Origin of the sequence: Paenibacillus sp. 2TAF8 (assembly GCF_052114825.1) — a bacterium.
In the GTDB taxonomy this organism is placed as follows: domain Bacteria; phylum Bacillota; class Bacilli; order Paenibacillales; family Paenibacillaceae; genus Paenibacillus.
On record NZ_JBFRFN010000019.1, the window covers coordinates 1 to 111915 of the forward strand.

The window sequence follows — 111915 nt, forward strand, 5'->3', positions numbered from 1 at the left end:
TTTTTTTCAAGTTTCTTTCGAAGCTTGTTTTCATTTGCTTGCCGCACCGTGTAAACTGTGTTTTCTTGGCCGGAATTAGAATATACCATGTATGATTTTTGAATGCAAGCTTTTTTTTGAAAAGTTAATACACTTGAATACATTATAACTCTCATCCCCAAGTTCATGTACGCATTCATATATTCTTAACTTATATCCTTGTTGACTGGCTTCATAAATTAACAAAGACCCTCTCATCGCGAGAAGGTCTTTACTTTATACAATAATTCGACACTAACCCATTACTTCCTGAATGTATAGCTGTCTTTGCTGCATCAGGTTAATAATCGTCCCCTCTACAGATACCATCGGTCGCGTAGGATGATCTCGATCCGAAAAAATAATTTCTCCAATCTGGTTATTACTTAGTTTTACCCGAATTCCGTTATGAATCTGTGTGGAGCGCTGCACAAATATACTCACAATAGAAGGATCCAGTTTGCCAAATGCCTCACTTTGAATCTGCTCCAATACCAAATACGGAGACTGGGCTTTTCGATAAATCTTCTCCAATGTCATCGCGTGGAAAATATCTGCAATCGCTACGATTTTGGCATAGATGTGAATCTGTGTACCAGTAAGCCGTAGCGGATAACCAGAACCATCCACTTTTTCGTGATGCTGCAGTGCTGCGAGTCTAGCTCCCTCATTAATGGCCTTAGCCTGTTTAAGAATTTGGTACCCATACTTCGTATGATGCCGGATCTCCTCCTGCTCTTCGATGGTCAGAGAAGAGGGCTTATGAAGAATCTGCGGATCAACCTTATTATTGCCAATATCATGGAACAATCCTGCAAAAGCAACCTGCATCCAATCCTTTGAAGGAAGATCTACCCATTGAGCCAGTTGATAAGAAGTAATCGCACTCAACACAGCATGATGATACACATAGTCATGTTCTTTCATGTTACGGGGGCTGAAGGTGAGTACATTATATTGTTTGAGATATACAAACAATACCTCAAGCTGCGTGCGCAGCTCATATACAGGCAATTCTGCAGCCAAAGACGAAAGGAAGGCATTTTTAGTTAACGCAACCATTTTCTCATACTCTTCCTGAAGGGTACTAACCGTTGTTGAGACTATTGTGCTTGTCCGATCTCCACTTTTCTCTGCAACGGCTGTCCCTGAGGCTCCAGTCAATCCAGATGCCCCCTTGGAGGTTGTACTGCCTGTTCCTGTTCTTTCTTGTTCAATATCTACCTGATGAATCATAAATGCCCTGAGGACTTCCATGTCTTTAGGTAAAATGATTTTCCCCTTTTGAAGCAACACATTGCCACGCAATGTATGCACATCACTCCCCAATTTCAGTCCTGGTTTGACTTCTGACAGGGTGATTAATCCCATATAGATTCCCCTCGCTCATCGTTCTACTCTACTTAAGATGATGACAATACAAGACCATAGTCCCGGTTTCTCATGTTGTTTCCCATTATATTACTCAGAAAACAGGCTGTACATCCTAGATTTTGAAGCCCTCATCATTTCCTCTATACATATCAAAAAGGCCCCCTTAAAGGGAGCCTTTCGTATCCAGTTTCAATCGTATTAACGATTCGATATACATGATGTTTATGTTATTCTTCTGAACCTGAGTCTTCACCTGAAACATCATCTTCCGACTCCGATGTCATGCCTTCTTCCGAATTTAACTCTGTATCAGAGGATGCCCCGGATTCTGTTGCTTCGTCGTTATCTTCATCTGGTTCTTCTTCATTTTTATCAATTCGGCTAACCGTAGCTACGGAATCATCCTCACGAATATGAATTAGCTTCACACCCTGTGTGTATCGACCCATGGTCGAGATGCCATCCATGCTCATCCGAATCAATGTACCACTGGACGTGATGATCATGAGATCCTCTTCTGTTTTAACCATTTTGAGGCTAACAACAGCACCGTTTTTCTCGGTAACATTAATGGTCTTGATTCCTTTACCACCACGAGTTTGCATCCGATAATCACTGACTGGCGTACGTTTGCCGTAACCTTTGGCTGTAACGATCAGAACATCCAATTCAGCATCCACGACATCCATACCGATAACTTCATCCTGATCATCGAGTGTGATACCTTTAACCCCGGTAGCACTACGTCCCATAGAACGTACGTTACCTTCCGAGAAACGAATGGACATTCCATGAGCTGTACCCATGATAATCTCTTGCTGCCCGTCCGTCAGCTTCACATCAATCAGGCTGTCATCATCACGCAAGGAAATCCCGATGAGACCACCTTTACGAATATTTGTGTAATCTTCAAGTGGTGTTTTCTTCACTACACCCTGACGTGTCGCAAAGAAAAGATACCTGTCGCTCTCGAATTCCTGTACCGGAATTACCGCGTTAACGGACTCACCCTGCTCAATCTGAATCAGATTGATAATTGGAGTTCCACGTGCTGTTCGTCCAAGCTCCGGAATTTCGTAAGCTTTCAACCGGTATACCTTACCTTTGTCCGTGAAGAACATCAGGTAGTTGTGAGAATTGGTTACAAAAAGATGCTCGACAAAGTCGGTATCTTTCGTATCCATTCCTACAACACCGCGACCTCCCCGTTTCTGACTACGGTAGGTAGATACAGGCAGACGTTTCACGTAACCCGTGTGGGTAATCGTGATGATTACTTCTTCGCGTGGAATCAGATCCTCATCCAGAATACTCTCTTCCCCAACCGTGATCTCAGTACGACGATCGTCACCAAAGCGCTCACGAATTTCTTGAAGCTCTGTACTGATGATTTCAAGTACAAGATGCTCATTAGCCAAAATTTCGCGATATTCGTGAATTTTAACCATCAATTCGTTGTACTCATTCTCGATACGTTCACGTTCCAGGCCTGTCAGGCGCTGCAAACGCATATCCAGAATCGCTTGAGCCTGATCATGGCTGAGTGAGAAACGCTCAATCAAACCTTCTCTGGCAGCATCAGTATTGCTCGATGAACGGATCAATGCAATGATCTCATCGATGTGATCCAATGCAATACGTAAACCTTCCAGAATATGAGCACGAGCTTCCGCTTTTCTGAGTTCAAATTGCGTACGGCGACGAATAACCTCGATCTGGTGCTGAAGGTAGTGATACAACACTTCACGCAGATTCAGAATCTTTGGTTCTTTATTCACGATCGCCAGCATGTTAATACCGAATGTAGACTGCATCGAAGTGTGCTTGTACAAATTGTTCAGTACAACACCAGGATTGACGTCCCTGCGAAGCTCAATCACAACCCGCATACCATTACGGTCAGATTCATCACGCAGATCAGTAATTCCATCGATCTTTTTGTCACGCACCAGTTCAGCAATTTTCTCTACGAGTCTTGCCTTGTTCACTTGGTACGGAAGCTCTGTAACGACGATACGAGCTTTGTTGTTGTTCTCTTCGATATTGGTTCTGGCACGCATCGTTACCGATCCGCGTCCAGTCTGGTAAGCCTGGCGAATACCCGAACGTCCCAGAATATAACCAGATGTAGGGAAGTCTGGCCCTTGGATATAGTCCATCAGTTCCATGGATGTAATATCTGGATTTCGGATCAGTGCCTGTACGCCGTCAATAACTTCACCCAGATTATGAGGAGGAATATTGGTAGCCATACCTACGGCGATCCCGCCAACTCCATTAACAAGCAAGTTAGGAAAACGAGCAGGAAGAACAATTGGCTCATTTTCTTCGCCATCATAGTTCGGTTGGTAATCTACAGTATCTTTATTGATATCTCTGAGCATTTCCATCGCAATTTTGGATAAACGTGCTTCGGTATAACGCATTGCCGCAGCCATGTCACCATCGACTGAACCAAAGTTACCGTGTCCATCTACATGCATGTAACGCAGGGAGAAGTCCTGTGCCATCCGTACCATCGTCTCGTATACAGCTGAGTCACCGTGTGGGTGATACTTACCGATAACTTCGCCAACGATTCTGGCTGATTTTTTATGTGGTTTATCAGGTGTCATGCCAAGCTCCGACATTGCATACAGAATGCGCCGGTGAACCGGCTTCAATCCGTCACGCACATCAGGCAGGGCACGGCTCACAATGATGCTCATCGCATAATCCATAAAGGATTCGCGCATCTCGACGCCAATATCCCGATCTTTAATCTGCGAGTTCATTTCTTCCGCCATGCTGGACCTCCTTCTTGTCCTTCAACAAACGTTCCAAATCAATCATTTCGAAAAAAATAATATATGTGAAAAGCCTAACAAGGCTAAAACCGCATAAGAACGCTATTCTTTATTATATTACTTTCACAAAAGTTACACAATTAAACGTCCACTGGGCAATAGCCTTTCTTCCAGGAACTTGAGCATGTCTGGGGATTCGCCCTGCCTTCCTCTGCAATTGCACATACAATGCTAGAAAAGCGGCATATGTACTGTCCAATCAAGGCTAGAGCCGTTCCCACTGGGCAATCAAACCACAATTATAGCGGCTGACAGCACAAATCGCCATATTCCTCTATTATACCACTGAAATCGTCTCTTGTCCTTTGATTTTCTGCATACTGTCCCCCAGACCAACCGACCAAAACAAGAAAGGACTGATGCATATTGGGTATCCAGCGTGTCTCCAGCAAATGGACCAAAACAGCCATTTTGCAGCGCAGTCGTCATGTCAGTCAATATATACCTGTGACCCGAAAGTATAGCCCGCAAACACTGGAACGAATGACCGAGTTATTCCCGGCAAATTATATTAAACCGGACCGGGGAACCTACGGTAACGGAGTAATGCGCGTGAAAACAACCCGAACCATGTTACCCTCCCCTCTGGCTGAAGATACATCAACCGATGTAAAAAACGATGAGGGGACCGAGGAAGCAACGGTAACGGAAACAGACATAAAAGATTCAGAACCTGCTCTTTCAGCTATGATCGAGCTTACAACCTATCATCTTCAACATGGAACTGTAGAACGAGTCTTTCATTCTCTAGGTGAACTCCAGGACGCATTGGATGAACGTATTCAGAAACGTGACTACATTATTCAACAAGGCATTCCACTGATGACACATGAGGGATTACCTTTTGACTTGCGTGTATTAACCCAGAAAAACCCGCAACATAGTTGGGAAACAACAGGTATTCTCGGACGGGTTGCTGCACCAGGAAAAATTATTACCAATATCCATGGAGGCGGCAGACTCGCGACGTTCGAAGAACTTGTGATTCCCCATCTAAAAAAGGACGGATATCAAAAGCTTGAGCATGAATTGTATCGCCTGGGTATCCATACTGCTGTCCAACTGCAAAGCTCTTTTCCTAGGCTTAAAGAGATCGGGATTGATATTGCACTGGATGATCATGGGCGTCCCTGGATTCTGGAGGTCAATACACTGCCTGGTATCTATGCCTTTGGTCTCCTACCCGATAAAGAGGCTTACCGCAAAATCAAACGTTATGCCATTGCCTACGGACGCTTGCCTTCCAAAAAAGGTAAAACAAAAAAGGCAAATTTCAAAGCCCCCAAAGCTTCCAAAGTCTCTAAAGCACAGGCATCCGCCAGCAAACGCCGCACTGCCAGATGAATAGATCACACCAATAGGGCAAAGCCACATAATATAAAAAAAGGCGCCCTCACAGGCGCCTCTTCGCAACTCATTAAATATCGAGGTTTTTCACGTATTTAGCATTTTCCTGAATGAAGTCACGACGAGGTTCAACATTATCCCCCATCAGCGTATCAAACATGGCATCCGCCAGCATCGCATCGCTGATCGATACTTGCAGCATTGTCCGGCTTTCTGGATCCATGGTCGTTTCCCACAGCTGTCCAGCATTCATCTCGCCAAGACCTTTATAGCGCTGGATGTTAAACTTGGCATTCTCGCCAAGCGTTGCAATGATCTCATCACGCTCTTTCTCTGAGCCTGCATAACGGATGACTTTGTTACGCTCAATCTTGAACAGTGGTGGTTGTGCAATATATACATAACCGGCCTCGATGATTTTGCGCATATACCGATACAAGAATGTCAGCAACAGCGTTCGAATGTGTGCACCATCGACATCGGCATCGGTCATCAGAATGATTTTGTGATAACGTGCTTTGGCAATATCAAAATCATCACCGATCCCTGTTCCCATTGCTGTGATGATCGCACGTATCTCAGCATTGCCCAAAATACGGTCAAGTCGTGCCTTTTCCACGTTCAGGATCTTACCACGAAGCGGCAAAATTGCCTGGAAGTGACGATCACGACCCTGCTTGGCCGAACCACCGGCGGAGTCCCCTTCGACGATGTACAATTCACTGATGGATGCATCTTTGGATGAACAGTCCGCCAGCTTACCCGGCAGGGAGCTGACTTCAAGCGCACCTTTACGGCGTGTCAGTTCACGAGCTTTACGAGCCGCTTCACGGGCACGAGCTGCCTGCAATCCTTTTTCCAAAATACGACGCGATACGGAAGGATTCTCCTCGAGGAACTCCTGTAGCTTCTCAGCAAACAAAGATTCCACAATACCGCGCACTTCACTGTTCCCCAGCTTTGTTTTCGTCTGTCCTTCAAATTGTGGTTCAGGAATTTTGACCGAAATAATAGCTGTCAGTCCTTCACGCACATCGTCCCCAGATAGATTACCAGTACTATCCTTGATTACACCTGCTTTGCGGGCATAATCGTTAATAATCCGTGTGAGAGCACTCTTAAAACCGGACTCGTGCGTTCCACCTTCATGGGTGTTGATATTGTTGGCAAAGGAATAAATATTCTCGGTGTAGTTGTCATTGTATTGCAGTGCAACCTCCACCTGAATGTTATCCCGCGAACCTTCAACATAGATCGGATTCTCATGCAGCACTTCACGCTTCTGATTCAGGAAGGATACATATTCAATAATCCCGCCTTCGTACATGAAAGAGTTGGTTGCACCTGTACGCTCATCCGTCAACGTTAGGCCGATTCCTTTGTTCAGGAACGCCAGCTCACGTACACGAGTCAGCAGGGTTTCATAATCAAATACCAATGTCTCTGTGAAAATTTCTGGATCGGGATGGAAAGTTACAGTTGTTCCTGTCTCATCCGTCGTTCCAATCGTTTTCAGATCATACTGCGGAGCACCACGACGATATTCTTGTTGATAGACATGACCTTCACGCTTAACGGTCACCACCACTTTTTCGGAAAGTGCGTTAACAACGGATACGCCGACACCATGCAAACCACCGGATACCTTGTACCCACCGCCACCAAACTTACCTCCTGCGTGTAGGACCGTCATAACGACCTCAAGTGCAGGACGTTTCATCTTGGTATGTTCACCGACAGGGATACCCCGCCCATTATCGACGACAGTTATACTATTGTCTTCGTGAATACTGATCTCGATATGATCGCAGTAACCCGCCAGCGCTTCATCGATACTATTGTCCACTACTTCCCAGACCAGATGATGCAGACCTTTGGCACTGGTGGAACCGATGTACATCCCCGGACGTTTACGTACGGCTTCCAGTCCTTCAAGGACTTGAATTTCATTCGCATCATATGACGGTTGATTCATAGACATGCCTTTCACCTACTTCTATAGATTCAATATCTTCAATATGCGTTAACTTAAGAATATTAGCAGACACAAAAATTCTCTCTTGAATATCCGCTATAGATCAGGAAAATGGTGAGCTCGCTTCTTGAGTGTGGCAGAGGAAATTGGTGAGTAATATACAATGTTTTTCGTCACCACAATTGATTTCGCTTCCTCTTCGCCGATATGTTCGACCGTTTTTTCCTGTTCGGCATGTGTAACATACTGCTTGGATATTTTAGAGGATTTCTCAATCGATATATCAAAAATAGCGACCAGCTCAGAAGAACGGATGATTTTCTCACCGCCCAGATGAATGTACATAAGCCCTCACTCCTTAGCGTTCCACCTGTCCGGCATGAACGTGATAGATACTAGCGTCTTTAAGCTTGTCAACGTTCAGGCTCTCAATTCCCGTAGCGGTAATAAAAGTCTGTACCTTGCTTTGGAATGTTTCGATCAGCTGGGTCTGACGAAAAGGATCAAGTTCGGATAATACGTCATCCAGCAACAGAACCGGATATTCCCCGATCTCTTCATGAATCAGTTCGATTTCTGCAAGCTTAAGAGACAACGCAGTTGTGCGCTGCTGCCCCTGAGAGCCATACGTTTGTACTTCCCGTTCGTTAATGAAAAAGGACAGGTCATCCCGATGCGGCCCACTCAGCGTTGTGCCTCGGCGAATCTCCTGCTCTTTCATTTGTGATAATTTTATCATAAATTGCTCCATTAAGACAGCTTCATCTTCCTCAGCGGCTTCGCTGAAGGAGGGAAGGTAGGCCAGGCGCAGGACTTCTCCGCCTCCGGTGATCCCCTGATGGATGGTTTCTGCCCACTTTTGCAGTTTCTTTATGAATTGTTTCCTTTTTTTGACGATTTTAACACCGTGCTCAGCCAGCTGTTCATTCCAGATCTCCAGCATCGCTTGAGCTGAATCCCCTTTTCCCCATAACTGCTTGAGCAGATTATTCCGCTGCAGCAGCACTTTTTGATACTGTTGCAGATGATAAAGATAGCCCGGAGCCACCTGACCGATTTCCATGTCAAGGAACCGGCGGCGAACCCCCGGTGTGCCTTTGACAATCTCCAGATCCTCAGGGGCAAACATCACCACATTGAGTGATCCGACAAAATCGCTTAACTTACGCTGCTCAAGACCGTTAATCTTTGCCTTTTTGCCTTGTTGTGACAAAGACAGTTCCAGCTTGACCGCTCCGTATTTTTTGTCGACCTCTGCAGTTAGCCTTGACCGGTCTTCGCCAAATCGAATCAATTCCTTGTCACGGGAGGTGCGGTGACTTTTGGTGAGTGCAAGCACAAAAATAGCCTCAGCCAGATTGGTCTTTCCCTGAGCGTTTTGCCCAATCAACAGATTGACAGGACCAAACGACTCCAGCTTCAGATGTTCATAATTACGGAATTGCTGCAGCTCTATGCTGTTTACAAACACGCGGTAACCTCCCTTTATCCCGTCCGTCAGGAGGCAGCAGGATTGCACCTTGGTTTTCTACTCTGCAACCACTTCAAACGTGCCTTCTCCGTCTACCTCAACGATATCCCCAGGGTATAACTTCCGTCCACGACGCTCCTCAGACTCCTTATTCACACGTACAAGCCCTTCTTGCAGGATAGCTTTCGCCATACCTCCGGTAGGGATGCATTCTGCCAGTTTCAAAAATTGGTCAAGCTTAATATATTCCGTACGAATCGATACTTGCTTCATCGTGATCTTCCTTTCGTTAGTTGGTCGTCCGGTAAGGCAGGATGACGTATAGGCTTTGGCTATCATCCAGCGGTTTCAGGATGATCGGACTCATGACACCAGTAAAGGCAATCATCAGTTGCTCACTTTCCACCACTTTCAGCACATCCAGCATGTATTTCGAGTTAAACGAGATTTTGAGTGGATCACCCGTAAATTCGGCTGGTTCAATCTCTTCTCTTACTTTTCCAAGCTCGGAAGAGCTGGAGGATATTTCAATCGTGCCGGAGTCCATCGTCTGCATGCGCACAATGTTTGTTTTTTCCTCACGCGACAGCAAATAAGCCCGATCAATCGATTCACTTAATTTTTTAGTGTCCAAAACTAGTTCTGTTTTGTATGCCGTTGGAATAATTCTAGAAGTATCCGGATATGTTCCGTCCAAAATACGGGAATAGAACAATACGCGGTCAATTTTGAACAACACCTGATTGTCTGCGACAACGATATCCACAAGTGTATTCTGATCCGGAACAATTTTGCTCAGTTCGTTTAGCGTTTTACCAGAGATTACGACATTGTTGAAACGGATACCCTCTGCATTATCCAGCATTGCCGCACGTGTAGCAAGACGGTGGCGGTCGGTTGCCACAAACTTCAGCTCGTTGTCACCCAAGCTCCACAGTACACCTGTCAGAATGGGGGTCGTTTCATGGGTCGAAATGGAGAATACAGTCTGTTTAATCATATTTTTTAGCAAATCTCCAGGAATGGATACCGTTTGATTCTCTTCGATGCTTGGCAGCACTGGGAACTCTTCCGGGTCCAGACCAACCAGTTGGATCTCCGTCGCACCTGCAGAAATAAAGGTGTTGAAGTTTTCTTTGACCTCCATATGTACTTCCTGAGAAGGCAACTTTTTGATGATCTCTACGAAAAATTTAGCCGGCAAAACAACGCTACCCGGTTGCTCTATTTGCACAACACTTTTGTCTCCCTCTTCAAGCGGGATAAATGACTGAATAGAGATATCCGTGTCACTTGCTGTCAACGTCACACCTTGGTGATTCACGTCGAATTTAATACCGCTCAGAATCGGAATCGTTGTACGACTAGAGATCGCTTTGGATACCTGTTGAATGGATTCGTTTAGATAACTTTTCATTATGCTGATTTTCATGATTTCACTCCTAGTGGATTTTTGGGATGTTTTTTGGGTTGTGACTTGGTTTGAAAAAGGTGTTTATCGAAAGGCCGAAGGCCGTACTTTGCAACGGCTTTTTGGAGAAGATATCTTTAGATCTTTATAGTAATAATAGTAATAGGGGCACTGAATATGTGGATAAGTAGGGTTAAACCCATAAAATTAAGCCTATCCACATGTGTACACGTTGTGCATAGGCTTGGGACTTGTTCAGGTTGGATTCTTAATTTTTTCGGTTAAGTTGTTGATAACTTTATAGAGATCCTGATCATTTTTGATCGCTTGAGAGATTTTTTCATGGGCATGAATGACCGTGGTATGATCTCGTCCTCCAAAAGCCTCCCCAATTTTAGGCAGAGAAAAGTCTGTCAGTTCACGAGAGAGATACATGGCGATCTGTCTCGGAAAAGCAACCGCTTTTGTCCGTTTCCGTGCTTTGAAGTCTTCAAGCTTCAGGCTGTAGTACTCGCCGACCTTTTGTTGGATGTCTTGAATGGTGATCATTTTGGGACGGCTGGAAGGAATGATATCCTTCAGTGCTTCAGCGGCCAAATGAGAACTAACGTCCTGATTGGTCAGTGAAGAATAAGCAACGACACGAATCAGAGCTCCTTCAAGCTCACGAATGTTCGTATCAATTTGATTCGCGATGTACATCATCGCTTCATTCGGTATATCCAAATTCTCCGCACGCGCCTTTTTACGCAAAATCGCAATCCGCGTCTCCAGATCCGGAGGCTGAATATCCGTAATTAATCCCCACTCAAACCGGGAGCGCAGCCGCTCTTCCAGGGTTGGAATTTCCTTCGGTGGTCTATCACTGGAGATGATGATCTGCTTCCGTTCCTCATGCAGCGCATTAAACGTATGGAAAAATTCCTCTTGTGTTGATTCTTTTCCGGCTAAGAACTGAATATCATCAATAAGCAGAATATCTACGCTTCGGTACTTGTTACGAAAGCTTTCCCCGCGATTATCACGGATGGAGTTGATGAACTCATTCGTGAATTTCTCAGATGACAAATAAACAACCTTGCTGCTCGGATTATGCTCCAAAATGTAATGTCCGATCGCATGCATCAAGTGGGTTTTGCCAAGTCCTACGCCTCCATATAGAAAAAGAGGATTGTAGGCTTTGGCGGGCGCTTCAGCGACCGCCAGCGATGCGGCATGGGCAAAACGGTTGCCCGGACCAATGACAAAGGTGTCGAATGTATATTTTGGATTCAGCATGCTGAGCACGGCTTCTTCCTGAACGACTTTCGGCGTCGGCGCCGGCAGCTGCGGGTCTGGTTCTACAGGTTTGTTCTCCTCGATGACAAATTTCACATCGACCTGTTTACCAAGCAGTTCATAGACCGTCGAACCGACCAATTTGGTGTAACGGCTCTCCAGCCATTCAACGGCAAATGTGGTTGGGGCGGAGATGACGATAGTCTGATCGTTCAGCTTGGTAGCCTTGGTGGCCTTGAACCAGGTGTCGAAGCTGGGTTTGCTGAGTTTGTTTTGTATGATTGATAAAATTTGCTGCCATAAATCAGAAGTATGGCTGTCCACAGACTGTCACTCCTTTTACATGTTCCAAGTGTGGCTTAAGCCATGATGCAGTGTCGAAATACGAGATATATTGTTGAATTTATCCCCAAACTCCCGCAGGTCTAAAACAAAAAAAGAAGGAACAACGGAAAATTGTTCACAACTTTATCCACAGGCTGTTGATAATATTATGGGTCAGATCACATATTCACATCCAAAAGTAATACAATCATAGCAAAAGAAGCCCCTGATTTCAACGTATGACGAGATTTTATCCACAAATTCAATAACTTGTGTATAATTTTTAGTCACAACACAATATATTGTTTATAAATTGTTTAATTTTCGACAGCATGACCTAAAGTGCAGAAAAATTTTATACACAGGATATCCGTCGAAAGATGCTAATTTGTGTGCAAAAGTGATCTTGGAATGTGAATAACCTTGTTGTGGATAAACTAAAAATGGATTGAAGTGATTAAGTGGGAAAATGAGCAGATGAGTGGTAAGTGCTTTTCATCCTCTCGAGGCCTACATAGTAGAAGTGCGATGTTTTAATTGCTTAGTGGTTATTAGTTTCAGTGGATTGCTAGAACTGTGTACGTGTCATGGTGGTTTCAATTATCATCAAAAAAGAGGAAGGCCCCGCAGCCGGTTTATGGCTGCGGGGCCTTCCTCTACTTATAGATGAAGCATAGACATTTTGCGTTGAAATTCAGCAATGTCCGCGTACTCCTCTTCCAGTTTGCGCGAAATACGAATATAGATCGGTAGCAGCTCTTGATAGAGGGAGGCATCTTCTTTGACGGGTGTATGCCGATGAGTTGTGCCTACCATAGAAGAAACGGCGTCAAGGGATTTGATCCGTCCTGTAGCATACAGTCCGAGGACAACGGCACCGAGACAAGAACTTTCGAAGCTCTCGGGTACAACCACTTCCTGATTGAAGATATCCGACATCATCTGCCTCCATAACGGAGAGCGTGCAAACCCACCAGTAGCCTGAATGGAGGTAGGTTGCCCGATCTGCTCCTCCATGGCAAGCAGGACAGTATAAAGGTTAAAAATAACCCCTTCAAGCACCGCACGAATCATGTGCTCTTTCTTATGGTGGAGGGTCAGGCCAAAAAAGGAGCCGCGGGCGTCTGGATTCCAGAGTGGAGCACGTTCGCCTGAAAGGTACGGGTGGAATAGCAGACCTTCGGAACCGGCTGGGACACGCTCCGCAATTTTGGTCAGTACATCGTAGGAGTTGATGCCAAGGCGTTTCGCTGTTTCGACTTCAGACGCGGCAAACTCATCCCGTACCCAGCGGAAAAGCATGCCGCCGTTATTCACAGGCCCACCTACGACCCATAGTTTCTCAGTCAGAGCATAACAAAATGTACGTCCTTTTGGATCAGTTACCGGGCGATCAACGACAGTACGAATCGCTCCACTGGTACCGATGGTTGCGGCAACAACGCCTGGTTTGATGGCGTTAACGCCAAGGTTGGACAGCACCCCGTCACTTGCGCCAATTACAAAGGGCGTAGAGGGGGAGAGAGCCATTTTTTCGGCCCATTCAGGATGCATTCCCTCTATTGTATAAGTCGTCGGTACAAGCTTCGATAGATGATTTGGTGTGATCCCAGCGATGTTTAGTGCTTCCTGATCCCATTCCAGTTGTTCGAGATTAAGCAGACCCGTACAGGAAGCGATGGAATGATCGACAATATATTGTCCAAATAGACGGAAGAAAAGATACTCTTTAATCGAAATAAACTTTGCCGTGCGTTCGAATAGTTCTGGCTCATCATGACGCAGCCACATCAATTTGGTCAGAGGGGACATTGGGTGAATAGGAGTGCCTGTACGCAGATAAATACGATGACCTACCCCATTTTCTTGCAGCTTGGACGACCAAGCTGCACTTCGATTGTCCGCCCAGGTGATGCAGCGGGTCAGCGGATGATCATGCTGATCCATAGCGATGACGCTGTGCATAGCCGAGCTGCAGGATACAAAGAGAATTTGCTTAGCGGAAATTCCGCTCTGGCTCATCACTCCGCGTACCGAGCGGATGGCTGCTTGCACAATCTCATCCGGGTCTTGTTCTGCAACATCTGGAGCAGGGGTATAGAGCGGATATTCCTGGGTGGAGGTTGTGACCACCTCGCCTTGCTCTGTGAATAAAACGGATTTGGTGCTGGTCGTGCCTATATCAATTCCAATCATATAATTGGTCATTGCATCGATCCTTCTTTCTTTAAAGAGCTGTATATATACAAAATTCTCTTTCTCTGAAAAATACGATTAACTTATGTTCACACCACAGTACTTAGCAGCAAAATAAAGATCAATCCCACCACCGAGAGTAGTGTTTCCATAACAGTCCACGTCTTTAGTGTCTGAGAGACACTCATATTAAAGAATTCCTTGATCATCCAGAAGCCGGCATCATTCACATGGGACAATACAAGGGAGCCTGCACCCGTAGCAAGTACAACCAGCTCAATGTTAGCTCCTGGGGTAAGAGCGAGCACTGGAGCAACAATGCCAGCTGCTGTGGTCATGGCAACCGTAGCGGAACCGGTTGCGACACGAATCAGTGCAGCCACAAGCCAGGCAAACAGAATCACGTTAATATGTGCGTTCGTGGCGAATTCGGCAATGGCATTACCAACGCCACTATTAATCAGCACCTGTTTGAAGGCTCCGCCACCACCAATGATGAGAATTATCGTAGCTGTAGGCGCCAGACATTCACTGGTGAAACGAGAAAGTTCATGTTTGGTGAACCCGCGGGCAAAGCCGAGTGAAAAGAGGGCAAAGACGACAGAGATTAAGAGCGCAATAATCTCATTACCGATAAACTCACTAAAGACGGTCAATCCACTCGTTGCATCGGGATCAACGATGCTGGCAATAGAACCGATCAGCATCAGAATGACCGGCAGCAGAATGGTAAACAGCGTAATGCCAAATCCGGGCAGGTTGCTGTTTTTCTTAGCCGAGAACTGTTCAGCAAGCTCAGCTGGCGGTTCCGTATGAATTCTTTTGCCGATAAATTTACCGAATACAGGTCCAGCGATAATGGCCGTAGGGATACCTACAAGGAGAGAGTATAGAATCGTTTTCCCCAGATCCGCATTGAAGGCTTCGATGGCAATCATCGGTGCCGGATGTGGAGGAACAAGTCCATGAACAGTCGATAGACCGGCCAAAATAGGAATCCCGATCTGAAGCAGGGACATATTGGTTTTGCGGGCTACTGTAAAGATGATTGGAATCATCAGAATGACACCCACTTCAAAGAAAACGGGAATACCCACAATGAAACCAACAATCATCATGGCCCAGTGCACACGTTTCACACCGAATCGGTCAACAAGAGTAGTTGCAATCTGCTCGGCGCCGCCGGATTCGGCCATCATTTTACCAAGCATGGTGCCAAGTCCAATGACGATAGCAATCGTGCCTAAAGTACCGCCAAGTCCGCCGGTAATCGAAGAGATCACGTCAGCAGGCTTCATCCCTGCAAGCAAACCAAGCATCAATGCAGATAATAAAAGGGTGATAAACGGGTTCCATTTATATTTGGAGATCAGCAGAATCAGAAAGACGATGGCGATCAACGTCCAGATCAGCAGTGTAGCATTATGGGATAATCCGAAAATCGTGCTCATGATGTAATTACTCCTTTGTCTTGGTGATAAACGCTTACAACCAACTGTAGCCATAAGAGAAATCATTGAGGTAATGACTGTGCCTACAGGAGATAGAGCAAGCTAGCCTTAACATGCCCTAAAAAAATGAACAAAATCGCATTTGGTATACTTGTCGACAAGTTGGGTTACAATCCTCTACGTCATTCACGCCGAATGGATTGCGAACTTGAAAGTAGCATGCTGCAACAAACAGAGTTCAAAATTCAAAGCTTTCATGTAACGTTTGGCCTGAGTCCTTAAAATACGTGCGTACCCCGTTCTGGATCAGAACTTTGTCCCCTGATTCCAGGGCAGATACAAGGGAGCGGTGTTTTTCAATTACAGCGCTTACTTTGGGCCCGCCTTGAGCAAATACTCTGCGTGTAGTAAGTAACATAACCGTCATAACGACATACCTGATGCTCTTCCACAAATGTGAGATGCGGGAATGTGCGGCTGCTTCGATAATTGTTTCGTGAAACGTGAGATCCTGATAGGCAAATTCGACGGCATCTTGATGTTTTCCGGCAAGCTGCATTTTGTCGATGATATTGCTAAGCTGAGTGATTAGCACCTGAGGCACATCTACTGCAAGCCGCTGCTGTACAAAGCTTTCAATGAGAAAACGTACATCATACAGTTCTTCGACATCCTTCATATTTAGGCCAAGAATCACAACACCCATCCGTTCAAGCCGAATCAGTCCCTCATTTGACAACGTTCTCAGCGCTTCGCGAACAGGCGAGCGACTGCTGTCAAAATCAGCAGCAATTCGATTTTCCGACAAAATTTCCCCAGGCCGAAGGGTTCCGTTGATGATTCTCAGCCTTAATTCACAAGCAATGGCTTCACCGCGAGATGCTCCTTGAAGCCAGGAAGATGGAAATTGCATATGGCTAACGCTCCTAAATTAAGTAATCCTTACATTATACGATCATAACATAATGTTTCGCAGCCCAGCATTCATTACTAATGTCGAAAAGACAAATTGGTGAATCAACACGTCAGAAGCTTTGTTAGCAGAGCTTAAGTTTCTCCTCTATAAAATTGTCGACTGCTTGCTTAGTAAGAGGGTTAAAAAAACAATAAGTATACTTGTATACAAGATATTTTCCATCCTACACCTTTCTCAAAAGCTTGTAAACCTTCACAGTGAAGCGGATACATTCACCTTTCTTTTACCCTAGTTTAAACCTAATATTCTTTATCCACATGTGAATAACTTTAAACGTTAACTTAAGATATTCGCGCAGCTATATAAGAGGTGTGGATAACGAAAGATACTGAAGGATCAGGCTTTTTTTGCAGACTGGGGATAACTTTTTTTGATTAATTGGTGGCTGTGTGCTGAGGAAATAAAATTCTGTAAGATAGGGGTAATTTTTGAACACTGGAAAGCATATGAAAAAGAGGGAGAGTGGCAGAGTTTTGGCAGTTGACTTTTCCAATTGAACATGATTAAATATATAAAGGTGTTTTCTTTATTAAGATGAAAATGATTCATCACATAAGTATTTCCTTGTAAGGAGGTGCAGTACATTGAGACCTACATTCAAACCGAACGTTAGCAAGCGTAAAAAAGTTCATGGTTTCCGTAAAAGAATGAGCACAAGCAACGGCCGTAAAGTTTTGGCAGCACGTCGCCTGAAAGGCCGTAAGAAACTGAGTGCTTAATGCATTTGAAGACCACCGAGGTGGTCTTTTTTTTCTTAAAGGAGCTCATTCCAGCTGGTTTACATGGTAATTCATCGCGTTATGTGCTGTGAAAAAGCCGATTAGCCAGCTGATTATAAATATGGATTAAAGGTTTCTTTTATCGGAAACCTACCTTATATACAAGTTGTCGCCAAGACGGTTTACCGTCGATTAAGAAAGCCTATACTAAATCAGTAATGATGCCTCCGTCAACAACGTTGATGAAGGACAGCAAGGAGAAGCGCCGTGTATAAAAGACTGCGTCTGCGAAACCGTGCGGACTTTAGCCGTGTATATCGGTTTGGAAAATCGTTTGCCAATCATCAATTCGTGGTGTATGGTAGCCGTCGTAAGGATACGGAACAATTCCGTGTGGGCATCTCATGCAGCAAGAAAATAGGAAACGCTGTCGTGCGTAACCGGATGAGACGCATGATCAAGGAAATTGTACGTCATCATGAACAAGAGATTGTTACGCAAATGGATTTGATTTTCATTGTCCGTAAAGGTGCATTAGGCATGCCCTATAAGGAAATGGAGAAAAGTCTGATGCATGTGCTGCGTAAGGCCTCCCTGTTGAAGTCGTGCAAGCGGTAAGCTTCGGTTTATTTGTCCTCCTAATTATGGTATGATTTACGGTGGAATGGAATGGTTAAGAGAGGGGTTATGAAGTGTCGCGATTGAAGACATCAAAGGGGAAATGGATTCTCCTCATTGCAGTTATTGCAATGGTCGCTGTATTAGCTGGATGTACTCCGCAAGGAGCCGGGGTTACTACAGAAGATCTGAAGAACAGTGATTCATTCTGGCAAAGTAATGTAGTTTACTGGTTCTCTTATGCACTCGATACGTTCGCAAAATGGTTCAACGGCGAATATGGACTAGCTGTCCTAGTCATGGTGCTTATTGTGCGGACATTAATTTTACCATTGACGATGAAGCAAGTTCGCAGCTCCAAAGCAATGCAGGCTATTCAGCCGCAACTTAAGGAGATTCAAGCCAAGTATAAAGATACACCTGAGAAAGTTCAGCAAGAAACGATGAAGTTGTTCCAGGAGAACAAAGTTAATCCGATGGCCGGTTGTCTGCCTCTTATCATTCAGATGCCGATCTACATCGCACTTTATAACTCCATTTATGGAAACTCCAGTTTGAGAACGCATGATTTCTTGTGGCTCCAACTGGGATCACCGGATCACCTGTTTATTTTGCCAGTGCTCGCTGCCATCACTACATTCATTCAAACATGGATGATGATGCGTATGAACCCAGCACAGCAGATTGGTCCAATGCAGTTCATGCTATGGGTGTACCCGATTCTGATCTTCGTTATGTCGTATCAGTTCCCGTCAGCGTTGCCGCTTTACTGGTTCTACAGTAATATCTACACGATCGTGCAAAACTATTTCCTTTACCGGAATAATGATAAAATTGTGGCCGAGGTCAACGTGAAGCAGAGCAGCTCTTCCAAAAGTGGAGCTAAACGCAAAAACGGTGGCAAGGCAACCGTCTCTGGGAAAGGGTCGAAAGGGGCCAAAAAATCGAAATGACCACAGTCATTACGTCAGGAAAAACCGTTGAAGATGCTGTAAACCAAGGATTGGCTGAGCTTGGCGTAAGCCGGGACAAGGTCGAGATACAAGTGTTAGAGCAGCCGTCAAAAGGATTCCTGGGTTTGTTCGGGGTGAAGGCTGCCAAAGTTGAAGTGAAACTGTTGCCTGTGCCTGAAGCTGTATCTCAGCCGATCAAACCAGCCACACCTGAAACTGAGATTGATGCATTACTTGAGGGTGTAGCAGTCCATAATCCCTATGAAGAAGCGGCTGCGTTTTTGAAAGAGGTTGCGGCAGGTATGGGTCTGGATGTGGAAGTGCATATCAAGAAACATCGGGATGGACACATCTTCAATATTTCCGGGGAAGACCTCGGTATGATTATTGGTAGACGTGGACAGACGCTGGATGCTCTTCAATATTTGACGAATATTGTCGCCAACCGTTATTCGGAAAGCTTCGTACGCATTGTGCTCGATGCAGAAAACTTCCGTCAGCGCCGACGGAAAACGCTTGAAGATCTGGCTGAGCGGTTAGCCGGACAAGCGATCCGTACAGGCAAGGAAGTTGTGCTAGAACCGATGCCTCCGCTCGAGCGTAAAGTGATTCATGCCAAACTGCAAAATCACCCGCAGATTAAAACGTTAAGTAAGGGCGAGGAGCCCAATCGGCGTGTGGTTATTACGTTGAAATAACACGCAATTGAAGACGCAATGGCTGCCTGCCCGGTGCAGAAGCCATTGCTTTTTTCGTACCGAAGCATATGAGATAGATAGTGCACCAATAGAGTTGAATATGTGTTGGCATTCCCCAGAATGGGTTGGATGACAACTTCAATATAGAGAGTAGGGAGAGATCACAATGATTAGCGATACGATTACAGCCATATCCACGGCGGTTGGTGAAGGCGGCATTGCGGTTATTCGTGTCAGTGGGCCGGATGCGGTGACCGAAACGGAGAAGATTTTTCGCAGCAAAACGCCTCTAACCCAGGCATTATCCCATACGGTTCATTATGGTCATATTATAGATCCTAATAGTGGCGAAAAAGTAGAAGAGGTATTGGTCACGGTAATGCTTGCACCTCGTTCATTCACTACAGAGGATGTAGTTGAGATTAGTGCACATGGTGGTGTCGTGTCCGTTAAACGGGTGATGGATCTGCTATTGCAGCTCAATATTCGTTTGGCTGAACCGGGAGAATTTACGAAGCGGGCTTTCCTCAATGGGCGAATCGATTTGTCCCAAGCGGAAGGAGTCATGGATCTGATTCGTTCGAAATCTGATCGTGCATTCTCGGTAGCACTGAAGCAGGTAGAAGGTAAATTGTCCTCCAAGCTACGTGATTTGAGATATACGTTGGTAGAGACGCTGGCTCATATTGAAGTGAATATCGATTACCCTGAACATGATGTAGAATCATTAACGTCCGACTTCATTAAAGAAAAATCCAGTGAAGTTATGACTGAAATCGACAAATTACTGGCTACAGCGGAACAAGGAAAAATATTACGTGAAGGTATTACGACAGCGATCGTCGGAAGGCCTAATGTGGGTAAATCTTCATTAATGAATACGTTAGCTCAGGATAACCGGGCAATCGTTACCGATATTCCAGGAACGACACGCGATGTCATTGAAGAGTTCATCACAATAAACAATATTCCTTTGAAACTGCTCGATACAGCCGGTATTCGGGAAACGATGGACGTGGTTGAGAAGATCGGGGTGGAGCGCTCGCGTTCCGCTGTGAATGACGCAGATCTGATTCTGATGGTTGTGAATGCTGCTGAGCCACTTCATCAAGATGAGATTGAATTGCTGGAACAAATCCGCGGTAGACAATCAATTATCATTATGAATAAAATGGACTTAACGCCACAGGTAGACCGTGACGTGCTGCTCCGATATATTCCCGAGGAGCGGCTTGTGCCAATGTCGGTGAAGGATGATCAGGGTGTTGATCGATTGGAAGATGCTATCTCCACATTGTTCTTCAGTGGAAAGCTGGAATCTGCAGATTTGACCTATGTCAGCAATGTTCGTCATATTGCCTTGCTCAAAAAGGCGAGACAATCACTGGTAGATGCGTATGAGGCTGCGGATCAATTTGTTCCGATTGATATGATCCAGATCGATGTTCGTTTGGCGTGGGAACAGCTCGGAGAGATCGTGGGAGATACAGCACATGACGCATTAATAGATCAGATTTTCTCCCAGTTCTGTCTAGGAAAGTAAATCATTATCCCGTTTCTTTCATTGAAATGGTTGTGTATGATGGGAAGGTACAATTTCTGCCCGTTGTCAAAGGATGGAATGATGTTGTTGCCAGGAAGTGTTGGTTTGATATAGATGATAGAAGCAAAATAAGGAGGTAATAACATGGCTTTTGATGGCGGCCGTTATGATGTCATTGTCGTTGGAGCAGGACATGCCGGGGTAGAGTCAGCTCTTGCGGCAGCTCGAATGGGCTCCAAAACATTGATGATTACGATCAACCTCGACATGGTGGCTTTTATGCCTTGTAACCCATCGATTGGGGGACCGGCAAAAGGACACGTCGTGCGGGAAATTGATGCACTTGGCGGGGAAATGGGACGGAATATTGACAAAACCTTTATCCAGATGCGGATGCTTAATACAGGTAAAGGACCTGCAGTTCATGCGCTACGAGCGCAAGCGGATAAATTCTCTTATCAGCACACAATGAAGGAAACGATGGAGAAAGAACCTAATCTGACCATGCGTCAGGGTATGGTGGATCGTCTGATTGTTGAGGACGGTCAGTGTGTCGGAGTTGTCACCCAAACAGGTACAGAATATCGTGCCAAAGCTGTAGTGCTGACAACAGGCACATATCTGCGCGGTAAAGTCATTATGGGCGAGTTGATGTACGAGAGCGGACCCAACAATCAACAGCCATCCTTGAAGTTGTCGGAGCATTTGCGTGAGCTGGGCTTCGAGCTGGTACGTTTCAAAACAGGTACACCACCACGTGTGCATAAGGATACGATTGATTTTAGCAAAACCGAAATTCAGCCTGGTGATGATGAGCCGAAGTTCTTTTCTTATGAGACAAAATCATCTACTAACGAGCAGTTGCCTTGCTGGCTGACATACACATCTGTAGAGACACATCAAATTATTAATGATAATCTGCATCGTGCACCGATGTTCTCTGGCGTAATTGAGGGAACAGGGCCGCGTTACTGCCCATCCATTGAGGATAAAATCGTACGCTTTAGCGATAAGCCGAAGCATCAAATTTTCCTGGAGCCGGAGGGTAAAAATACATCTGAGTATTACGTACAAGGTCTATCTACAAGTTTGCCAGAGGATGTACAACTGGCTGTTCTTCGTTCAATTCCAGGTATGGAAAAAGTGGAAATGATGCGTAACGGTTACGCCATTGAATACGATGCGATGGTACCAACGCAATTGTGGCCATCTCTGGAAACAAAACGTCTGCCAGGACTGTTCACAGCCGGTCAGATCAATGGTACATCCGGGTATGAGGAAGCTGCTGGACAAGGGGTCATGGCTGGTATCAATGCAGCACGTAAAGTGCAGGGCAAAGAAGCTATTGTGCTTGATCGTTCCCAAGGTTACATTGGAGTACTCATCGATGATCTCGTTACCAAAGGTACCAATGAGCCTTACCGTTTGCTGACATCTCGTGCTGAATATCGTTTGCTGCTCCGTCATGACAATGCAGATATGCGTCTTACGGAGATTGGTCATGACATTGGACTGATAACCGAGGATCGGTATGCATCTTTCCTGGATAAAAAGGCGAAAGTCGAGCAGGAGATTGCACGTTTGAAAGATGCCAAGGTACGCCCTGTTGAAGTTAATGCCAAACTGGAAGAGATTGGTTCTACGCCAATCCAGGATGGAAGCACATTACTGAACCTGATGCGTCGTCCGGAGATTGGCTATGACTGGATTGAGCAAGTTTCTCCTTCCGAGGTGGAATTGACCGCTGATATGAAGGAACAAGTTGAAATTCAAATTAAATATGCGGGTTATATTGAGAAGCAATTGATCCATGTGGAACGTTTGCTGAAAATGGAGAAAAAGAAAATTCCAGACACGATCGTATATGATGAGATTCATGGTCTTGCGATGGAAGCCAAGCAGAAACTGGCGAAAATCCGCCCAATCTCCATTGGTCAGGCGTCTCGTATTGCGGGTGTAACGCCTGCTGATATCTCCATCTTGCTTGTCTACCTGGAGCATTATAACCGCGTTACCGCAGCAAGGGGACAATAATGGACGATATTCAACAGCAGTTGCAGCTGCGCTTGAAAGAGCACGGTTTAGAAGTAGGAGAACTTCAGCTGGAACAATTCGAACTATATTATAAAGAACTTGTATCCTGGAATGAAAAAATGAATCTGACCGGTATCACAGATCGGGAGCAAGTGTATACGAAACACTTCTATGATTCAGTATCGCTAGCATTTTATACGGATATGACCAAAGTAAATAAATTGGCTGACATCGGATCAGGAGCAGGATTTCCGGGGCTGCCACTGAAGATTTGTTTCCCCCATATCCAGCTTACGATTATTGACTCGTTAAATAAAAGGATTGGTTTCTTGCAGCATGTAGTCGATACACTTGGTCTTGAGCAGGTAGAACTGATTCATGGTCGTGCTGAAGAGCTGGGGCGCAAAGAAGGATATCGAGACAGCTATGATCTGGTTACTGCCCGTGCAGTAGCCAAGCTGGCGGTACTGAATGAGTTCTGCCTTCCTTTTGTACGTAAAAGCGGAATGTTCGCTGCGATGAAGGGCGGGGACCCACGGGTTGAGATGAAGGAAGCAGAGTTTAGTTTTAATCAGTTAAAAGGACGGGTGAAAGCTGTTCATCCATTCCAACTACCGGTGGAGGAATCGGAACGTCATATCATTTTGATTCAAAAATTTGATAAGACACCACATAAGTATCCTCGTAAACCAGGAACACCACTTAAAACTCCACTCGTGTAGTATTAGGGCATAAAGATAAAACAAAATAACATGTTGAATATAGAACAGCAATATACAAAGAGGATGTTTCACGTGAAACATCCTCTTTGATTTTTTTTATTTTTGCTCCAGCAGCATCGATGTAGTTGAGATTAAATCAGAATTTAGATGATTTATATGATGCGTTAGCTAATAAAGTAAATTACTGCGTTGTTCAAATGGTTGAACAGAGAGGTTAGAAAAAACCTGAAAAGCGAACCAAAAAGCTTTCTGAGAAGGAAGCTGTATCGGAAGCCTAGGCATTTCGTTATCACCGAATTTGTCCTTTGGAAAGGGAATCAAATAAATCAAGGAAAAACAGCGATTAGAATTTCTTCTGATATCAAATCGTTCCGTGTAAAAACCTTTAGTTCAACTGATATGCAATCAGAATCATTTTTTCTGTGAATGCTCTTTGCAAATAATAGAGTGTAGGGTTGGTATGATGCTTTATTCTTTCTAATTTTCCCGATCAATGTGAAAGAAAAGCAGGAAAATTTGCTGTCTTTAAAGAATAGGTAAACATAGGATTATGGTGAAAAAGATGATAGAATAGAAGTATCGGATTCTGCGCAAACAGTGATCATAGATTAGTTCATATTAATAGATAGTGAAGTATTTGTTGCTGCTACGCAGCAAGTCATACGAATGGCATAACTTATTTCAGGAACGATGGAAGTGTTGTCTCGCTTATGGAATAAGAAGCACCTGCTGATATGTGGGAGCTATTACGAAACTAGGTGGTAATCTACGGAATGAAAGAACAATTTTCGAAGTTGTTTGGTTTGGCGGAACGCAATAACGGAGATGAGATTAAACAGGTCCCGGTTAATGAAATTGTGAGCAGTCCATATCAACCCCGTACTATTTTTGATGATGATAAGATTGACGAGTTGTTGCAAACGATCAAAACACATGGTGTCATCCAACCCATTGTTGTTCGTGTTCGGAATGGATCATATGAGATTATTGCTGGGGAACGCCGCTGGCGTGCTGTTCGCAAACTGGGCCTTGAACACATTCCGGCCATCGTGCGCGAATTCAACGATTCTCAAGCAGCATCCATTGCTTTGATTGAGAACTTGCAGCGTGAAGGTTTAACCTCCATCGAGGAAGCGGTTGCTTACCAAAAGTTGATTGATCTGCATCAATTGACACAGGAGAGTCTTGCTCAACGACTTGGCAAAAGTCAGTCTACTATTGCCAATAAAATTCGGTTGTTACAACTTCCTGATGGTGTGAAGACAGCTTTGATGGAGCGGAAGATATCTGAACGCCATGCAAGAGCTTTGTTATCTTTGGATACGGAAGAGCTACAGTTGAAATTGCTGGGCGAGATTATCGACAAGGGATTGAATGTGAAGCAGACGGAAGTACGTGTTGCTTTTTATAAGGAAGCTAATAAAATCAAAAAGTCCAAACGTATATCCTTTACCAAAGATGTAAGGCTGGCACTGAACACGATTCGTCAGTCCATCGATATGGTAACAGGTTCGGGTATGGATATTAAAACAAAAGAAGCTGATCATGAGGATCATTACGAAATCGTTATTCATATTCCAAAACGCAAATAATTGAAGCTTAAGGCGGCAATGGCCGCTTTTTCTGTCTATACAGTCAGTTTTGTCATGTGACGTGAAGGGAACAAATCGTTTTGCTAAGGAAACGGTAGTTGTTGTTCGTGTGGACGGATGGTCGCCTGCTTAGTATTAACTGTAACTCACAACCTACAAGAAAAGACTCCTAATTTATTTGAGGTGAAGGTATTGTCTAAGATTATGGCCGTAGCAAATCAAAAGGGCGGTGTGGGGAAAACAACGACATCCGTTAACTTGGGTGCAGGACTTGCTTCACTCGGGAAAAAGGTACTGCTTGTCGATATTGACCCCCAAGGGAATACAACGAGTGGAGTCGGGATTAATAAAGCAGATGTGGCGAATTGTATATATGATGTTCTTATTAATGATGTGCCTCCCCAAGAAGCGATTGCAGAGACACAGATTGAAGGACTTCATATCATACCTGCAACGATCCAACTTGCCGGAGCCGAGATCGAATTGGTATCCACCATATCACGAGAAGTTCGCCTGAAAAAGGCACTTGCACTCGTTAGAAATAATTATGATTATATTCTGATTGATTGTCCGCCATCGCTCGGTATGTTGACAATCAACTCACTGACTGCCTCTGATTCCGTGATTATTCCGATTCAATGTGAGTATTATGCATTGGAGGGGTTAAGCCAATTGCTGAATACAGTCCGACTCGTACAAAAACATCTGAATACCTCGCTTCAGATTGAAGGTGTGTTACTGACGATGTTTGATGCTCGGACGAATCTCGGCATCCAGGTTATCGAAGAAGTGAAGAAGTATTTTCAGCAAAAAGTGTATCAGACCATTATTCCGCGTAATGTTCGGCTTAGTGAGGCACCTTCTCACGGGCAATCCATTATTACGTATGATCCCCGTTCCCGAGGAGCGGAAGTGTACTTAGAGCTCGCAAAGGAAGTGATTTCTTATGAGTAAGCGGCTTGGAAAAGGACTAGATGCCCTCATTCCTTCGCTTTCAATTAATGACGACGATAAAGTCGTAGAAATCCCGATTAGCCAACTGCGGGCTAACCCTTATCAGCCGCGTAAAGCATTTGATGAGGAAGCAATACATGAACTGGCGGAATCAATCCGGCAGCATGGTGTGATTCAACCCATTATCGTTCGTCCTGTACTTCGGGGATATGAGATTATTGCAGGCGAGCGCAGGTTCAGGGCATCACAGTATTGCGGTAACGCTACCGTTCCGGCTGTTGTTCGTACATTCAATGATCAACAGGTGATGGAAATTGCCTTAATCGAGAACCTGCAGCGTGAAAATCTGAATGCAATGGAAGTGGCAGTAGCCTATCAGGGCTTAATGGATCAATTCTCATTGACTCAGGAAGAGCTGTCTGTAAAGGTAGGCAAATCACGTTCCCATATAGCTAACTTCTTGCGACTGTTGGCTTTACCAGATGAAGTGAAAGATTATGTTTCACGTGGAACATTATCGATGGGGCATGCTAGAGCCATCGTGGGTGTGAAAGATGAAGTTCTGGTCAAGCAACTTGCTAAACAATCTATTGAACAGCAATGGAGTGTCCGTGAGCTGGAGGAAGCGGTTCAACAACTGGATCGTTCCAAAACAGGTGAGAAGGCTAAAACGAAGCTTAAAAAGAAAGATCCTTTTATCGACACCTTGGAGGAATCACTGCGGGAACGGTTCAAAACGACAGTGAAAATCAAACATGGCCAGAAAGATAAAGGAAAAATAGAGCTCAACTACTACAGCAAACAGGATCTTGAACGTTTATTAGAACTGTTGCAATAACACCTCGGATGGATCATTACAACATGCAGAGCTACTCATGTCATGACATATCGCCTCTGTGTCCTGGAGAAACGATATGTCATTCTTTGTTTGTTGGGCAAAACCTGCAATTATTCCTTATAAGCAGAGGTGGTAAGAAGATGGAGAAACTAATCTATCTGGATCATGCAGCAACGTCTTGGCCTAAACCACCTGCTGTTGGTGAGGCGATGATGAATGCCCTTGAATTAGCCGGTGCTAACCCGGGTAGGGGGAGTCATCGTATGGCTGTGCAAGCTAGCAGGGTTTTGTTTGAAACGAGAAAAGGGTTAGCAACTCTGTTTGGTATTAAGAATCCAAATGATATTGTATTTGGCTCCAATACGACCGAAGCCCTTAACCTTGCAATTCAAGGAGTTCTCCGAGACGGTGATCACGTCATAGCCACAATGGCTGAGCATAATTCAGTTCGACGTCCCTTGGAATTCCTTCGTAGACAGGGGGGGATTGAGGTTGATTATGTGCCTGTTACTTCTTCCGGGATTATGGATTTGGAAAAGATGGAGCAGATGTTTCGGGAAAATACCCGTTTGATTGTGTGCACACACAGCTCTAATCTATTGGGCAGTATTATGCCAATTGAAGAAATTGCACAACTATGCCGAAAATATCAAGCTCTATTACTGGTAGACGCTGCGCAGAGCGCCGGAGTCATGCCAGTTGATGTAGGGCGACTAGGCATTGATCTGCTTGCTTTTCCAGGCCACAAGGGTTTACTGGGCCCACAAGGCACGGGGGGACTGTACATTGCTCCTGAGCTTGATGTGCAGCCCCTGCTTCATGGAGGCACTGGCAGCCAATCCGAAGCTGTTGAGCAGCCTAAAGTGCGTCCAGATCGATATGAAGCAGGCACTCCTAATACGATAGGGATTGCTGGATTGGGAGCAGGGGTGAAACATGTACTCGCTATGACACCGACTATAATCTACAAGCATGAATGGGAACTCTCACAGCATATGATGGACGGGCTATCATCCATTAAGGGCATTCAAATGTTGGGTCCAGACATTGGACAACCACGAACAGGATTAGTATCCTTTATAATTGAGGGATATGATTCAGCTCAGTTGGCATTTCAGTTGGATCGGAACTATGGTATTGCTGTCCGCTCGGGCTTCCACTGTACTCCACTTGCACATGAAGCTGCTGGTACAACGGCTACCGGAGCCGTTAGAGCAAGCGTTGGATACAATTCTACCCATGAAGAGGTCGATGAACTTATTCGGGCTATTACTGAGTTGACAGTAAAGAAGTAGGGAGTAACAAAAAGTCTTCAACGTCTGTTATTTAAAATGGAAATATATGATTAATTCCTTGAATAACGGGTTGATTTATAATAGAAGCTAAGGACTACGGACAGACGTGAATCTGATCAAAAACATAGAGGGGTAGTTGCACTTACATGGCTGAATTAAATGAGCTGATTCTGGAACAGCTGTTGTGGATTATTGGCGGATTGGCATTGCTTACGGTGATTTTGCTGATCGTGAGTATTGCTCAAGGGGCAAAGTTACGGAAGTTTAAACGTAAATACGAAGCCATGATGGCTGGCAGTGGTGTGGAGGATCTGGAGTCTCTGTTGATCAATCTGAAGATTCAGATGGACAGTATAGAGGACGAACACAAGCTGCAAACGAATCAGTTGCAAACAGCATTGCAGAAGCTGGCTCGTATTCAGGGCAAGGTCGGCGTGAAAAGATACAACGCTTATGGAGAGCGGGGTAGCGACTTGAGCTTTTCGATAGCCATGATTAATGAAAGTCAGGACGGTATGGTTCTTACGGGATTATTCAATCGTGATGGTTCATATGTATATGCGAAACCTCTAAAAGGGGGAGAGTCGACGTATACACTTTCCCCAGAGGAGAAGGAAGCTATTACTCTGGCACAGCAAGCAGAGTAGAGCGAGTATGCCATTCCCGAATGGCCGAATACAGACTACTTGCTATAATTTCAGACATCCGCATAACGAGACTAAGCCGTGTGTTCTGAAGCACAAAGTATTCCATAAAACCGCCGACGTTAACGATACCTGTCAGATGGATATCGCCGACCGGCGGTAATTCTTTATTCACCCCTGCGCCAGGCTTAAGCGGGCCGTTAACCACCTGAATGCAACCAACACTTGCGGATTGACCGAGACAGGCATCAATACCTATCACATATGGATTGTGATGGGTGTTGTAAATGTTGTGGAGCGTATCTTGTAGATTTACAGCGTGAACGGGCTCATCCAATGTGCCGTACAGATGGAATAGGGGGCTGTCCCATTTGGCGAGTGACGTACCTACCAGCGGTCCAAGACAGTCACCTGTAGAGCGGTCTGTACCGATGCAGACGATCACTACATTTTGCAGGGAATGAGCTTTGTAGAGATGGAACATTAAACGATGTACAATGGCGGAGTGTACGCCTGGATCAGTATGAGGAACTTTCAAACTGGTCATATCTTGTGACGAAAAGGAACGCGAAGTAGGATTCATAGGATCTATCCTTTCCCTTGGAATAGTAGTATCAGTATATGGAAAGGTAGAGTGTTTTATACTTCGCGAGGACAGGCTTTTTTGCCTGAGAGCCGCTGATGGGTGAAAGGAGCAGGACATGGACGAATGGATGGACAATTGGATGCTGATTGCTTTTGATTCAACACAGCAGGCACTGCGTGCGGAGATGCTGCTGGAGTTTGCGGAGATCGAAATCGATCTGTTTCCAACACCTAAGGAGATTACGGCGGGATGTGCACTGTGCATTCAGTTTCCGAAAGAGGATCTGATGCGAGTACAAAAAATTATTCGTGATGAGTTTGTCGAGATTCGTGGCCTCTATTTCAAAACCGAAGACAGCTATGATAACATACCGATGTAGAGGAGTGATCAGACATGATGTCATTTTATTTTGCGCAGGGAAATGATTCTCCTGAACAGGTAGTGACTAATGCCATTCGCTGGACGGATCAAGTTTGGGCTAAAATTTCGGATACGGATATGTGGCTTAACATCATGTTCAGTTCAATTCGCATCCTCATTATTTTCATTATCACACGTATTGTAATTAAAGTGGTGTCCAGGGTTATTGATCGTTCGATGGCACGGAAGCAGGAAGGCAAAATACGTGTGAATCCGCGAAGATTTATAACGATTGGTGAGTTGTTGAAAAATGCGACGTCGATAACATGTAATTTTATTATGATTCTGTTACTGTTATCGGAGATCAATGTTCAGGTTGGTCCACTGCTGGCCAGTGCCGGGGTCTTGGGACTCGCGATTGGTTTTGGCGCACAGGGATTGGTGAAGGATGTTATCACGGGATTTTTCATTATATTAGAGGATCAGTTCGCTGTAGGAGACGTGATTCAGACAGGGACGTTTAAAGGAACGGTTGAGGTTATCGGTCTACGAACAACCAAACTGGTAAGCTGGCAAGGGGAAGTACACATCATTCCGAATGGTACGATTGCAAGTGTGACTAACTATTCGATGTCCAATTCGCTCGCTGTAGTGGATATCCCGATGAAGGCTGATCTGACACTGGATGAGTCCGTACATTTGGTGAAGCAATCACTCGCAGGCATTGAAGAACGAGATCTGAATATTGTGAAGGTGCCGGATGTGCTAGGTATCCAGTCGATGTCCACTTCTGATTATGTCATACGTGTTGTAGCAGAGTGTATGCCGAACTCCCGTTCTTCGGTCGAGCGCCAAATCCAGGGAGATGTAAAGAAAATACTCGAGTACCATGAGAGAAGCAAATTGGCTGCATTAGAGCAGGCGGCTGCGATGGATAATGATGAGGGAGATGGTGCAGGTGGAGCGTAAAAGTTTCCAGCTTGGGGATATCGTGCAGATGAAAAAGCAGCATCCCTGTGGCAGCAATGAGATGGAGATCATTCGTATGGGGATGGATATCCGGATCAAGTGTGTTGGCTGTAAGCATAGCGTGCTGATTCCCAGGGCCAAGTTCGAAAAGAATATGAAGAAAGTGCTTCGTTCAGCGGAAGAGGATGCGGAGTCTTGAGGATAAGGTAGAAGAGGAGAACAAATACCTGGTTTTAGCGCATAATTTATCCAGATAGGTGCGATGAAATGTACTGGAGAAATAGCGTTTACATGCAGGCAGCGACAGGTATTGCTTTCCTTCTACAGGCGTGATATAATCAATTTTGCTGCGGAAAGGTACCCAAGAGGCCCAAGGGGGCTGACTCGAAATCAGCTAGGCGTGTCACAGCGTGCGTGGGTTCGAATCCCACCCTTTCCGCCACTTCAATCTTTATTGTTCAGTGAAAGATGTAATGTACATAGCTCCATGGAATGGAGTTTATATAAAGAGTGCTTAAGGGGCTTTCCAATTGGAAAGTCCTTTTTCATGCTTAATTTACTCATATGCATGTTACGAAAATGGTCATCTAAAGTAAACAAAAAACAAAGAAATAAAGAGCCCCGAAGGGCTCTTTATCCGGCGGAGCATGTTTAGTTAGATCACAATCATCAGTCGTAACGACAGAAACGCTGGCTGTACTGCTTGCAGCAATACCCGTGCTTCAGAAAAAGGTCTTACACACCCACAAGCTTCTTATATTACGTGATGCATCCCCAACAGCGAAAAATCGGCTTCGTTGTCCAACGGAACCACACCTCTCTCGTGCACCGCCTGATTGTATTATGTGCTAACTAACGTTTTATATACGCGGTATTGAAAAATTATTTAGTGGACGCGTGCTTTGGTAAGCTTTTTCCACTTGCGGTTGTGATTGCTCGTTTCCGGAAAGGCTTCGCCTTTTTTCAAGGTTACTCGCTTGGGATCATTAATCTCCGTGTGAAAACTTTTTTCTCCCACCTCAGTATACTCTCCATCGTTTGGCGCTTTGTCTCCCGGTTCAAACTCGGTTCTTTCGCCCATAATAAGCAGCCTCCTCCACAGAATGAGATCATTGTTACTTCTATAGTCTGTTCCAGCGGAGGTCTATTCATGTTAGAGATTATGTACCAATATGCACAGGGAACGTTTGCTTGCATTTCGTCAGCGTATTTGTTATATTAATATAGTTCGAGTTTGTGCTCGTTCCTTGCTCTCAACCTGGATTGAGGGCCAGAGTCCATAAGGAGGTGAAAATTATGCGCAAATATGAAGTGATGTACATTATTCGTCCTGACGTTGAGCAAGAAGTTGTTCAAGCTACAGTCGATAAATTCCAAGGCATCATCTCCAACGGCGGTGGTGAGATTACAGCTCACGACGTTATGGGTAAACGCCGTCTTGCGTATGAGATCAAGAAATTCCGTGATGGTGTTTATGTTCTGGTACACTTCACTGCTGAACCAGCAGTAGTTACTGAGCTTGAGCGTCTCATGAAGATTTCTGACGAAGTAATTCGTTATCTCATTACCAACGACGTTAAGTCTGCCTAAGACGATAACTCGTGATTATCGCACCAATACGCTCAGAAGGAGGGGATTACATTGTTGAACCGTGTCATTCTGATCGGCCGGTTAACCCGGGATCCTGAGTTGCGTTACACTCCAGCAGGAGTAGCCGTGACACAATTTACTTTGGCCGTAGACAGACCGTTTACAAGCCAAGGAGGAGAGCGGGAAGCAGATTTTATTCCGGTCGTAACCTGGAGACAGCTTGCTGAGACTTGTGCAAACTATTTGCGTAAAGGTCGTCTGGCTGCAGTCGAAGGACGCATTCAAGTAAGGAACTACGAGAATAACGAAGGAAAGCGTGTATACGTGACCGAAGTCATTGCCGATAATGTTCGTTTCTTGGAGTCAGCTAACCGCGAAGGCGGTGGCGGCGGGGGACAACCTATGCGTGAAGAGCCTTCTTATGGAGGCGGTGGCGGACGTGCAAGCAATAATAATGCTTCGCGTAGCAACAATCAGGATCCTTTTTCCGATGACGGAAAACCGATTGATATATCGGATGATGATTTGCCATTTTAACGTGGGCCGATACTCCTTAGGAGATATGGGTTACATGATAGGAAAGGACTGAAAAGCATGGGCTTCAAGCAAAGAGAAGGCGGAGACGATAAAAGACCGGCGCGTCGTGGTGGTCGTAACAAACGTCGTAAAGTGTGCTTCTTCACAGCGAACAAAATTACTCACATCGATTATAAAGATACGGACTTGCTTCGTAAATTTATCAGCGAACGTGGAAAAATTTTGCCACGCCGTGTAACAGGTACTAGCGCTAAATATCAACGCATGCTGACGATTGCAATCAAACGCTCCCGTCAAATCGCATTGCTGCCATACACAACTGAGTAGTCTTTACTCAGTTTGCATACAAGAGCAGTCGGCTTATAGCCGGCTGCTTTTTTATTTTTTATATATGATACTACTCATGATAAAAAAATCTATGAAATTTAAAGGAAAATGAAAACGTATAATCATTAGTTTTGCAGAAGAAGCTTTCAAAGCTAAGATGAATTATAATAGAATGTAGTCTGCCATAGATGAGCCTATCCATATAGCGAAAAAAGTGGAGTTCATCAATAGATTAGATCTGGGAGAGTATATGAATTCATCACAACGTAAAGAAAGACAGCGAAGGAAGAAAAGCTTAAGAAACTGGATTATCGCAACGATGATCCTATCTGTTGTATATGTATGGCTGCAACAAAAGGGAGACTTGGGAGAGTTATGGCAAGAGGAGACAATCCCTGAGCCGTTACCAATTACAGGTTTGCACCCGGTTGTTGCTGAAAGTGAAGGCGTATTAGTCCGAATGGCTGCCAGACGCGGCATAAAAGTTGTGATTACACACGGATACCGAAGTGAGGCGGAACAGGATGCTCTGTTTGCTCAAGGACGATCGTCCTCTGGTAATATTGTTACGAATGCACGAGGTGGAGAATCTTATCATAATTATGGACTTGCCATTGATTTTGCATTGAGGACTCCGGGCGGAGAGATTGTATGGGATATGGAGCGAGATGATAATGGCAATGGTAAAGCAGACTGGATGGAAGTTGTTGATTTAGCGAAAGAACTGGGCTTTACTTGGGGTGGAGACTGGACTAATTTTCCGGACTATCCGCATTTGCAGATGGATTTTGGTTTGAGCATTCGTGACTTAAAGCGTGGTAAAAGACCACCGGTTGAACCATAAAAATGAATAGTATATATGCATATTTATGAATAATTATTAGAAAAGTCCTGCAACAAGCAGGACTTTTTTCTTTCTTTTGTAAAATAAATGTTCAAAAGTGACAATTAACTCTTTACAGCAACAATTAAATAAAACTATACTATAATAACTAGATTTTTACGCATACCTTACAAACCTTGAATAACTGTATATAAATTAGTCTAGTATGACTTTTTATATATATAAATTTTAAACGACATAATCCCCGTAAATATGACACGATATTCACATCAACTAACTCTTTCTCACGTTAATTTTTATTGGAATTACACTTCGTGTAATAGACATGTTATATATGATTATATAATTATCAATACAAAATACCTCTTATAACTGTGAAACATACCCTAATAACCTTACGTTTTACGCAAAAACCTTAGTAAGTATAGCTTTTAAACATAACTATTACCCAGAACTGTAGTTTAGTAAACATTTATTCCAAAAATCTCAAAATAATGATTGACGTTAACTAAAATTACACGTATGATTACAGTAATTATTTGTATGTATAATTCCTGTAGGAATTATCAACATTAATTGACCAATGGTTTAAATTGAAGACTATAATCTTGATTCTGTTAACGATAAGGTATGTTGTATACACTTTTGTTCAATTTATTGAAGAACATGGAAATATACAGTGGATGCATTCTTCTACTTACGAATACAGTCTGCGGAAATAACGGGGTTAGGGTGATTGATTTGAATAATGAGCTATTGGAAGTCAGAGACTTAACGACATCATTCAGAATTGAAGATAATTATTATGCAGCAGTTGATCACGTTAATCTTAAGGTTAAGAAGAATGAAGTATTGGCAATTGTGGGCGAATCAGGATCAGGTAAAAGTGCATTTGCATTTTCTCTAATGGGATTGCATAACAAAGCCAAAATCGAAGGCCAGATTCTCTACAAAGGGCAAGATATCGCGAACATCTCCCCTAACAAATTAAACAAACTACGCGGAAAAGAAATGGGCATGATTTTTCAGGATCCACTATCCGCACTTAACCCTCTAATGATCATAGGTGAACAGATCGAAGAGATTCTTACACTTCATCAACCGAGGCTGTCCTCCAAAGAAAAGAGAGACAAGGTTATTCACTTATTGAACCAGGTAGGGATTCCACGTCCCGAACAAATATATAAGCAATATCCCCACGAATTATCTGGTGGCATGAGACAGAGAATTGTCATCGCGATTGCGATTGCTAACAAACCAGAACTATTAATTGCTGATGAACCAACGACAGCACTTGATGTTACCATCCAGCTGCAGATCCTGGAGCTAATCCGGGACCTGAAGAAAGAGATTAATGCAGGTATTATCTTGATTACACACGATTTAGGTGTAGTGGCTGAGATGGCTGATCGCGTAGCTGTTATGTATGCAGGTGAAATTGTTGAAATTGCAGATATCGTCACGTTGATGAGCAATGCAAAGCATCCGTATACACGTTCATTGCTGAATTCCATTCCCACTCTCAGTGAAGAAAAATCTAAATTACATGTCATTCAAGGCATTGTGCCTTCTCTTAAAAATCTTCCTCGGCAGGGGTGCCGATTCAAGGCTCGTATTCCATGGATCAGTGACTCAGCTCATGAAGATAACCCGCAGATGCATGAAATTGCACCAGGACACTTCGTAAGGTGTACCTGCTATCAGCACTTTCATTTCCCTGATCAAGCGGAGGAGGAATAACATAATGGCACTACTTGAAGTAGAAGGACTCAAAATACACTTTCCGATTCGCGGAGGATTACTGAAACGGGAGATTGGCAGTGTCAAGGCTGTTGACGATGTCAGCTTCTCCATTGAAGAAGGCCAGACTTACGGACTTGTTGGAGAATCCGGTTCGGGCAAGACAACAACAGGCAGAGCTGTGATTGGTCTGAATCATGTGACCGATGGCAAAATTTTATTTAATGGCAGGGATTTGACCAAAGAACGACGCAAAGATCGCCAGCTTCAGCGAGATGTACAGATGATTTTCCAAGATCCGTACTCCTCTCTTAATCCGAAGAAGCGCGTTATGGACATCATTGCTGAGCCTCTCCGAAACTATGAGCGACTAACGGCAACAGAAGAGAAGAGGCAGGTTGGTAACTTGCTAGAGAAGGTAGGATTAAGTCCAGAGTCTATCTACAAGTATCCACATGAATTTTCGGGGGGACAGCGCCAACGGATTGGAATTGCTCGTGCGATTGCACTCAAGCCAAAACTGATCATCGCTGATGAACCTGTATCTGCACTTGATGTGTCTGTACAAGCCCAAGTGCTCAACTTCATGCAGGAGATCCAGAAGGAACTGAATCTGACTTATTTGTTTATTAGCCATGATCTGGGCATTATTCGCCATATGTGCGACCAGATCGGAATTATGTATAAAGGTCGATATGTGGAACAAGGGACAACAAACGATATTTTTGAAAATCCCCAGCATATCTATACTAAACGTCTTATTGCAGCGATTCCGGATATGGACCCGACCAAACGTGAGGAAATGATAGCTTTCCGACAGCAGATCAAATCCGAGTATGAGAACTCATACCGCAATTTCTTCGATGAGGAAGGGCTTGCTTATTCGCTCCAATCTATTTCCGATACTCACCGGGTAGCTTTACCTCAGAAAGGTTGAAAGCCATATGTGGAAAACTATTGTACGCCGAATATTTATAATGATTCCTCAAGTTATTTTGCTCAGTATTCTGGTCTTCCTGATGGCCAAAGCCATGCCAGGTGACGCGTTGACGGGACTGCTTGATCCAAGTATTGATCCCAAAGCGCTGGAAGAGCAGCGTGAACGACTGGGGCTGAACAATCCATGGTACATACAGTATTGGGACTGGATCAGACATGCTGCTATGGGTGATTTCGGACAATCCTTCCGTTTCAAAATGCCAGTAACAGACCTTATTGGTCAACGAATTGCCAATACATTCTGGCTTGCTTTAGCAACACTCATCCTTACGTATCTTATTGCTATCCCACTCGGTATTATCAGTGGTCGTTATAACGACACTTGGTCTGACCGTTTAATTACAGGATATACGTACCTGGGTTTTGCAGCACCGCTGTTTATTTTCGCTCTGGTCATGGTCTGGATTTTTGGTTTCCGTTTTGGCTGGTTCCCGACCGGGGGAAGTGTAGCACCAGGGCTTACGCCAGGAACATTCGAATATGTCATAAGCAAGATTCAGCATTTGCTTCTGCCAGCCTTATCGATGGCTTTAATCTCCACCGTATCCACGGTACAGTATTTACGCAGTGAGATTATTGATATCAAACACAAAGAATTTGTACTCACGGCGAGAGCCAAAGGTGCTTCGGAATCCCGGATCTACAACAGACATATTTTGCGAAACTCCCTGTTGCCGATTGCTGCATTTTTCGGGTATGAGATTACGGGGCTGATCGGCGGAACCATCTTTATTGAAAGTATATTCAGCTATCCAGGTATGGGACAGTTGTTCCTAAATTCCATCTCATTACGGGATTTCAGTGTAGTCACAGCGCTCGTATTACTATACGGAATTGCTACGATTTTAGGCTCACTGCTGTCTGATATTATTCTGGGATTGGTCGATCCGCGTATTCGCATTAAGTAAGAACTTGAAGATTTCGGGGTGAAAACAGATGAGCAAGGCCAATGATGTTGTTGTAACTTCACAGAAAGTTGATAAAAGTCCTTCCAGCTTAAGTATCTTATGGCGAGAACTGGCCAGGGACAAAGTAGCCCTCGTTTCGCTCATATTTCTGGGGCTTGTCATCCTTCTTGTATATGGAACCTCTATGATTCTAAATCAGGACGACATTGTTAAAGTCGACTTGTTTGCACTGTATGAGCCGCCATCGGCACAATACTGGCTGGGAACAGACTATGGTGGACGAGATGTATTTGGTCAGCTTGTAATTGGGACGAGAAACTCGTTAACCATCGGTATTCTGGTTACTATAATGACTGGATTCATCGGTATTCTGGTTGGTGTACTTTCGGGATATTTCGGCGGCATGATCGATAATATGTTCATGCGTGTGGTGGACTTTTTCATGATCCTGCCTTTCCTAATGATGGTTATCGCATTTGTAACAGCTGTACCGAAATACAATATCATTTCATTCTCACTCATTATGACCGCCTTCCTATGGATGGGAATCGCCAGATTGATTCGATCCAAGGCACTTCAGGAGGGTGAACTCGAGTATATTAAAGCATCCAAAACACTTGGATCTTCTCACTTTAAAATTATTGTATCGCAGCTTCTTCCCAACCTGAGTTCAATTATCATCGTTACGATGACATTGAACCTCGCAGCCAATATTGGGCTTGAATCCGGGCTGTCTTTCTTGGGATTTGGTTTTCCGGAAAGTACACCAAGTCTGGGGACACTCGTAAGTTATGCACGCAATCCGCAAACCCTGGAATACAGATGGTGGATATGGCTACCTGCATCACTGCTGATCCTGGTATTGATGTTGAGTATAAATAATGTCGGACAGGCCTTGAAACGTGCGACGGATGCAAGACAAAGAAGAGGTTAAAAAAAAGGGAGGAAAGGTTCATGAAAAAGGGATTATTTTCACGAGGACTATTTTTCACGATGATGCTGGTCTTTGTATTGGCGCTTGCGGCGTGCTCCGAGAAAGAGGCAGCTGATCCTGCACCGGGAGCAAAAACAGAAGAAGGAAAAACAGAGGAGAAATCCGCAAAAGAAGAGGGCGTTTACTCCATAGAAGATTTCAGCAATGTCAAAAAGAATGAAGGTACAGCTATTGAAGGTGGATCACTTACCTTTGGTCTCGTATCGGATACTGCTTTCGAAGGAACATTGAACTACAACTTCTACTCTGGTAACCCGGATGTACAAGTTCTGCAATGGTTTGACGAACCTTTGCTGACTTGGGACAAAGACTATGTCTACACCAATGATGGTGCAGCAACATATGAAACTTCTGAAGATGGAAAAACGTTTACACTCACAATTCGTGACAATGTAAACTGGCATGATGGCAAGCCGGTAACGGCTGAAGATTTGCAGTTTGCTTATGAAGTTATTGGTAGCAAAGGCTATGATGGTCCGCGTTATGATTCCAAGTTCACGAGTGTTGTTGGTATGGAAGAGTTTCATGCTGGAAAAGCAAAAACAATCTCAGGAATTAAAGTGTTGAGTGATAAAAAAATCAGTATTACCTATAAAGAGTCAACGCCATCCCTGCTGACAGGCGGCGTATGGACATATCCATTGGCGAAACATATCTTTGGTGGCATGGATGTAGCGAAAATGTCTTCTTCCAAAGAAGTACGTGAAAAGCCAATCGGTTTTGGTCCGTTTAAAGTAGAGACCATTACTCCAGGTGAGTCTGTAACGTATGTTAAAAACGATGACTACTGGCGTGGAGCACCGAAACTGGATAAAGTGACACTGAAAGTAATCAACCCGACAACGGTTGTTCAAGAGCTGAAATCTGGCGGAGTAGATCTGGTAGATGCCTTCCCGACAGATCAGTATAAAGATAATGCTAACCTCTCCAATGTAGAATTCCTGGGTGCAATTGACCGTGCGTATACGTACATCGGCTTCAAGCTGGGAACGTGGGACGCTGAAAACAATAAAGTTAAATCCAATCCTGACGCAAAAATGGGCGATAAAAACCTGCGTAAAGCAATGTGGATGGCTGTAGATAATGACCAAGTAGGTAAACGTTTCTACAACGGTCTTCGCTGGAATGCAACAACATTGATTCCACCTTCTCACCCTGAATTCCATGATTCCAACAATCCAGGTGTGAAGTATGATCCGGAAGCTGCAAAGAAATTGCTTGACGAAGCTGGCTACAAACTGGACGGAGAATTCCGTACGAAGCCAGACGGTTCACCACTTGAGATCAATTTTATTTCCATGACAGGTGGCGACACTGCTGAGCCGCTCGCACGTTACTATGTTCAATCTTGGGCAGCGATCGGTCTGAAAGTAAACTTGGAAATGATCGAGTTTAACAACTTCTATGACCGTGTAGGTAACACAGGTAAAGATGATCCAAATGTAGATGTGTATCAAGCGGCTTGGGGTGTTGGTATTGACGTAGACCCATCAGGTCTGTATGGACGTGATGCACTCTATAACTTCCCGCGTTTCTCCAGTGAAGAGAATGACAAATTGCTGGCACGTGGTGTCTCTGCTGAAGCGTTTGATGTAGAGAAACGTAAAGAGATCTATAATGAATGGCAACAATACATGGTGGATGAAGTTCCAGTATTCCCAACGTTGTATCGTGCCGTGGTAGCTCCTGTTAACAAACGTGTAATGAATTATGCGATTGGTGATGGAACAGGCGTCTACCTGAACGATCTGGCTGTAAATGCAGATAAACCAGTGGTTGCTCAGTAATCAATAAATTTCTTCATCTGACTTATGTTAAAGTGCCTTCCATTCAAAAAAAGGTTACTTTAAATGATGAACTAAACATGGATTTCAACACTCTGATATGGGGTGTATGGAGTCCATGTTTTTTTTGTAACCAAAAAATAAAAAAAAATTAATTTTTTCTCAAAAAAGTGCAGACAAAATGCCTCTTCGCTACGTCTATATAAGTAAGAGGTGATGAATCGATGAAAATATGGTGGAAACGGGCAGGAATGCTATTCACTTTATTAATAATAATATATTTGGGAGTAAAACCGGACATGCTGGTTGGTAAACCAGGCATTAAAGCGGAATCGGCCGTTTTGATGGATATGAATTCGGAACAGGTACTCATGGAGTATAACGGCTCTGAGGAGATTGCTCCTGCAGGTGTCAGCAAGTTAATGACCGAGTTACTGGTGATGGAAGCGGCGATGAAAGGTGATATTCGTTGGGATGACCCAGTGAATGTAAGCCTGTATGCCAGCTCTGTTGGGGGCAATCAACTTGCGCTCAAACAGGGGGACCGATTCACTGTTCAGGAGCTATTCCAGGTGGTGGCAGTATACTCTGCCAATGATGCTGCAATTGCTTTGGCAGAGCACATTAGCGGTTCAGAGCATCAATTTGTTCAACGGATGAATCAGAAGGCAGCTGAGATAGGCTTGTCGGGGGATACTTATTTCACTAACTCCACAGGTCTAAGCGAGACTCTGCTCGGTCCTAACCGCCCGCAGGATATCCAGGGACAAACATTGATGACAGCAATGGATGCTTGCAAGCTTGCGAGATATTTGCTCAACCATCACCCCGAGATTCTTAAAATCTCCAATCTAATGCAAGTATCCTTGCACCAGAAAGGCATCTATATGAGCAATACAAACTGGATGTTGTCTTCAATTGGCGGTCCTTATGCATATGATGGCAATGACGGGTTAAAGACCGGATATGATGAGGATAGCGGTTATCACTTCGTTGGAACAGCTGAGCGGGATGGCAAGCGGCTAATTTCAGTTGTATTTGGGACAGATACACGGGAAGGCCGTTTCATTGAAACACGCAAGCTGATGAATTATGGATTTTCAAACACAAAAGTAAATTAAACATACTACCCGTGTCAAGGAGAGTTGCCGCTGTTACTATATGGATAATCATAGTAAAATAGGATATGTATAGATCGATTATCTTTTAATTCACTTATAAGGAGGAAAACATTTGAACTCGATTAGCAAAAAAGTGTATGCACTTACGCTGTCTATGGCCATGTCGATTGCCTTAATTCAGCCTGCCGTACAGGCGGCCGAAGCAGTCAAACCTACGGCAGCTGTCTCGGAATCGATTGTTTCCAAGGCAACACAGACCCTGCAACAACTGGGATACATAGACGGTACCACGGACGGAGTGAAAGAAGCAGCAACACCTATTACTCGTGCAGAGGCTGCAATTATTTTGCAACGTGTGCTTGAACTGGATGCTCCGGCAACCCTTACAGGCTTTGCAGACATTTCGCCGGATGATACTGCTGCACCAGCCATCTATGCGTTGAAACAAGGTGGACTCATTCAAGGTAAAGCTAAAGGTTATGCACCAGATGCTCCGCTCACACGTGCTCAGATGGCCTCTTTGTTTACACGTGCATTTGAACTGAAAGATAACGGGATCCAGGTAGTTTATAGTGATGCCGACCAAATCCCGGCTGTACATGCGAATGATGCTGTTCGAGTTAAACAACATTTCATTATCGAAGGTAGTGCATTTCATGCGAAACAAGCAGTGACGCATGGGGAATTTGCGAGCGCGCTGTATCTTGCGCTGGGGCTTGATGTGAAGAAAGCAGGGCTCACACCGCTTGAGGACTTCTTCAAACAGCCAGCTCAGGCAGGTTTCCAAATGTCCCCAGATGGCAAACATTTGGCTTACATGGAGCCGTGGAACGATCGAATGAACATCGTGGTTACGGCAAATGGTCAAGATAAGCCTGTACGTATTACAAGTGAAACGGATCGGAGTATTGCGGGGTTTGCATGGGCAACCAATGACAAACTGCTGTATTTCAAGGATGCGGCCGGAGATGAGAACTATCACCTGTATGTTACAGATATCGATGGCAAAAAAAGCAAAGATCTGACGCCATATCCAAACACAAGAGCTGTGCTCGTCGATTCTTTGGAGAATATTCCAGATGAGATTTTGGTGAGCATGAATAAACGTGACCCGAAAATTTTTGACGTATACCGTATCAATATCAAAACAGGTGAAGCGGTGCTTGCTGCCGAGAATCCGGGTAATATTACAGGCTGGATGACAGACCATGAAGGGAAAATCAGAGTGGCCGTATCCAGTGATGGCAATGTATCTTCCTTGATGTACCGTGAGGCCGAGAATCAGCCGTTCCAGCCACTGATCACAACGGATCTGGGAGATACTTTTGCTCCATTCATGTTTACTAGCGACAACAAAAACATGTATGCTGTCTCTAATCTGGAGCAAGACAAGATGGCTATTGTGGAGTACAATCCAGCAACCAAAAAGGTGATCAAAACTCTTTTTGAAAACAAGGATGTGGATGTCAGCAATGTTATTCCTTCCAAAGAAAAAGGAAAGATACTCGCAGTAGTCTATGAGACAGACAAGGTCAACTATGAGTATTTTGACAACGAATTCAAGACACTAATGCAAGATATCAAAGCCGAGGTACCTGGTAAAGAGGTTAGCATTGTAAGCACAAGTGATAATGGGCAGGTACTCTTTATGGCTTACAGTGACAAAGCGATGGGCACGTATTATTTCTACGATTCAAAAACAGGCAAGCTCGATAAGCTGGCCGATACGGCTCCATGGATTGACGAGACCAAAATGGCAGATATGAAACCAATTACATTCAAGTCTCGTGATGGTCTGGACATTCAGGGGTATCTAACGCTACCACAAGGTGCCAAAGCTTCTGAACTTCCACTGGTTGTTCTTCCGCATGGTGGACCGTGGGCTCGCGATTCATGGGGATATATCCCAGACGTTCAGTTTCTGGCGAGTCGTGGATATGCTGTACTGCAAGTGAATTTCCGAGGATCAACAGGTTACGGCAAGAAGTTCCTGGAGGCTGGTAATAAACAGTGGGGTAAAGCGATGCAGGATGATCTCACGGATGGTGTAAACTGGCTGGTGAAAGAAGGTACAGTTGATCCGAAGCGAGTAGCGATCTATGGTGGTTCGTATGGAGGTTATGCAGCCCTGGCTGGGCTAGCCTTCACGCCTGACGTATATGCTGCCGGGATTAGCTATGTAGGTCCATCCAACATCTTTACATTGCTCGACTCACTGCCGCCTTATTGGGAATCGATGCGCACTCTGTTTTATGAGCGTGTAGGTGATCCCGTGAAAGACAAAGAGCTGCTTACCGCAATCTCACCACTCTTCCATGTCGATCAGATGAAAGCACCATTATTGGTTGTTCAGGGTGCCAATGATCCGCGTGTCAAACAGGCAGAGTCTGATCAGATTGTCGAAGCGTTGCGTAAACGTGGAGTAGATGTACCTTATATGTTGAAAATGAATGAAGGTCATGGCTTCGCCAATGTGGAGAACCGACTGGATCTCTACCGCGCTATGGAGAAGTTCCTGAACCGTCATTTAATGAAGTAATTAGAGCTGAGGTTGTTCTCTGATTCCCTAGGGGATTGGAGCACAACCTCTTTTTTCGGATCAGCAGACAGAGATATTCATCATTTAAAATGAAATGCTAATATTATACATTTGAGTATCTAAATATATTCATCAATTGACATATAGACTCGCTTTATTTTAAAATGACCAGTGAGTCATTACTATTTATTCAGGTTTATATAAATATCAATGTGAGCCGACAATTGTGTACCGACAAGAGGGAGAAACAAGATCAGATTGGGAGGGACTTCGAATGCAAAAAGAAATGAAATGGCCATTGATTCTCTTTGCTGTAGGTGTATTTATGGCTGCACTGGATAACGGAATTATTACATCGTCGCTTACTACGTTAAATGCTTCGTTCGGTGTATCGCCAACGTGGGGTGCATGGACGATTACACTGTACACACTTGGACTTGCCATCAGCGTACCGATTGCGGGAAAGCTGTCGGACCGTTTTGGACGCAAGAAACTGTTTCTCATCGAGGTCGCTTTGTTTGGGATTGGATCACTTCTTGTTGCACTCAGTACTTCGTTTACATTTTTCCTGATTGCCAGAGTCATTCAGGCACTTGGTGGTGGCGGGATATTCATCATTGCAAGCTCATATGTACTTAGCAAATTTCCTGCTCAGCGGCAGGGTACCGCTCTTGGCCTTCTGGGAGGTATGAACGGCATTGCAGCCATTCTTGGACCTAATATCGGCGCGTTTATTCTTGATGTTACCGGGAACTGGCACTGGCTGTTTCTTATCAACGTACCGATTGCAATCCTGCTGTTCATTGCCGGCATCCGTTATATCCAGGAAGAACAGGAGCTCAGCCGGGCAGCTGTCGACTGGAGCGGCATAGCGGTCTTAACATTGGGCGTACTGAGTCTGATGTACAGCTTCAGCAATCTGGACGGTGTAAATATGCTTCAAAGCCTGGCTTCACCGATGTTCTATAGCTTCTTTTTGGCGGGTGTAGCTGTGCTGGTGATCTTTTATTTTATGGAAAAAAGATTGGAAGGGTCTGACCGTGAACCGGTCGTTTCCACAAAATTGCTTGGCATCGCATCCTTCCGCTGGACGCTGCTCATTGCCTTTTTCTCTGGGGCCATTCTGGCCTCCGTCATTTTCATTCCCGGTTTTGTCGAGCAATATCTGGGTGTATCGAGCACAGCCTCTGGATATTGGTTTACGCCGCTTGCGCTGGCCTCAGGCATTGGAGCAGGTGGAGGGGGATACCTCGTTGACCGCAAAGGTCCGATCTGGACGTTATCTATGGCGGGCTTGCTCTCTGCGATCGGATTTCTGTTGTTCCCGCTGTGGGTAGAGCATATCTGGCAGTTTGTCATTGCCAGTACCCTTGTCGGTATAGGTTTTGGCATGATGCTAGGTGCACCGGTCAACGTTCTGGTTACCGAACAGGCAGGTGAGAACAATAAAGGGATCGCGGTAGCAACAAGCTCCCTGTTCCGTCAGATGGCTATGGCCATTGCGCCGACGATCTTTGCCGGATTTCTAGCACGTTCGTTTACTAACCTCGGTTCAAATATCCAGTCAGGTCTGGCAGATCGGGGAATAGAAATCCCGCCAGCCACGCTTGAGCAATATGCTTCAGGAGGAGCATCGGGAAATGATCTCTCCAGTCTGATGGCGGGATTATCGAAGATTCCAGATGCGAATATACGAGAAACCTTGCTTCAGGCCGTACATCAAACGACAGGCCAAGGTTACAACGGGCTGTTCTGGTCGGCTGTTATTTTTAGCGTACTGACGCTAGTCGTTGCCCTTGTTACTGGACGTCTTCGTCAAAAAGAGAAGCAGCAGAATGCCGATGGGGCGCTAGAGTCGTCGTAACACAGGAAGAAATTCGAAAGTATCGGAAGAACAGTGAACCTTTTGTAACCAAAAAAGGAGTTGCTGTTCTTTTCAATTTAACCCGATTGTAACTTTTCATCATTCAGGAATGATTACAATAGAACGAGCATCAGCGCTGCTCCAGCTCTAAAGAAATAAAAGATTGGAGAACTGCGTGTCATCAGACGTTACCCGCGTTTAATGGGTAGTAATGATTTTCAATTTTGAGAGTGAAGAAGGAATCGATGGATGAAAAGCAGAACTAAGGAAAAGAAGAAGAAAAGTCGCAAAGGCCTATATATAACACTCATATCCCTTGTCGTTTTGATCATTGGGGGTTATGTTTTCCGTCAGCAGCTCGCTGTAGCCGCATTTGACATGTTTCTGGCTGATACGGTGGAAGCACAACTCACACATTCTTATGTGCCGCAGGAAGGCAATAAAACGCCTGATCCAACGGTATATCGCAAAGAACCATTCTCTGTGTTGCTCCTGGGCTCCGATAAACGAGACTATGAGAAGTCACGCGGACGTTCGGATGCAGTCATCTATGCTGTTGTTCGCCCAAAGGAATCCCGAGTGCTGCTTGTATCTATTCCACGTGACACATATGTACAGATCGTAGGAAGAGATGCGGATAAGGACGGGACGGATGATTACGACAAAATTGCGCATGCTTATGCCTTCGGCGGGGAGAATATGTCCATCAATACGGTGGAGAAGTTCCTTGATGCCGACGTAGGTTATTACGCAACGATTAACTTTCAGGGGATCAAAAAGGTGGTTGATGCCCTTGGGGGCATATCACTGCCGATTGATAAGGATATCGTGAACAAAGATCCAAATCATGAGCAGTTCACGATTAAAGGCGGCAAACCGATCTATGACGGACAGGAAGCACTTTATTACGTGAGATACCGTGAAGACAGTGATTTTAACCGCACGAATCGGCAGCAAATTTTCCTGAATGCTTTTGCAGACAAGATGTTGAATGTAAATCAGATTGCGAAGATCCCTGAGCTGTTTCAGATCATGGGTAATAACTTTCAGACCGACATGCAGCCAACCTTTATTATCGATCTGGCGAAGCAGGTTCTGACACAGGAGAAACCGCAGGTTTCCAGCTTCACGATTTTGAGCGAAGGCATGCGTAAAAACGGCATTTATTATGGCCGTGCAGATAAGAAAGATGTTGAATATGCCAAAGAACTGATTAAAAACTGGATGGATCAATCGACCCCAGCCGGTGAAGTCATGATTCCTGAGCGGCAAAAGATTGAATAGTTAACTCCATACAGATGGGTTGTCTTACACAACGATCAGCAGTACGTTTAATGAGCGGGCTGCTTTTTTTTCTTTGTGTGAGACTTTTCATTGTGTAAGAACTTCATCCTTTTGGAACATCCTTCGTTCTATAGCGTATAATATAAGTTGAGCGAGCATGTTGGAAGTAGAAATAAACAAGGAGGACATACAAGGGTATGAACATCGCATTTTTTTTGCTGCCCAAACAAGAGGTTACATGTGTGACGTCGGACTCTACGCTGCGGCAAACGCTGGAACGGATGGAGTATCATCGGTTTACAGCAGTGCCTATTTTGAATAAGGAAGGCAAATATATTGGTACGGTTACGGAAGGCGATCTATTGTGGTATATGAAAAATGCGGAGGGAAAGATATCGTTTGAAAACGCTTCAAAATTTCTGCTAAAAGATGTTCCGCTAAGGCTCGATATTAAGCCGGTATCTATTAATGCCAATATGGAGGACTTAATTAATCTGGCTAAGGTGCAGAATTTTGTGCCGGTCGTGGATGACATGGAGCGTTTTATCGGCATTGTGAGACGTAGTCAGATCATCGAATACTGTGAAGGAATTGTAGCCAAGGAGTCCATGAAGGCGAAATAAGTTGAACTCTTTTCAAAATGATGAACGGACAGGGATAATGACAGCGATTATTACTAATATATAAGAATAAGACGTGCGGGGCTCGGCATCGTACCTGACATGGAGTTTCGGAGATTTCTGCGCTTTTTGGGGTAATTTTGCCAGCCCCCTTTTTATGCTATAATCGAGAATAAAGCTTTTTCGGGGAGAGTGACTTTCGCCAAATGCCTAAAGAACTGGATGTAGCCAAACGTGCTAAAGTGATTGAATGGCTGAAAACCGAAGTACTTGATCAGGTATCCCGATTATTCAAAGCATTATGGGAAGGCAGCACGATTCGAATCGGAGATAGTCTTGCCAGTTTAATGATGAGCAGTTACATATTGGGCCGAAGGCTCGGTATTCCGTTTAAGGATCTGGATGCACTGCTAGTTGAGAAGTTGAAAAAGCACAAACAGGAAGGTCACCAGCTTGAAGACTGGTACCAGGATATTTCCGCGCTCGAAGATCATATGCGTAAGAGGTGAATTTGTTGAAATTTAGCTTTAAATCAGCTGTCTGGAGTGCAGTACTTTTACTTCTGATACTTTCGCTGTTAACTCCGTTATCGGTACTCTCTATATTTTTTGTGATGATTCCGGGAGTTATTTTGTATGCCTCACTACCTGTAAGATCCTTTATTTTGCATCTTGCGCCTGTTGCTATTATTTTGGTTATGGTTCACCCGATTTATCTGTTATTTATGTTGATCTTAATATTGCCGGCCATCGTTATGGGTCACGCATATAAGAAACAAAAATCGGCATTGTTTGCTTTAATGACAGGTGCCGGAACGATGCTGGCCGAGTATCTGCTGTTACTCTTGATAGGAAGTCTGATTTTCCAATTCGATCTGTCCAGTTATATCAAAGATGTGGTTCAGCTAACCATCGAACCGCTTACCAATTCATCAAGTCAGATGATTAATGGCTTTGTTTGGACCCCTGAGATGACTGAAGATGTTGCCAAACAGACCCAGTTAATGATCCCTTTTGCGCTTGTCGTTACATCGATGGTTATGGCATTCATTACACACATCATTGCTCGTCCAATTCTGAGTGTTATGGGTTTAAACGTATCCAAGCTTCCTCCTGCACGAGAATGGCGCATGCCACGCGCATTGATCTGGTATTATTTCCTTGCATTAATTATTGAGGTGGTCTCCAGACAAAATGACGGATCGTATTGGAAGATGATTGCGATGAACCTGTCTCCATTAATTAACCTAGGTTTTATGATTCAGGCCATCGGTTTCTTCTTCTTCCTCTCACATATTAGAAGATGGAATCCGGTTCTTCCATTTTTATTGGGTGCGGCAGTGTTTTTCATTGGTCCGCTCCGTATTGTCGGCATTATTGATCTGGCGTTCCCGATCCGTGAGGCAATATCGAAATCAAAACGATAGGGTGATGAGTCATGCCTAAATTTCTAAAGAAACGCTGGCACGGCTATTATACCGTCTGGGCGTTCATACTGCTGTTGCTACTCGTGATGTTGGTTACCATCTATAACTGGACGCTTGGTTTGATTAGTCTGATACTGGCTTCGGCGCTGGGAATCGTCATGATCAAGGCAGAGCTCGCTTTTCGCCGCGAGCTTAACGACTACATTAATGGTCTTACCATTCGTATTAAACGTATGGAGGGCGAGGCAGTCAGCATGCTTCCATTCGGAATCGTGCTGTACAGCGAAGACCGTACAATAGAGTGGCATAACCGCTTTGTTGCGGAGATGTTCCATGAGAAGACCGTAGTCGGAAGTTCACTGCTTAACCTGTTTCCCCATCTTCCCCAACCGAAGGAGAAGAAGGATAAGGATGGATCGAAAGAGCCTTCACCCAAGGAATTCCATGATGAGTTTCAACTGGATGACCGGTATTACGGCGTGATCCACAATCCGCAGGAGCGGTATGTATATGTGTATGAGATCACCGAGTTAGCTATACTTCGCGATAAATATGAGAATGAACGTATCGCGCTGGGTATTCTCGTCCTGGACAATCTGGATGAGGCTGCTCAAGGTATGGATGACCAGCAACGTACAGCGCTGATCGCACGAGTCGCTAGTGAGATTACAGCTTGGGCTAAGCAGTATGGGGTTTATCTCCGTCGTCTGTCATCCGATCGTTACTTGATGATGCTTAATCATAGGTCCCTGCAGGAGCTTGAGCAGAGTCGGTTTGTTATTCTGGACGAGGTTCGGGAGATGACAGCCGATCTGAAAGTGCCGATGACGCTAAGTGTTGGACTTGCATCTGGTTCGGACAGTATCAGCGAGATGGGAGAACTGGCACAATCGAGTTTGGATATGGCACTTGGACGCGGCGGTGATCAAGCAGCCGTGAAGTCGGGCCAGCGCTTGTCCTTTTACGGTGGAAAGTCGAATGCGGTGGAGAAGCGAACGCGTGTCAGAGCACGAGTTATTGCTCACGCACTCCGTGATTTGATGCAGGAGAGTGATCGCGTACTCATCATGGGGCATAAAATGCCGGATATGGACGCCATCGGTGCATCCATTGGGGTGTGGAAGGCCGCGAGTCTGTACAATGTGGAGGCTCGCATTGTGCTGGACGGGGTGAATCCCTCTATTGAACGGTTGATGGAACAGGTAAACAAGGACGAGAAGCTGTCCAAAGCTTTGGTATCGCCAGAGATGGCCACGCAGATGATGACCGAACATACACTACTGGTTGTTGTAGATACCCATAAGGCATCCATGACGATGGAACCTAAGCTGGTGCAATCCGCAACGCGTGTGGTCGTGGTGGATCATCATCGCCGTGGTGAGGAATTTATTAATGATGCAGTATTGATCTATCTGGAGCCTTACGCGTCATCTGCCGCTGAACTTGTGACAGAACTTCTGCAATATATTCACGAAAAGGTACAGTTTACTCCGCTTGAAGCAACGGCCCTACTTGCCGGTATAACGCTGGATACGAAGCATTTTGCACTGCATACCGGCTCCAGAACGTTTGAAGCAGCGGGCTTCCTTCGTCGTAGCGGTGCAGACACCATTATGGTCCAGAAGCTGATGAAAGAGGATCTGTCAGAATATATTGCTAAGGCAGAAATCATAAAGCATGCTAAAATGGTATATGGGAACATTGCTCTGGCGGTCACTGGCCCTGGCAACAAGATCTCACAGATGATGATCGCCCAGGTGGCGGACACATTACTGAACATGACCGACGTGGTCGCTTCGTTTGTCATAAGTGAGCGTACGGATGGATTGATTGGCATCAGTGCAAGATCACTGGGCCGCATGAATGTTCAGGTTGTTATGGAACGATTAGGTGGCGGCGGTCACTTAACAAATGCTGCCGTGCAACTTGAAGGAACGCTGGGAGAAGCGGAGAAACGGCTGATGAACGTCCTGGCTGAAATCGAAAAGGAAGAGGGGTTATTCGAATGAAAGTCATTTTTATAAAAGATATGAAGGGTCAAGGCAAGAAAGGGCAAGTGAAGGAAGTATCTGAGGGTTATGCACAGAATTTTCTGTTGCCACGGGGAATTGTGCGTCCGGCAACGGAGGGTAACATGAAGACACTGGACAATCAGAAGGCAGCTGAAGAAAGACTTAAGCAGGAAGAGAAAGCCGAAGCTGAAGCACTTGCGAAGAAGCTGGAGGCAGAAGTAACGGAACTCAAGGCAAAAGCGGGTGAGGGTGGCCGTCTGTTCGGTGCGATTACGAGCAAACAGATTGCGGAAGCTTTGTCCAAAAAGGGCCTGAAAATAGACAAGCGCAAAATTGAGCTGGATGATCCGATCCGTACGCTCGGTGTAACGCAAGTGACCGTCAAGGTTCACCCTGAAGTGAAGGCAACCTTGAAGGTACAGGTAACGGAGGAGTAAGATGGGCGGCGAAATGTTATTCGACCGGGTTCCTCCGCAGAACCTAGAGGCCGAACAGGCTGTGCTGGGTGCAATCCTGTTGCAGGGCGAAGCTCTGATTACAGCGATGGAACGGGTACAGACCGAGGATTTCTACGATAAGCCCCATCAATTGATCTATGAAGCGATGATTCAGCTGGGTGAGGAAAATCAACCGATTGACCTTGTTACACTGACTTCGCGTCTGAAGGATAAAGGCGAGCTGGAGGACATTGGTGGTGTTAGCTACCTTGCCAAGCTTGCTCACGGTGTGCCTACAGCGGCCAACGTGGATTATTATGCACAGATTATCGAAGAGAAATCGATGCTTCGTCGTCTGATTCGTACAGCAACACAGATCGTGAGTGAAGGATATACAGGTGGCGAAGATGTCGCCGGTATGCTCGGTGAGGCTGAACGGCGTATTCTGGAAATTTCCAATAGACGCTCCAGCAGTGGTTTTATTGCGATCCAGGATGTACTCATGGAAGTATTCGATAAAGTCGAAACGTTGCATCAGAACCGGGGGACAACAACCGGGATTCCGTCCGGCTTTATCGATTTGGACAAGATGACGGCTGGATTCCAGCGCAGTGACTTGATCATCGTTGCGGCACGCCCATCCGTAGGTAAGACGGCCTTTGCTCTGAATATCGCTCAGAATGTAGGCATCCGGGCACAAGAAACAGTAGCGATCTTCAGTCTGGAGATGTCCGCTGCACAGCTTGTACAACGGATGATCTGTGCGGAAGCCAATCTGGATGCCGGAGTTCTCCGTACAGGAGAATTTAAGGGGGATGAAGATTGGCAGAAGCTGACGATGGGCATCGCTGCTCTCAACGAAGCAAATATCTATATCGATGATACACCTGGTATCACGGTAGCCGATATTCGGGCCAAATGCCGCCGTTTGAAGAAGGAGAAAGGTCTGGGTATGATCCTGATCGACTACCTTCAATTGATCAGTGGACGTGGTAAAGCCGGAGAGAACCGTCAACAAGAGGTATCCGAGATCTCACGTACACTGAAGCAGATTGGCCGGGAACTGGAAGTTCCAGTTATTGCCTTGTCTCAGCTCAGCCGGGGGGTTGAGCAACGTCAGGATAAGCGTCCGATGATGAGTGACTTGCGGGAATCGGGTTCGATCGAGCAAGATGCCGACATTGTAGCGTTTCTGTACCGGGATGACTATTATAACCAGGATACCGAGAAAAAAAATATTATCGAGATCATTATTGCCAAACAGCGTAACGGTCCGGTAGGTACGGTGGAACTGGTTTTCCTGAAAAACTTTAATAAATTCGTCAATTATGAGAGGGCACATAATGATGCCTTCGCGATGTAAGGGATAGACTGCTATACGCTGAAAAGAGGTATGCAGCCTATCCGGTACAGCCAGTAATCGGAGAATAGTACGGTCGAATATCAGGATTTACACCATATATACCGTGAATGAATAGCAAATGTAAAAGTACCGGTGAATGCAGTCAAGGTGAACAAGACTGGAATCACCGGTTTTTTACTGTGAAATACGGCCATAATTCCGAACATTAATCAAATGCCATTTATAATTGTTCGCCATTTCATTTGACTTTGAAAAAGGGGACTGGTACACTAATATTGCTGCGTTAAAGCAGCGCAAACCTTCCCTTGAATGTAACGGAAGGACATTCTTTACTGTCCGTTAGCACGCTTCTCAGTCGGTTTATTGCGTAACATGCCTGCCGGGATAGAGGACGGACAGACCAATACAAAGGTGCGCAAGGCACCCACGGAGGTATGTTAACTATGTCAACGGTAGTTGTAGTGGGAACGCAATGGGGAGACGAAGGAAAAGGTAAAATCACGGATTATTTGGCGGAGAGCGCTGATGTGGTTGCTCGTTACCAAGGAGGTAACAATGCAGGCCATACGATTCTGATCGATAACAAAAAATATAAATTGACGATGATTCCATCGGGTATCTTTTACACAGACAAAGCATGTGTGATTGGTAACGGTATGGTTATCAACCCGAAGGCACTTATCGAAGAAATTAATTATATTCATGACAACGGATTTACAACGAAAAACTTGTCCATTAGTGAGCGTGCACATATCATTCTGCCATATCATATGGTTCTGGATGCACTGGAGGAAGAGAGCAAAGGCCCGAACAAAATCGGTACAACGGGTAAAGGAATCGGCCCTTGTTACATGGACAAATCTGCTCGAATCGGTATCCGCATGGTAGATCTGCTGGATGCAGAAGACTTCGAACTGAAGCTGCGTCATCTGGTTAAAGAGAAAAATCGTGTTATCGAGCAGGTGTATAACGGCACTCCGGTTGATGTCGAAGAGATTCTGAAGGATTACCTCGGCTATGCAGAAATTCTTCGTCCTTATGTGAAAGATACATCGGTCGTACTGAATGATTCCATTGACGACAATAAAAAGGTATTGTTTGAAGGTGCGCAAGGTGTGATGCTGGATCTTGACCAAGGTACGTATCCTTACGTGACTTCGTCCAACCCGTCTGCTGGCGGTGTATGTATCGGTTCCGGTGTTGGCCCGGCGCGTATTCAGCAGGTTATTGGCGTAGCTAAAGCTTACACAACTCGTGTAGGCGACGGCCCATTCCCTACCGAATTGCATGATGCGATTGGCGACCAGATTCGTGAGACAGGTCATGAGTACGGAACCGTAACTGGACGTCCACGTCGTGTGGGCTGGTTTGACAGTGTGGTTGTTCGTCACGCTCGTCGTGTAAGTGGCATCACAGGGTTGTCCTTGAACTCTTTGGACGTTATGACAGGCCTGGATACCGTGAAAATCTGCACAGGTTACAAATTCCGTGGTGAAGTTATCACTCACTATCCGGCAAGCCTCAAAATGCTGGCTGAATGTGAAGCGGTATACGAAGAAATGCCAGGTTGGAGCGAAGACATTACAGGAGCGAAGAAGCTGGAAGATCTGCCGGTGAACACACAGAACTACGTAAAACGTGTATCTGAGCTGACAGGCATTCCGATCGCGATCTTCTCTGTAGGTCGTAACCGTGAGCAGACCAATCAGGTTCTGCCAATCTACGTATAAACTGATATTGGGTTGTTAAATTCCCCTCCAGTTGTTGCTACTCAGCAGCGACTGGAGGTTTTTTGTGTCTGTTTCGATATAATCCCGAGATTTCCGTCAATACTGGCTAACAGATATACGTTGAACGAATGATATGTATACGAGCACTGCGATGCAAAGTATAAATGGATTCAACCTGTATAACGTCGGTTATCCCCCAAAATCCACTTGGATGAGGGAGAGCAAATTGGAGGGAGAGAAACAGAGATGAAGTTGCTGATGTGGTTTGTCAAAATGGTACTTATCGTGTTGCTGGTCAGTTCACTGACATTGCTTACGACAGGTCTAATTGTGCAATCGTATGCCAAGTCATTGCTTGCCAGCTTTAATATACAGTGGGAAGGTCAGCCTATGGGTCTGATGGGCATGTTTCAGGGGGCCTTGGGAGGTAAGCAGGGCAAGCAGTCCAGCGAGGGAGATAAACCCGGGAATAAGCCAACAGATCAGCCGGCCGGAACGGAAGAGGAAAAAGCTCCGGAGAATTCAATTTCGGTGATGGGCAACGGTACGAGTGAGGGGAATGCTGGAGTAGACAAAGGTAAGGAGGATATTCCAGAAGGATCGAATCAGGCCACAGGAAAGACGAACTCTGGAACATCTAGCAACGATGAAACGGGTGGAGCAGGGACGAGTGGTGATTCTGGAAACGGAGCATTAGATGGCAATGGATCAGCGGCTGGAAGTGATACGTCAAGTAGTCAAGGAACGAACAGTGACAATGCAACGGGTAATGATACAATCGTTGTTACACCAGATGACATTACAGGCGCCAAAAATAAATTACCGACAGAGGAAAAAGAACGTATTTTCACTCTGTTGATGAACAAGCTCCCCCAAAAGGAAATGCAACAGATCTCAGGAGCAATGGAGGGTGGATTGACCGAGCAGGAACTGCGAGAGATTGAGCAGGTTATCTCGAAATACCTCACTAGTGAAGAGTACGATGATTTGATGCAAGTACTACAAGCGGAATAAGAAGGGGCGCTGTACCTTCTTTCGCCCCGCATCCTCCAAGTAGGACAACAATCTAGACTGGAGAAATGTTACATCCTTATTGAAATGCACAACTCGTTTCCCATATAATTGCATGAAATAGTAGAGAACGTACCTACTCAGGAGGAAGAACATATGAGAACGAACCGTAAAGAACACGATATATAACAACAGAACCTCTCATTAGCACAGGCTCCAATGCCGCGGAGTCGTGGCCCTCCGTTCATGCCTTTGTACCACAGGTACGCTGTACCGATATCGGAGAAGAGCATGAAAATGGACTATTGGAGGCCTAATAAATATGAATACATTTAATACTACAGGTTCTATAAATAAAACGAATACAACGTCAAGGATGTCGGCTGAACAGCTTGTTGAAATAAAGGGACGGTTTGAACAAGGATTACAGGAAGCAGAACAGCCCTTTCATGGTTGGGATTTTGGATATATTACGGGTAGCAAGCGGATGCAGAGTGGCGGGCTTCCTTGGTCTTACGGTGAGATGGCACGGCGTTGCATGCAGAATGCGAAGCGGATGCTGGATATGGGCACAGGCGGTGGCGAGGTACTGTCGAGTTTACTTCCTTTACCCTCATACACTTGTGCAACCGAAGGATACACTCCAAACATAGCCGTTGCGAAGGAACGTCTGAGCCCTTTAGGTGTAAACGTATATCCTGTAACGGATGATTCCCAGCTTCCTTTTGCAGAGGGGGAATTTGATTTAATCCTCAATCGGCATGAATCGTATGATCCACGAGAAGTCTGGCGCGTGCTTTCAGATGGTGGAGTGTTCCTGACACAGCAGGTTGGCTGGTCTGATTGCCGAGAGATTAATGATCGATTAGGCATTCCGATGCCATCTGATTATGCTGGATGGGAGCTGGATTTTGCGGCTGATCAATTGCTGAAAAGTGGTTTCCACATCTGGGAACAGGATGAGGCTTCACCTTTCCAACGTTTCTATGATATTGGAGCATTGGTGTATTATCTAAAGACAATTCCTTGGCAGGTTCCTGATTTTACAATAGACCGATTCCGTGAACCGTTATGGCAGATCCATCTGGAGATGGAGCAATATGGATTCTGGGACTTGCAGCAGAAGCGCTTTATCATAGGCGCAGTCAAGAAATAAGAAAATGAATCATGAATGGTTAGGGTAGATGAGATTGCCCCTTCATGAACCGAATAAAGCTATTATTTAAATCTTTCATCAGAGTTGATCTGATGAAAGATTTTTTTGTATTTACATGAAAATTATAATGTAATTTAGTAGGTCTTAGAACCTAGTCATAGATTGGGATAAAAAGTACATAGTACAGTAGGAGTTGAGGCATAATGGAGGATGGAACATATGCTCCAAACGATGGATATTTGAGGAAAACCAGATAGGACGCGGCTTTGTGATGTGATGATAAAAGTTGAAATGACTGTAAAACCTGTGTTAAAGTATACGGGTGTGATAAAAGGTTAAAATTTTGACACTTTTACGAGCGCAGCTAAAGTCCTGCTTTTACAATAATGATAACATTAAGCTTACTTGCATAAGACTCACCTGAAGGTGATGTCTGATAGAACATGCGGATTAAGAAATGCTGAAAAGGAGAGAATCATGAAAGGTTTCAGAGGCAAACGCCAACCGGATCAACACCGGGTACACGAACAATCCGGAGAACACCGGACGGCCGAAGACAAAAACAGCATGAGTATGTCCAACTTCAGTTCAAATAAGAAAAGAATTCTGTCATCGCGCAAATGGATCATTACCACAGCATGTGGCATTCTAATTGCAGTATCAGTTGGATTTGGAGTCAAACAATATGTAGCCTCAAATACAGTCCCTTATTATAAGGTTATGGTTAAAGGCAACGAGATTGGTACGATTACAAGCGAGGCACAGTTGCAGCAACTGTTTGCCGAAAAAACGAAAGAATACCGCGCTAAGTATCCGGATGCGGATATGGTGCTGAACACAGATGGTATCACAACCGAGACGGTAAGAGCATATAAACCGGAAGTGAACAGCGAGGAAACGCTGGACAAACTGGGAAACATGTTAACGGCTTATGCCAAAGGCGTGGAGCTTAAAGTAAACGGTGAAGTTGTCGGAATTGTGAAGGATCAGGAAACGGCAGACAAGATCCTGCAGCAAGTACAGAGCAAATACATACCGGCATCGGCTGTGCGAAGCTCACTGAAGACCAAGTCGGTATCAGCTAACTCCTCTAAAAAGGATCAAGGCCCAAGCACAACGTTAAAATCTGTAGACATCAAGGAAGATGTAACAACAGATACGGTGAAGGCAGATCCAAATAAAATATGGGATGTGTCCGAGGCGGTTAAAGCTTTAACCGTTGGTAAAGACGCGCCTGTAACCTACGTGGTGCGTGAAGGAGATACGATCTCTTCCATCGCAGCCAAATATGAAATTACGCAAAGCGAGATTCGCAAACATAACCCGGGCATCAAGGAGACATCACTCCAGATTGGACAAGAGTTGACTCTCACTGTACCGAAGCCAGCGATTACGGTTAAATCTGTGGAACAAGTGGTAGAGCAGATTGAAGTGAAACCTCAGGTTGAGGTACGTAAGAGCGCTGATCTGAAGGCAGGTACGACGAAAGTGGTTCGTCCAGGCCAAAGCGGGCTGAAAAACATGCAGTATCGCATCACCAAAGAAAACGGCGAAGTCGTTCGGGAAGAATGGCTGGGTCAGGAAGTTCTCAAAACAGCTGTGACTGAAGTTGTGCTTAGTGGAACCAAAGTGGTTGGCGAAGGCACAGGGCAGTTTGCATGGCCCGTATCCAATGCGACGATGAGCAGCAGCTTCGGTCAACGTTGGGGACGTCAGCACAAAGGTGTCGATCTGGTCGGTAATCGCGATGTGAAATCTGCAGATGAAGGTGTAGTTACTTTTGCAGGACAGAAGAGCGGTTATGGCAATGTCATCATCATTAACCATCGTAACGGATATGAAACGCTTTATGGTCACTTGAACAGCATCAGTGTGGATGTTGGCCAAGTGGTGGAGAAGGGTGACAGCATTGGCGTAATGGGCAATACCGGACGTTCCACAGGAACGCATCTGCATTTTGAGATTTTGAAAAATGGTTCAGCAGAAAATCCGATGACCTATCTGAATTAAGGATAGAGCAGGAGATTAAGCATAGGACACGAGGCATCGCGTAACGATGCTAAGATTGAGAACAAGGCCCGCTGTAAAGCTGGCCTTGTTTTTTGATGTGAAATATTTTTACAGGAAACGTCTTCCAAGAGGGGTATCGGGATGTGACGGTAGCTCAGGTATGTTAAACTAGAGAGTATAAATCGTTGATTATATTTAATGCACAACACGATATGGACTATAAGCAATAAAAATAGATTAGAGAGACAACGCCAGTGGCGGATTAAGCAGGATATAGGGGTGAATTCAGCCGATGCAGGGAAAGATTTTGGTGGTGGACGACGAGCAGCCCATCGCAGACATTTTGAAGTTTAATTTGGAAAAAGAGGGATACGAGGTCATCTGTGCGTTTGATGGTATTCGTGCGGTCGAACTGGCGTTATCCGAGAAACCGGATCTGATGCTTCTGGATCTGATGCTTCCGGGCAAGGACGGGATGGATGTGTGCCGCGAGGTGCGTGCTCATCTGGAGATCCCGATTATTATGCTGACAGCCAAAGACGGGGAGATCGACAAAGTGCTCGGTCTGGAACTAGGTGCAGATGATTATGTGACCAAACCTTTTAGCACACGGGAGTTGCTCGCACGGGTTAAGGCTCAGATGCGCAGACAACAGAAACCTGCAGCGATTGTAGAAGCGCCGGAGGAAGAAGGGAGGCAGATATTGCGGCTCTTTGATCTGGCTTTTGATATGGACATGTATACGGCGTACAAGGGCGGGGAACCGCTTGATCTGACACATCGGGAGTATGAACTGCTCTATTATATGGCCAAGCATTCAGGCAAGGTCATGACGCGAGAGCATCTGCTACAAGCCGTATGGGGATACGAATATTTTGGCGACGTGCGTACAGTAGATGTGACGATCCGCAGGCTACGGGAGAAGATTGAAGAAAATCCGAGCAAGCCGGAAACGATTCTGACTCGCCGGGGGCTTGGTTATCTCGTGCGCAGTGCCAAAAGCGTGGGGATATAATGGGTCGTTTCTCGCAATTTTCGTTCTTTCGAACGATTCAGGCGAAGTTAATTATTATTTATGTACTGCTGATCCTGATTGCGATGCAATTGATCGGCGTTTATTTCGTAAGTGCGATGAAGAACTCGCTCACCAGTAACTTTACGGAGGATTTGCAAGCACGAGCAGAAATGCTGTCAGTGTTGGTGGGTCAGACGATGGCTGGTGGAGAGGCAGAAGCTGGTGAGGACAAAACAGAGAGTCTGCGTGTACTGGTTAACAATCTGTTTAACATCAACGGTGCCGAGATTCAGGTGCTGGATGCCAGCGGCAAGGTGCTTACTACCTCGCTAAGTTCACATTCCGATTATATCGGGCGAAAAAATACCCAAACTGTTGTCAGCCGTGCGTTGCAAGGTATTCGGGATAATGAGGAATATATCGTAGACGAGGATAATGTTCGTAAAAAAGTCGTAGCTAAACCGGTATTATCCGGCAGCAAAATTATTGGTGCGGTCTACATCGCCGCATCGATGAACGAGCTGTACGCAACGATGGAGGGCATTAACAAGATTTTTATCTCGGGTATTCTGATTGCCCTCGTGTTAACCGCGGTGCTTGGTGTTATTCTGTCTCATACGATTACTCAACCAATTAAGGAAGTGACAAGGCGGGCAACCGCGGTTGCGGAAGGAAACTTTGACCAGCAGACGCCGGTATTTGGGACAGATGAGATCGGACAACTCAGCCGGGCATTTAACTATATGACTAGCAGGCTGCGGGATGCCCTCTCTCAGAACGAGGAGGAGAAGGAGAAGCTGACATCCATCCTGACCAATATGAGTGATGGTGTTGTTGCAACGGATGAGTACGGCAAAGTCATTCTGGTCAACCGCCGTGCCAGCAGCATTCTCGGCATGCGTCCATCCGATATTGAAGGCAGACATTTAGCCGTCCTGTTGGGTATTGATCCGGAAGATGCGGAAGCGCTGGCGAGCGGTTTTACCGGCTCAACGCTTCTCCAGATTGCTCCGGCAGGCCAGGAGGAGCCCGTCGTCATTCGCATGACGTTCACACCGGTTCATCGGCGTGAGCTGGGGATCACCGGCACGATTGCGGTGCTTCAGGATGTAACGGAGCAGGAGGAGCTTGAGGCCTCGCGGCGTGAATTCGTGGCGAATGTATCACATGAGCTGCGTACACCGCTCACCACAATTAAAAGTTACGCGGAGGCACTGGATGATGGGGCATTGGAAGACCCGCAACTTGCGGAACGTTTTGTGGGTGTTATTCAGAATGAGACGGAGCGCATGATCCGTTTGGTAACGGATTTGTTGCACCTGTCCAGGCTGGATTCCAAGGAAGCTTTGTTGCGCAAGCAGCCTATCGATATTTTGGAGATGCTGGAGGAAGTGACGGATCGCTTCTCCTTCCAGATGCATCAGAAGGATATTCAGTCTGTCCTGTCTGTGGAGAATGATATTCCAGCAGTGCCAATGGATCGGGATCAGATTGATCAGGTTCTGGACAATGTGGTGTCCAATGCATTGAAATATACGCTGGAGGGCGGCACCATCACGATTGCAGCTCGGCGTAGCGATGAACATACGCTAGCGATCTCGGTATCCGACACAGGTATGGGTATTCCACAGCGAGATCTGGATCGGATATTTGAACGCTTTTATCGCGTTGACAAAGCACGCTCCCGTAGCATGGGGGGCACAGGGCTCGGGTTGTCCATTGCCCGGGAAATTGTAAAAGCACATGATGGTAGCATCTCGCTGGAGTCTGAGGTAGATGTTGGCACAACGGTAACTTTTACATTGCCGATGCGTGATAAAGGGGGTGAGCACCTTGAAGGAACGGATTAAATCTCTGGTGCTTGCTTCGCTGGTTGCAGCCAGCCTGATTCAAAGTTACTTTCTGATCTATCGTTTGCCTGGAGGCGGTGACTCTGTTGTGACCTCCGAGACAAACTACGTGAAGACCGAGAATATGGGTCAGGAGCGTAATATTGAGGAGTTAATCTTTCCGGATCAGATGATTATTCATCTGGGCCAAGACAAACATACCGTGTTTTATCCAGGAAACACATTCTATCAGTTGATCTATTCCAGGTTAAAAGGCCGGACGTTCGAAGATTTCCAGCGGCGTAGTGTGCAGTCGGTGAACTGGGATCAGATTCGCAAGGAAAGTCCCGGCTTTGAGTTATCGTTTAAGGAAGGCATGCCGGTGACTTTGTTACAGCGCGTAATGCGTCTGGGCACGGATTCTCTTTTTCAGGGAGAGACTATCAACCGCATTGCTATATACACAACCCCGAATGAGACGAAGGCTCAAGCACTGTTTTTCAGTGCAAAGGGAGATGTCGTCTATGAGGCCACACAGGCGGATTTAACAGTACAGGATGTGAAGCAGCATGTCGACTTTGGGACGAGCTGGACACCGTACACGCTGATGTCAGGTGGATATTATATTCCCGCGCAGGCCCTGGATGCGATTGAGGCAAGTGTGCCGACAGGACAGTTCACCGTGGAGCAGATGCAGCGCAGTCTATTCACAGATCCAAGCATGACCCGGAACATCCGGGAAAAGGATGGATCAGAGATCTATACCGACAGCAAACGTAGTCTGCAGGTGAAACAGGAGCAGCGATGGATTAGCTATACAGACCCGGCAGCACCACCTGCGGGACAGAGTGATTCGTCCAAGGATGCGCTGTCAGCAGTTGATTTTGTCAATCAGCATGGCGGCTGGAAAGGGCGATCACGCATGATGCTGAGATCGGCTGACAACAAAACGCAGTTGCAGTTCCAGCAATATTACGGCAGTTTTCCAATTATGGACTTGATGCAGTTCCGCTTTGGCACCATCAACATGGAGATGCAACAAGAGACTGTGTCGAGCTATGAGCGATCCTTGGAATATTTGAACGAAGGTACGGAAGCCAAAAAGTCGATCAAACTGCCTGGTGGGGATAAGCTGAAAAATCTGATTCGCAAAGTAGCGGGCGAAAACCGCAAAGTTGTGGACGTGTACCCGGCGTATCGTCCATCGGCGATAGAAGATGGGCTGAAGCTGATTCCGGTCTGGGTGATCCGTTTTGGCAACGGTGAGGAAACGACGGTGTCTTAGCAGTACACAAGAAGGATGTTATCCTTTTATAAACGGGAAAATTAGAAGCTGGAATTAAATCGAAAGCATATATGCGCGGCTGAAATCCTAACGATCACCATTGACGTTATAGGCTAGAATTGCGAGGCTTTGAAAATCTAACGATCACCACAGACGCTATTTCAGTGAAATGGGGCTAATTATGGCTGAAAAGTCTGAATTTACACGAAATAAGGTTTCTGGTGATCGTTAGAATTAAAATGAGCCTGAAATGAGGCAAATAAGGTTCCTGGTGATCGTTAGCCTGAAAGTGCCATGGGCTTAGAGGTAAACAAAGCCAAACACAAACTCAAAACGAGCCAAAACAAACTTTCAGTAACCAAACTTTAAGTAACTGAACAAGAAGGCGAAACGTGTGGCTGGCCACAGGTTATTAGGATACGAGGCTGCGTCGGCAACGTGGAAGCAAGGTTATACTAGACGATCAGGTAAATAAGGAGGTGAATGGTCTGGATTGGGGACGGGCGAAAAATGTATTAATTTATGCATTTCTGCTGCTGAATCTGGTGCTGGGATATCAGATCTGGATGGATGCGCGAGAGACAGCTGGAGCCAATCTGGACTTCACCTCGCTCGCGGATAATACACAGCAGGCAATGGAAGAGAAGGGCATTCAAGTGCTGGCACCGATCCCAAATGAGACGCCGAAGCTGCCGAAGTTGTCCTATGAGTTCACCGAAGAGGACAAGTCGGGTATTGAAGTAGAGCTGGAGGAGCCGGTGGACAGCAAGCTGATCTTCTCGCCAAGCGAGCTGACGGACGCGTTGCAGGCGGAGATTCCGCAAATCAGCTCGTACCGGCTGGACCAGCTGATGGCGGAGGATGGGGCTTTTGTGCTCCACCCGCTGGTGGACGGGAAGTGGCCGCTCTTTAACGTGAGTCTGGAGCTGTTCTACAGCGATCAGAAAATCACGGGATATCATCAGACTCCCGTGCGGATTACAACCGCCGAGGAGAGCGATCAGCAGGTACTTCCGGCGTCAAAGGCGCTGGGAACGCTGATCGAAAACTTTTTGCCAAACGATGCAATTGTGAAAGATATTCAGCTGGGCTACTACGGCCAGTTGTTCAATTCAGATATACAGGTAGCGATGCCGGCATGGCGGTTCGTTCTGGAAAGTGGCGAAGTGTTGTACGTGCAGGGCATCAGTGGGGACGTATTCAGTCCCAAGTCAGATAAACCAGGGGAGTAATGCGTTATGGGGATATATTTTACGGTGTTATCCAGTGGTTCGACAGGTAATGCCACAGTCATTCAGCATGGGGGCACTTCACTCATGATTGATGCGGGTCTTAGCGCGAAGCGGCTGGAGGCATTGTTTCTCGAACGGGAGATTTCGGGAACGGAACTGGATGGCATTCTGGTGACACATGAACATTCGGATCATATTAAAGGACTAGGCGCGATGTCTCGGAAATATAATTTACCGATCTATGCAAATACGAATACGTGGGCGGCTTTGGAGAAGTCAGTCGGAGCGATCCCGGAGGAGAACCGGCGGATTTTTGAAACGGGTGAGAAGCATGATTTTGGCTCGCTGCGCGTGGAGTCTTTCGGAATATCACATGATGCGGCTGAACCGGTTGGTTACACGTTCGATGATGGCAGTGAGAAGCTGTCCGTCGCGACAGACCTCGGATATATGAGCGACAAGGTTCGCGATGCGATCTCGGACTCGGATGTGCTCGTGCTGGAGGCGAATCATGATGTCGAATTGCTGCGTATGGGGCGGTATCCGTGGAACACCAAGCGCCGGATTTTGAGTGACATCGGGCATTTGTCGAACGAAGCCGCAGGTGCGGCGCTTAGTGAACTGATGAACGGACGCATCAAGCGTACGTATCTGGCACATCTCAGCCGGGATCATAATATGATGGATTTGGCTAAAATGTCGGTGCGCGATGCCATGGAAAGCCGTGGCTGTTTTTATCGGGATCATGAGTTCAAGCTCTGTGATACGTATTATGATCGTCCTACACCATGGGATAGGGTGGGTGAGCCATAAAGCTGTCCAGTTCGGCGGCTTTGCGCTCCACTTCCTCGCGTGTGAGGATGCCTTTATCAATAAGCAGTTCAATGATGGTGCTAAGTGCTAGTGTATTACGGTAATGCTCTTCTTTGAGATCGGCCAGCTTGGCCGCCATATGCACTTCGTCCATTGCTGTGAGTGTTCGTGTGCGTTCCATTGTGGAATCCTCCTTCATTCTATGAAGCTTTGAATTGTTCTTTTACTATTATTGTAGTCAGGCTGGGTGGAAATCATTCCTCTTTTTGCCTCTAACATTCTCCTGGCAGGATGTGTATGCTGAAACTGTAGCTATTCTGTCTGGAACTTGGACTGAAAATGGACTGAAAAAGTTTTATGAATTCGAGAGAACAGCGCTTAGCGCATCCCATTTTGTGGTGATAGATAGTATGAACCTTTATTGTTAAGTGAGTTATCGCGAAAATTTACGTTTATTTACGTAATTATGCAACTTTTTTGGATATAAAGTGTTTAGTATATAAGGAGTAATATGATTTTGGCTGTTTTTGCGTATGAAATGGAATCTCAAATCTCGCAGTAGGCGAGAATATGATTGATAGAACACACGGGATGGAGTGCCATTCTGTTGTATATAAACCTCTGTTCCCGATTTGGTTTGGGAGGCGGCGGTGTGCAAGGCCAGTTTGTGAACATGCAAAAAAGCATGGGGAACGCGAAGTACCATCGGTCTTCCATGTTATAACTTGGGCGGCAGTCAGGGTCTTGATGCGTGACAACGAAGGGGAGAGGATCACGATGGGATTGTTTGGAGACGATTTTTATTCAACCAAGGTATCAAGACGCGCCGAACCTGAACAGAAAGGCAAACTACAGATCATCCGCCCGGGAGGCGGAAGACGCGCACGTGATCGCTGGAGCAATCCGCGTAAATCACGCTCGGAATTCAGTTCTACCGTTAAGGTAGCTGTGATCAGTTCGGTAATCAGTTCCCTCGTGACGGTTACACTGTTCAGCTTCATCAGCCAGCCTGCAACGCAGTTGCCTCTGGCGAATGCAGCAGGTCAGGGTGGTGGAACTGCACAGACAGCACAGGTGGCTGATCCGTACGACCGCATCATCAATGCGGCGGCAGAAGTACGTCCTTCGGTTGTCAGCATCGTGAATCATAAAACAGGCAGCAGCCTGTCGATGGAGGATTCCGCGCTGGGTTCCGGGGTTATTTTCAAAAAAGAAGATGGCAAAGCCTACATTATGACCAATCACCACGTCGTGGAAGGTGCCAGTGATCTGGAGATCGTGACGGTGGACGGGGAAACGCATAAAGCCAAACTGGTTGGTAAAGATCGGGTGAGCGATATTGCGGTACTGTCGACCGATGATAAAGGCCTCGGAGCTGCGGCAGAAATCGGTGATTCCAGCAAGTTACAACGCGGCCAAACCGTCCTGGCAATCGGTAACCCACTGGGACTGGGCGGTACACTGACATCGGGGATCGTTAGTTACACGGATCGGATTTTACCTGTATCCATTAATCAGGATGGGGTATACGACTGGGAGCAAAACGTAATTCAGACGGATGCGGCGATTAACGAAGGCAACAGCGGTGGAGCACTGGTTGACCTGAACGGCAAAGTCGTAGGCATTAATACGATGAAAATTTCGGATACGGGCGTTGAGGGTCTTGGCTTCGCCATTCCGATGAACGAAGTAATGAAAACGGTGGACTCCCTTCTGCTGAACGGCAAAGTTTCCCGTCCTTATCTGGGCGTGTACACTGTTGATTTGAGCAATCCGTACGCTCCACTCGACGATGATCAGCGGAAAGACCTTAAGCTGCCATCTCACATCGATAGCGGTGTGGTCGTGCTGGAGGCTTCCGGCCCGGCATCCGAGGCAGGCATGAAGCTGAACGATGTGATTACGGAATTCGATGGGCAAAAAATTACATCCACGCTGGACCTGCGGAAATTCCTGTACGATAAGAAAAAGATCGGCGATACGCTAGAGATTTCGTTCTATCGGGATGGTAAAGCGGAGAAGATCTCTGTGAAGCTTACGGATAAGCCGGAGTAAAGGCTTGTGAAGTTTGTATGGCTGCGACAGTGGGATAAGAAGTGCAGGTTGTTTTCGCTGCAATGATCATATGTTATAGAACATGGTCATACTGATAAGATGATCATGAGACAAGATGAGAGTAGAGAGAGTGATCAGAATATCTGACCACTCTTTTTATGTTCATGGGGCATGAGGTATGAGGTAGAACCTGAGGGTAGGACAGGATGCAATTAGAAAGAAAGACTTGGAGCGAAAGGCGCAGATACATTTGTTTGCCTGTATGGTAAACTGTTCTTAATGTGTTTACATAGATCGTTGTTGCAAATAACAGCTGGATAACGTGTGATCTGGCTGGCTAATCTGAAAATGGAGGGATTCGGAGATGAATCTATTGAAGAAAAAGGTACTTGGCGGAACAGGATTGGCATTATCGATGCTGTTGCTATCGGCTTGTGGATCAGAGAGCACACCTGTTGCATCTGTAGATACGAGCGCATTGCAGGAGAAGATTGCTGGGCTGGAGAAAAAGCTGACTGAACAAGGAATCAAAAGCGATGAGCAAGCGCAGAAAATTGCTGCACTCGAGAAAAAGCTGAATGAATTTGATACAGCTGGCGTTGTTGGACAAGGTACAGGTGGCAAGGCACCAACAGCTGTAGGAAATAACGGTTCTGCTGGAAAAGGGGACGGTGTGCTGATTACGTTTGCCCAGTATGAGAAGCTGGAGGTCGGCATGAGCTTAGAAGATGTCATTGACATTCTTGGCGGCGAAGGTGAAGCGCTGAGTGAAGCGGAGAACATGGTTGTGTACAACTATAAAGGTACAGCTGGCAACGGCGGCAACGCAGTAATTGCTTTCCAAGGCGGTAAATTACTTACGAAGGCTCAGTCGGGATTGGAGTAGGCTGGGAGCTGAGGGGTAGGGATACCGTAAGGTAAAGATAAGAGTAAGGACAAGATCAGAGATAGAGTAAAGGCAACGACAAGGGCAAAGCAAGGGTAAGAGCAAAAGCGTGAATGTACGCTTGAAGTTAAAAATAAAGTTGAAGCATTCCAGCAAGGATACCTGTGGGTGGGTATCGTTGAGGGGGTGCTTTTTTATATGCGGTGGTTTGCCTTGGTAAGGTGGGCGAGCAGGATTTGATTAAAGGCTAAGCTCGAAGGCAACGGGAGAACGTGGGTGAAATAGAGCAAGAATAGCAGGGGATTGGATAAGTCGGAGTAGCATTCTTAAGTGTGTGCATGTACATGTGCATTGCTATCTAGGATTTGTAGGTTAAATTTTGGGTTTTTGTGTTTGGTAAGACAGGAAAGGGAAAGATATATCTGCCTATGCTAAGAGGAAAGGCCATTTCAGTGAAAGAGAGGCATGTTTTTGCACGGATCTGCGAGGTGGGGGTTTCTTTTCCGCGGCAGGTGTGATAGAACTGAGAAGTGGCTATCCTGTAATGGGATAAGCGGTTGTGAATCGGGAACATAGCTGGTGACAGAAAGGATGCTTAACGGATGTACGTTGTATGCAAAGAACACGTGGACATTGCCATCGACATGTTTGTGGATGAATATGAGGACGCTCCGGATATCGTGGATCTGAAGGAGACGGAATTTGCCGACTGGGACCCGCCTGCCAAATGCGCTGAGTGCGATCAGCACGCGGAATTCCTTGTCGTTTAGCGTACTGTAGAGCAAGCCGCCAGGTGTGCTATTGGTTGTTGCTATGTGATTATGTCGTTGTGCATGGCGGAGTAGCGGTAGTGCTTCTGGCGTTAGACTTGGTTCGATCCGGTATGAACATCAAGCAAGGTGTAGAGAGAGCGTGTTGAGCGCTCTTTTTGCATTTGTGGGGAGTGAGCGGCTGTGGCGAGGAGAGTATGGGGGCTGGCGAGCTAATGGGTAGGGGCGGCAAGAGGTAGAGCGAAGAGAATGAAAGTGACAAGAGGAGCTGAGGAGCGGCCAAGACAGAATGGGAAAGGGCTAGGACATTGGGCGTAACTCGGGCACTTGCGAATTGTAACGATCATGAGAAGCCTTATTTGGGGAAAATGAGCATGGTGAAATTCTAACGATCCGTAGAGAGCTTATTTTGATAAAATTGCTTCAAACAGGGTGAAAAATGCACAGTTTGGCGGAAATAGCGTCATCTGTGATCGTTAGATTTTAAAAGTGGGCGATTTGTGCGAAATAAGGTTTGTGGTGGAGCTAGAATAAAAAGTGGACACCCGTTAACGGACAGAAGGATAATAAGGCTAACGGAGGTGTGTCCATATGGGAGAACAACGGCAACGATACAATGAAGAATTCAAGAAACAAACGGTAAAATTTATTCAAGAACAGACCAAGACACTCGGAGACTTGGCAGAAGAACTCAACATTCCAAAAAGTACATTACACCAGTGGATGGGCAAGTATCGTGAACTTAAACATGAGCCCGTAGCTAGCGTAGATCGAGTGAAAGAGCTGGAAGCTGAGCTCCAAGAAATGCGCCGGTTACTTGAAGAGAAAGAACATACCCTTGCGGACACGCAAGAGGAACTGGCTATCGTAAAAAAAGCAGTGCACATCTTCAGCAAACCAAAGAACTAAGATTTCAGTTTGTGGAAAACCATCGCTCCCTGTTTTCTTTGGAGAAGATGTGCACCCTGTTACATGTGTCACGGAGCGGATATTACAAATGGCGGATGGATCGAACAAGCAAGCAACAGCACCGGAGAGCTGAGATCATGAAGCGTATTCGGTTTCATTTCTACGACCACCAGAAGCGGTGTGGAAGTCCGAAAATTACGTATGCGCTCCATCTGGAAGGATACAAAATCTCTTCCCGTACCGTCAGTATATACATGCGTCAAATGAATCTTCGTTCCGTGCACAGTCCACGGTATCGTGTCCAAACAACGAATTCTAACCATCATCATCCCATTGCACCCAATACGCTGAACCAGCAATTTCAAACGTCCAAACCGAACACCGCATGGGTCACCGATATCACCTACATTCCCTGCCGAGGAGGCCGGTTATATCTCGCCAGTGTTCTGGATTTGTGTACGCGTGAAATTGTAGGCTGGCGTCTGTACAACCATATGGAAACGAGCCTGGTGCTCGATGCATTGAATGATGCTTACCGGGCCAAACGCCCCGCTCCAGGACTGCTCCATCACTCGGATCGTGGCTCGCAGTACACGTCAAAAGAATACGTGGAGCAACTGAAATCGTATGGTATGGAACTCAGTATGAGCCGCCGAGGAAACTGTTACGATAACGCATGTATCGAGTCTTGGCACAGTATTTTGAAGAAGGAACTCATTTACTGTAACCCTCGTTTTAAGAATCCAGAAGAGGCTTATAACGCCATTTACCAGTACATTGAGTTCTATTACAACCGCAAGCGAATGCATGGTGCACTAGGTTATCTTTCCCCTGCTCGTTTTGCGAAGAAATTTACGGACAAATCCGTCGCGTAAGTGTCTACTTTCTTGACATAGGTCCATGGTGATCGTTAGAGTTTTGTGCGTAATAAGGGAGTGGCTTTGCTTGATGCTGGTAACTTTATGCGGCATTCTAAGAGCCTACCAGATATAAAGATGTAAAGGTGTATACTAACGATGAATGCAAAAGATGCTTAACCATTGTACATAACGTGCAAGGAAATGCGTAATATGCTGTGAGTGAAGTAAATTTGAGGTTTAGAGTAACTTTAGTGAAGTATATGAACGATGATGAATGGTACGATAGGAGCATTTGGATTATAGATCGATTGTGTGCGAGGACAATGATTCAGGAGGAATGATCATATGTTGATTCAAATTATTGGCGTAGGCAAATTGAAGGAAAAATATTTAACGCTGGGCATTCAGGAATATGCCAAGCGACTCGCCCCGTACATCAAGTTTCAGATGATCGAGGTCGCAGACGAGAAAGCGCCCGATACCCTGAGTGAAGCTGAGGTTCGGGCGGTAAAAGAGCGCGAGGGCGAACGCATCCTCGCGCATGTGAAGAGCGAGGCGCACGTCGTCGCGCTCGCACTGGATGGCCAGCTCTGGAGTTCCGAGGAGCTGGCTGTGGAGATCGACAAGCTCGGCACATATGGGACGAGCCATGTCGTGTTTGTCATCGGAGGGAGCCATGGGCTCTCCGATGAGGTGTTGCGCCGCGCGAAGCAGCGCTTGAGCTTCGGGCGCATGACCTTGCCGCATCAGCTTATGCGGCTGGTGCTGGTGGAGCAGATTTATCGCGCAGTGAAGATAAATCGGGGTGAACCGTACCACAAGTAGGGCGAAATTCTTTGTGTACGTGTGTAAGTGAAGCAAATTTTTTGTTCAATTTACTGGAATATAGTAGTATTATTACATTAGTTTTGAAAGGCACAATTCAAATTTTTAATGTTTTAAATAAGGGCTGAGGTCAGTTTTTCGAAGTTCTGCAGGGGTTTTCCGAATTAGGAATATTAAAACCATAGCTTTATAAGAGAAAATCAGGGGGAGTCTATCAGTGAGTTTTTTTAAAAATGTAGTCACCTTTGGAGCACACGGGCGTGTTGAACGTAAGATTACTGAGTTTGAGGATTTAAAGATCCAATATGAACAGCTTTATACTGAAATGGAGTCTAAACGAAGAGATGTGGATATAACATTAGAGAACGTTATTCAAGTCAAGGTTAAAGCTGTTAAGAGTTTAAAGAAAATTAGTAAGGTTTCTAAGAATTTAAAGGGAAAAGACCGAGATGTTGTATCTAGAAGTTATGGAAATCAATATGAGATGATTGACTTCAAAAGAATTGAAACAACTATAACCGCTGGGCAAATCGCAATGTCAGCTACTAAAGGTGTGTCAGCAGGTGTTGGGACTGCCTTGGGGACTTGGGCACTCGTCACAACATTTGGAGCAGCTTCAACCGGTACAGCGATTGCTAGTCTATCAGGAGCAGCAGCCACGAACGCTACTCTAGCTTGGTTTGGTGGTGGGGCAATTGCTGCTGGTGGCGGTGGCATGGCTGCTGGAACCGCTGTTATTGGAGGGATCGTTGCAATTCCTGCTCTTGCATTACTTGGCGTGTTTAGTCACCTTAATGCTAACAAGAAAATTAATGAGATTGAAAGAGAAATGTATAGAGTAATTGGTTATATTGATCAAATGGAAGGTAACATACTTCAAATGAAACTTATAGAAAAACGATCTAATGAACTCATTATTGCAATTGATAAGGCGCAATCTGTTTTCGAAAGTGAATTAAGAGAAACTCTTCGTCACTTAAATAGATTCTTTATCATTTCTAAACTTGTTCGTTGGTTCCGTAGGAATTTGTTTCGGGGAAGCTATTATTCAGAAAATGATCTAAAGCATATTTCTTATATAGGTGGTATTGCATCCGATTTTGCAGCTATGATTGATACACCTGTTTTTGACGAAGAACTAGGAGGAATCTAATTGTTTAAGAAGGTAATGAAGGATAAGCAAATTCAACAGGCTGTTGTTAAATTAGGAGAAACCGCAAAGATTATTCCTACTCCTGATGTATTGCACTTATTTAACTTATTGGGCGAGGCGTACAAAGAGAAACAATTTACAAGTTTAGAACTAGCTAAACTAGAGGCACAAAAAGAAGTTGCTCTCTTTGAAATCAAAAGTAAATATGAACTTTATCACCAAGTATTCGACTCGATTTTTGAAGAGCGTAAAGTTGCTATTAATAAATCATTTGAAATAATAGATCGTGGTCTTGAATTAGGAGATAAGGAGATGGTAAACATAGGTATGCAGGGACTTAGTAAAATTGTTTCCAGCAGTCCATTTGCTAATCTTCAACAACTTTCTAACGCATTGGAAGGCAGAAATGTAATTGAAATATAGACTCTTACTAGGCTACTCGAAGAGGAGTAGTCAAGAAACTAACCACCGGAGAACTAATGTCGTTTTTTGTTTGAATGATGTACATATGAGATCCTCCAGACCAGAGTTAGCTCAAATCGGTAGTAAGAGTCTAATGTCGTATATTAATTTTCTAGCACTCAGTAAAACAGAGTGCTAACAAGAAAAAGAGAGATTGTAGGAGCCCAGTGTCGTCTTTTGGAGAAATTTGGACGAAAAAAGGCTGAAATCGCCTAATAGCGACTTTAGCCTTTTTGACTTTAAGTATAGCAAATTATAAAATGATAATGGGACAGAAGTATTTCAATGTCCGTTCGGTAAGTCTCTCAATGTCCCCACATTGAGAGTTCATACTTAATACAATTACCCGTTTCCATTCACGATGAGTTTATACTAACAGATTTCAGTCATTCTAGGCAAGGATATCATGAAATGTTCATTTTATGTTCGCCTTTCGTTCGGAAGTAAGAAACGAGTTTTGTAAGATCGGCAAAAAGCTAGGGGGTACATAATCGATTTCTTCCTGTCCCAAAATATAGAAATCAGGAAGGAAGATTGCAGTATATGCCAATCTATGAAGCGAATTATAAAACCAAAGAAACCGAAGAAATGGTCACAGTTTTTAATATTGAGCAACACGAAAATTACAATGATGTCAAAAATAATTTGTACTGCACTTATCTAGGTTGCGAAGCCAGATTGTCATACGTTCCCAAAGGCAAGGTAAGAGCTCACTTCAAAACTTGGCAAAAAGAGGATCATATACAGGATTGTATTGATTACTTTGAAAGAGAAGCAACAGCCAATAAACAAAAATCCATGGCAACATCAACTATGGAATTAAGTGATAAGCATGTGAAAAGTGTACTCGATAATTTGAGGAAAAAGAGAAAAGAGGAAGCAGCAGGATCTGAGAAACCTGCATCTGGAAACAAGAAGAAGAAACCCAGGCGGACAGTTGATCCAGACTCAGGTTCGAACACCTCTGTTAATATTGTTCCCACTACTGGTCCAAATGCTGATCTAGCAAGTGGAGAGGATAATGTTAAGGAGCCTTCTGTCAGAACTAGATCACTTATCAATTTAACCGTTGATGATTTGAATTGGACTAGAAGTATAGAAGGTTACATTCAAAATGTTGAAGTGGGCGAGAAAAGAGCAGTTCTTCAACTGCAAGACGGTAATCATTTCTTTACAGTGTATTTTGAAGAATATTTCTTTGATAATGCCCCAGTTAACTTTGCTCGTTATTTCGAGGATTTGAAAGAGTTGGTCAGTGAACATAAAGGTTATTTGTTCTCTGGAGTTGGTCTAATTGAGCAACGAAATGAACAATTTTGTATGTTAGTCAATCGTGGGAATGACTTCCGCATCAATGATCATTACATTGCTTCCTTCCTTACTAATCCTTCAGCCTAATCAGTAAAGTGGTAAAACGGAGCCGTCCAGTACTTGGGTGGCTTTTGACTTGCCGTTATAGCTAGCGCGGAGAATCATACCACAAGTAGGGCGAGATTTAGGAGGTTATACGTTCGGGGGATATGAGAAGTGTCCTTCTAAAAATTGATAAATCTCGACTTGAATGAAACTAAGGTCTTCATCGTGCGTATAAATAAACAAAGACATTCTGTATTTAGGTTAGGGTCGGCGCTAATTGGTTCAAATCCAATCGGGTTCGTAAGCTACATTGTCCCTCTGGTCGTTCTTTCGTTGGTGAGATATTGGTTGGATGGCACTTCACTTTGCAAAGAGGATACCAAAGAGGAGGGGACGCCCATGAAGCGTAGTTTAAAGGATACAGGTAGAGGTCTAATCAAGGCTGTTGGAGAGACCGGATGGGCGTTAGCTACGAATTTAGTTGCATCGGGTGCTACGCTGACCTAAGTACAGAATCAATCAAATGATGATCCTTAATGTTTGTTTGATATGGGGGGCTTTTCCGGACAAAGGAAAAGCCCCTTCTGCTATTGGTTCAGCAGAAGGGGCTACGCTTAAAAAATGCTTCTCGGTTTGCTCGTTGAATGCAAGCTCAACGCTGCTGACTCGCTTCTTGTCGTCCAGCGTAATCTTCTTCACAATCAGGTGCATCAGGGTTTTGCGCTGTTGAAATGGGGAGTGACGTAGCAGGGCATCGAACTTCGTTATTAGGGAACGTACAAGCTCGTAGGATGCAGGATCAGCCTGATCATCTCGAAGCTCTAATTCCAGCTTTGACTTACGGGTTAGCTCGGTATCCAGCTCCTTGTTTAATATGCTCAGGCGTTCAGAAAACATATCGCGGTCAATATCGTCTATTTCATACAATTCAAGGTACTTGCGTTTCTTATCCTCCAGACTGGTGATACGTGCCTGTACTGCTGCTAACTCATCACGCAGCGGTTTGATCCGTCCAGATCGTCTTTCATTGACGCTACGGACAACTCTTTGTAGAATCTCTGGATTGACTACGGCTTGTCTGATGCGGTCAGTTACCGCTTGTTCGGCTTCTACCTTGCGTACGCTGTTGGCGTGGCATACGGCGCTGCCCTGGCTTCGAAACCGACCACAGGAATAGTACATCCTAGTGATCTTCTCCCCATCCTTCGACCGATTGACCGTGCGACTCGCGGTCATGGCAGCACTGCACTCAGGGCAACGAATCAGTCCAGTTAGCAGATACTCTCCTTCGAACCGCTTCTTGGGCAACGTGGCCTTCTTTTCCCGGAGTAGCTGAACTTTTTCCCACAATGCTTTATTAATAATCGGTGGATGATGACCGTCAACTAGAATAACCTCTGAGCTTTTGCCTTTACGCCGTTTCTCTGCCCAGTTCTCGTACTGATTGTAACGAATTTTACCTACAAACATGGGATTATCCAACAAGTCACGAATAGCGGTAGTTGAAAATGGATTTCCCTTTTGAGTTTTTCTACCTCGATGATTCAGATCGTTAGCAATTGTCTTGAGTCCATGCCCAGTAGCATATTGCTCAAAAATATAGCGGACAATAGAAGCCTCATCCTCTACAATGATGATTTCCGATTTAGTTTCTCGTGAATTTCCGTTACCTTCAACTACGGTATAGCCAAGTGGTACCTTGCCATTATGAAGCCCCATTTTTGCGCGCTGCCTATGACCCATTTTTACGTTGTCCACAATGGTGTTTCTCTCCAACTCGCCTACTGCGCCCATCATTTGAAGGGCAAAACGACCCATAGATGAGTTGGTATCAAAATTTTCAGAGAACGATCGGAATGTAATACTATTCTTCTCCAGCAAATCTACAATATGAAGCAGATCAATATTTTTACGAGCCATGCGGTTAAACTTCCATACAATAACTTCGTTGAATTTGGATTCTTCGGCATCCTTCAAAAGCCGTTGAAGCTCATAGCGTCCTTTGATGCTTTTCCCACTTACGCCGCGGTCTACGTACTCATCTACAACTTCATTACTATACAGCTCACAGTATTTTCTAAGAGTCTCAAGTTGTGCATCAATAGAGTATCCATGTTCAGCTTGTTCTTCTGTACTGACACGGGCATAGATAGCAACTTTTTTTGGTGATGATTTATGATTCATTGCCAGACTCTCTCCTTCTTTAAATTTGTTGGTATCTCTAAATGAAGTAAGGCTTCCGATCCTTGAATGACCATCCCAGAAATATCTCTGTTATTCGGAAGGGTGATCTTGGTGAGTATACTTTGAAACAGGGCTTTCTTTTGTGAGGGCGATGCTCGTTGTAGAACGGGTTTAAAATCAGCTAGTACATGGCGAATGTGAGTGAGCGGTATAGGTTGTTCAGGTTCAGAGGCTATCTTTTGTTCCAGATCCTCACGTTCCATCTCTAACACAGCTATTTGGGATTTAAGCCTTTCGAGCATATTTTTTAGCTCCTTGCTGTCAATGTGTCCATCCTCAAATAATTCGTAACAGCGCAAAATTCGCTTCTTTAAAGAAGTTATATTGGCTTCATGCTCTTTCAAGTGTTGCCTGGCAGGTAAAAGTTTTCTGTACCGTTGATCATTAAGCTTTAACACCAACCGTTCAGCAACAGTAGGGTTAGCAAGGAATTGTTGGACATGTATCTGTACCGCTCTCTCCGCTTGATCTGCTCGAATATGATGAGGCTTACAGGCAGAGTAGCCTTTAGAAACATATTGGCTACATATATAGTAATAAGAGGTGGATTGAGACGTGTTCTTCCGTTTCCTTGAGACATGGGATGCAGTCATACTACTCCCACAGGCTGGACATTTTAATAAACCTGTCAGTAGAAACGTATAGTCTATACGCTTTGAAATTGGGTGGGAGCGGAGAGTTAACTGTTGCTGTACCTTATCCCACAACTCGTTTGAAATAATTGGCTCATGTTCGCCATTCACGATTTTCTTATGTTCCTGCATAGAATTTTCAGTGTAGGTGATCTTTCCAATATAATTGACGTTCGTTAAAATGCTGCGTACAGACATGCTCTGGAACAGCTTACCTTTCTTCGTTCGGTGTCCATTTTTATTCAAGCGATTCGTTATCGCTTTGAGGCCGAGACCATTGGCATACCATGTGAAAATGGCACGTACCAACTCTGCTTCGTCAGGAATGATGTCAACGTAGGAGAGATGACGATTTACGGAATGGGTTACCCAACGATAGCCAAGTACCTGATTACCACTGTTCCATTTACCGAGTCGGTTACGACGTTGCATACCCAGCCGAAGATTTTCCTTGATTTGGATACGCTCATGTTCAGCAACGGAACCAAGCATATGGACTGCGAATTTACCCATTGGTGAATTGGTTTGGAGATTTTCAGTTAGGCTGTGTAACATAATGCCGTGTTGATCAAAGAGCTCAATAATGTGGAGTAAGTCTTTTAAGTTCCGTGAGATTCGATTTAACCGGAGACATATCACTTGCTGGAAGTGTCCTTTGCCGGCATCCCCCAACAGTTTTGTAAGAGCAGGTCTGCCTTCTATAGATTTGCCTGAACGTCCAGCATCAACATAAAGCTGGTAAACATCGAGCTTTCTAATTTTGCAGTACTCATACAGGGCTTCCTTCTGTGCTTCCAAACTGAAGCCTTCGACTTGTTTTTCCGTGGATACGCGAATGTACAAAGCACTAATCTGTTTTTGATTCATGTAAACCTCCTCTAAGCTGTGTCTGGTTGTATAATGAGAGCAAATTTTAGTTGTGAGATGCATAGAGAAATTTGTCTCAGTTCAATCTGAGCCATGATTCACTAGAAGTTTCATCCTTCAGGATGGCAAATAAGATGTGATCTTCACTCAAGATGAAGCGATCTACACACCCAAACTAATCTAAATTAGGCCAATTAAGTTTGTTATTACAGCTTAAATAATGATCTTCGGTACTGAACCCAAACATTTGCACTGTATCATCAACGGATTCATTCATTGGTGGGAGATGATCAGCGCATTTCAGTTCAGCAATGGTGCGGTTAAAAATTTTGTGAATATGATAGTACATCCCATATCGTTCAATTAGAGATAGGTTCTTCTTTAGGTTGAACGAAATTGTTTCTGGATCGGAAAGAACGATAAAGGTGTGCATCTTGCTTACTCCTTTTGTAGTGGATTAATGACCAGCGAAGTTTTACCTGAGCTGACTTTGTTCATATGAAGCCTGGCAAATATCGAATGCTCTGCTGGAGGTGGTGTGCGAATTCCTCCAGTAGGTTATTCAAATGGCTTTTACTGACGTGAATCTCTCTGAGCGATTTATATCAACTTAGCGTTAATAATTGCATAGTCTAAATCACAGCAATTGTAGACTTTATTGCGCACCTCAAAACGAAATTTTTGTGTATAGAACGTTGTTAAAAGAATTAAAGGTATGAAAGTCAATTTCCCACTATGTGTATCGTCCCCTATGCAGCGTTTGTATGCGATTCAGGGATTAACTTACTCTTTTCTGTATATGCGTCCTCAGTTTGAAGGTAGCAGTAGATCATATCTGCAAGAATATCAATGAATAAATCAAGATCGTTGTTTTCCGTGGAATGGTTCATTGAATAGATGCCTCCTATAGTAAATGTAAGTGAGTTGTTCTGAATGTAATTACATCAATGCCTTCTCCTTCATGCTAATGAAGTTTTCATTCCCCAAAATAATGTGATCCAACAGTTCAATGCCAAGCAAGCAGCCGCTTTCTCGCAACCGCTCCGTCAGTTCAATGTCCTGTGGACTGGGCTGGGGATCTCCAGAAGGATGATTGTGACAGGCAATGATGGCGGCAGCGTTAGCGAGGATTGCCAGTTTGAAAGTCTCCCTGGGGTGAACCAGGGAAGCGTTTAGTGTTCCGGTAGAAACTGTATGGATCGCGGTCGGCTCATTTTTGGCGTTTAGACAAAGAATGGAGAAAACCTCTCGGTCGTGCTCACCTAGAAACTGACGGAACAAGTCAGCGGCGTCCTGAGGCTTGCGGATTTTTCTACCAGGGTAAAGGATGGATGATGACTCCCTGACCATCCGTAAACCGACGACTTGGATGCGTTTAGCTGAGTGATTCCTTTGTCTGGAATTTTGATTATTTATTGCTTTGTATTCGTTCATCTATGAAACCTCCATGATAAAAATAGGTTGAATCATTATCATGGTTATATTAACTATTTATAAAATGAACAAAATCGATTTCTCCCCCGAAGGGTGGGGCGTACCGCCCCGGCTCAGATTGGCTGAAACCCTTCTGACACATGGATTTTGTTGTAAGCCCCCGCAGCCCCTCTGATTTTTTTGGGAAAGGGATATATTTTGTCAGGAGGGGGAATAGAATCTCTATTTTTTTATTCTTTCATTTTTTGGGGGCTATGGGGGCAATTGACCTGCAAGTCCTTGCCATGCATAGGCTTGTACATGCCCCAAGGTGTCAAATTGTGAGGGGCGGTGCCCCTGTTTCAGGGGCTTCTGAGCTCACATATCATCAATTGAATCTACTATTTCATAGGACTCAGATTGAGATGTTTTGTTACCTCCGCTGGTATTGGCATTCATCTGAATTTCAGTAGCTGTTCGTCTCAACCAAAGTAGCCGAAGGCGTCCATCTTTGGTTAATTTCTTTTTATCGTGCCGAATACGCTTCTTACCTTTATCCATTTCAACCTCAGGTTGAATTAAACCTGAATCTATGAGTTCTCTCCAAAGCATGGATGCCGAAATGGGAAAGGTTTCTCCTTGTTTACTAAGGAATTGATACACTTGGTTGTAAATTACATCAGGAATCAAATAGAAGTAATTCTCATCATGCCATCCCACATGAGAACTGTTATTGGACATGGAATCTGTTCTAGTGTTTTCCTGAGTTGGAATAGTGTAAATACTTTTATTTGATAACAACTGAGATACAATCTTTATAAACTTTGTAGAAGACTTAACCTCTGTTACTTGTTCTCCTTGTTCATCAGCCACATTCAAGAACAAATCCCAGGCTTCTTTCAGAAGCTGCTCCTGTTGATCATTTGCAATGGCACCAATGCTTTCAGCGTAATGTAGTCCCATCTGTAGGCCAATATATATCCAAACCGAGGCCTCTATAAGTCTCCCATGTGCATTTAAATGAGAAGCTTCGTTTCTTTTATTGATGAAAAGGTCTTTTATATTGTATTTTTCGGAAGAATTCATAGCTTGACCTATCCAATTTATATAACCGCTCATGGCTTCACTCAATGTAGACGAATTTAGCTGTGCCTTAGTCAGAAGATCTAGTTTAATGTCAGTTTTCTTTAATTCAACGGGAAATAGTCTTGCCATACTTGAACCACCACTCAACATATCTTCTGCTGTCACAATTGCCATCCCACGAGGTAGATAGTCATTGCGTGCAGATATGTCTTGTTTCAATCTTCCCCGAGAGACCCTGTCTCCATATCCTCTTAGAATCTTTTGTGCCAGCAACTCCATGTTTTTCTTATCATTTGGAGAACTTGTGGGATGGTAGTCATCAATCAGTAGGAGTGAGTCTTTGGCATCAAAGCCACGCTTCTCTACTGAATTGGAAGTATCCTTAAAGCTTGCTGGTGGATGCTCTAGAAGATTACCGAAGTGACAGAGAAACAGTTTAGCTAATGTTGTCTTACGGCTACCTGTGTAACCGTACAGCCACATTAAGAATTTGGGTTCAATTCCTTCCTTTCTCAGCCATTCACAAAGGGGTGAAAGAAACGTCAGACCCCAAAGGGCTAACGTTACTCTACGGGGTGCAACATCGAGCAATGCAAGGCTTGTTTCCATGGCATGCTTTGGATTGGTTACTTGGTTAGGAAGAGTGTAGTTTTTTAGACGTGAGTCCAACTCGACTTTGACATTCTCCTTTCCCAAAGCACCATTTGCGCTAAGGTAACACCATTGTCCATTCAGCTTGATCCATCCGAGGTGCGTATAGATCTGTTCCTGTATTGCTGAATCTGCTGTTGTTTGAATGACGAAACGTACGATATCCCGTAAATTGCTTCCTGGATAGATGCGGGGACTAGGTCCCCACTTGAACCCCCATTTCATGCTTTCGAACTCATCAGCAGGAATCTCTATTGGAGCGAGCCATTTCTTAGTTTCAATTAGAGCCCCATCCAATACATAGAAGATAGATTGCTCTTCTCCATTCGTTTTTGAAATAGACTTGTGAATGCGGGCTACGAAATTGGCCAGAGGCTTATACTCTTTTTCCTTATTGTTCTTATATTTGATTTGACAAAGCGCATTCTGATGTATTCCGTAATCCCCTTTAATGAGCGATTCATATTGCTGTATTGATAATTTCTCATTCGACTTTTTGGCTCTTCCTAGAAGAGCTATAGGAGAGTTAATAGGCTCATCTGTTTCGCTATCCATACGCAGATTACCGTGACACTTTTTGATTTGTTCCGTGGTGCAACCAAATGTGGTACAACGAGTTGCACCGTATGATGCTTTCTCCCGTTCAGCATTCAATTGCAGGATACGGTTTTTACTGCGTTCATTATGTTTTGAACTCATTTTAGAGAATGCAAGAGCGGACTTACTGTTTCCTGAACTGACAAGCATGGAAACGATATGGTGCCATTGCGTCTCGGTGCAACCACCGAAGGATTGCTGTTTGATTGCTTCATTCATGACTTTACAGTTCTTGGATAGTACCATTAAAGGTTTCGATGGTACGTTTGTGGGTAGAGAAGAATCTTGTGGTGTAACATGTGCGGTGCTCTCTTCAGAGTTTTTTTTGAGAGTTCCGTTCCGCAGTTGATTTAGGACATTATCGGGTAAATTGGCTAGCGGAATGTCTCCAGGAGCTTTACCCTCCACCCAAAGGTATTTACCCCCAGTGTGATGACGTGAAGGTGGGATGACTGTCATTTGTCCATCAGCCAGCAATGCTAATTCTTCATGTTGAGCTGCTGAATTAACATCAACGAGTTTACGTAACCCTACACCCTCTGGTATATGGAACAAATATCTTGATCCTCCACCTGGAGTCGAAAATTGCCATGTGGTAGGGATGGAACCTTCAAATAGTTCCTCCATCTTGGTTTGGCCATATTCGCCATCAATATCAAATCCAATGACTCCAGAATCGCCACCCATAATCATGCCTAAGTTTCTTGTTGTGTGATTTTTGAACCAGCCTTCAAGAGTTGCAGGATCGTTGGAGGCTTTTTGGGGCCATTTAGCGATCAAAGGTACTTTCCCAGGCTTTGAGCAGCTTTTCTTATGATTTTCATTCACACCACGGTGATCAGATGGGCATAGTGGGAGAAACTTGAGACCGTAATTGGTTTGGGTTAGAGCCAAGACGGTTTGGTGAACTGTCATTTTGTTTAAGACATCTGCTGTGAGTTTGTTTTTAATTGATGTGGATACCATGTATTTTCACCTTCCATAGTGTAAGTAGTTAGGGGCCGGAGGCCCCAGTGTTCTTGATAGGGATTACCTTAGGCTGATTACTGTGTGAATTTACGTCGACGCTTCTTTTTGAACGGGCTAGGTTTACTTGATGCGCTGATGTCAGCAAAGTCATCCGAGTCGTCCAGATCGAGGTCGATGTCATCGGTATTGTCTGAGTCGTCCAGATCGAGGTCCGTATCATCGGTATCGTCGGAGTCGTCCAGATCGAGGTCCGTATCATCGGTATCGTCGGAGTCGTCCAGATCGAAGTCTGTGTCATCGGTATCGTCGGAGTCGTCCAGATCGAGGTCCGTGTCATCGGTATCGTCGGAGTCGTCCAGATCGAGGTCCGTGTCATCGGTATTGTCCGAGTCGTCCAGATCGAGGTCGATGTCATCGGTATCGTCCGAATCGTCTAGAACTTCCAATTCGGCCTCATCAGTTTCAACATGCAACATAGCACCTACCGCAATATTATTTTTAGTATGCTTGCTTAGTTCTATATAGGCGAATACATGAGAATCGACAGTATTATAAGTAACGTTCTGATAAGAAAGAGACGTAGTGCCTGAGAAGTTCAGGTTGTACTCTTCTGTAAGTTTGTTAACTAAATCTACGGAGTAGATGACTTTCTTGTGAGATGTATCCTTTAGTTTGAAGGTAAGTGCACCCTTGATAATTCCAAGAATAATCCCTGAGCTAGTCAGTCCAACATGAATATGGTCTGGAGAACCAATTTGTTCAATTACGTCAGGTCTAATCAAGATTCGTTTACCATGTCTTGCTGTGTTTATTATTGTCAGGGTACTTGATTTTTCGCTTGCTTTGTTAGGTCTTCTCATTTTAGTGATATTGTTGAGGGGCTGAAAATCTGATCCGAAGATATCCTTCAATGAATTACTGTTCGTTACGTTGGTATTCTTTTTAGTTGTTGTCATATTGCATTTCTCCTGTCTCGTTGTAGATTTTATGTTTTGTACTTCTTTACTGTATTCCTTTGAGGAAAATGCAGAAAAAGGACAGAAATCTTTCCGCGGGTTAAGGGCTACGGAAAACAAAATGAAATTTTAGAAAGGCAGTAAACATAGGGGTTTCACTTCTAATTTCTATTACATCAAATATGTCGTTTTTCAGCACAAAAAAAAGCGCCTATTGAGCGCTTGATTTTACAATGACTTTCATTAATGCTTTAAACTCTGAACTTGTAAGTATCCTCTTGTCATATCTTCTTTTATTTTCCTCTTTATATACTTCCGTTTTAATATACCTTTTCATTTCCTGAAGCAAATCTTCCTTTACTTCTTGGTAATAAATCTTAGTTTGGTAAGAATTAGCGAAGTACTCTAATGATATAGACTTTTGCCCGTTATATATATAATGTGATGCCACAAATTTTGCATATTGAGATTTTGGCGAGAAAAAAATCACCTCGTTGTTTTGTTCAAATTGAAGTGCCGACTCTAATACTTGTATCCACGTTTTTTTAATATTTTGACTTTTTGTTGTATAACGAAAAACCGTTTTTGATTTAGTAAGTATCTCTCTATCTTCACTAGGTTTTTCAAGCTTAATTTTCATCGCGAATACAATAGTGATTCGAGATTTTCTTGATTTTATGGTGGTTTTTTCTAACGGTTTTAAACCAATAAGGAATTGCCCAAGATACCAAACAGCAGAACCCGATTCTAATTTCTTCTTGAGATTCTCTTCAAAATGATCATAATCCATACTTTTTGGGAATATTTCATGATTTTTTGAAGCAGTACCCTTCTTAAGAAAATTCCTACACCACTCTAAGGATATGTTGATATTGTAATTATGCTGTATGTGAACCATTAATGAAGCTGTAGACCATTCATGAGTTGGAAAACCGAATTCTAATGGTGATCTTTTTAGGTCCCCGATTATTTTCTCGATTTGTCCAGTGGTAAGAGGATTAACATTCCCAGGAGTTTTTTTATGAAGAAACTCTTCCATACCCTTCTCGGTGTATTCTTTAATGATTCGTTGTATACTTCTTGTTGAAACTCCAATCATCTTTGAAATCTCATTAGGTTTTAGCCCTTCAATGTGATATTTAATGGTTCTTAGTTGGTTCTGCTTGTATTTTGGAGAATTATTTTTAGAAAGTTCCAGTTCGATCTGTTCAGAAATGTTCAAATAAGTACTGCCTCCTTCTGTTTCTAACATTTTGGAGTTTCTATGCTCCTACGTGCTGCACGCTGAGCGTCTCAGCGTCATTCAAAAATATAATATACACTTATTTTTAGCAATGTTTCTCTGAAACGATGCAAAAAAAGAATGGCTACCAAAGTAACCATTCTACCGATTGCTTCATCTGAGATTCATGAAATTTGAAATTCCTTCCCAAACTGTCGTGATAATGAGCCAAAGTGAAGGGAAAAAGTTAATGATGCTTTGTATAGGATGAAATAGGAGTGCGACCATACTACCCAAGAGAATAATGAACGAGGCTAACCAAACCCCACTTATTGCATGAAAGACATCCCAAATAATAAAGGTCATACGTTCAAAATTAGTCAACTGTAACGTTTCATTGAAGTTCATCTTTAGATTATGGATGAGTTTACTTGGAGTGTTCACAATATACGAAAAGTTGTATAGTACATTCGTAGACATATCAAGTGTTATAGGTACCCATGCTCCTTTAATGAATTTCAAATGATAGCGAAGATCCGTTTCTCCATAAGCTAATGCGATTGTTCTTTTCGACTTGGCATCAGTTTGTCTCATTTCTTTACCCAATGCACCTGAATTAAATGTGTCCATATACGTGATAAAAAACGCTTTGCTGGAATTTTTGATTTGGTCGTTATTCATTTGACTCATACTAGTGAGTGCGGATGAATTCTGATTTTCGCCAAGAACAGAAAATGTTGATAATAGTACTTTCGTTTGATATTTCTCATCCAGGCTTGAAAAACTTGCCCAAGCATAAAGAATAAGTGTAATAACAATTGCTATTTTTGAGAAGTTCTCATATATTTTGCCCATCACCGAAAGTTCTCCTTTATGCTGTAAAGCATCAACAGCGTTTAGTTTTTAATGAATGATCCATTGTTAAATACATATTCGTCAAAAAGCCCTTGTGACCCAAAGGGGAGCAAAATCTTGTTCCCTTCCAGAACAACATCTGATTGCCCTTCCCCGTACCATACCAGTTCTAGAGGGGATGTATCTGTTTCGCTAAAAATGTAGTTATAGCTGTATATCCAAACGTAAGTTTCAAGTAGTCTATCACTTGCAACAATCAAAACCTCTGGCACAGAATCGCTATCAAAATCATGCTCTTTTACGTAAAAACTGAAGCCTTCTCTCAAATCACCAAAATCATCAAATGGACTGGACGTGCTTTGTGGAGCATCGAATGGAAGCTGCCATCCTTGTTCAAGAGAATCACTAATGGCAAGGGCCTTAACGCCATTCGGTGAATCCATTCCAATGAACAGGCTTATCGGCTCGCCGTCCAATACTAAAGGCAGATTAAGATCAGCATCAGGAGGACTCCATCGGCTAAAGTTACTTAGAGTAGCGCTATCTGTCGCCACGGTTACCTCTGCTGCTGCTGTTTGCTCGGAAGAAGTTACTGTCGATGTCGAATCTGTTGTGCTTACAGTCGGCTGTTCATCCTGTACGATGGGGTTGCTCACATCTTGAGAGTTCGTGTCTTCTGTTGGCATAGCTTCGATTACGGTGGTTTCAGAGGTCGCTCCCTCTAATTTGTCCACAATATGGGCTGCGAATAGAGTCCACTCCGTAGTAGCAGGTTGAAATTGCTCACCATCAATACTGAACTCAATGACATCAAAGCTAGCATTACCAAATACCTGAAATACGGTTCTTGCCAGTACATTTACACCTGAATCCGAAAACGTACCTTCATACATAACGTAGTGATCCAGATCAGATGCACCTTGAAATGAAACATTCTGCCACGAAACATTGCTGAAATAGTTGGGATGCTCCACAATATCCTTTAATTTGTATTTCGACTCTCCAAACGAAGCATTCTGTACAACAGATATGTATTGCTGATTTTCACTCATCGTCATTGAAAGTATAGCTGAGCCTACAATGATGATCGCGGCACCGGAGGCAATGATAGCTACTCTGGTTTTGCGCTCACGAACAACTTGGATTTGTCCTGGTCTTGTGTTATCGAGTTGTTGGAGCAGTTGTTTGAGTAGGGTTTCTATTGACACTTTGGAGTTGCTGATCAATCGCATTGTTGCACCTGTTCGATTCGTGAGTGTTAGATGCTTACTTCGAAAGGAAAGCCAGAAGAAAACGACTGAAGCGATCAAGGCGAGCCAGTGAACACCTGACCCTGTCGACAAGAGGATTGCACTGATTACTGCAAATAGGATTGCAAATAACAATTGGAACCAGTTAATGCTATTTCCCACTGAAACTTTTTGAATATCGGAATAGGTGAGCTGTTCCTGCTTTGTACCTAAAGAAAAGATGCCTAAGATTTTGCTGACTGTTTGTACTTGAACTTCCTGCTCACGAAGCGTCACGGTAGATTCTCTTAGCAAATAGGTTAGATAGCTGAACCCGCCTTTCCAGGTTAGTTTAAAGGATGGAGAGGTATTTTCTGTTGTCATATGAAACTCCTTTTACTTAAATATTTATGTGGAATTGATAGATATTAGATGGGATCATTCGAAAGTTTAAACGACTCGTTCTTTGATTAACTCTCTCTTAATCATATTCAAAGATACGTATAGACCTACAAATCTGTATCTAATAATACGATATTATCATTTAATTGGTATCTGTGGTAGTTGGTTCTTATAGACGGCTCTCTTTACGCTTATCATGAGGTGATAACTCATGGTTCATAAAGCTAAAAGCGATCAAGATGCCGCTGAAGTTTTTATACAACTGGTGGGTGACAAGATTCGTGAGCTTCGCACAGCAAAAGGTTTGTCTCAAGAAAAACTGGGTGAGCTATCCGATCTTAACTCCAATTACATTGGTCAGATTGAGCGGGGAGAGAAAAGCATCTCAGTCTATACATTAAAAAAACTTTCCAATGGCTTTTCTCTCTCCTTGGAAGAGTTATTCGCGAAGATAGACCCTGCTAGTCATACAAGTGATTTGGAAAAAATCACTTCTTTGATACAGGAGAGACCGACTGAGGAGCACGCTAAAATTCTAGCTTTGCTGCGAGCAGCGCTTAATTTAAAAGATGGAACGTATTAGAGCAGGGCTTCTAAAGCCTGCTCTAATTTTGTTAGTTATTACGATATTTGGGGTTGGTTTTAACCCTAATATCAACATTTTTCTTATGAAAGCTCATATCCCTCGTGGACTGGTTTGCTTGTTGTGTAAAGGACTCAGACATGGTTAGATCTTCAAAGAGGAAAAAGTCTCTCCCTTTCTGTTTACCTAGCATGGAAATGAAGGCATAGTTGTAGCTGCCTGGATTGCAGATGCCTCCGCTGCCTAAAGGAATCAAATTCATGATGTCCTGAATAGTCATTTCTTTAGGCATTTCAGGTTGCTTATCCAATGCAAGCAATAGACAAGCGAACAGTCGATCTGCATTCGCCCTCTCGGTAATCAGGTTCAGATTGAATCGTTGACTGGTGGCGGTTTCCCAGTCCAAGGACGTTATGATCGGTTCGGGTTGACTTGGTGAACTTTCGGCTACTTTGCTGAGGACATCCCGGTATCCGTAGGCAAACAAAAAGCGACCTAGCTTCACGGAAGCCTGATCGCCAAGGATGGATTGTGTCTTGGGTAGAAGCTGACGGTAAAAGTCACAGTATTTCTCCACAGATGCAGCAACATCTTCAAGCTCTATGCATTCGTCAGATAGTTCAACTTCTGTGAGCAGGTCATTCATCCCCTTGATTCGGCGGGAATCAGTAAGTTCGATTTGCTCAGGACGTAGAAGATGAGCAAGAAAGGCAACAGTATTGAAGGCATACTCACCTGTTCCGAGTAAATCTGTCCAGTACGAGAGAACAGAGGACAGTTCTGGGTTATACTGTTCCACAAAGTTCTTCCAATGACTAATGACCGTCAGATGAAGCTTTCTGTATGGGTATGGAATACTCTGTTGTTGCCATTTGCCGCAAGACCATGACAAGGCAGAACGTAGAGTGTGGGCTTCGATGGTGGCAGGCTCAGTGAACTGTTTCTTCCAAACCTTTAATGGTTCAATAGGATACTTAGCAAAGGGAAAGCGGCTAAGGTGCTGTTCATGATGTGTTTTCACAAGCGCAGCCAGTGATTTTTTCTTGGCATCAGTTAGTTGCATAGACATTTGAAAGATGCTCCTCTCGATAATCGATTGGGGTTAATCGGCGTTGGCAATGAGCCATTGTTCCGTTTCTATTGAATGAATACCTTGTAACGTAAAAAACGTCATGCTGCACTCGTTGTCCAGCATGACGTAGATTTTGTACAAGGCAAATGCTTCATTAAAGGTATATCTTTCGATGTATTCGGGGCAGTAGGTACCTGTTAAGCAAGAGAATGCAGTTTCATCGTGTAGAGTAGGAGTAAGGTCATCGTTGGTTTCGAGGATGAAGAACCATTGGCCGGGGGTAGGGAAGGGCTCATCTTCATAAGCGTTACGGAGTTGCTGCATGTAATTCTGGACGAATGTAAGGTATTCTTTAGGGAGTGCGTTGGTCTCGATCAAGGTAGCGAATTGCATATCAGATGTCAGGTCGATCATTTATCTAAGTCCTCCTGATCGCTATTATCATTTGGGGTACTGTTGTAGCGGGGATAGTTGTTAGCTTCGGCTGCTGTAAGAGCCTCAGACGAAACATAGAAAGGTTCTGCCAGTTCTGATACCCAACCCAGCGCGAACTCAATGGGGCTTCCTTCGATGGCTGGAGGCCCATCTGCCCAATCCATTTTCAACGTGAACTGAATGGTCTCTGCGTCCATAGTTACGAACAAATCGGTACCGTCATAATAAGGATTAACTGTGTCCTGCTCCTGAAACGTAAGAGCGACCCGGACATGATGCACGGGTCGCTCCTTTTCGTAGACTTGGGTTTCTTTTTCTGCAATGGCGAGGAAGTGAATGTCGCCTTCCGGGTTGAAAGTTGACTCCAACAGTGCTAAGAGTTGTGTGTGTGATTTGTTCATTTAAAAACCTCCATAATTTGTATTCAAAGGTATTATATATTAATTAAAATCGGTTTATTACAAATTTCATAGTTATTAAGAGAGACATGCAAACGTTACATAGAGTGCAATACAGAAGACCAAGCTTGAACATAAGTTTAGAAAAGAAATAACTAAAAGACAAGCGGGAACTAAATCGTAAGACAAAGGCGAGCAGGCGGCATAACGAAAGGTATTTTGTTTTTTTAAAAGTCTTGATCTTGAAGATAATCTTGACTAAAGCGTGCGAAAGTTATAAAGTTTGACTATAAGTTCGAAGTGAGGAGAGTGCGACGGATGGATAAAAATTACCAAGAGATTCTCGATCAGCTTTTTAAAACTGATCCTGAAGTATTAAGAACTCGATTGAGAGATCTAGAAATTGAGCGCAAAATCTTATTATCTATTTTACAAAAAGATGAAGTCTCGCTTAAATCTCAAAGTTCAACCAGCTACGACTCCCCTATTGAGAATGGTGTAACTTCACTAGAAGAAAATGAAATTCTTGGAGAGGCCACTCTTACGGATGCAGATTTATCCTATAACAATTTGCGATTCAAAATTAAATCCAATGTTGCCAAAAGTCTTCCGACAAGTGGAACGGTTAAAGTTGTTTATGATGAAATATCCATTGAAGGGACGATTCCGCCGTCGGTAAGGGGGCGGATTAATGGTGTCCATTTATATAAGAAATTCCCGGATTTATTTAAGGTAGGATCTAAGTTGAATGTAAAATATTCAAAAGCTGATCGAACATTGAGTGTTTTAAGTGTTGAAAACTAATGAAGAGTATTACGAATATAGCAAGTGTTCTCTTAGGAGCAAATGTTCTTCAAAAACAGAATCATACAACAAAGTGTTGATGAACACTAGCATTTACGATCTACAATTATTTTAAGTATATTCTTAAAAGGATCTCATTCCCAAGGAGTGCTACTCGTATCGCAAAGGAATGACCACGGCTTTATGCCGATAACTGAACTAACTTGGGAGGAAATATGACGTGAATCCAGTTGAAATCGAAGTAGCTGTATCAGAACTAGTGACTCAGCCTTTTGATGAGGAGGAGTTTCCGTTCGCATTTCTTAGGGCTTTTGGGAACAAAGAGACGACGATCAGACGTCTGCGTTCAGGTGAATCAAACAAATCAGATTTAGGTGGAGTCCTCCAGTCGAATAATATTCACATTGTAGTCGCCCAATCTGGAGAATTAGCAAAGGCTCTTGTTGCACTTAAAGAGAGCCGAGCAACGGCTAAAGCAAAAGCTCGCTACATCCTTGCAACGGACGGGACAGAGTTACAGGCAGAGGATCTTGAGACCGACGATCCGCCACTCATTTGTGAATATAGGGACTTACCAAATTACTTTGGTTTTTTCTTGTCACTTGCTGGAATTACTACAGTAAAGCAGGTACGTGATAGTTCTTTTGATATTCGGGCAACAGGTCGGTTAAATAGGCTTTATATCGAGCTATTAAAGGATAATCCGCAATGGGAAACAAGTGAAAGACGCTATGAGATGAACCACTTCATGGCCCGGCTGATTTTTTGCTTTTTTGCTGAAAACACAGGTATCTTTAGAGAAATGCGTCTGTTTACAAACACCATTGAGCGTATGAGCACACATGATGCTTCAAACATGCATGAAGTAATTAGCGAAATTTTTCGAGCTATGAACACAAGGGATTCTAACCGTACAAATGCTAAATTGCCACGTTGGGCTGACACATTTCCTTACGTAAATGGGGGGCTCTTTTCAGGTAGTGTTGGTGTTCCGAAATTTAGCAAAATCGCACGCTCTTACCTTCTGAATATTGGAAGCTTGGATTGGACAAAGATCAACCCAGACATTTTTGGTTCTATGATTCAGGCTGTTGCTGATGAGGAGGAACGTACTGAGCTTGGCATGCACTATACTAGTGTACCAAACATTCTAAAGGTACTTAATCCGCTATTTCTGGACGACTTAAGACTGCAGTTAGAAGGAGTAGGAAACAATCAACGTATGCTACTAAACCTACGCAAGCGTCTTTCGAGGATTCGAGTTTTTGATCCGGCTTGTGGCTCAGGGAACTTCTTAGTCATCGCATATAAGCAGATGAGAGAAATTGAAAACATTATCAATGAACGCCGCGGTGAACCCGGGCGTGAGAGCGATATACCGTTGACCAATTTCCGCGGTATCGAAATTAGGGATTTTTCAGCTGAGATTGCTCGTCTTGCCCTCATTATCGCCGAATACCAGTGCAATGTACTGTATCGTGGTCCGACCCTCGCTCTTGCAGATTTTTTGCCGCTATCATCGGAGAACTGGATTACCTGCGGCAATGCTCTAAGACTGGATTGGCTTAGTATTTGCCCACCGACTGGAACAGATGTGAAATTCCATGGCGATGATCTTTTCAGCACGCCATCAAATCAAGCACAGATTGACTTCGAGAATGAAGGCGGGGAGACGTATATCTGTGGAAATCCACCCTATCGTGGAAGTCAATGGCAAACGGACGAACAGAAGGACGATCTACAGGGAATTTTCTCGGATCGAACAAGAAACTGGAAATCCCTGGACTACGTCTCTGGCTGGTTATTGAAGGCTGCAGATTATGGTACCAGGACGCCAACTGTTTCAGCATTTGTGGCTACTAACTCCATCTGTCAAGGACGCCAAGTAGAAACCTTATGGTCGTTGATTTTCGCTTCTGGCCACCAGATCGCTTTCGCCCATACTTCATTTAAGTGGGCCAACCTCGCCAATAAGAATGCCGGGGTCACGGTGGTGATTGTGGGCTTTTCTACCAATCCGGGTAGTGAGCGTCGGATCTTTAGTGAAAAGCCTAATGGGGAGAATATCGTCAAATCTACAAGTCATATCAATGCTTATCTCGTACCAGGCTCTAACATCATTGTTGGCCCTCGGACTACGCGTATCAGTGAGGTTGCCGAAATGACGTTCGGTAACATGCCTAATGATGGTGGAGGATTGTTACTCGCTCCTGAAGAAGCTGAGAGTGCTGTACGGTTGCATGGTGTCCCTAGCAAATTCATTCGACCATTCCTGGGATCACAGGAATATATTCGAGGGCAAGAGCGCAGGTGTATTTGGATTGGCAGCTCAGAATATGAAGAGGCTGTTGCTAATGAGTGGCTTGCCGCGCGGTTTGAAAGTGTACGAGATAAACGGCGGAAATCGAACCGCCAAACCACCCAAGCCCTCTCCAACGCCCCTCATCGTTTTGGCGAGGTACGGCAGCACGGAGATGAGCGAATTATTGTAGTTCCTGGGGTGAGTTCCGAGGGTCGTCCTTATTTGCCAGTAGGATATCTTCCAGCGGGTAGTATCGTTAGTAATAAGAACTTCGCCATACTGGATGCACCGTTATGGAATCTTGCCCTGATAGCCTCCCGCTTGCATTGGGTCTGGATTGGTACCGTTTGCGTGAGAATGCGAACCGACTTCTCCTATTCCAACACACTCGGATGGAATACCTTTCCTGTCCCTACTCTGACTGAGAAGAATAAAGCTGACCTTACCCACTGTGCTGAGGAAATTCTTTTGGCGAGAGAGACACACTTTCCAGCGACAATTGCAGAGCTCTACGAGCCAGAAAATATGCCGGCCAACCTTCGTGAGGCTCATGAGTATAACGATGAGGTGCTGGAGCGTATCTATATTGGCCGCCGTTTTAGAAATGATACGGAACGGCTCGAAAAGCTATTTGAACTCTACACTAAGATGACAATATCAACGTCACAGACGAAGAGAAGCAAGAAGGGGGCAAACCAATGACAGCAGGAAATAAATTAATCCCTGCCATTTCTGTGTCTTACGCTCGTAACGGAAATTCCAAGAAATCTAATGAGCTGGGAATGCGAACTATGCAAGAGCGTGCCTATGAACGGCGAGGCGAGCAGTACCTACTTATTAAGTCGCCACCGGCATCCGGTAAGAGCCGGGCATTGATGTTCATTGCCCTAGACAAGCTTCAGAACCAAGGACTCAAGCAGGCAATTATTGTTGTGCCTGAAAAGTCAATCGGCTCCAGCTTTAATAATGAGCCACTGAGCCAGTATGGCTTTTGGACTGACTGGGTTGTGGAGCCGAGATGGAACCTATGTAATGCCCCTGGCTCGGACAACGGAGGTAAGGTTAAGTCAGTCGGTGCGTTCCTTGAAAGCAACGATAAAGTCTTAGTTTGTACACATGCTACCTTCCGTTTCGCTGTCGAAAAGTACGGAGTAGAGGCATTTGATAACAGGTTGATTGCGGTAGACGAATTTCACCATGTTTCTGCGAATCCAGATAATAAGCTAGGTTTGCATCTTGGTCAGTTTATCTCCCGCGATAGTGTGCATATTGTTGCGATGACTGGTTCTTACTTCCGTGGCGATGCTGAGGCGGTGTTAGCTCCACAAGACGAGGTAAAGTTTGACACTGTCACTTACACGTATTATGAGCAACTTAATGGATATGAGTATCTGAAACAACTCGATATTGGATATTACTTCTATTCAGATTCATATACAGATGACATTCTTAAAGTGCTAGACTCGTCTGAAAAGACCATCATTCATATCCCAAGCGTTAATTCCCGCGAGAGTACCAAAAACAAGATTAAAGAAGTGGAGCACATCATTGAAGAGCTGGGGGAGTGGCAAGGCACTGATTCCGTAACTGGCTTTCAATTGGTTAAGATATCAGATGGTAGAGTTCTTAAGATTGCCGACCTGGTAGATGACGATTCAACTAAACGAGACCGGGTATCTACAGCATTGAAAGATCCTATCCATAAGAATAATCGCGACCATGTGGATATCATTATTGCTCTTGGCATGGCGAAAGAAGRCTTTGACTGGATATGGTGTGAGCATGCACTTACAATTGGCTATCGGGCGAGTCTTACCGAGATTGTACAAATTATAGGTCGCGCTACCCGCGACGCTCCGGGTAAAACGCGAGCTCGATTCACAAATCTGATTGCTGAGCCGGATGCTTCTGAGGATTCCGTTACTGAAGCAGTAAATGATACTCTGAAAGCCGTTGCTGCCAGCCTGCTCATGGAGCAGGTCCTCTCACCTCGCTTCGAGTTCAGATCGAAGAATGCAGAGAGTGGTCCGGTTGAAGGATTCGATTATGGAGACGCGGGCTACGATCCGGAAAATTGTAATGTAGGTTTTAATCACGAGACAGGGCAAATGCAAATTGAAATCAAAGGTCTCTTCGAGCCAAAGAGCGAGGAAGCTGCGCGCATATGCCGAGAGGACTTAAATGAAGTCATTGCGACCTTCGTTCAAGATAAAAACACTATCGAACGGGGCTTGTTTGATGAGGAAATAGTGCCGGAAGAGCTAACACAGGTTCGTATGGGCAAAATTATCAAAGAGAAGTATCCAGAACTTGATAGCGATGATCAGGAAGCGATTCGTCAACACGCTGTTGCTGCTCTTAACTTAACACAGCAAGCAAAGCAGATTGCGACGAAGAGCGCTGAGGGAAGCAGTGAACCGGTTGCCAACACTGCCCTGATTGATGGGGTTCGTAAGTTCGTGAACGTTCGCGAACTGGACATCGACCTCATCGACCGTATTAATCCATTCAGCGAAGCGTATGCAATTCTATCCAAGGCATTAAGTGAGGATAGTCTGAAGCAAGTTGCAGCCATTATCGCGGCAAAGCGTGTAAACATACCTTATGAAGAAGCCAGATCGTTAACTGAACGAGCTGTTCAATTCAAAAAAGAGCGTGGGCGGCTGCCAGATATAAATTCACAAGATCCATGGGAAAAGCGAATGGCCGAAGGAGTTGCAGCGTTACAGCGTTATTCAGCCCAACAGAAGGCCGCTCAAGGCAACGGAGGTGAAGTATAGATGACTAACCTCTCTGATGACGATCTTCTCCGAGAACTTGGTGTAGAGTATGAAGTAGAAAGGACACGCTCTTACACGCCACATCAAGAGCGTATCATCGCCGGGTTTGAAGAGATCCAGCAATTTGTGAAAAAGCATGGTCGTACTCCGCAACATGGAGAAGAGAATGGCATATTCGAAAGACTATATGCAGTGCGGCTTGATCGACTGCGGGCACAGGAGAATTGTAGATCCCTACTTGCTCCTCTAGATAGCCAAGGTTTGCTAAGTGAAGAAGAGATTAAACAAATCGATCAGGTAACTACCTTGGATGATGATGAACTGCTTGCTGAACTTGAAGGAATGCTCGCTACTTCAGATATTACAGAATTACGCCATGTTCGCTCTCAAAATGAAAAACGAGCTGCCGAGGAAATTGCGAATCGCGAGGAATGTAAAGATTTTGCTCGTTTCAAACCTTTGTTTGAGCAGGTTGAGAACGAACTTAAATCCGGGGATCGAGAGACGCGTCCATTTGGTAATGATGCGAGCATTAATAAGGGGAACTTCTTTATCTTAGGGGGGCAACTTGCCTACGTAGCTGAGATAGGGGATGAATTTAAGGCTCCTAATGGTCATTCTGATGCACGACTTAGGGTCATCTACTCTAATGGTACAGAGAGCAATCTTCTCCTCAGATCCTTACAGCGTGCTTTGTACAAAGATGAGGCTGGACGTCGATTAACCGATCCGATCGGTGGAGGGTTGTTTAGTACAGACTGGGAAGAGAATGATATCCAGAGTGGGACCATCTATGTACTGCGAAGTTTATCTAATCATCCCTTTGTCTCAGAACATCGTGAACTCATTCATAAGATTGGTGTGACCGGTGGTAAAGTTGAATCCCGTATCGCTAATGCAGCTCATGATGCTACTTATCTCCTGGCAGATGTGGAAGTCGTAGCAAGCTATAAGCTAGCTAGCATCAACCGAACGAAGTTGGAGGGCATATTCCACCGCATTTTCGCCCTTGCTCAGCTCGATATTACGATCAATGACCGTTTTGGTCACCCCGTACGCCCGAAAGAATGGTTTCTTGTTCCTTTAAATGTAATCGACGAAACAGTGAGTCGTATTCAAGATGGTTCAATTATTAATGTAGTATATGATCCTACGATCGCTCGTTTGGTCGAACGGCTGTGACTGTAGTGGAAGTTCTATTCTAAATACCGATAAATTAAGAGCGAAGGATACCTAGCGAGCGTCCTTCGCTTCGCTCTATAACCGATACGGTGAACCGTATCACAAAGTGGTAAAGCGGAGAATAGAAATAATTGTCGCAGCATCGCTACTAAGAGAAACTTACGCATTGGAGATGCAGAGTGGTGGATGTGGACAATGGAGAAAATTATGGAGTGAACAGGGGGGCTTCATATGACAATCGAAAAGTATGGAAATAACAGAGAACGATTTATAAATGATTTAATGAATTTGATGGTACCCAATAGAAGGTGGGATCGTTGAATTACGCGATTATATTAATATGAATAAATGGCTGAGTTCTAATTACACATTATCAAACCCTGGAAGAGAAAGTGATAGAAAGGTTATTACTTGGACTGAAACATCCGTATACATATAGTCTGCCAATTACGGAAGTTTCTTAGGTAGATTCGCTTATCTTATGTAACGAATTGTCCAGAATACATGGCAGAACTGAATGCTATTTAATCACAGGTGAAAGTCAGAACACTATTTATAATCAACAAGCGAATGGCTTTCGATTATTATCAGACGCAGAATGGCAGTATGCGTGTAAAGCGGGGACCAAGGGATATCGATATGAAAGTATCGATAAGATTGCATGGTATCAAGAAAACGCTGATGGATCAGTTCAACAAGTCGGAAAACTGTTTCCTAATCCATGGGGGCTTTACGATATGATCGGAAACGTTTGGGAGTGGTGCTGGGATTTGTATGATGCTGAACGATATGGGGACTATAGAGTCTTCCGCGGAGGCAGTTGGGCTGAAGTTGAAAATAATTGTGGATCAACGACTAGAAGGAAAAGTATGCCTGATTTCAAGATAGATGACCTTGGCTTTAGAATAGCACTTACAAAACCATGAGAATACGCATTTACCTGTCTTTAATTATCGCCGCTAGAGTGGGTGAATACCTTAACAGTGAGTTACATAAAGAGATTTTATTACTTGGGCGGAGAAGCTATATTTTTACGATTTCTTCGATTATAACTTCTATTCCCGTTGCTTTACCACAGAATTGATCTGAACCGTATCATAAGTAAAACACATTGGGAGGCGATAGCGAGAAATGCTGTCCGCTTCGTGCTAGCAGGGAATCCCCTCGGACTTGCAGAAGGGTAGACTTGAGATATCCATGTTAATTTAACTTTAATGCTTAAGCTTTCTGGATGCGCCTGTGGTATCATGAACATGCCTATCATCCTGTTACATCTGAGGGGGAAGAAGTTGCTTGTGAACATGGACAATTACTATAAATATGAGGATGTATCTGTATTAGATGATGCCAATTCAGCGCTAGATCGTGAAGCAGCTCGGTTGGCGAGTTTGATTTACACGCATACTTCGCAGGATGGGACCTATGCTTCACCGATCCATGGTCTGTATGTGAACCGATATTCGCAAGTAGAAGTGGCGGATGATGTTCACACTATGTTCTCGCCGGCAATCTGCATTGCAGCGCAAGGGAAAAAGCGAATTACCGTAGGCAAGGATGCTTATGAGTATGGTGCTTCGCGAATGTATATTGCCCCCGTTGCCTTGCCTGTTGCGATGAAAATCATGCAGGCCAGCCCCCAAATACCGTTCTTGGGGATAGGTCTATACCTCGATCCGCAAAGGATTGCTTCGTTGCTGCCGATGGTATTTCCTAATGGTTTACCGGAGGTTCGCAATCGCAGTGCGTGCTATGTCATCGAAGCAGACTTGGCCATGATGAACGCCGCTGCAAGATTGATGGCTTGCCTGTCCTCTCCCGATGATGCTCAAATGCTGGCTCCATTGGTGAAAGACGAGATTTATATCCGCGTCCTCCGTAGCCCAATCGGTGTTTATGTTGCCGAGACTGTTCTGGCGGAATCGGGCATGCAGCAGGTTGCAAAAGCGATTGATTGGCTCCAAAATAACTTTTCTCAGCCGTTGAAAGTAGCGGATTTGGCGGAGCTGGTCCATATGAGCGAATCGTCGTTTCGCGAGTATTTCAGATCGGCTACTGCGATGAGCCCTCTGCAATATCAAAAGGTGCTGCGCCTGCAAGAGGCGAGGCGTCTAATGTTATCCAGCTCCATTGACGCAACGACGGCGAGCCGGCGTGTAGGCTATTTGAGCGATTCCCAATTTAGCCGCGATTACAGCCGATTTTTTGGGTGTCCTCCAACTAGAGATATCACAAGGTGGCGTCAGGACCAGCAAAAGTTGAAGTGAAACGCACATGTAAACGGCTTTTCAAATTTCCGCGGGCATAGAACCTAGCGGATTTTTCCTTTTTAAGCGGCGGAATCTGTTGAATCAGGCAAAAACTCCGACGGAAAAGGCAAAGACCGCAGTAGTCAATCCCCTATACTAAGAGTAAACATCCTATCGATAGGAAAGGGGATTTCTGAAAATGCGTGTATTGGTTACAGGGGCGACAGGCTTCATCGGAGGGGCGGTCGTTAGCGAACTGCTGGATGCCGGTCATCAAGTGGTTGGTCTTGCCCGTTCTGAAAAAGCCAACAAACGGCTTACGGCACTGGGTGCCCAGGTTCAAGTCGGTTCGATTGAGGATTTAGCAGGCTTGCGCAAAGTGGCTGCTGCAGTAGACGGGGTCATTCATTTGGCCTTCTTCCACAAGTTCTCGCATGCGGGCCTTCCAACTCGGCTTAGGGTTTTATTCGGCGGGAATCCTCGTCATGTAGTGATGCGATTTATGAAGGCTGCAATTGAGACCGACAGGCGAGCCATCGAGACACTCGGCACTTCCTTACCCGCCGGTGACCGGGCGCTTGTCGTCGCGATGCCTACGATGACGCTTACTCCCGGCCGTCTCGGAACGGAGGACAGCGCTGGGGATCCTCAATCGCAAGGTGGATTACGCATCATTTCAGAACATGCCACCCTAGACTTGGCGAATCGGGGGATACGTTCCTCGATTGTACGCCTCCCACCGATCGTACACGGTGAAGGCGATAAGACGGGCTTGTTCCCAAATCTGGTGAACATCGCTCGTAAGAAGGGGTTATCCGCCTATACAGGCTCCGGTAACAACCGTTGGCCATCCGTGCATCTACTGGATGCGGCGCGCCTTTTTAGACTCGCCTTAGAACAAGCTCCGGCAGGGTCCCGGTTTCATGCAGTGAGCGAAGAGGGCATTCCATTTCAAGAGATCGCCACGGCTTTGGGCCTCCACTTGAACTTGCCGGTCCAAGGTATTGGGGTTGAAGAAGCAGGTAAACATTTCGGATGGCTTGCACCCTTCACGAAAACGGATAATCCGGCGTCCAGTGCGTTGACGCAGGAACGTTTAGGATGGAAACCAGTATATCCTACCCTTTTAGATGATATTCGGAAGGGGTATTATTTCTAACTGTAAAGCTGGGAGGAAGCGAAGATCCGTTTGCACCAAAAGTACGACAGGAAACTTGATCACGACAAGCGTTGAATTTGTGCGTCCCTTTCTAGCCGATGCCTTAATCGAGAAGATCGGTATTGACTCTATAGCCACTATAGGGTTTAAAGGGACAACAGCTTCACGGTGCATCAACGGAGGAGGATAATTCAAATGGGAAATAAGATGATTCGGGCACTCGTTCTCATTCTTGCATTTTCGATTGCCGGATACGCAATTGTTCAGTATGGCGTGCTTAAAGCTAGTGATGCAGGACTTGTCTCTTTCAAATTGCAAAAGCCGAATTTTGAACTCAAACCATGGATATATGTACTATACATCCATATTGTTACCGCGATATTTGCCTTGATCATAGGACCCTTTCAACTATTTATGAAGCCAACGAATGATAGGAAACGTTGGCATCGCCTATTGGGGTATGGATATGTTCTTTCGATTACAGTTAGTGGAATCGTGAGTGTGTATTTATCCCTTTTTGCCACGGGAGGTTGGGTTGCCGGGCTTGGGTTCATGTCGCTCGATGTATTGTGGGTTGCGACGACGCTTATTGCAACGAGAAAAATTATGGCGAAAGACATCCAAGCTCATGAAGCATGGATGCTTCGCAGTTATGCGCTTACTTTTGCAGCGGTCACGCTTCGAATCTGGTTAGCGCCGCTGAATCTTCTGCTTGGCGATTTCGAGGCGGCGTTTCGGGTTGTCGCTTGGGTTTGTTGGATTCCTAATCTGCTCGTCATAGAAGCCGTGATTTCCAGAAGGAGGTTGCGGCAACGGCAATGATTTACAACTGCCAGCTACAAGAAGGAATGCTAAATGCGCTTCTTCTGTACAATGAGAATTAATCAATCAGTTCAGAGGTATTCGCTGAGGAATCTGAATTAATAGAAGAGAAATAAGATCGATGTCGCAATGAAGTACTTAGGTCTATTTTTGGACAAGATTTGTATGAGGGAGAGTTGGTAGAATGCCAATGGACAATCAAATGAAGGTTTTGGTTGAGCGAACAGAGAGTATTCTCTATTATGCCGAATCTGACCTATCGAAAGATCAGGGGGCAGGTTGGATCGGCGGAAATGCACCTCAATTTTTTGATGATCAAGACGACCACATCCATGAAGGTAACCAAAAATATCTTTTTTACTTGAGCCTCGTCCATCCTTTTAAATCGGAGAGCATGATTTCGATCTTCATCCCTGAAGACTATGAGGAGTATTTGAAAAACAATATGTATCCTAATTGCTCGATCAAGGTAATTGAGCACCCCATTTCAACTGAAAGCATCAAAGAGATGTTTACTAACCCAGGCCTTAAAAAACACACCATCTCAGACGGGACACTAAGCAATGACCAAAAATCAATGGATCAGTCTTTTTTGATCAAAGTAGGGGGAAACCCGAGACTTATTCAAAATGAAGACTATTATTTTACGAATTTGATGGAGGAGTCATTTTCTTTTTTATTTCAAGTAGATGAAGATGGTTACCCCGAAACGTTGGTTCAAAACGACTACAATTATCCTTTTGGTTTTGGATCACTATATGTCTTTGCCATGGTAAGAGCCACCGAGATTCAACACCCTGTAGCAGGTTTTTGGCAATTCTCTTGATTTCGCTCTATAAATGTTACGATGAATACGGCTGAAGGCTGCTCCCATATGGCCCACAATACCGGCCTGCTCACAATCATGAATTACATTACCTCGCACGATGTGACTGCCAACTCGATCTTTATGCCAGCCAGGGCGTAATGCGCGTAAAATAACCTCCTGCTCCCGTTGAGTCCCGCCTTTACTACGCTTCTCCAAAGCATTGGTGTGACCTGTACCGATTTCGGTACCCAGGCTAATACCAACGCATTTGGATTCACTGATTATATTATTTTCAATAATCCAGCCTTTGCTCCAGTAAGGTCCGATCAAACCTACCTGGTAGTCCGTAAGCGGCGCCCATTGAGGAGAGGTTTGACGAAGGGTGAAGCCACTATTAACTATCTAAAATATGTAGGTTAGGGTAATTGCAATTTGCTTTTACGTAATGTAGAATTATCTGATGGAAAAAACGTGGAAGGGGTGGGAGTATGAGGTGGAAACAGAAGACTTACAATCAGTCGACTTGTGTAATTTCATATTTCCATTCCATTAGAACACTAAAGCATTTATTGCTTTAGTGTTTTTATTTTATGGGGGTGTAAGAATTGTCAAGGTACAAAAGGGTTCTCGTTAAGCTAAGTGGTGGAGCAGTAGCAGGAAACTCAGAATTTGGTTTTGAGCCAGCGATGTTAGACCATATTGCAGATGAAATCATGTCAGTTGTAAACTTGGGCGTTGAAGTATCGCTGGTTATAGGTGGGGGTAACATTTTCAGAGGGAATATGGCGGAAAGCTGGGGGATAGAAAGGGCAGAAGCTGATAACATTGGGACGCTTGCGACTGTTGTAAATAGTTTAATGCTTCGTGGAGTTCTTAAGGCCAAGACCCAAAAGGAAGTACGAGTAATGACGGCAATACCTATTACTTCAGTTGCAGAACCATACATTCGTCTAAGAGCAGTCCACCATCTAGAAAAAGGCTATATTGTAATTTTTGCAGGGGGGAATGGTCAACCTTACGTTACAACAGACTATCCTTCAGTACAAAGAGCCATCGAGGTTAATTGTGATGCTTTATTAGTTGCAAAGCAAGGGGTTGATGGTGTTCTTAATGCAGACCCTAAATTGGATAAAGATGCAAGGAAATTCCGTTCACTTCATTACAACGATGTATTAAAACACAACTTAAAGGTAATGGACCAATCGGCTTTCATTTTAGCAAGAGACTACAATCTGCCCATGCATGTGTTTAACTTCGATAAACCAGGCTCGATGAAGGAAATTTGTGAAGGTAAGAATAACGGTACGATAATTAGCGGCGAATCCGTTTTAGAGTTGGAATGAAGTATGTTAGAAATGCTACTCCCCTTTATGTAGCGGAATGATAGTTCCATAAAGGAAAAGGTATAAACAGAAACCCACTCCACCAAAGGAGTGGGTTTCTGTTTATATTGATATGTATATTTTGTGGTAGACTGAACTTTGTTTTTAGTTATATTACGGGAGGGACGTACCACAAGTAGGGTAAAATGGATGATAGTACTTCAGTTTTAATTAGTTTACATTAATATATAGTTTATAAATCAGAATAAGAAACAACATTTGGAGGTTTTTACTATGAAAAATAACGCAAAAATATTATTGACGGTTCTGATTACGATGGGAATTCTTATTCCCCTATACATGAACACTACTCATTCAAATTCAGAACCGGAAACACCAACTGAATTCATTAATACTCCTTTACCCACATCAACAGTAATTAGGAATGAAGACCTTGCTGGCACTTCAACTATGAAACAATTTGATATGCCAGATGGATATGGTTATGCAAAGGTTAAGTTTAAAAACACAGGTTCTAAGCCATTTACTTTCACCATTAACCTAGGATCTGCAGCAGGAACAATGAAGTTGTCCGGAACTGTCCTAGCGGATGGAAAGGAGCATACGTTCTTTAACGACAAGGTCTGGTCAACTGGAGACTACTTTGTAAATATTTCTTCCTCACAAGGTATGTCTGGTACATTGAGTATAGATCTGGGAGCTGATCTAAATAAAATAAAGAGTTTATGAGTCACCAAGAGATTCGCCTAGCAACTCGCTATGTAAATTAGCTTGTACGTTCAAGTGAACCATACCACAAGCAGGGAGAAGTTTGAGTATAAACTAATTATATTGTTGATTTGATACGCACTATTTTAGTAAGATTTTAACATAATATAAAATAAGAGGGGGATTAACTTTGATAAAAGTAGAATTAGCTAACGATGAGGTAGCTATAAATATTTTTAAAGTTGATGGAGTTACAGTTGCTGGGAAGATGGGGTACATCACTGAAAAGGGACATAAAAATCTTTGGGCACGTGTGAAAGATTATAATTTATCTCAGAGAGCGCTAGAAGCTTCTTTTACCGAAGTTCCGAAAGAGATTTCCTCACTTACACTATTTTATCCCTTAGAATCTAACGATTATATTGATGAGATTGAAATAGTTAGGAATAGTGATCATTATGATGATATGGAATTACACTTTAATTTTTATTGGGATTTTGAAAAATGGAAAAAACCCTACAGTATCGAGGAATTTGCCGAAGTTATGGAATTTACAGCTTCACAACATAGAGATCAAAACGTTAGATGGGTGCAGCAAGATGAAGTTATAAGCAATGGTTGTCATATTACCTGTGATACTTTTTCAAAAGAGAGGACTATACTATCGGTTGTTGATCAGCACATACCTATTATTGAGGAAATTTACCAAAACGCTAATAAGTTCTTAATGGAAAAAACAAGAGAGGGATCCTTGGTTAGTCTGTTTCAGTTCCCTGAACACGTTCGTGTCGCGTGCGAGCAATATCTACTTTATTTTGCGGAATTCTTAAAAGATATAGGTATTAACGCAATGACAGATATTAGCCATGAGGCTAGCCAAGTTATTTTCTCTGTGACACCTGAAACTAGTGAGATAGCACTAACTAAAATCCGTGAAGCACTAAATATTTATCTTCAATTGCCTATCAATTCATCTAATTTAAACTATGTTAATATGAGTGTTGGTCCTAGAGAACAACAGTTATTAGCAAATATTCAGCACCTTAATGGGCAGTTAATGCTCTCTAACGCGTTAGTACAAGCTCAACAGGAAATTATAGATAATCAACGAATCACAATGGATCAGCAACATAGAATAATTGATTCCTCAATTCTTCAACAATCCTTGTTAAAAGACTCCAATTCTAAAGAAGATAAAGAAAAAATTTTAGGAGGAACTGTTTCACTGACCAAATATAAAGGAAAGGGATATGAGATCAACACTCCAGGGATATACCGTTGGATCAAAGAAAAACTTATTAAGTGATTATTAATGATAAACTTTCATAAAACATACAGCATTTAGGGATTCTGTTCTTCAATCCCGCTCAGCGGAATAGAGGTTCGTCACATGAAAAGATCCAGTCACCTAAAGTGACTGGATCCTCAATGACAAACTAAATTTCAAACTCAATACTACCCTTCTCGCTTAACTCAAACGGACCAGGTGTAATTTCCGCATCAGGTCTCTTTGTTCTGAAAAAGTCGGAGTCAAAGCGATATGGAGTGCTGTCAGGTTCCTCATACTTCATATCGGCGTGATACGTTTTTCCAAGCAGGTCGGAGGTAATCACCATGGCAGAGGTACCCCGAAGTAATTCGGCCTCATTGATCTGAATCTGCACCTTACCTAGCGCAGGATCAACTTCAATGTTTATTCCCTTCTGTGAATGTATCTTCGCATCGGATTCGTGAGTGCTTGGAACCGCATGGTTAAGATATACATTGCCACCCATAGCTACCGGAAGAACGGCATTGCCTATAAAGAAATCCTTCGCGGCATCGCCAAGCTCCATAAGCTCCTCTTTGGTGTATTCCCACCACTTCTTGTCTTTGACATTCGGATGTTGATCGTAGCCGCCAAGTCCCACAGCATGCAGATAACAAATGGAATTGTCCGGCACACCATCCATGACCGTCTTGCCGTCCTCTCCAACGGCATCCCTTGGTTTAAGGGGAAGATGTTCAAAAAAGGTGATTGGAACAGGCTCCTTATTCGCATCGTTATCACCCAAAAAGATATTGTTGTAGTACCTGTCATCGCCCCCCGTGATATTGGAGTATCCGGCCATGGCTGTCTCGTGAGGGAAGTGATATGGCGTAATACGAGTAATCTCGGAACGAACGACAAATCGGCCTGCAAATAAATTATGGGCAAATGCGCCGCCCTGAGCCATATTTCTGAAATTCATGGGCGAGAGGAATAGATTATGATCGACCATATACGGACCATGACACACCTCAACGAAGAGGTCTTCTGAAATGTTGTCGAAAAATACATTACGGCTGATCCGGGTGCCCTGTGCCTGCCAGTCAAGCCAAAGCGCACGGTAACAGCTATACATTATGTTTTCGCTAATTTGAGTATCCAAGGAAGCATGCAGTTTAATTCCCGCGACTTCGGCACCATGTCTGAGTCGTTTGTGATGAATGTTATAGATCCGATTCTGATAAATGTGGCTGAAGGCTGCTCCCATATGACCTACTATACCGGCCTGCTCACAATCATGAATTACATTACCTCGCACGATGTGACTGCCGACGTGATCTTTATGCCAGCCGGAGCGTAATGCGCGTAAAATAACCTCCTGCTCCCGTTGAGTCCCGCCTTTACTACGATTCTCCAAAGCATTGGTGTGACCTGTACCCATTTCGGTACCCAAGCTAATACCAACGCATTTGGATTCACTGATAATATTATTTTCAATAATCCAGCCTTTGCTCCAGTGAGGTCCGATCAAACCTTCTTGGTAGTCCGTAGGTGGTGCCCATTGAGGGGAAGCTTGACGAAGGGTGAAGCCACTTACGGTTATGTAGTTCAATCCTGGCTTCTCAGGCCAGAAGCAAAAAGGACGCACATTGATTTCTACATTTTCCTTCCGTGGATCTTTCCCTCCGAAATTAGCCCAGATTTTTGTTGTTGTAGAACCAACTTCAGCATACCATTTCAACAGTGAATCCTTGGAATACTTGGCTTCAGGCCAAACTTCCGGATTGTGAACGCTTTCAATGTTTTCGCATTCATACAAGGATTTGCCATCCAAATATACGTCGCCGAGATGAACCGGAAACGGCCCGTCAAACAACCAGTCTCCACTGAGTTCCACCTCAAAAGGATTACGAACAGAAAAGACAGAATTCAGCACTTCTGTGCTCCAGACATGGTCTCCTTCAGACTTCCAGTCAGTAACCCGCTCAGCGCCTGTAATGACGACTTCCCCGTCTCCTGCGGATCGATACACGATTCGATGCTCCGCTGTTCCTCCATTCGCCGGGTTAACCCATTCTCTGTATACTCCCGCATGAACAATAACTGTATCACCAGCCATGGCATGAGCCGCAGCGCGTGATATGGTACGAAGGGGTTGATCTGCTGTTCCTTTTCCTTGATCACTCCCATGTATGGATACATGATATTCCATAACAACTCTCCTTCTTCCTACAATGTTTGTTGGTTTCCATTATTATACTAGAAAATAAATGTAATGGGAGAGACAGGAAGGTGGATGTTTTATGAACAGCTGCTCTGGTGACATTGATCTGATGGAGATGACCCTGAAGAAATAGAGAAGCCACTCCAACCTTTGGAGTGGCTCTATACTTGGCTATTATGTTGTACTCGGCTGTTCTATACTGTGATCAGCATCTATCTTATTTTTTGCCTAGTGTCTCCCAAATTCCGTGGAGCCAAGAGTCAAACTCAGCATCTTTGTCGCCTTCATAAGCATCATAGAGATCTAGACGTGTCTTTTGCAGTTTTTCCTTAAATTCCTCAAATGTGTGACCTTCGGGAAGGCTTTTTTTGATCCGCAGCAAAATTTTGTTCGTACCTTTAAACAGCTCACCTTTGTTTTTGGCAGGCATCTGTACATCTTCACCCAAATGTTTGAGCTTGAGATATGCGGCTTCGCGCACTTGGAACACTTGATCATTTTTCAGAACATTCTGCAGCAACTTAAGGGTAGGTTCTGTATCCCAGTTCCCCAATTCGTTCACCGCATTCAGTCTGTCTCTCCAGCTTGACGTCCGAGTAGCCGCTCGTTTGAGCTCTTCAAAGTTCTCTGGTAGTTCGTTAACTGCTCCAATATCATGGTTGTTCGTCAAAATTCAATCTCCTTAATCATTGCCATCTCGGCAAATGATGAATGTTATTTATGTGATCACTATTATAGCACGAACCCGACTAAACTACTCCTATGAAGCCGAATAGTTAGCCTAAATCCACGTTCACCCGATTCATAAAGATGCACCAGCCCATCTGTTCTCCTTGGCAATCTTTTTCTCCTGAATAGAGTCCAGCATGTACACCCAACCAATCAATCCGCATAAGACAAAACCAAATGCGTGTAGAGCTCCGTAAATGGGAATAAAATCGAGAATGGTTAAGGAGTACATATTTTTCAGTAACGGATAGAAGATGGAAATGACAACAACCGTGTAGAAGGCTAGACAAGAAAGGCCTAGGAAGAAGGATGCCTGCATATTTAAAGCGTTTTTCCTCAAGTAAGCCAGGAGATAAGCGGTATAAAACACAATATTACATGCGAACAAAGCGACACCAACGTACTCAATCGGCTTGGAGAAAATCATACCAGAAGCAATCAGCAGGGGTCCAATAATATCGATGGCAACTACCCAGGGATACCAGCTTTTTTTCGTCATAATCCGTCCCAGTGCACCAATGAAAATCGGAACAATCGCAGATGAGAAATGAAAGTGAACCGAGCTTAACGCGTGTGTTGCCACATTAGCATTAAAGAGATTCACTTGATATTGATATAACGTAAACCACATGCCTCCGATAAAAAAATAGACGAGTCCCGCGCCAATCGCGATTTCCGCTGCTTTTCCTTTTGCCATCACAATCGTGGTCAAGCTATAGATGCCCAGCAGTAGTGTGAATAGTAGCCAACCCAGGGAGAGCATGCCAGGTATTGCCGTGCCTTCGAATCCCCACATCTTATTGCTCATGACGGAAAATAGGGTGAGAAGTGCTGCCGGATATTGAAGCCATTTCATAAGGACGTACATTATTCGTTGCTGTTTATTCTTCGCATCATATCTCAAGAGCAAAATGACAAGAGGTACAATGACAAATGCCAAGAACAGTTGCTGCCTGGGATCTTGAATAGATAGAGGATTAATATGGATAGATAAATCCAATCTGTAAATTAAATAGGGGATTAATTAAAATATATTGACAACCTTACAATTTTTAGTCAATATACTTGTATATTTAAGAGAATCTTAAGGGGGATTAAGAGGATATGCATGGTATGAGCAATAGCGTAGAGCCCTATAATGATATGTGGATGGATTGTGTATCTAATAATCTAATATCTATGCTTATAAATGAAAATAAATCATTTAGAAATATATCCTTACATATGGATTCAATGTATCTGAAAAAAGTATATAACCAGTCCTACAGTTCTGAGAATATACAGGGGGAACTTGTTTCTAGTGGGGCATACTTTCCAAAAATAGAATATAGCTTAGATATGCTGGATGAGTTAATTGATAGTTATGTCGAAGAATTCTCAAATCTTGAATCTGATGTGCACCAATGTATTAAATCAGCCCTTTGCGATGGATTCTATGTATTTGTCACTGTGGACCGATACTTTTATCCAAGTGGTGTGAATTCCAACATATCACATCTCTATCATCCTACTTTTATATACGGATACGATGAGGAGCAGCAATGCTATTTGGCGTTAGAGGATTGTGTTGTTATGGGGAAAATGGATAAGTATAGAATTCCTTATTACTCGGTTGATGCATCTTTTGAGCACTTAATAAATGCAAATAAACCAATTAAGTTGAGACTATGCAAAGTAAATGAATCGGCCAAAGGATTCCAACATGAATTAGAGTTTCAAAGGTTAATTGAGGTTTTAGAACGAAGCTTGGCTGGAACTCCAAAGTACAACGAGGATTATGATCTTCATTATCATACTGGAATGGATGCCTTGGATTCTTATTTAAGTGAATTCATTTTCTTGTTTTCAAATTTAGGTGCTGATGACACCTACCGGACAAGAACACTTTCTTTCTGTCAGAACCATACTCGTAACATAGAGATTACTCATAAGATTAGAGATAATTACGATATCAATGTTTTGCAAATTGAAAAAAAGTATTTAGAACTTTATAAGATGTGGAAGTCATTTAAAAACAGCAGTTTTTACTTTTTAGAGAAAAGAAAGGTTGGTTATAGTATAAGCAGCAAAAATATGCTTGAACTGCATTCCAAATTAGAGATTATTACAGAAATGGAACGAAACGCAACAGAACTACTTTTGTCTGCTTGTTGCTCTCTTTGAGCAAATTTGTTAAATAGGCAACTAGAAATGCAAGACATAATAACGCTTACAATTTAGACTTAAAATTTGGTCCATGTTAGGCCAATACATTACCCATTAAAGGTTGATTTGAAAACGATTACGTGGTAATATTTTCAATGTAAATATTACCTAATTTAACCGTTGTTTCGGCACGTTAAATGATGCTGTAATATTGATATAAAAATTCCAATGTAAGAAGTATCTTCAAATACTTCTATGGCCAAGCCATGCCCTAATACTCAATAGAAATGATAAACGTATGCGATCCATTTCCGGGTCGCATTTTTAATTGTTTAAATAAGGAGGGGATTCGATTGGCAAGAGTAGAAAACAAGAAATGGTATCACTTAACTCATTCACAAAAACAAATCTGGAACAATGAGAAAATGAATCCTAACAGTTCATTATACAACTTAGGAGGGTGTATTTCTTATATTGGTGAAACTGATATTGGATTACTTGAGAAGAGTATTCGTATATTCATTGAGTATTATGAAGGGCTCCATTTTCGATTTACCGAGTTAAATGAAATTCCCTTCCAATATGTTGATATAAATACCCCTAATATTATGCCAGTCATTGATTTTACTAAACATCCGGATCCCGATGACCAGCTTGAAATCTGGATGAACCAGCAAGCACAAATCCCATTTATATTAAATAAAGGTTGTCTTTTCGAATTCATACCTAATATCGGCTCAGGCAAATCCTTAAGGGTTTGATACCAGTATTCTTGATCCCTCTTAAAACGACTAGATAATAATCGATACTCTTCCTCCGCTTGTAGAAAATCTTCTAGATGGGTTGATTGTCCTTCATAAGATTT

96 protein-coding genes and 1 tRNA gene are annotated in these 111915 nt (G+C 44.2%); 69 read left to right on the forward strand and 28 right to left on the reverse strand.

Translation table 11 applies throughout. The features are described 5' to 3' along the window. Nucleotides 1-273: 273 nt before the first annotated feature. The gene (locus AB4Z30_RS22745) at nucleotides 274-1389 is read right to left on the reverse strand and encodes an HD-GYP domain-containing protein (RefSeq protein ID WP_441929740.1); all 1116 of its coding nucleotides are present in this window, start codon (nucleotides 1387-1389) and stop codon (nucleotides 274-276) included. A gap of 230 nt (nucleotides 1390-1619) precedes the next feature. Further along, a complete protein-coding gene (gene gyrA / locus AB4Z30_RS22750; protein ID WP_441929741.1) occupies nucleotides 1620-4178 on the reverse strand; it encodes a DNA gyrase subunit A in 2559 nt (852 codons plus the stop codon). Nucleotides 4179-4604: 426 nt separating this feature from the next. On the opposite strand from gyrA, the gene AB4Z30_RS22755 reads away from it, so the two are divergent. After that, nucleotides 4605-5582, forward strand: coding sequence for a YheC/YheD family protein (locus tag AB4Z30_RS22755; RefSeq protein ID WP_441929742.1), 978 nt, complete (start codon nucleotides 4605-4607; stop codon nucleotides 5580-5582). Between the two features lie 73 nt (nucleotides 5583-5655). Here the strand turns inward: AB4Z30_RS22755 and gyrB are convergent, their stop codons facing one another. The 9 genes from gyrB to AB4Z30_RS22800 all read right to left on the reverse strand — a co-directional run bounded on the left by gyrB (nucleotide 5656) and on the right by AB4Z30_RS22800 (nucleotide 16604). Next, nucleotides 5656-7566, reverse strand: a complete 1911-nt coding sequence (gene gyrB / locus AB4Z30_RS22760) for a DNA topoisomerase (ATP-hydrolyzing) subunit B (protein ID WP_441929743.1) — start codon at nucleotides 7564-7566, stop codon at nucleotides 5656-5658. A gap of 90 nt (nucleotides 7567-7656) precedes the next feature. Then, on the reverse strand, nucleotides 7657-7905 hold the full coding sequence (remB, locus tag AB4Z30_RS22765) for an extracellular matrix regulator RemB (protein ID WP_090923610.1): 249 nt from the start codon (nucleotides 7903-7905) through the stop codon (nucleotides 7657-7659). A gap of 13 nt (nucleotides 7906-7918) precedes the next feature. Then, nucleotides 7919-9031, reverse strand: coding sequence for a DNA replication/repair protein RecF (recF, locus tag AB4Z30_RS22770; protein ID WP_441929744.1), 1113 nt, complete (start codon nucleotides 9029-9031; stop codon nucleotides 7919-7921). 57 nt (nucleotides 9032-9088) lie between these two features. Then, nucleotides 9089-9304 (reverse strand): S4 domain-containing protein YaaA, encoded by a 216-nt coding sequence (gene yaaA, locus AB4Z30_RS22775; protein WP_434748638.1) that lies wholly within the window; start codon nucleotides 9302-9304, stop codon nucleotides 9089-9091. Nucleotides 9305-9320: 16 nt separating this feature from the next. Next, nucleotides 9321-10463, reverse strand: coding sequence for a DNA polymerase III subunit beta (gene dnaN / locus AB4Z30_RS22780; protein ID WP_441929745.1), 1143 nt, complete (start codon nucleotides 10461-10463; stop codon nucleotides 9321-9323). Nucleotides 10464-10697: 234 nt separating this feature from the next. Beyond that, nucleotides 10698-12044 (reverse strand): chromosomal replication initiator protein DnaA, encoded by a 1347-nt coding sequence (gene dnaA, locus AB4Z30_RS22785; RefSeq protein ID WP_441929746.1) that lies wholly within the window; start codon nucleotides 12042-12044, stop codon nucleotides 10698-10700. Nucleotides 12045-12704: 660 nt separating this feature from the next. Beyond that, the gene (gntK, locus tag AB4Z30_RS22790) at nucleotides 12705-14252 is read right to left on the reverse strand and encodes a gluconokinase (RefSeq protein ID WP_441929747.1); all 1548 of its coding nucleotides are present in this window, start codon (nucleotides 14250-14252) and stop codon (nucleotides 12705-12707) included. A gap of 77 nt (nucleotides 14253-14329) precedes the next feature. Next, nucleotides 14330-15691 carry a GntT/GntP/DsdX family permease gene (locus tag AB4Z30_RS22795; RefSeq protein WP_441929748.1) on the reverse strand — a complete coding sequence of 454 codons (1362 nt, stop codon included), beginning with the start codon at nucleotides 15689-15691 and terminating at the stop codon, nucleotides 14330-14332. Nucleotides 15692-15929: 238 nt separating this feature from the next. Continuing rightward, nucleotides 15930-16604, reverse strand: a complete 675-nt coding sequence (locus tag AB4Z30_RS22800) for a GntR family transcriptional regulator (protein WP_441929749.1) — start codon at nucleotides 16602-16604, stop codon at nucleotides 15930-15932. A gap of 647 nt (nucleotides 16605-17251) precedes the next feature. Between AB4Z30_RS22800 and rpmH the strand changes: the two genes are divergently transcribed. The 12 genes from rpmH to AB4Z30_RS22860 all read left to right on the forward strand — a co-directional run bounded on the left by rpmH (nucleotide 17252) and on the right by AB4Z30_RS22860 (nucleotide 29280). Next, nucleotides 17252-17386: a 50S ribosomal protein L34 gene (rpmH, locus tag AB4Z30_RS22805; protein ID WP_434748644.1), complete on the forward strand. Its 135-nt coding sequence runs from the start codon at nucleotides 17252-17254 to the stop codon at nucleotides 17384-17386. 267 nt (nucleotides 17387-17653) lie between these two features. Further along, nucleotides 17654-18004, forward strand: coding sequence for a ribonuclease P protein component (gene rnpA, locus AB4Z30_RS22810; RefSeq protein ID WP_441929750.1), 351 nt, complete (start codon nucleotides 17654-17656; stop codon nucleotides 18002-18004). 74 nt (nucleotides 18005-18078) lie between these two features. Further along, a complete protein-coding gene (locus AB4Z30_RS22815) occupies nucleotides 18079-18957 on the forward strand; it encodes a YidC/Oxa1 family membrane protein insertase (RefSeq protein WP_441929751.1) in 879 nt (292 codons plus the stop codon). After that, a complete protein-coding gene (gene jag / locus AB4Z30_RS22820; protein ID WP_441929752.1) occupies nucleotides 18954-19655 on the forward strand; it encodes an RNA-binding cell elongation regulator Jag/EloR in 702 nt (233 codons plus the stop codon). The genes AB4Z30_RS22815 and jag overlap by 4 nt, the downstream gene beginning before the upstream one ends. Nucleotides 19656-19821: 166 nt before the next feature. Beyond that, the gene (gene mnmE, locus AB4Z30_RS22825; protein ID WP_441929753.1) at nucleotides 19822-21198 is read left to right on the forward strand and encodes a tRNA uridine-5-carboxymethylaminomethyl(34) synthesis GTPase MnmE; all 1377 of its coding nucleotides are present in this window, start codon (nucleotides 19822-19824) and stop codon (nucleotides 21196-21198) included. A 144-nt stretch (nucleotides 21199-21342) separates the two neighbouring features. Beyond that, complete coding sequence (gene mnmG, locus AB4Z30_RS22830) at nucleotides 21343-23232, forward strand: tRNA uridine-5-carboxymethylaminomethyl(34) synthesis enzyme MnmG (protein ID WP_441929754.1); 1890 nt, start codon at nucleotides 21343-21345, stop codon at nucleotides 23230-23232. Further along, a complete protein-coding gene (gene rsmG / locus AB4Z30_RS22835) occupies nucleotides 23232-23954 on the forward strand; it encodes a 16S rRNA (guanine(527)-N(7))-methyltransferase RsmG (RefSeq protein ID WP_441929755.1) in 723 nt (240 codons plus the stop codon). Before mnmG ends, rsmG begins: the two co-directional genes overlap by 1 nt. Nucleotides 23955-24727: 773 nt before the next feature. Next, entirely contained in the window at nucleotides 24728-25546 is an 819-nt protein-coding gene (gene noc / locus AB4Z30_RS22840) for a nucleoid occlusion protein (protein ID WP_441929756.1), read from the forward strand. A 192-nt stretch (nucleotides 25547-25738) separates the two neighbouring features. After that, nucleotides 25739-26500 carry a ParA family protein gene (locus AB4Z30_RS22845; protein WP_441929757.1) on the forward strand — a complete coding sequence of 254 codons (762 nt, stop codon included), beginning with the start codon at nucleotides 25739-25741 and terminating at the stop codon, nucleotides 26498-26500. Beyond that, the gene (locus tag AB4Z30_RS22850; RefSeq protein WP_441929758.1) at nucleotides 26493-27338 is read left to right on the forward strand and encodes a ParB/RepB/Spo0J family partition protein; all 846 of its coding nucleotides are present in this window, start codon (nucleotides 26493-26495) and stop codon (nucleotides 27336-27338) included. The genes AB4Z30_RS22845 and AB4Z30_RS22850 overlap by 8 nt, the downstream gene beginning before the upstream one ends. 140 nt (nucleotides 27339-27478) lie before the next feature. Continuing rightward, a complete protein-coding gene (locus AB4Z30_RS22855) occupies nucleotides 27479-28633 on the forward strand; it encodes an aminotransferase class V-fold PLP-dependent enzyme (RefSeq protein ID WP_441929759.1) in 1155 nt (384 codons plus the stop codon). Nucleotides 28634-28779: 146 nt separating this feature from the next. Then, on the forward strand, nucleotides 28780-29280 hold the full coding sequence (locus AB4Z30_RS22860; RefSeq protein WP_441929760.1) for a DUF4446 family protein: 501 nt from the start codon (nucleotides 28780-28782) through the stop codon (nucleotides 29278-29280). On the opposite strand, the gene yyaC is transcribed toward AB4Z30_RS22860, so the two are convergent. Further along, complete coding sequence (gene yyaC, locus AB4Z30_RS22865) at nucleotides 29255-29860, reverse strand: spore protease YyaC (RefSeq protein ID WP_441929761.1); 606 nt, start codon at nucleotides 29858-29860, stop codon at nucleotides 29255-29257. The genes AB4Z30_RS22860 and yyaC overlap by 26 nt on opposite strands. A 130-nt stretch (nucleotides 29861-29990) precedes the next feature. On the opposite strand from yyaC, the gene AB4Z30_RS22870 reads away from it, so the two are divergent. The 4 genes from AB4Z30_RS22870 (at nucleotide 29991) to AB4Z30_RS22885 (ending at nucleotide 31634) form a co-directional block, all read left to right on the forward strand. Beyond that, nucleotides 29991-30242, forward strand: coding sequence for a DUF3343 domain-containing protein (locus tag AB4Z30_RS22870; RefSeq protein WP_441929819.1), 252 nt, complete (start codon nucleotides 29991-29993; stop codon nucleotides 30240-30242). Between the two features lie 14 nt (nucleotides 30243-30256). Continuing rightward, complete coding sequence (locus AB4Z30_RS22875; RefSeq protein WP_441929762.1) at nucleotides 30257-31192, forward strand: mechanosensitive ion channel family protein; 936 nt, start codon at nucleotides 30257-30259, stop codon at nucleotides 31190-31192. Further along, complete coding sequence (locus AB4Z30_RS22880; protein WP_441929763.1) at nucleotides 31182-31391, forward strand: DUF951 domain-containing protein; 210 nt, start codon at nucleotides 31182-31184, stop codon at nucleotides 31389-31391. The genes AB4Z30_RS22875 and AB4Z30_RS22880 overlap by 11 nt, the downstream gene beginning before the upstream one ends. A gap of 152 nt (nucleotides 31392-31543) precedes the next feature. Then, nucleotides 31544-31634 (forward strand) — tRNA-Ser (locus tag AB4Z30_RS22885). 444 nt (nucleotides 31635-32078) lie between these two features. Here AB4Z30_RS22885 and AB4Z30_RS22890 read toward each other — a convergent pair. Beyond that, a complete protein-coding gene (locus AB4Z30_RS22890; protein ID WP_090923589.1) occupies nucleotides 32079-32273 on the reverse strand; it encodes a YjzC family protein in 195 nt (64 codons plus the stop codon). 215 nt (nucleotides 32274-32488) lie between these two features. Between AB4Z30_RS22890 and rpsF the strand changes: the two genes are divergently transcribed. The 28 genes from rpsF (at nucleotide 32489) to AB4Z30_RS23030 (ending at nucleotide 65662) form a co-directional block, all read left to right on the forward strand. Continuing rightward, a complete protein-coding gene (gene rpsF / locus AB4Z30_RS22895) occupies nucleotides 32489-32782 on the forward strand; it encodes a 30S ribosomal protein S6 (RefSeq protein WP_434748659.1) in 294 nt (97 codons plus the stop codon). A gap of 51 nt (nucleotides 32783-32833) precedes the next feature. Beyond that, a complete protein-coding gene (ssb, locus tag AB4Z30_RS22900) occupies nucleotides 32834-33319 on the forward strand; it encodes a single-stranded DNA-binding protein (RefSeq protein WP_441929764.1) in 486 nt (161 codons plus the stop codon). A 57-nt stretch (nucleotides 33320-33376) separates the two neighbouring features. Next, nucleotides 33377-33646 (forward strand): 30S ribosomal protein S18, encoded by a 270-nt coding sequence (gene rpsR / locus AB4Z30_RS22905; RefSeq protein ID WP_090923587.1) that lies wholly within the window; start codon nucleotides 33377-33379, stop codon nucleotides 33644-33646. Between the two features lie 250 nt (nucleotides 33647-33896). Further along, nucleotides 33897-34490: a M15 family metallopeptidase gene (locus AB4Z30_RS22910; protein ID WP_441929765.1), complete on the forward strand. Its 594-nt coding sequence runs from the start codon at nucleotides 33897-33899 to the stop codon at nucleotides 34488-34490. Nucleotides 34491-35231: 741 nt separating this feature from the next. Then, a complete protein-coding gene (locus AB4Z30_RS22915; protein WP_441929766.1) occupies nucleotides 35232-36230 on the forward strand; it encodes an ABC transporter ATP-binding protein in 999 nt (332 codons plus the stop codon). A gap of 4 nt (nucleotides 36231-36234) precedes the next feature. Continuing rightward, the gene (locus AB4Z30_RS22920; protein WP_441929767.1) at nucleotides 36235-37167 is read left to right on the forward strand and encodes an ABC transporter ATP-binding protein; all 933 of its coding nucleotides are present in this window, start codon (nucleotides 36235-36237) and stop codon (nucleotides 37165-37167) included. A gap of 7 nt (nucleotides 37168-37174) precedes the next feature. Beyond that, a complete protein-coding gene (gene opp4B, locus AB4Z30_RS22925) occupies nucleotides 37175-38137 on the forward strand; it encodes an oligopeptide ABC transporter permease (RefSeq protein ID WP_441929768.1) in 963 nt (320 codons plus the stop codon). 28 nt (nucleotides 38138-38165) lie between these two features. After that, nucleotides 38166-39071, forward strand: a complete 906-nt coding sequence (locus tag AB4Z30_RS22930; protein ID WP_441929769.1) for an ABC transporter permease — start codon at nucleotides 38166-38168, stop codon at nucleotides 39069-39071. A gap of 20 nt (nucleotides 39072-39091) precedes the next feature. Further along, nucleotides 39092-40918: an oligopeptide ABC transporter substrate-binding protein gene (locus tag AB4Z30_RS22935; protein ID WP_441929770.1), complete on the forward strand. Its 1827-nt coding sequence runs from the start codon at nucleotides 39092-39094 to the stop codon at nucleotides 40916-40918. Nucleotides 40919-41139: 221 nt separating this feature from the next. Next, a complete protein-coding gene (locus AB4Z30_RS22940) occupies nucleotides 41140-42036 on the forward strand; it encodes a D-alanyl-D-alanine carboxypeptidase family protein (protein ID WP_441929771.1) in 897 nt (298 codons plus the stop codon). 112 nt (nucleotides 42037-42148) lie between these two features. After that, complete coding sequence (locus AB4Z30_RS22945; protein ID WP_441929772.1) at nucleotides 42149-44575, forward strand: S9 family peptidase; 2427 nt, start codon at nucleotides 42149-42151, stop codon at nucleotides 44573-44575. Between the two features lie 274 nt (nucleotides 44576-44849). Beyond that, nucleotides 44850-46439 carry an MFS transporter gene (locus AB4Z30_RS22950; RefSeq protein ID WP_441929773.1) on the forward strand — a complete coding sequence of 530 codons (1590 nt, stop codon included), beginning with the start codon at nucleotides 44850-44852 and terminating at the stop codon, nucleotides 46437-46439. Between the two features lie 249 nt (nucleotides 46440-46688). Further along, nucleotides 46689-47723 carry an LCP family protein gene (locus AB4Z30_RS22955; protein ID WP_441929774.1) on the forward strand — a complete coding sequence of 345 codons (1035 nt, stop codon included), beginning with the start codon at nucleotides 46689-46691 and terminating at the stop codon, nucleotides 47721-47723. Nucleotides 47724-47920: 197 nt separating this feature from the next. After that, entirely contained in the window at nucleotides 47921-48346 is a 426-nt protein-coding gene (locus tag AB4Z30_RS22960; protein WP_441929775.1) for a CBS domain-containing protein, read from the forward strand. Nucleotides 48347-48549: 203 nt separating this feature from the next. Next, entirely contained in the window at nucleotides 48550-48852 is a 303-nt protein-coding gene (locus AB4Z30_RS22965; RefSeq protein WP_090923575.1) for a MazG-like family protein, read from the forward strand. After that, a complete protein-coding gene (locus AB4Z30_RS22970; protein ID WP_441929776.1) occupies nucleotides 48849-49769 on the forward strand; it encodes a DUF2232 domain-containing protein in 921 nt (306 codons plus the stop codon). The genes AB4Z30_RS22965 and AB4Z30_RS22970 overlap by 4 nt, the downstream gene beginning before the upstream one ends. A gap of 11 nt (nucleotides 49770-49780) precedes the next feature. Continuing rightward, a complete protein-coding gene (locus AB4Z30_RS22975; protein WP_441929777.1) occupies nucleotides 49781-51778 on the forward strand; it encodes a DHH family phosphoesterase in 1998 nt (665 codons plus the stop codon). Next, a complete protein-coding gene (gene rplI, locus AB4Z30_RS22980; protein ID WP_154960424.1) occupies nucleotides 51775-52218 on the forward strand; it encodes a 50S ribosomal protein L9 in 444 nt (147 codons plus the stop codon). Before AB4Z30_RS22975 ends, rplI begins: the two co-directional genes overlap by 4 nt. Before the next feature lies 1 nt (nucleotide 52219). Further along, a complete protein-coding gene (dnaB, locus tag AB4Z30_RS22985) occupies nucleotides 52220-53581 on the forward strand; it encodes a replicative DNA helicase (protein ID WP_434748673.1) in 1362 nt (453 codons plus the stop codon). A 443-nt stretch (nucleotides 53582-54024) separates the two neighbouring features. Further along, nucleotides 54025-55311, forward strand: coding sequence for an adenylosuccinate synthase (locus AB4Z30_RS22990; protein ID WP_441929778.1), 1287 nt, complete (start codon nucleotides 54025-54027; stop codon nucleotides 55309-55311). A gap of 246 nt (nucleotides 55312-55557) precedes the next feature. Beyond that, nucleotides 55558-56325, forward strand: a complete 768-nt coding sequence (locus AB4Z30_RS22995; protein WP_441929779.1) for a hypothetical protein — start codon at nucleotides 55558-55560, stop codon at nucleotides 56323-56325. 373 nt (nucleotides 56326-56698) lie between these two features. Beyond that, complete coding sequence (locus tag AB4Z30_RS23000) at nucleotides 56699-57478, forward strand: class I SAM-dependent methyltransferase (RefSeq protein WP_441929820.1); 780 nt, start codon at nucleotides 56699-56701, stop codon at nucleotides 57476-57478. Between the two features lie 477 nt (nucleotides 57479-57955). Beyond that, entirely contained in the window at nucleotides 57956-59488 is a 1533-nt protein-coding gene (locus tag AB4Z30_RS23005) for a peptidoglycan DD-metalloendopeptidase family protein (protein WP_441929780.1), read from the forward strand. Nucleotides 59489-59780: 292 nt separating this feature from the next. Continuing rightward, the gene (yycF, locus tag AB4Z30_RS23010) at nucleotides 59781-60503 is read left to right on the forward strand and encodes a response regulator YycF (protein WP_441929781.1); all 723 of its coding nucleotides are present in this window, start codon (nucleotides 59781-59783) and stop codon (nucleotides 60501-60503) included. After that, nucleotides 60503-62353 carry a cell wall metabolism sensor histidine kinase WalK gene (gene walK, locus AB4Z30_RS23015; protein ID WP_441929782.1) on the forward strand — a complete coding sequence of 617 codons (1851 nt, stop codon included), beginning with the start codon at nucleotides 60503-60505 and terminating at the stop codon, nucleotides 62351-62353. The genes yycF and walK overlap by 1 nt, the downstream gene beginning before the upstream one ends. Next, the gene (locus AB4Z30_RS23020; RefSeq protein ID WP_441929783.1) at nucleotides 62337-63617 is read left to right on the forward strand and encodes a YycH family regulatory protein; all 1281 of its coding nucleotides are present in this window, start codon (nucleotides 62337-62339) and stop codon (nucleotides 63615-63617) included. The genes walK and AB4Z30_RS23020 overlap by 17 nt, the downstream gene beginning before the upstream one ends. 488 nt (nucleotides 63618-64105) lie before the next feature. After that, a complete protein-coding gene (gene yycI / locus AB4Z30_RS23025; RefSeq protein WP_441929821.1) occupies nucleotides 64106-64849 on the forward strand; it encodes a two-component system regulatory protein YycI in 744 nt (247 codons plus the stop codon). A 6-nt stretch (nucleotides 64850-64855) separates the two neighbouring features. Then, a complete protein-coding gene (locus tag AB4Z30_RS23030; RefSeq protein ID WP_090923565.1) occupies nucleotides 64856-65662 on the forward strand; it encodes an MBL fold metallo-hydrolase in 807 nt (268 codons plus the stop codon). On the opposite strand, the gene AB4Z30_RS23035 is transcribed toward AB4Z30_RS23030, so the two are convergent. After that, nucleotides 65631-65843, reverse strand: coding sequence for a hypothetical protein (locus tag AB4Z30_RS23035; protein WP_090923564.1), 213 nt, complete (start codon nucleotides 65841-65843; stop codon nucleotides 65631-65633). The two genes, AB4Z30_RS23030 and AB4Z30_RS23035, sit on opposite strands and share 32 nt — an antisense overlap. A gap of 596 nt (nucleotides 65844-66439) precedes the next feature. Here AB4Z30_RS23035 and AB4Z30_RS23040 point away from each other — a divergent pair. The 9 genes from AB4Z30_RS23040 to AB4Z30_RS23080 all read left to right on the forward strand — a co-directional run bounded on the left by AB4Z30_RS23040 (nucleotide 66440) and on the right by AB4Z30_RS23080 (nucleotide 74980). Then, nucleotides 66440-67717, forward strand: coding sequence for a S1C family serine protease (locus AB4Z30_RS23040; RefSeq protein WP_441929784.1), 1278 nt, complete (start codon nucleotides 66440-66442; stop codon nucleotides 67715-67717). Nucleotides 67718-68081: 364 nt separating this feature from the next. Continuing rightward, the gene (locus AB4Z30_RS23045) at nucleotides 68082-68603 is read left to right on the forward strand and encodes a hypothetical protein (protein ID WP_441929785.1); all 522 of its coding nucleotides are present in this window, start codon (nucleotides 68082-68084) and stop codon (nucleotides 68601-68603) included. A gap of 602 nt (nucleotides 68604-69205) precedes the next feature. Then, nucleotides 69206-69373 (forward strand): CxxH/CxxC protein, encoded by a 168-nt coding sequence (locus tag AB4Z30_RS23050; protein WP_090923561.1) that lies wholly within the window; start codon nucleotides 69206-69208, stop codon nucleotides 69371-69373. Between the two features lie 591 nt (nucleotides 69374-69964). Beyond that, nucleotides 69965-70282 carry a transposase gene (locus AB4Z30_RS23055; protein WP_441929786.1) on the forward strand — a complete coding sequence of 106 codons (318 nt, stop codon included), beginning with the start codon at nucleotides 69965-69967 and terminating at the stop codon, nucleotides 70280-70282. Between the two features lie 11 nt (nucleotides 70283-70293). Beyond that, entirely contained in the window at nucleotides 70294-71157 is an 864-nt protein-coding gene (locus tag AB4Z30_RS23060) for an IS3 family transposase (protein ID WP_441929787.1), read from the forward strand. 330 nt (nucleotides 71158-71487) lie between these two features. Beyond that, entirely contained in the window at nucleotides 71488-71967 is a 480-nt protein-coding gene (gene rlmH / locus AB4Z30_RS23065; protein WP_123067026.1) for a 23S rRNA (pseudouridine(1915)-N(3))-methyltransferase RlmH, read from the forward strand. 217 nt (nucleotides 71968-72184) lie between these two features. Continuing rightward, entirely contained in the window at nucleotides 72185-73120 is a 936-nt protein-coding gene (locus tag AB4Z30_RS23070; protein ID WP_441929788.1) for a hypothetical protein, read from the forward strand. Beyond that, nucleotides 73121-73543: a hypothetical protein gene (locus tag AB4Z30_RS23075; protein ID WP_441929789.1), complete on the forward strand. Its 423-nt coding sequence runs from the start codon at nucleotides 73121-73123 to the stop codon at nucleotides 73541-73543. Nucleotides 73544-74125: 582 nt separating this feature from the next. Further along, the gene (locus tag AB4Z30_RS23080) at nucleotides 74126-74980 is read left to right on the forward strand and encodes a hypothetical protein (protein WP_441929790.1); all 855 of its coding nucleotides are present in this window, start codon (nucleotides 74126-74128) and stop codon (nucleotides 74978-74980) included. 477 nt (nucleotides 74981-75457) lie between these two features. Here the strand turns inward: AB4Z30_RS23080 and AB4Z30_RS23085 are convergent, their stop codons facing one another. The 8 genes from AB4Z30_RS23085 to AB4Z30_RS23120 form a co-directional block, all read right to left on the reverse strand. After that, the gene (locus AB4Z30_RS23085) at nucleotides 75458-77122 is read right to left on the reverse strand and encodes a recombinase family protein (protein WP_441929791.1); all 1665 of its coding nucleotides are present in this window, start codon (nucleotides 77120-77122) and stop codon (nucleotides 75458-75460) included. After that, a complete protein-coding gene (locus tag AB4Z30_RS23090) occupies nucleotides 77119-78681 on the reverse strand; it encodes a recombinase family protein (RefSeq protein WP_441929792.1) in 1563 nt (520 codons plus the stop codon). Before AB4Z30_RS23090 ends, AB4Z30_RS23085 begins: the two co-directional genes overlap by 4 nt. A gap of 939 nt (nucleotides 78682-79620) precedes the next feature. Next, complete coding sequence (locus tag AB4Z30_RS23095) at nucleotides 79621-80115, reverse strand: JAB domain-containing protein (RefSeq protein ID WP_441929793.1); 495 nt, start codon at nucleotides 80113-80115, stop codon at nucleotides 79621-79623. Between the two features lie 357 nt (nucleotides 80116-80472). Continuing rightward, nucleotides 80473-83394, reverse strand: coding sequence for a bifunctional DNA primase/polymerase (locus tag AB4Z30_RS23100; protein ID WP_441929794.1), 2922 nt, complete (start codon nucleotides 83392-83394; stop codon nucleotides 80473-80475). Nucleotides 83395-83471: 77 nt separating this feature from the next. After that, on the reverse strand, nucleotides 83472-84353 hold the full coding sequence (locus AB4Z30_RS23105; RefSeq protein WP_441929795.1) for a hypothetical protein: 882 nt from the start codon (nucleotides 84351-84353) through the stop codon (nucleotides 83472-83474). A 211-nt stretch (nucleotides 84354-84564) separates the two neighbouring features. Then, nucleotides 84565-85605, reverse strand: a complete 1041-nt coding sequence (locus AB4Z30_RS23110) for a helix-turn-helix domain-containing protein (RefSeq protein ID WP_441929796.1) — start codon at nucleotides 85603-85605, stop codon at nucleotides 84565-84567. Nucleotides 85606-85749: 144 nt separating this feature from the next. Continuing rightward, complete coding sequence (locus tag AB4Z30_RS23115) at nucleotides 85750-86433, reverse strand: hypothetical protein (protein WP_441929797.1); 684 nt, start codon at nucleotides 86431-86433, stop codon at nucleotides 85750-85752. 38 nt (nucleotides 86434-86471) lie between these two features. Beyond that, the gene (locus AB4Z30_RS23120) at nucleotides 86472-88043 is read right to left on the reverse strand and encodes a hypothetical protein (protein ID WP_441929798.1); all 1572 of its coding nucleotides are present in this window, start codon (nucleotides 88041-88043) and stop codon (nucleotides 86472-86474) included. Nucleotides 88044-88272: 229 nt separating this feature from the next. Here AB4Z30_RS23120 and AB4Z30_RS23125 point away from each other — a divergent pair, with 229 nt between their 5' ends. Further along, nucleotides 88273-88644: a helix-turn-helix domain-containing protein gene (locus tag AB4Z30_RS23125; RefSeq protein WP_441929799.1), complete on the forward strand. Its 372-nt coding sequence runs from the start codon at nucleotides 88273-88275 to the stop codon at nucleotides 88642-88644. A gap of 31 nt (nucleotides 88645-88675) precedes the next feature. Here AB4Z30_RS23125 and AB4Z30_RS23130 read toward each other — a convergent pair whose 3' ends face one another. From AB4Z30_RS23130 to AB4Z30_RS23140, 3 genes are read right to left on the reverse strand one after another with little or no spacing between them, the layout of a single operon-like run. Further along, nucleotides 88676-89713: a hypothetical protein gene (locus tag AB4Z30_RS23130; protein ID WP_441929800.1), complete on the reverse strand. Its 1038-nt coding sequence runs from the start codon at nucleotides 89711-89713 to the stop codon at nucleotides 88676-88678. A gap of 33 nt (nucleotides 89714-89746) precedes the next feature. After that, nucleotides 89747-90130, reverse strand: a complete 384-nt coding sequence (locus tag AB4Z30_RS23135; protein ID WP_441929801.1) for a hypothetical protein — start codon at nucleotides 90128-90130, stop codon at nucleotides 89747-89749. Next, nucleotides 90127-90552: a hypothetical protein gene (locus AB4Z30_RS23140; protein ID WP_441929802.1), complete on the reverse strand. Its 426-nt coding sequence runs from the start codon at nucleotides 90550-90552 to the stop codon at nucleotides 90127-90129. The genes AB4Z30_RS23135 and AB4Z30_RS23140 overlap by 4 nt, the downstream gene beginning before the upstream one ends. Before the next feature lie 315 nt (nucleotides 90553-90867). Here AB4Z30_RS23140 and AB4Z30_RS23145 point away from each other — a divergent pair, with 315 nt between their 5' ends. The 12 genes from AB4Z30_RS23145 to AB4Z30_RS23200 all read left to right on the forward strand — a co-directional run bounded on the left by AB4Z30_RS23145 (nucleotide 90868) and on the right by AB4Z30_RS23200 (nucleotide 106009). Then, complete coding sequence (locus AB4Z30_RS23145) at nucleotides 90868-91353, forward strand: hypothetical protein (protein WP_441929803.1); 486 nt, start codon at nucleotides 90868-90870, stop codon at nucleotides 91351-91353. Between the two features lie 220 nt (nucleotides 91354-91573). Further along, nucleotides 91574-94357 (forward strand): class I SAM-dependent DNA methyltransferase, encoded by a 2784-nt coding sequence (locus AB4Z30_RS23150; protein WP_441929804.1) that lies wholly within the window; start codon nucleotides 91574-91576, stop codon nucleotides 94355-94357. After that, a complete protein-coding gene (locus AB4Z30_RS23155; protein WP_441929805.1) occupies nucleotides 94354-96435 on the forward strand; it encodes a DEAD/DEAH box helicase in 2082 nt (693 codons plus the stop codon). Before AB4Z30_RS23150 ends, AB4Z30_RS23155 begins: the two co-directional genes overlap by 4 nt. After that, a complete protein-coding gene (locus AB4Z30_RS23160; RefSeq protein ID WP_441929806.1) occupies nucleotides 96436-97617 on the forward strand; it encodes a GIY-YIG nuclease family protein in 1182 nt (393 codons plus the stop codon). Nucleotides 97618-98108: 491 nt separating this feature from the next. Continuing rightward, nucleotides 98109-98543, forward strand: a complete 435-nt coding sequence (locus tag AB4Z30_RS23165) for a formylglycine-generating enzyme family protein (protein ID WP_441929807.1) — start codon at nucleotides 98109-98111, stop codon at nucleotides 98541-98543. 375 nt (nucleotides 98544-98918) lie between these two features. Further along, entirely contained in the window at nucleotides 98919-99881 is a 963-nt protein-coding gene (locus AB4Z30_RS23170) for an AraC family transcriptional regulator N-terminal domain-containing protein (RefSeq protein ID WP_441929822.1), read from the forward strand. Between the two features lie 181 nt (nucleotides 99882-100062). Further along, nucleotides 100063-101022 carry an SDR family oxidoreductase gene (locus tag AB4Z30_RS23175; protein WP_441929808.1) on the forward strand — a complete coding sequence of 320 codons (960 nt, stop codon included), beginning with the start codon at nucleotides 100063-100065 and terminating at the stop codon, nucleotides 101020-101022. Nucleotides 101023-101217: 195 nt separating this feature from the next. Beyond that, nucleotides 101218-101844 (forward strand): DUF2306 domain-containing protein, encoded by a 627-nt coding sequence (locus tag AB4Z30_RS23180; RefSeq protein ID WP_441929809.1) that lies wholly within the window; start codon nucleotides 101218-101220, stop codon nucleotides 101842-101844. A gap of 184 nt (nucleotides 101845-102028) precedes the next feature. After that, nucleotides 102029-102670 (forward strand): hypothetical protein, encoded by a 642-nt coding sequence (locus AB4Z30_RS23185; protein ID WP_441929810.1) that lies wholly within the window; start codon nucleotides 102029-102031, stop codon nucleotides 102668-102670. Between the two features lie 587 nt (nucleotides 102671-103257). Then, nucleotides 103258-103995: a UMP kinase gene (gene pyrH, locus AB4Z30_RS23190; RefSeq protein WP_441929811.1), complete on the forward strand. Its 738-nt coding sequence runs from the start codon at nucleotides 103258-103260 to the stop codon at nucleotides 103993-103995. A 273-nt stretch (nucleotides 103996-104268) separates the two neighbouring features. Next, nucleotides 104269-104724 (forward strand): hypothetical protein, encoded by a 456-nt coding sequence (locus AB4Z30_RS23195; protein WP_441929812.1) that lies wholly within the window; start codon nucleotides 104269-104271, stop codon nucleotides 104722-104724. Nucleotides 104725-104893: 169 nt separating this feature from the next. Beyond that, nucleotides 104894-106009 (forward strand): hypothetical protein, encoded by a 1116-nt coding sequence (locus AB4Z30_RS23200; RefSeq protein ID WP_441929813.1) that lies wholly within the window; start codon nucleotides 104894-104896, stop codon nucleotides 106007-106009. A 130-nt stretch (nucleotides 106010-106139) separates the two neighbouring features. On the opposite strand, the gene AB4Z30_RS23205 is transcribed toward AB4Z30_RS23200, so the two are convergent. The 3 genes from AB4Z30_RS23205 to AB4Z30_RS23215 form a co-directional block, all read right to left on the reverse strand. Next, nucleotides 106140-108164, reverse strand: coding sequence for a right-handed parallel beta-helix repeat-containing protein (locus AB4Z30_RS23205; RefSeq protein ID WP_441929814.1), 2025 nt, complete (start codon nucleotides 108162-108164; stop codon nucleotides 106140-106142). A 229-nt stretch (nucleotides 108165-108393) separates the two neighbouring features. Beyond that, nucleotides 108394-108846, reverse strand: a complete 453-nt coding sequence (locus AB4Z30_RS23210; protein WP_441929815.1) for a HEAT repeat domain-containing protein — start codon at nucleotides 108844-108846, stop codon at nucleotides 108394-108396. Nucleotides 108847-108978: 132 nt separating this feature from the next. After that, nucleotides 108979-109845, reverse strand: coding sequence for a YndJ family transporter (locus tag AB4Z30_RS23215; protein ID WP_441929816.1), 867 nt, complete (start codon nucleotides 109843-109845; stop codon nucleotides 108979-108981). Nucleotides 109846-110009: 164 nt separating this feature from the next. On the opposite strand from AB4Z30_RS23215, the gene AB4Z30_RS23220 reads away from it, so the two are divergent. After that, nucleotides 110010-111068: a hypothetical protein gene (locus AB4Z30_RS23220; protein ID WP_441929817.1), complete on the forward strand. Its 1059-nt coding sequence runs from the start codon at nucleotides 110010-110012 to the stop codon at nucleotides 111066-111068. A gap of 335 nt (nucleotides 111069-111403) precedes the next feature. Continuing rightward, complete coding sequence (locus tag AB4Z30_RS23225; RefSeq protein WP_441929818.1) at nucleotides 111404-111811, forward strand: condensation domain-containing protein; 408 nt, start codon at nucleotides 111404-111406, stop codon at nucleotides 111809-111811. Nucleotides 111812-111915: the final 104 nt, after the last annotated feature.

Coding starts and splice junctions, on each gene's coding strand:
- AB4Z30_RS22870 (WP_441929819.1), top strand. CDS start 29,991: ATGGACAATTGGATGCTGATTGCTTTTGATTCAACACAGCAGGCACTG.
- dnaB (WP_434748673.1), top strand. CDS start 52,220: ATGGGCGGCGAAATGTTATTCGACCGGGTTCCTCCGCAGAACCTAGAG.
- opp4B (WP_441929768.1), top strand. CDS start 37,175: ATGTGGAAAACTATTGTACGCCGAATATTTATAATGATTCCTCAAGTT.
- noc (WP_441929756.1), top strand. CDS start 24,728: ATGAAAGAACAATTTTCGAAGTTGTTTGGTTTGGCGGAACGCAATAAC.
- rplI (WP_154960424.1), top strand. CDS start 51,775: ATGAAAGTCATTTTTATAAAAGATATGAAGGGTCAAGGCAAGAAAGGG.
- AB4Z30_RS23180 (WP_441929809.1), top strand. CDS start 101,218: ATGGGAAATAAGATGATTCGGGCACTCGTTCTCATTCTTGCATTTTCG.
- AB4Z30_RS23095 (WP_441929793.1), bottom strand. CDS start 80,115: ATGAACGAATACAAAGCAATAAATAATCAAAATTCCAGACAAAGGAAT.
- AB4Z30_RS23035 (WP_090923564.1), bottom strand. CDS start 65,843: ATGGAACGCACACGAACACTCACAGCAATGGACGAAGTGCATATGGCG.
- dnaN (WP_441929745.1), bottom strand. CDS start 10,463: ATGAAAATCAGCATAATGAAAAGTTATCTAAACGAATCCATTCAACAG.
- AB4Z30_RS23160 (WP_441929806.1), top strand. CDS start 96,436: ATGACTAACCTCTCTGATGACGATCTTCTCCGAGAACTTGGTGTAGAG.
- AB4Z30_RS23005 (WP_441929780.1), top strand. CDS start 57,956: ATGAAAGGTTTCAGAGGCAAACGCCAACCGGATCAACACCGGGTACAC.
- AB4Z30_RS23175 (WP_441929808.1), top strand. CDS start 100,063: ATGCGTGTATTGGTTACAGGGGCGACAGGCTTCATCGGAGGGGCGGTC.
- mnmG (WP_441929754.1), top strand. CDS start 21,343: ATGGCTTTTGATGGCGGCCGTTATGATGTCATTGTCGTTGGAGCAGGA.
- AB4Z30_RS23120 (WP_441929798.1), bottom strand. CDS start 88,043: ATGACAACAGAAAATACCTCTCCATCCTTTAAACTAACCTGGAAAGGC.
- yaaA (WP_434748638.1), bottom strand. CDS start 9,304: ATGAAGCAAGTATCGATTCGTACGGAATATATTAAGCTTGACCAATTT.
- AB4Z30_RS23205 (WP_441929814.1), bottom strand. CDS start 108,164: ATGGAATATCATGTATCCATACATGGGAGTGATCAAGGAAAAGGAACA.
- AB4Z30_RS23055 (WP_441929786.1), top strand. CDS start 69,965: ATGGGAGAACAACGGCAACGATACAATGAAGAATTCAAGAAACAAACG.
- mnmE (WP_441929753.1), top strand. CDS start 19,822: ATGATTAGCGATACGATTACAGCCATATCCACGGCGGTTGGTGAAGGC.
- AB4Z30_RS23125 (WP_441929799.1), top strand. CDS start 88,273: ATGGTTCATAAAGCTAAAAGCGATCAAGATGCCGCTGAAGTTTTTATA.
- AB4Z30_RS22955 (WP_441929774.1), top strand. CDS start 46,689: ATGAAAAGCAGAACTAAGGAAAAGAAGAAGAAAAGTCGCAAAGGCCTA.
- AB4Z30_RS22860 (WP_441929760.1), top strand. CDS start 28,780: ATGGCTGAATTAAATGAGCTGATTCTGGAACAGCTGTTGTGGATTATT.
- gyrA (WP_441929741.1), bottom strand. CDS start 4,178: ATGGCGGAAGAAATGAACTCGCAGATTAAAGATCGGGATATTGGCGTC.
- AB4Z30_RS23135 (WP_441929801.1), bottom strand. CDS start 90,130: ATGATCGACCTGACATCTGATATGCAATTCGCTACCTTGATCGAGACC.
- rlmH (WP_123067026.1), top strand. CDS start 71,488: ATGTTGATTCAAATTATTGGCGTAGGCAAATTGAAGGAAAAATATTTA.
- AB4Z30_RS22855 (WP_441929759.1), top strand. CDS start 27,479: ATGGAGAAACTAATCTATCTGGATCATGCAGCAACGTCTTGGCCTAAA.
- AB4Z30_RS23220 (WP_441929817.1), top strand. CDS start 110,010: ATGCATGGTATGAGCAATAGCGTAGAGCCCTATAATGATATGTGGATG.
- AB4Z30_RS23105 (WP_441929795.1), bottom strand. CDS start 84,353: ATGACAACAACTAAAAAGAATACCAACGTAACGAACAGTAATTCATTG.
- AB4Z30_RS22935 (WP_441929770.1), top strand. CDS start 39,092: ATGAAAAAGGGATTATTTTCACGAGGACTATTTTTCACGATGATGCTG.
- AB4Z30_RS23045 (WP_441929785.1), top strand. CDS start 68,082: ATGAATCTATTGAAGAAAAAGGTACTTGGCGGAACAGGATTGGCATTA.
- walK (WP_441929782.1), top strand. CDS start 60,503: ATGGGTCGTTTCTCGCAATTTTCGTTCTTTCGAACGATTCAGGCGAAG.
- AB4Z30_RS22875 (WP_441929762.1), top strand. CDS start 30,257: ATGATGTCATTTTATTTTGCGCAGGGAAATGATTCTCCTGAACAGGTA.
- AB4Z30_RS22930 (WP_441929769.1), top strand. CDS start 38,166: ATGAGCAAGGCCAATGATGTTGTTGTAACTTCACAGAAAGTTGATAAA.
- gyrB (WP_441929743.1), bottom strand. CDS start 7,566: ATGTCTATGAATCAACCGTCATATGATGCGAATGAAATTCAAGTCCTT.
- AB4Z30_RS22995 (WP_441929779.1), top strand. CDS start 55,558: ATGAAGTTGCTGATGTGGTTTGTCAAAATGGTACTTATCGTGTTGCTG.
- AB4Z30_RS22795 (WP_441929748.1), bottom strand. CDS start 15,691: ATGAGCACGATTTTCGGATTATCCCATAATGCTACACTGCTGATCTGG.
- AB4Z30_RS22890 (WP_090923589.1), bottom strand. CDS start 32,273: ATGGGCGAAAGAACCGAGTTTGAACCGGGAGACAAAGCGCCAAACGAT.
- yyaC (WP_441929761.1), bottom strand. CDS start 29,860: ATGAATCCTACTTCGCGTTCCTTTTCGTCACAAGATATGACCAGTTTG.
- AB4Z30_RS22910 (WP_441929765.1), top strand. CDS start 33,897: ATGAATTCATCACAACGTAAAGAAAGACAGCGAAGGAAGAAAAGCTTA.
- AB4Z30_RS23080 (WP_441929790.1), top strand. CDS start 74,126: ATGCCAATCTATGAAGCGAATTATAAAACCAAAGAAACCGAAGAAATG.
- rpsR (WP_090923587.1), top strand. CDS start 33,377: ATGGGCTTCAAGCAAAGAGAAGGCGGAGACGATAAAAGACCGGCGCGT.
- rsmG (WP_441929755.1), top strand. CDS start 23,232: ATGGACGATATTCAACAGCAGTTGCAGCTGCGCTTGAAAGAGCACGGT.
- AB4Z30_RS23040 (WP_441929784.1), top strand. CDS start 66,440: ATGGGATTGTTTGGAGACGATTTTTATTCAACCAAGGTATCAAGACGC.
- jag (WP_441929752.1), top strand. CDS start 18,954: ATGACCACAGTCATTACGTCAGGAAAAACCGTTGAAGATGCTGTAAAC.
- AB4Z30_RS22920 (WP_441929767.1), top strand. CDS start 36,235: ATGGCACTACTTGAAGTAGAAGGACTCAAAATACACTTTCCGATTCGC.
- AB4Z30_RS23145 (WP_441929803.1), top strand. CDS start 90,868: ATGGATAAAAATTACCAAGAGATTCTCGATCAGCTTTTTAAAACTGAT.
- AB4Z30_RS23100 (WP_441929794.1), bottom strand. CDS start 83,394: ATGGTATCCACATCAATTAAAAACAAACTCACAGCAGATGTCTTAAAC.
- yycF (WP_441929781.1), top strand. CDS start 59,781: ATGCAGGGAAAGATTTTGGTGGTGGACGACGAGCAGCCCATCGCAGAC.
- AB4Z30_RS23195 (WP_441929812.1), top strand. CDS start 104,269: ATGAAAAATAACGCAAAAATATTATTGACGGTTCTGATTACGATGGGA.
- AB4Z30_RS23110 (WP_441929796.1), bottom strand. CDS start 85,605: ATGTTAGAAACAGAAGGAGGCAGTACTTATTTGAACATTTCTGAACAG.
- AB4Z30_RS22950 (WP_441929773.1), top strand. CDS start 44,850: ATGCAAAAAGAAATGAAATGGCCATTGATTCTCTTTGCTGTAGGTGTA.
- AB4Z30_RS23140 (WP_441929802.1), bottom strand. CDS start 90,552: ATGAACAAATCACACACACAACTCTTAGCACTGTTGGAGTCAACTTTC.
- AB4Z30_RS23000 (WP_441929820.1), top strand. CDS start 56,699: ATGTCGGCTGAACAGCTTGTTGAAATAAAGGGACGGTTTGAACAAGGA.
- AB4Z30_RS22990 (WP_441929778.1), top strand. CDS start 54,025: ATGTCAACGGTAGTTGTAGTGGGAACGCAATGGGGAGACGAAGGAAAA.
- AB4Z30_RS22850 (WP_441929758.1), top strand. CDS start 26,493: ATGAGTAAGCGGCTTGGAAAAGGACTAGATGCCCTCATTCCTTCGCTT.
- gntK (WP_441929747.1), bottom strand. CDS start 14,252: ATGACCAATTATATGATTGGAATTGATATAGGCACGACCAGCACCAAA.
- AB4Z30_RS23090 (WP_441929792.1), bottom strand. CDS start 78,681: ATGAATCAAAAACAGATTAGTGCTTTGTACATTCGCGTATCCACGGAA.
- AB4Z30_RS23085 (WP_441929791.1), bottom strand. CDS start 77,122: ATGAATCATAAATCATCACCAAAAAAAGTTGCTATCTATGCCCGTGTC.
- AB4Z30_RS23130 (WP_441929800.1), bottom strand. CDS start 89,713: ATGTCTATGCAACTAACTGATGCCAAGAAAAAATCACTGGCTGCGCTT.
- AB4Z30_RS22960 (WP_441929775.1), top strand. CDS start 47,921: ATGAACATCGCATTTTTTTTGCTGCCCAAACAAGAGGTTACATGTGTG.
- AB4Z30_RS23170 (WP_441929822.1), top strand. CDS start 98,919: ATGGACAATTACTATAAATATGAGGATGTATCTGTATTAGATGATGCC.
- AB4Z30_RS23050 (WP_090923561.1), top strand. CDS start 69,206: ATGTACGTTGTATGCAAAGAACACGTGGACATTGCCATCGACATGTTT.
- AB4Z30_RS22800 (WP_441929749.1), bottom strand. CDS start 16,604: ATGCAATTTCCATCTTCCTGGCTTCAAGGAGCATCTCGCGGTGAAGCC.
- rpsF (WP_434748659.1), top strand. CDS start 32,489: ATGCGCAAATATGAAGTGATGTACATTATTCGTCCTGACGTTGAGCAA.
- AB4Z30_RS22975 (WP_441929777.1), top strand. CDS start 49,781: ATGCCTAAATTTCTAAAGAAACGCTGGCACGGCTATTATACCGTCTGG.
- AB4Z30_RS23185 (WP_441929810.1), top strand. CDS start 102,029: ATGCCAATGGACAATCAAATGAAGGTTTTGGTTGAGCGAACAGAGAGT.
- AB4Z30_RS23030 (WP_090923565.1), top strand. CDS start 64,856: ATGGGGATATATTTTACGGTGTTATCCAGTGGTTCGACAGGTAATGCC.
- AB4Z30_RS22965 (WP_090923575.1), top strand. CDS start 48,550: ATGCCTAAAGAACTGGATGTAGCCAAACGTGCTAAAGTGATTGAATGG.
- AB4Z30_RS22745 (WP_441929740.1), bottom strand. CDS start 1,389: ATGGGATTAATCACCCTGTCAGAAGTCAAACCAGGACTGAAATTGGGG.
- remB (WP_090923610.1), bottom strand. CDS start 7,905: ATGTACATTCATCTGGGCGGTGAGAAAATCATCCGTTCTTCTGAGCTG.
- AB4Z30_RS22940 (WP_441929771.1), top strand. CDS start 41,140: ATGAAAATATGGTGGAAACGGGCAGGAATGCTATTCACTTTATTAATA.